At 74.0% G+C, this 85107-nt stretch carries 72 protein-coding genes; 32 read left to right on the forward strand and 40 right to left on the reverse strand.

The annotated features are described in order from the left end of the window. Positions 1–25: 25 nt before the first annotated feature. Positions 26–496, reverse strand: coding sequence for a molybdenum cofactor biosynthesis protein MoaE (locus E0504_RS05570; RefSeq protein WP_112108624.1), 471 nt, complete (start codon positions 494–496; stop codon positions 26–28). A 99-nt stretch (positions 497–595) separates the two neighbouring features. Between E0504_RS05570 and E0504_RS05575 the strand changes: the two genes are divergently transcribed. The 3 genes from E0504_RS05575 to E0504_RS05585 all read left to right on the forward strand — a co-directional run bounded on the left by E0504_RS05575 (position 596) and on the right by E0504_RS05585 (position 5501). Then, a complete protein-coding gene (locus E0504_RS05575; RefSeq protein WP_112108623.1) occupies positions 596–1954 on the forward strand; it encodes a zinc-dependent metalloprotease in 1359 nt (452 codons plus the stop codon). A gap of 591 nt (positions 1955–2545) precedes the next feature. Beyond that, positions 2546–3745 (forward strand): ThiF family adenylyltransferase, encoded by a 1200-nt coding sequence (locus tag E0504_RS05580; protein ID WP_112108622.1) that lies wholly within the window; start codon positions 2546–2548, stop codon positions 3743–3745. A 55-nt stretch (positions 3746–3800) separates the two neighbouring features. Beyond that, positions 3801–5501 (forward strand): AarF/ABC1/UbiB kinase family protein, encoded by a 1701-nt coding sequence (locus tag E0504_RS05585; RefSeq protein ID WP_131622263.1) that lies wholly within the window; start codon positions 3801–3803, stop codon positions 5499–5501. 111 nt (positions 5502–5612) lie between these two features. Here E0504_RS05585 and E0504_RS05590 read toward each other — a convergent pair whose 3' ends face one another. From E0504_RS05590 to E0504_RS05605, 4 genes are all read right to left on the reverse strand, one after another. Next, positions 5613–7484: an alkaline phosphatase family protein gene (locus E0504_RS05590; RefSeq protein ID WP_131622265.1), complete on the reverse strand. Its 1872-nt coding sequence runs from the start codon at positions 7482–7484 to the stop codon at positions 5613–5615. A 109-nt stretch (positions 7485–7593) separates the two neighbouring features. Further along, positions 7594–7923, reverse strand: coding sequence for a WhiB family transcriptional regulator (locus E0504_RS05595; RefSeq protein WP_235014778.1), 330 nt, complete (start codon positions 7921–7923; stop codon positions 7594–7596). 120 nt (positions 7924–8043) lie between these two features. Further along, the gene (locus E0504_RS05600) at positions 8044–8367 is read right to left on the reverse strand and encodes a hypothetical protein (protein WP_131622267.1); all 324 of its coding nucleotides are present in this window, start codon (positions 8365–8367) and stop codon (positions 8044–8046) included. 197 nt (positions 8368–8564) lie between these two features. Beyond that, positions 8565–10844: an ATP-dependent DNA helicase UvrD2 gene (locus E0504_RS05605; RefSeq protein WP_112108618.1), complete on the reverse strand. Its 2280-nt coding sequence runs from the start codon at positions 10842–10844 to the stop codon at positions 8565–8567. A gap of 146 nt (positions 10845–10990) precedes the next feature. Between E0504_RS05605 and E0504_RS05610 the strand changes: the two genes are divergently transcribed. Beyond that, on the forward strand, positions 10991–11230 hold the full coding sequence (locus E0504_RS05610) for a mycoredoxin (protein WP_071059355.1): 240 nt from the start codon (positions 10991–10993) through the stop codon (positions 11228–11230). A gap of 188 nt (positions 11231–11418) precedes the next feature. Then, on the forward strand, positions 11419–12798 hold the full coding sequence (locus E0504_RS50230; RefSeq protein ID WP_235014776.1) for an ANTAR domain-containing protein: 1380 nt from the start codon (positions 11419–11421) through the stop codon (positions 12796–12798). Positions 12799–12933: 135 nt separating this feature from the next. Here E0504_RS50230 and E0504_RS05620 read toward each other — a convergent pair whose 3' ends face one another. The 3 genes from E0504_RS05620 to E0504_RS51940 form a co-directional block, all read right to left on the reverse strand. Further along, complete coding sequence (locus tag E0504_RS05620) at positions 12934–14301, reverse strand: pitrilysin family protein (RefSeq protein WP_112108616.1); 1368 nt, start codon at positions 14299–14301, stop codon at positions 12934–12936. Between the two features lie 67 nt (positions 14302–14368). Beyond that, positions 14369–15625 (reverse strand): M16 family metallopeptidase, encoded by a 1257-nt coding sequence (locus E0504_RS05625; RefSeq protein ID WP_373693870.1) that lies wholly within the window; start codon positions 15623–15625, stop codon positions 14369–14371. 196 nt (positions 15626–15821) lie between these two features. After that, the gene (locus tag E0504_RS51940) at positions 15822–15983 is read right to left on the reverse strand and encodes a hypothetical protein (protein ID WP_243657425.1); all 162 of its coding nucleotides are present in this window, start codon (positions 15981–15983) and stop codon (positions 15822–15824) included. Here E0504_RS51940 and E0504_RS05635 point away from each other — a divergent pair. Together E0504_RS05635 and E0504_RS05640 are read left to right on the forward strand one after the other, a co-directional pair. Next, positions 15982–17466 (forward strand): PucR family transcriptional regulator, encoded by a 1485-nt coding sequence (locus E0504_RS05635; RefSeq protein WP_235014774.1) that lies wholly within the window; start codon positions 15982–15984, stop codon positions 17464–17466. The genes E0504_RS51940 and E0504_RS05635 overlap by 2 nt on opposite strands. A gap of 27 nt (positions 17467–17493) precedes the next feature. Then, complete coding sequence (locus E0504_RS05640; protein ID WP_112108614.1) at positions 17494–18273, forward strand: endonuclease/exonuclease/phosphatase family protein; 780 nt, start codon at positions 17494–17496, stop codon at positions 18271–18273. 31 nt (positions 18274–18304) lie between these two features. On the opposite strand, the gene E0504_RS05645 is transcribed toward E0504_RS05640, so the two are convergent. Then, complete coding sequence (locus E0504_RS05645; RefSeq protein ID WP_112108613.1) at positions 18305–19324, reverse strand: aldo/keto reductase; 1020 nt, start codon at positions 19322–19324, stop codon at positions 18305–18307. Positions 19325–19452: 128 nt separating this feature from the next. Between E0504_RS05645 and E0504_RS05650 the strand changes: the two genes are divergently transcribed. Next, positions 19453–20100, forward strand: a complete 648-nt coding sequence (locus tag E0504_RS05650) for a TetR/AcrR family transcriptional regulator (RefSeq protein WP_112108636.1) — start codon at positions 19453–19455, stop codon at positions 20098–20100. Here E0504_RS05650 and E0504_RS05655 read toward each other — a convergent pair. Both E0504_RS05655 and E0504_RS05660 read right to left on the reverse strand, forming a co-directional pair. Further along, positions 20097–23414: an ATP-dependent DNA helicase gene (locus E0504_RS05655; protein WP_112108635.1), complete on the reverse strand. Its 3318-nt coding sequence runs from the start codon at positions 23412–23414 to the stop codon at positions 20097–20099. The two genes, E0504_RS05650 and E0504_RS05655, sit on opposite strands and share 4 nt — an antisense overlap. After that, positions 23411–26857: an ATP-dependent DNA helicase gene (locus E0504_RS05660; protein WP_243657426.1), complete on the reverse strand. Its 3447-nt coding sequence runs from the start codon at positions 26855–26857 to the stop codon at positions 23411–23413. Before E0504_RS05660 ends, E0504_RS05655 begins: the two co-directional genes overlap by 4 nt. A 277-nt stretch (positions 26858–27134) precedes the next feature. Between E0504_RS05660 and E0504_RS05665 the strand changes: the two genes are divergently transcribed. After that, complete coding sequence (locus E0504_RS05665; protein ID WP_112108612.1) at positions 27135–28100, forward strand: SDR family NAD(P)-dependent oxidoreductase; 966 nt, start codon at positions 27135–27137, stop codon at positions 28098–28100. A 165-nt stretch (positions 28101–28265) separates the two neighbouring features. Here E0504_RS05665 and E0504_RS05670 read toward each other — a convergent pair whose 3' ends face one another. The 3 genes from E0504_RS05670 to E0504_RS05680 form a co-directional block, all read right to left on the reverse strand. Continuing rightward, a complete protein-coding gene (locus E0504_RS05670; protein ID WP_071059348.1) occupies positions 28266–28682 on the reverse strand; it encodes an MGMT family protein in 417 nt (138 codons plus the stop codon). Positions 28683–29081: 399 nt separating this feature from the next. After that, the gene (gene moeZ, locus E0504_RS05675) at positions 29082–30254 is read right to left on the reverse strand and encodes an adenylyltransferase/sulfurtransferase MoeZ (protein ID WP_071059347.1); all 1173 of its coding nucleotides are present in this window, start codon (positions 30252–30254) and stop codon (positions 29082–29084) included. A 202-nt stretch (positions 30255–30456) separates the two neighbouring features. Next, entirely contained in the window at positions 30457–31413 is a 957-nt protein-coding gene (locus tag E0504_RS05680; RefSeq protein ID WP_112108633.1) for a Ku protein, read from the reverse strand. Between the two features lie 188 nt (positions 31414–31601). Here E0504_RS05680 and E0504_RS05685 point away from each other — a divergent pair, with 188 nt between their 5' ends. The 3 genes from E0504_RS05685 (at position 31602) to E0504_RS05695 (ending at position 32997) form a co-directional block, all read left to right on the forward strand. Next, the gene (locus E0504_RS05685) at positions 31602–31802 is read left to right on the forward strand and encodes a hypothetical protein (protein ID WP_071059346.1); all 201 of its coding nucleotides are present in this window, start codon (positions 31602–31604) and stop codon (positions 31800–31802) included. 162 nt (positions 31803–31964) lie between these two features. Beyond that, positions 31965–32612 (forward strand): TetR/AcrR family transcriptional regulator, encoded by a 648-nt coding sequence (locus E0504_RS05690; RefSeq protein WP_071059345.1) that lies wholly within the window; start codon positions 31965–31967, stop codon positions 32610–32612. 157 nt (positions 32613–32769) lie between these two features. Beyond that, on the forward strand, positions 32770–32997 hold the full coding sequence (locus E0504_RS05695) for a DUF3107 domain-containing protein (RefSeq protein WP_020458563.1): 228 nt from the start codon (positions 32770–32772) through the stop codon (positions 32995–32997). Between the two features lie 148 nt (positions 32998–33145). On the opposite strand, the gene E0504_RS05700 is transcribed toward E0504_RS05695, so the two are convergent. Then, positions 33146–33922 carry a ferritin-like fold-containing protein gene (locus E0504_RS05700; protein ID WP_083390620.1) on the reverse strand — a complete coding sequence of 259 codons (777 nt, stop codon included), beginning with the start codon at positions 33920–33922 and terminating at the stop codon, positions 33146–33148. Between the two features lie 560 nt (positions 33923–34482). Here E0504_RS05700 and E0504_RS05705 point away from each other — a divergent pair. Beyond that, on the forward strand, positions 34483–36153 hold the full coding sequence (locus E0504_RS05705; RefSeq protein ID WP_131622271.1) for a DEAD/DEAH box helicase: 1671 nt from the start codon (positions 34483–34485) through the stop codon (positions 36151–36153). Between the two features lie 52 nt (positions 36154–36205). Here E0504_RS05705 and E0504_RS50235 read toward each other — a convergent pair whose 3' ends face one another. Both E0504_RS50235 and E0504_RS05715 read right to left on the reverse strand, forming a co-directional pair. Further along, on the reverse strand, positions 36206–36622 hold the full coding sequence (locus E0504_RS50235; protein WP_165938407.1) for a hypothetical protein: 417 nt from the start codon (positions 36620–36622) through the stop codon (positions 36206–36208). Then, complete coding sequence (locus E0504_RS05715) at positions 36619–37446, reverse strand: ParA family protein (RefSeq protein ID WP_235014767.1); 828 nt, start codon at positions 37444–37446, stop codon at positions 36619–36621. The genes E0504_RS50235 and E0504_RS05715 overlap by 4 nt, the downstream gene beginning before the upstream one ends. 297 nt (positions 37447–37743) lie before the next feature. On the opposite strand from E0504_RS05715, the gene E0504_RS05720 reads away from it, so the two are divergent. Beyond that, positions 37744–39186 carry a hemolysin family protein gene (locus E0504_RS05720; RefSeq protein WP_131622273.1) on the forward strand — a complete coding sequence of 481 codons (1443 nt, stop codon included), beginning with the start codon at positions 37744–37746 and terminating at the stop codon, positions 39184–39186. Next, positions 39183–40280, forward strand: a complete 1098-nt coding sequence (locus E0504_RS05725) for a hemolysin family protein (protein ID WP_112108610.1) — start codon at positions 39183–39185, stop codon at positions 40278–40280. The genes E0504_RS05720 and E0504_RS05725 overlap by 4 nt, the downstream gene beginning before the upstream one ends. Positions 40281–40356: 76 nt before the next feature. Here E0504_RS05725 and E0504_RS05730 read toward each other — a convergent pair whose 3' ends face one another. Beyond that, entirely contained in the window at positions 40357–40788 is a 432-nt protein-coding gene (locus E0504_RS05730) for an antibiotic biosynthesis monooxygenase (RefSeq protein WP_112108630.1), read from the reverse strand. Positions 40789–40914: 126 nt separating this feature from the next. Here E0504_RS05730 and E0504_RS05735 point away from each other — a divergent pair, with 126 nt between their 5' ends. Then, positions 40915–41646: a hypothetical protein gene (locus E0504_RS05735; protein ID WP_112108609.1), complete on the forward strand. Its 732-nt coding sequence runs from the start codon at positions 40915–40917 to the stop codon at positions 41644–41646. 54 nt (positions 41647–41700) lie between these two features. Here the strand turns inward: E0504_RS05735 and E0504_RS05740 are convergent, their stop codons facing one another. Further along, positions 41701–42882, reverse strand: coding sequence for an aminotransferase class I/II-fold pyridoxal phosphate-dependent enzyme (locus E0504_RS05740; RefSeq protein WP_165938410.1), 1182 nt, complete (start codon positions 42880–42882; stop codon positions 41701–41703). Positions 42883–42982: 100 nt separating this feature from the next. After that, complete coding sequence (locus E0504_RS51195; RefSeq protein ID WP_207912182.1) at positions 42983–43816, reverse strand: hypothetical protein; 834 nt, start codon at positions 43814–43816, stop codon at positions 42983–42985. A gap of 360 nt (positions 43817–44176) precedes the next feature. Here E0504_RS51195 and E0504_RS05750 point away from each other — a divergent pair, with 360 nt between their 5' ends. Both E0504_RS05750 and E0504_RS05755 read left to right on the forward strand, forming a co-directional pair. Next, entirely contained in the window at positions 44177–45052 is an 876-nt protein-coding gene (locus E0504_RS05750) for a helix-turn-helix transcriptional regulator (RefSeq protein ID WP_071059338.1), read from the forward strand. After that, positions 45049–45270, forward strand: a complete 222-nt coding sequence (locus E0504_RS05755) for a DUF397 domain-containing protein (protein WP_020458551.1) — start codon at positions 45049–45051, stop codon at positions 45268–45270. The genes E0504_RS05750 and E0504_RS05755 overlap by 4 nt, the downstream gene beginning before the upstream one ends. Before the next feature lie 150 nt (positions 45271–45420). Here E0504_RS05755 and E0504_RS05760 read toward each other — a convergent pair whose 3' ends face one another. Beyond that, positions 45421–45651, reverse strand: coding sequence for a DUF397 domain-containing protein (locus E0504_RS05760; RefSeq protein ID WP_071059337.1), 231 nt, complete (start codon positions 45649–45651; stop codon positions 45421–45423). A 174-nt stretch (positions 45652–45825) separates the two neighbouring features. Further along, positions 45826–46656, reverse strand: coding sequence for a PD-(D/E)XK nuclease family protein (locus E0504_RS05765; protein ID WP_020458549.1), 831 nt, complete (start codon positions 46654–46656; stop codon positions 45826–45828). Between the two features lie 327 nt (positions 46657–46983). Between E0504_RS05765 and E0504_RS05770 the strand changes: the two genes are divergently transcribed. After that, on the forward strand, positions 46984–47343 hold the full coding sequence (locus E0504_RS05770; RefSeq protein WP_071059336.1) for a chorismate mutase: 360 nt from the start codon (positions 46984–46986) through the stop codon (positions 47341–47343). Here E0504_RS05770 and E0504_RS05775 read toward each other — a convergent pair. The 3 genes from E0504_RS05775 to E0504_RS05785 all read right to left on the reverse strand — a co-directional run bounded on the left by E0504_RS05775 (position 47340) and on the right by E0504_RS05785 (position 51077). Next, entirely contained in the window at positions 47340–47975 is a 636-nt protein-coding gene (locus tag E0504_RS05775) for a DUF1003 domain-containing protein (protein WP_112108120.1), read from the reverse strand. The two genes, E0504_RS05770 and E0504_RS05775, sit on opposite strands and share 4 nt — an antisense overlap. Further along, positions 47972–49396 carry a magnesium transporter MgtE N-terminal domain-containing protein gene (locus E0504_RS05780; protein WP_112108119.1) on the reverse strand — a complete coding sequence of 475 codons (1425 nt, stop codon included), beginning with the start codon at positions 49394–49396 and terminating at the stop codon, positions 47972–47974. The genes E0504_RS05775 and E0504_RS05780 overlap by 4 nt, the downstream gene beginning before the upstream one ends. Positions 49397–49640: 244 nt before the next feature. Beyond that, entirely contained in the window at positions 49641–51077 is a 1437-nt protein-coding gene (locus E0504_RS05785; protein ID WP_112108118.1) for a TerD family protein, read from the reverse strand. 64 nt (positions 51078–51141) lie between these two features. On the opposite strand from E0504_RS05785, the gene E0504_RS05790 reads away from it, so the two are divergent. Next, positions 51142–51825, forward strand: coding sequence for a suppressor of fused domain protein (locus tag E0504_RS05790; RefSeq protein ID WP_112108117.1), 684 nt, complete (start codon positions 51142–51144; stop codon positions 51823–51825). Between the two features lie 54 nt (positions 51826–51879). Here the strand turns inward: E0504_RS05790 and E0504_RS05795 are convergent, their stop codons facing one another. Beyond that, positions 51880–53637 carry an aldehyde dehydrogenase family protein gene (locus E0504_RS05795; RefSeq protein WP_373693871.1) on the reverse strand — a complete coding sequence of 586 codons (1758 nt, stop codon included), beginning with the start codon at positions 53635–53637 and terminating at the stop codon, positions 51880–51882. 414 nt (positions 53638–54051) lie between these two features. On the opposite strand from E0504_RS05795, the gene gabT reads away from it, so the two are divergent. From gabT to ctaD, 3 genes are all read left to right on the forward strand, one after another. Then, positions 54052–55527: a 4-aminobutyrate--2-oxoglutarate transaminase gene (gene gabT / locus E0504_RS05800; RefSeq protein WP_131622275.1), complete on the forward strand. Its 1476-nt coding sequence runs from the start codon at positions 54052–54054 to the stop codon at positions 55525–55527. Positions 55528–55991: 464 nt separating this feature from the next. After that, a complete protein-coding gene (locus tag E0504_RS05805) occupies positions 55992–56621 on the forward strand; it encodes a DUF6758 family protein (protein ID WP_071059329.1) in 630 nt (209 codons plus the stop codon). A 215-nt stretch (positions 56622–56836) separates the two neighbouring features. Next, the gene (ctaD, locus tag E0504_RS05810) at positions 56837–58522 is read left to right on the forward strand and encodes a cytochrome c oxidase subunit I (protein ID WP_112106246.1); all 1686 of its coding nucleotides are present in this window, start codon (positions 56837–56839) and stop codon (positions 58520–58522) included. A 40-nt stretch (positions 58523–58562) separates the two neighbouring features. Here ctaD and E0504_RS05815 read toward each other — a convergent pair whose 3' ends face one another. Together E0504_RS05815 and E0504_RS05820 are read right to left on the reverse strand one after the other, a co-directional pair. Further along, positions 58563–59513: a diacylglycerol kinase family protein gene (locus E0504_RS05815; protein ID WP_020458539.1), complete on the reverse strand. Its 951-nt coding sequence runs from the start codon at positions 59511–59513 to the stop codon at positions 58563–58565. Between the two features lie 210 nt (positions 59514–59723). Beyond that, complete coding sequence (locus tag E0504_RS05820; RefSeq protein ID WP_112106248.1) at positions 59724–61352, reverse strand: alkaline phosphatase; 1629 nt, start codon at positions 61350–61352, stop codon at positions 59724–59726. 694 nt (positions 61353–62046) lie between these two features. Here E0504_RS05820 and E0504_RS05825 point away from each other — a divergent pair. The 3 genes from E0504_RS05825 to E0504_RS05835 all read left to right on the forward strand — a co-directional run bounded on the left by E0504_RS05825 (position 62047) and on the right by E0504_RS05835 (position 66194). Beyond that, complete coding sequence (locus E0504_RS05825; RefSeq protein ID WP_131622277.1) at positions 62047–64710, forward strand: AAA family ATPase; 2664 nt, start codon at positions 62047–62049, stop codon at positions 64708–64710. Between the two features lie 104 nt (positions 64711–64814). Next, positions 64815–65207 (forward strand): hypothetical protein, encoded by a 393-nt coding sequence (locus E0504_RS05830; RefSeq protein ID WP_235013910.1) that lies wholly within the window; start codon positions 64815–64817, stop codon positions 65205–65207. Positions 65208–65345: 138 nt separating this feature from the next. Next, positions 65346–66194 (forward strand): PHP domain-containing protein, encoded by an 849-nt coding sequence (locus tag E0504_RS05835; protein ID WP_112106017.1) that lies wholly within the window; start codon positions 65346–65348, stop codon positions 66192–66194. A gap of 49 nt (positions 66195–66243) precedes the next feature. Here E0504_RS05835 and E0504_RS05840 read toward each other — a convergent pair whose 3' ends face one another. Next, positions 66244–66717: a MarR family winged helix-turn-helix transcriptional regulator gene (locus E0504_RS05840; RefSeq protein ID WP_071059323.1), complete on the reverse strand. Its 474-nt coding sequence runs from the start codon at positions 66715–66717 to the stop codon at positions 66244–66246. A gap of 584 nt (positions 66718–67301) precedes the next feature. Here E0504_RS05840 and E0504_RS05845 point away from each other — a divergent pair. After that, a complete protein-coding gene (locus E0504_RS05845; protein WP_071059322.1) occupies positions 67302–68444 on the forward strand; it encodes an Mrp/NBP35 family ATP-binding protein in 1143 nt (380 codons plus the stop codon). 310 nt (positions 68445–68754) lie between these two features. Here the strand turns inward: E0504_RS05845 and tatB are convergent, their stop codons facing one another. Further along, on the reverse strand, positions 68755–69291 hold the full coding sequence (tatB, locus tag E0504_RS05850; protein ID WP_041255473.1) for a Sec-independent protein translocase protein TatB: 537 nt from the start codon (positions 69289–69291) through the stop codon (positions 68755–68757). 235 nt (positions 69292–69526) lie between these two features. Further along, positions 69527–70603 carry a S1C family serine protease gene (locus E0504_RS05855; RefSeq protein ID WP_235013908.1) on the reverse strand — a complete coding sequence of 359 codons (1077 nt, stop codon included), beginning with the start codon at positions 70601–70603 and terminating at the stop codon, positions 69527–69529. On the opposite strand from E0504_RS05855, the gene E0504_RS05860 reads away from it, so the two are divergent. Beyond that, positions 70596–71516: a hypothetical protein gene (locus E0504_RS05860; protein ID WP_131622279.1), complete on the forward strand. Its 921-nt coding sequence runs from the start codon at positions 70596–70598 to the stop codon at positions 71514–71516. The two genes, E0504_RS05855 and E0504_RS05860, sit on opposite strands and share 8 nt — an antisense overlap. A 1248-nt stretch (positions 71517–72764) precedes the next feature. Here the strand turns inward: E0504_RS05860 and E0504_RS05865 are convergent. Together E0504_RS05865 and sigE are read right to left on the reverse strand one after the other, a co-directional pair. After that, positions 72765–73568, reverse strand: coding sequence for an anti-sigma factor (locus E0504_RS05865; RefSeq protein ID WP_071059320.1), 804 nt, complete (start codon positions 73566–73568; stop codon positions 72765–72767). After that, positions 73565–74407: an RNA polymerase sigma factor SigE gene (gene sigE / locus E0504_RS05870; RefSeq protein ID WP_235013907.1), complete on the reverse strand. Its 843-nt coding sequence runs from the start codon at positions 74405–74407 to the stop codon at positions 73565–73567. The genes E0504_RS05865 and sigE overlap by 4 nt, the downstream gene beginning before the upstream one ends. A gap of 166 nt (positions 74408–74573) precedes the next feature. Between sigE and E0504_RS05875 the strand changes: the two genes are divergently transcribed. The 3 genes from E0504_RS05875 to E0504_RS05885 all read left to right on the forward strand — a co-directional run bounded on the left by E0504_RS05875 (position 74574) and on the right by E0504_RS05885 (position 77255). Beyond that, positions 74574–75236, forward strand: a complete 663-nt coding sequence (locus E0504_RS05875; protein ID WP_020458528.1) for an O-methyltransferase — start codon at positions 74574–74576, stop codon at positions 75234–75236. Between the two features lie 353 nt (positions 75237–75589). Further along, the gene (locus E0504_RS05880; RefSeq protein ID WP_131622281.1) at positions 75590–76795 is read left to right on the forward strand and encodes a hypothetical protein; all 1206 of its coding nucleotides are present in this window, start codon (positions 75590–75592) and stop codon (positions 76793–76795) included. 28 nt (positions 76796–76823) lie between these two features. Further along, positions 76824–77255 (forward strand): hypothetical protein, encoded by a 432-nt coding sequence (locus E0504_RS05885; RefSeq protein WP_373693872.1) that lies wholly within the window; start codon positions 76824–76826, stop codon positions 77253–77255. A gap of 93 nt (positions 77256–77348) precedes the next feature. Here E0504_RS05885 and E0504_RS05890 read toward each other — a convergent pair whose 3' ends face one another. The 3 genes from E0504_RS05890 to E0504_RS05900 all read right to left on the reverse strand — a co-directional run bounded on the left by E0504_RS05890 (position 77349) and on the right by E0504_RS05900 (position 80228). Next, entirely contained in the window at positions 77349–79199 is a 1851-nt protein-coding gene (locus E0504_RS05890) for a leucyl aminopeptidase (RefSeq protein WP_131622283.1), read from the reverse strand. Between the two features lie 58 nt (positions 79200–79257). Beyond that, complete coding sequence (locus E0504_RS05895; protein ID WP_006544345.1) at positions 79258–79425, reverse strand: DUF3117 domain-containing protein; 168 nt, start codon at positions 79423–79425, stop codon at positions 79258–79260. 179 nt (positions 79426–79604) lie between these two features. Then, positions 79605–80228: a DivIVA domain-containing protein gene (locus E0504_RS05900; RefSeq protein WP_112106013.1), complete on the reverse strand. Its 624-nt coding sequence runs from the start codon at positions 80226–80228 to the stop codon at positions 79605–79607. A gap of 218 nt (positions 80229–80446) precedes the next feature. Between E0504_RS05900 and folP the strand changes: the two genes are divergently transcribed. Further along, positions 80447–81259, forward strand: coding sequence for a dihydropteroate synthase (folP, locus tag E0504_RS05905; RefSeq protein ID WP_112104647.1), 813 nt, complete (start codon positions 80447–80449; stop codon positions 81257–81259). Positions 81260–81309: 50 nt separating this feature from the next. Here the strand turns inward: folP and E0504_RS05910 are convergent, their stop codons facing one another. The 4 genes from E0504_RS05910 to E0504_RS05925 form a co-directional block, all read right to left on the reverse strand. After that, complete coding sequence (locus E0504_RS05910; RefSeq protein WP_020458522.1) at positions 81310–81906, reverse strand: TIGR00730 family Rossman fold protein; 597 nt, start codon at positions 81904–81906, stop codon at positions 81310–81312. Continuing rightward, complete coding sequence (locus E0504_RS05915; RefSeq protein ID WP_165938411.1) at positions 81903–82742, reverse strand: TIGR00730 family Rossman fold protein; 840 nt, start codon at positions 82740–82742, stop codon at positions 81903–81905. Before E0504_RS05915 ends, E0504_RS05910 begins: the two co-directional genes overlap by 4 nt. Positions 82743–82939: 197 nt before the next feature. After that, on the reverse strand, positions 82940–84070 hold the full coding sequence (gene dapE, locus E0504_RS05920) for a succinyl-diaminopimelate desuccinylase (RefSeq protein WP_112104643.1): 1131 nt from the start codon (positions 84068–84070) through the stop codon (positions 82940–82942). A 5-nt stretch (positions 84071–84075) separates the two neighbouring features. Next, positions 84076–84948, reverse strand: coding sequence for a 2,3,4,5-tetrahydropyridine-2,6-dicarboxylate N-succinyltransferase (locus E0504_RS05925; RefSeq protein ID WP_373693873.1), 873 nt, complete (start codon positions 84946–84948; stop codon positions 84076–84078). Positions 84949–85107: the final 159 nt, after the last annotated feature.

The following is an 85107-nucleotide window of genomic DNA, read 5'->3' on the forward strand; positions in this document are numbered from 1 at the left end:
CCAATATCTATCCTAGGTGCCCCGCTCAGCAGGCGCCTACCCATTCTGTCGCGCCATCGGCGAATGCCTGGCGCTTCCAGATGGGCACCTGCTCCTTCACGTCGTCGATGAGGCGCCGGCAGGCCTCCAGCGCCTCCGCGCGGTGCACGGCGCCAGCGGCCACGACGACCGCGATGTCCCCGATCGCCAGCCGACCCGTCCGGTGAAGCACTGCTATGGCGTGAACGCCCAGCTCAGCGGCCACATCGCCGGCCACCCGGGCCAGCTCGCCGGCGGCTCGGGGATGCGCGCTGTACTCGAGGTCCACCACCGACCTGCCATGATCATGATCGCGGACGGTGCCGATGAAGAGACCGATTCCACCAACCTCCGGCAACCGCACGGCAGCCAGGCATTCGTCGACAGAGAGCGGCAATTCACGCATCTCCGCAAGAACGACGACACCCCTGGCCACACCGTCGACAACGGGCACCGGATCCGAGCAGGTCACATCCACCCCCCGACGGTAACGCCCGGCCGACTCCGTTTCACCGGTCGGCCGGAAAACGCACTACCGTGGGTTCATGTCCCTACGGCACGCCCACAGGCCCCACCCATGAGCGGCGGCGGCTTCCCCTTCGGCTTCGGCCCCACTCCGGGTGGCGACCCGGAGCGCCCCGCTGGCGGGGCCCCGTTCTTCGCCGAGCTCGAACGGCTGCTCTCCTGGCAGGGCGGTCCGGTCAACTGGGAGCTCGCCCGCCAGGTGGCGGTGCGGACTCTGGGCAGCGACGACCGCGCGGTGCGGGCCACCGAGACCGGTGAGGTCGAGAAGGCGCTGCGCATCGCCGACGTGTGGCTCGACCCGATGACCGCGCTGCCGGCCGGCGCGACCACCGCCTCGGCATGGTCCCGCGAGCAGTGGATCGAGGCCACGCTGCCCGTCTGGCGGACGCTGTGCGACCCGGTGGCGGGCAAGGTCGTCGAGGCCATGCGCACCGGGATCTCGTCCGGCCTGAGCCAGCTCGGCGGCGGCGACCTGCCGCCCGAGCTCGCGGGCGCGCTGCCGCCCGGCGTCGACCTCGGCCGGCTGATGGGCGCCGGCGGGCCAGTCGTGCAGATGATGAACCAGGTCGGCGGCATGCTCTTCGGCGCGCAGGTCGGCCAGGCCATCGGCAGCCTGGCGGCCGAGGTGGTCAGCTCGACGGAGGTCGGGCTGCCGCTGGGCCCCGCGGGCACGGCCGCCCTGCTCCCGGCGAACGTGGCCGCCTTCGGGCAGGGTCTGGGCGTCGAGGACGAAGAGGTCCGCATCTACCTGGCGCTGCGCGAGGCGGCGTCGAACCGGCTGTACGCGCACGTCCCCTGGCTGCGGGCGCACGTGCTGGGCGCGGTCGAGGAGTACGCGCGTGGCATCGCCGTCGACCCGGAGGCGGTCGGCCGCGTGATGCGGATGATCGACCCCACCGCGCTGATGAACCCCGAGCGGCTCACCGAGGCACTCGGGGAAGATGTCTTCGCCGACGCGGACACCCCCGAGCAGAAGGCGGCACTGGCCCGCCTGGAGCTGATCCTGGCGCTGATCGAGGGCTGGGTGGACCACGTCGCGGACACCGCCGCGTCCCAGCACCTGCCGTCCGCGGCGAAGCTGCGCGAGATGGTCCGTCGGCGCCGCGCCGAGGGCGGCCCGGGAGAGCAGATCTTCTCGACCCTCGTCGGCCTGTCGCTGCGCCCGCGCCGGCTGCGCGAGGCCGCCGCGCTGTGGGAGGCGTTGCGCGAGGCCCGCGGGCACGACGGGCGGGACGCGGTATGGGCGCATCCGGACCTGTTGCCCGGCGGGGAGGACCTCGCGGACCCGTCCGCGTTCGTCTCCGGCGCCGGGGCGGGCTCCGACGTCGACATCATGGCGGAAATCGAGAAACTCGACGACACGGCGCCCGGAGAAGACACTCCGCCGGCCTCGGGTGACTCGCCTTCCTGACCTCGGCGCTCCCGACCCAGCGTGACATGCACGGGTCTGAGGACCACACGAATTGACCGGCAAGGCGAATCAGTCGTAGCTTGACCTCGCGGCCCCCGGGTATGCGAGGCGCCTCCGGAAGGGGAAGCCGGAGGCTCCACGTTCCACCCGGGGGTTCGTCTTCCTCACCCGCCGACCCGCGCCCGGCGTTGCGTGCCTCGCACCCGGCGTACTGTGCCCGCCCGTGGCGGCTGCCGCCGTTGCGCTGCACCCCTGTGATCGTTGGCGCCCGCGATCGTCGGTGCCCGCCATCCGTTGCGGCCATCACTCCCGCGACTGCTCCGCGCCGCCGCCGTGACGCACGCCATGGCTCGCGCGGCGGGCCGCCAGCCTCAACCTACCGCAGGTGGGCCATATTTTTGCACCTTTTGCCCCGAATAGCCGGTGGTGCAATCCACAGCGACAAGGCCCGCCCACAGGTCAGGACCGTTCGGGAACGGGCTGTCCACAGGGCGCGATCATCCGCACTGCGGCATTTCGATCTCATGTCATCGTGGACCTGTTGTCATCGCCGCCGGCCCACTCGGTGCCGGCTGACGCGAAGGGGGTCCCGTGCGCCCGGTCCTCAAACCCGGCCTTCGCCGCCTCTGGCGGGACAGCACCACCCTGCAGATCGGTGTCGATCCGCTTCGTGCCGTGATCATCACCGACCTGAGTCCGGCGGACGTCTCGGCACTCGACGCGCTGGACCAGCCGGGCCCTCACCTCGACCCCGGCGGCCAGGCCGACGATCCCGCCACCCAGGTGATGATCGAGATGCTGGCCCAGGCCGGGCTGCTCGACGACAGTGCCGACACCGAGCCGGCGCCCCAGGACGACGCCGACCACGGCCGCCTCGCCCCGGATGTCGCCGCCATGTCGCTCGCGACCTTCGGAGTGCGTCCGCCCAGCTCGGTCCTCGCCGCCCGTCGTCTGGCCCGGGTCGCCGTCCGCGGCGCCGGGCGGATCGGCGCCCAGATAGCGGCGCTGCTCACCGCGGCCGGCGTCGGGCAGGTCATCGTCGACGACCCCGGCTCCACCTCCGCGGCTGACGTCGCTCCCGGGGGGTTGCGGTTCGACGACATCGGGCGGCCCCGGGCCCTCGCCGCCCACTCCGCGATGGGGCGGGTCGGCGGCGGGGCGCCTCGGCCACCGCGGTCCAGCAGGCCCGCGAGGTCACCCAGGTCCCCCGAGATCGAGCCCTTTCGCCCCGATCTTGTCCTGCTGGCCCCGGTGGGGATCCCGCTGGTCCACCCGGACGAATGCCTGGGGTTGGAGCGGTCCGGGGTACCGCACCTGCTCGCCGGCATCCGCGAGACCACGGGCATAGTCGGGCCGCTCGTAGTGCCGGGGGTCAGTTCCTGCCTGCACTGCCAGCACCTGTACCGCGACGCCCGGGACCCCGACTGGCCGATCCTGGCGCTGCAGATGGTCCGACCGTCGGAGCGCGGCCCCGACCCCTGCGAGATCTCGCTGGCCACGCTCGTCGCCTCGATGGCGGCCATGCAGGCGCTCGACTACCTCGAGACCAGGCCATCGGCTGGCCGCGGATCGGCGGCAGGCCTGCCGGCCACCGCCGGCGGCACCCTCGAGGTCAGCAGATCCGAGCTACGGATCCGACGCCGCACCTGGCCGGTGCACCCGGAGTGCCCCTGCCGCACCGCGCGCGCCGCGGCGGACGGGCCGGTCCTTGGGGATCAGTCCGACCTGTCACCACCGGTGGCCGCCCCGTCCGCCCCCGCGGACGCCATCGCCCCCAGCCACGCAGTCTGAACACGGGTACGGCGCGGGCGGCGCGGCATCCGGCTTGAGAAGGCACGATGGAGCTGTGTCCGACATCCCACGGCGAGCGGTCGTCCGCACCGCCAAGCTCGCGACCCTCCCGATCGGCATCGCCGGCCGGGCGACACTCGGCGTCGGAAAGCGCCTCGGCGGCAGACCCGCCGAGGCCGTCGCGACCGAGCTGCAGCAGCGCACCGCGGCGCAGATCTTCCGGGTGCTCGGCGAGCTCAAGGGCGGGGCCATGAAGCTCGGGCAGGCGCTGTCCGTCTTCGAGGCCGCGCTGCCCGACGAGGTCGCCGGCCCCTACCGCGCCGCGCTGACGAAACTGCAGGAGGCGGCGCCACCGCTGCCCGCCGCCACGGTGCACAAGGTCCTCGCCGAGGAGCTCGGCCCCGAATGGCGGGCCCTGTTCGCCAGCTTCGACGACACACCCGCCGCCGCCGCGAGCATCGGCCAGGTGCACCGCGCCGTGTGGGCGGACGGCCGGCCCGTCGCGGTGAAGATCCAGTACCCGGGGGCGGGCGCGGCCCTGCTGGCTGATCTGAACCAGCTGGGCCGCGCCGCGCGGCTGTTCGGCGCGCTGACGCCCGGTCTCGACATCAAGCCGCTGGTCGCCGAGCTCAAGGCACGCATCACCGAGGAGCTCGACTACCGGCTCGAGGCCGCCTGGCAGCGGGCGTTCGCGCAGGCCTACGCCGACGACCCGGACATCGTCGTCCCCCGGCCGATCGCCGGGGCGGACCGGGTCCTGGTCAGCGAGTGGATCGACGGGGTGCCGCTGTCGACCATCATCGACCGGGGGATGCGGGAGGAGCGGGACCGCGCCGGTCTGCTCCTGGTCCGCTTCCTCTACTCCTGCCCCGGCCGGGCCGGGCTGCTCCACGCCGACCCGCACCCGGGCAACTTCCGGCTCCTCGCGGACGGCCGGCTCGGTGTTCTCGACTTCGGGGCGGTGAACCGTCTGCCCGGCGGGCTGCCCGAGCCGATCGGCCGGCTCGCCCGGCTGACCCTCGCCGGTGACGCCGAGGCCGTCGCCGAAGGGCTGCGGGCGGAGGGGTTCATCCCGGAGGGCGCCACCATCCCCGCGGAGGACCTGCTCGACTACCTGGCACCGATGCTCGCGCCGATCACCGACGAGGAGTTCGCCTTCTCCCGCGACTGGCTGCGCGGGGAGGCGCTCCGCCTCGGTGACTGGCGCTCCGCCGCGGCGCAGCTCGGCCGCCAGCTCAACCTGCCACCGTCCTACCTGCTGATCCACCGGGTGACGCTCGGCGCGATCGGGATCCTCTGCCAGCTCGGCAGCTCCGGCCCGTTCCGGGCCGAGATGGAGCGCTGGCAGCCCGGGTTCGCCCCGCCGCGCAGCGCCGCCGCACGCCACGCGGCAGCCGCGAACCGGCCGAACCGCCGCCTTCCCAGACTCGACATCGAGGACGGCACCGGCGTCATCCGTCCGCTCCCCGGACCGGTGGTCCTCGCCACCGCCCCCGCGCAGCGCTCGGGGCGCTCGGGCCGCGCACGCAGCCGCGTCCGCCCGCCGGAGCAGGCCAGCCCGGTGGAACAAGCCGGTCCGCTGGAGCAGGGCGGGCCGGTGGAACAGGTCAGCCCGGCGAAGGCCAGCACGCCGGAGCAGGCTGGTCCACCGGAGACCAGCCGACCGTCGCGGCAGGCCCGACCAGCTCCAGGAAACCGACGCAAGTTCGAGAAGGAGGCCCAGCCCGAACCAGGGACCCAGCCCGAACCCGGCTGACCCATCCCGCCGACATGCACTATTGCCCTGACTGTCCTAAAGCAGGAGAGCCCAGGCCGAGCCCGGGGTCCAACCCGGGCCGGGCTGGCGGGCCCCGGTCCGGGCAGGAGCTCAGGTGCCTGGCGGCTGCGGCGGCAGGGAGGCCGTCGCCTGGGCCCCCGAGCCGCCCGGCCCACCCTGGCCCGCCGGGCCACCTGGCGTGGCCCGGTCTCCGAGGTTGGCCGGGCTACCCGGATCAGCGGAGTCGGCCGGGGCTTCGTCGTCGCCGGCGAGGCCCAGGTAGATGAAGCCGTAGCCCTCGTCCCGGAAGACCACCCCGGCGCGGTGCAGGGCGACGTCCCAGTCACCGCGGCAGTCGGGGTCGGCCGCCTCGAATCCGTGGTCGGCGGTGAGCAGGATGGCCGTCTGGTCGGTGAGGCCACGGCGCTCCACCAGGTCGAGGAACACCCCCAGCCGGCGGTCGGCGTCGGCCAGCGCGGCACGGGCCTCGGGTGAGTAGGGCCCGCCGCCGTGATGACCGGTGTCGGTGATGGTGGTGTTCCACCAGGTCAGCACGGGTGGTTCCCGGCCGTCGGCCCACAGGTCGATGATCTGGGTCAGCCCCAGCGCGTCCACCCTCGTCGACCAGGCGTAGTTCGGGTCGGCGGTGACCCGTTCGGCGCTCGCGTGCGGGTCGCCCTCGGCGGCCGGCAGGTAGTCCTCCATCCCGCCACCAGCGGCCTCAGCACCGGCACCGGCACCGGCACCGCCGGCGCCCGGCCCGACCCCGAGGGCTCGCACCAGGCCGAACGTCGAGTAGCTCGCCCCGCGGTCGATCGGCTCGTTCACGCAGGCCGTCTCGGTCCCGGGGCGGGAGCGGGCCACCGCCTCGAACACCGTCGACACGCCGTCCCGGAGCTGGTCGCAGGCGACGTGCCAGGTCGCGGCCTCGTTGGTGATCACCTGGCGGTCGGTCGCGCGGTCGAAGTAGACGTTGTGCAGAATGCCGTGCCGGCCGGGGCCGACGCCGGTGATCGCCGAGGTGTGGTTGGTGAGGGTCACGCTCGGGAACTCGGCCAGGGCGCCGCCGGTCAGCGCGACGCCACGGGCCAGCAGGCGGGCGACGTTCGGGAGCTCTCCCCGGGCGGCGAGGTCGAGCAGGTCGTTGCAGTTCGTCCCGTCCCACAGCAGCCCGACCACATGCCGAGCTCCCGGCCCGGCGAGATCGTCGAGCGCGGTTCCCTCCGCCTCGGGCATCGCCGCCCCGGCGAGCGCCGCCAGGGTCGGAGCGACGTCGATCACCCGGGCGACCCGCGGCAGCAGGCCACGGGCGGTCACACCTGCCCCGGACAGAACGAGCGGCGCCCGGGACTGCCCGGCGTCCAGCGAGCCGTGCTCTCCCAGATGCCCGCCCCGCTCGGGCCAGTAGTGCCGCGGGGTGTGGACGACGGCGATGTCCGGCGAGCGCGTCGGGTCTGCGAACATGGACAGCAGGCGCCGTCCCGCGAAGGGGTAGGCGTTGCGCGCGGCCGGCGGGGACGGGTCGGCGAGCGCGGCCACCAGCGGAACACCGTGCATGGGGTCCTGGTCGGCGACCGGGTCCCGGCCGCGCAGGATCTCCCACGGCCCGTCCGGATCGTCGACCGGCAGGCGCGACGCACCGTCGGCGTTCGCGACGTGCAACCAGCCGTCCTCGACCCACGCGACCAGGTCGACGACGTGGGCGAGGTCGGGCCGGGTGAGCACGGCCACCGCCTGTGCCAGCCCGGGCTCCGCGACCGCCCTGACCGACCCGGCCACCCCGGCCTCGATGGCATCCCCGGCCGCGGTGGTCGTCACGGCCGCGGTGGCCACTCCGGGCGCGGTGGTCGTCACGGTGCCCGAGGGAGGCCCGCCGGCGGGGACGGCCTGCACGGGAGCGCCGGCCGGCGCCTCGGCGACGGTGGCAACGCGGTCGGGAGCGACACCGCTGCGGACCGGATACACGCGCTCGCTGCTGGGCACGCTCGCACACTACCGGCGCCGACCGCACCACCAGGAGAAGCACATGCCAACTCCACGGGGCGGGACGCCGACGAGTCGGCGTCCCGCCCCAGCCCCGCCTGACCAGGCCTCAGGCAGCCACCTCCTTGCGTGGGCGGCCACGCGGGCGCTTGCGGGGCACGACACGGCCCGTCACGACGAGTTCACCTCCCCAGACTCCCCACGGTTCGTTCCTGTCGATGGCGGCCGACAGGCAGGCGAGCCGCACCGGGCAGTCCACGCACACGGACTTGGCGGACTCGACGTCCGCCGGGGACTCAGCGAAGAAAAGCTCGGGGTCCACGTCCCAGCAGGGCAGGACGAGACGCTCCCGCTCGATCCGGGAAACGATCGAGGGGTCGAACACCGGGGTCACCTCCGACACTGGCGGTTTCTTCGGTTTGGTTTCTCGGTCTTGCATCCATCGACAGCGGTCAGCTCGGGTCTCGCGGTGCGGTGGCGGGTCGGCGCCGGCCCTGGAAAACACGAAGGCCGCGGACCCCTGTCGGGTCCGCGGCCTCGGATTCGCTCCGTTTCGGCGCTATGCCAGGAGCGGATCTGGGACGGGGCCCCACAGGGCGAACGGGCGCAGCGAACGCGCGGCTGCCCGCGTGACGGTCGTGTTGCCGGTGGTGATGCCGGTGCCTTGCGCCGGGCCGCCGGGCAGGGTGGCGCCATGCGGAGCGGCCAGGTGCGCGCCGGTCACGCGCGCGCGGAGAACCTGATCGACACCGATGTGCGCACCGGACGCCCAGGCGCCGGGCCGCCGGGTGGCGTGGCCGACGAGGCGGGCCTGACCGGGCTGATCGCAGGAGGTGCCGAGAGAGGGTCGCGTACGCGTATAGGCCAACATGACGAGCCTCATCGAGATCCCTCCCTCACCCTGCGTAGGAGCGTGCTGCTGCCACCCCGCGAGCGCTGTTGATCGCGCCCCGGTGTTCATGGAACACGGTAGGAGCCATCGCCCACGCTGACAACTTATTTTCCATGCGATCACACAGACACCCTCAGCCACAGCGCGACTCATCCACCACCGGCGTGTCACATTCCGAGCACCAGGCGTCAGCCCGTGGACGGCGATCCAGCCGGTGGACGCCCCGTGACCAGCGCGAGGACGTCCTCGCCGTAGCGGTCGAGCTTGCTCTGGCCGATGCCGGGCAGCGCTACCAGCTCGGCGACCGTGGACGGGCGCCGCTCCGCGATCAGGCGCAGCGTCGCGTCGGTGAGGACCACGAAGGCCGGCGCGCCCTGCTCCTTCGCCCGGCGGGCGCGCCAGGCGCGCAGCCGCTCGAACAGCTCGCCGTCCACCGGCCCCCCCGGGCAGGCCTCGCACCGGCCGACGCGGGCCTCGGCGCCCGCCAGCGCGCGCCCGCAGACCCGGCAGAGCACGCTCGACCGGTTCCGTGCGCGGCCGTTGCCGCCGGTGCCGGGCTCCGCACGCGCCGAGCCCGGACGGGCCGCGGACGAGCCGCGCCGGAAAACCGCCGCCGCGCGGCGCGGCTCGTCCAGGAACCGGGACGGCCGCCGCGAGCGGCGCGCGCCCTCCGCCCGCGCCAGCGCCCAGGACAGCGTCAGGTGGACCCGCGCCCGGGTGACCCCGACATAGAGGAGACGGCGCTCCTCGGCCAGTTGCTCGTCGGTCTGGGCGTGCACGATGGGCAGCGTCCCGTCGACGAGGCCGACCAGGAACACCGCGTCCCACTCGAGGCCCTTGGCCGCGTGCAGCGAGGCGAGCGTGACGCCCTGCACCGTCGGGGTGTGCTGGTGTGCCGCGCGCTCGGCGAGGTCGGCGGCGAAGGCGGCGAGGTCGGCCTCGGGCTCGCGCGCCTCGAGGTCGGCGGCGAGCCGGTGCAACGCGGCGAGGTTCTCCCAGCGCTCACGGTCGGCTCCGGGCCCGGCCGGCGGCGCCCCCGGCCGCCATCCGAGCGCGCTGAGGACGTCCGCGACCACGTCGGCGAGCCCGCCGGGGCGGTCGGTCTCGGCGGAGCGCAGCGCGGCGCGCAGCATCCGCACCGCCCCGGTCACCTCGGGCCGTTCGAAGAACTTCTCACCGCCGCGCACGAGATAGGGGATCTCGGCCCGGCCCAGCGCCGTCTCGTACGCCTCCGACTGGGCGTTGATCCGGTACAGCACGGCGATCTCGCTGGCCGGGACGCCCGTGCCGAGCAGGCCGCGGATCCGCCGGGCCACGGCGGCGGCCTCCTCGGGCTCGCTGTCGGACTCCAGCCACACGGGCTCCGGGCCGGACGGGCGCATCGCGACCAGCCGCCCCGCCGCGGACCGACCCTCCGCACCACCCGGAACACCCGGAACACCCGGGCCGGCCTGGACGGCCGATGCTCCCCGCGTATCCGGCGCGGGCCGGGCGGCGCCGTCGAGCAGCTGGTTCGCCAGCGCGACCACCTGAGGGGTGGAGCGGTAGTCCCGGACGAGGCGGACGACCGTCGCGGCCGGGAACCGACGCGGGAACTCCACCAGGTGCCGCGCGGAGGCGCCGGTGAACGAATAGATGGTCTGGTTCGCGTCCCCGACGACGCACAGGCTGTCGCGGTCACCGAGCCAGGCGTCGAGCACGCGCTGCTGCAGCGGGTTGACGTCCTGGTACTCGTCGACGACGAAGTGGCGGTAGCGGGCGCGGAGCTCGGTGGCGACCCAGCCGTGCTCCTCGACCACGGCGGCGGTCAGCAGCAGCAGGTCGTCGAAGTCGAGAACCCCCGCCTCGCTCTTGACCTCCTCGTAGGCCTCGTAGAGGCGGGCGACGACGTCGGGCGCGAAGGAGGTCTCCCGGCCGTGGGCGGCGGCGAGGCGGACGTAGTCGGTGGGCGCCACCATCGTCGCCTTCGCCCACTCCACCTCGGAGGTGAGGTCGCGCAGCTCGGCGCGGTCCGGGCGCAGCCGGGCACGGTTCGCGGCCTTCGCCATCAGCGGGATCCGGCTCTTCTCCAGCCTCGGCAGCGCCGTCCCGGCGACGGAGGGCCAGAAGTAGGAGAGCTGACGCAGCGCGGCCGCGTGGAAGGTGCGGGCCTGGACGCCGTCCACACCCATCACCCGCAGCCGGCCGCGCAGCTCGCCGGCGGCCCGGTTGGTGAAGGTGACGGCGAGGATCTGCCCCGCCCCGACCTCCCGTTCCGTGACCATGTGCGCTATCCGGTGGGTGATGGTGCGGGTCTTGCCGGTGCCCGCGCCCGCGAGGATGCAGACCGGCCCGACGGGGGCGAGCACGGCGGCGAGCTGCTCGGGGTCGAGCCCCTGCTCCACGCCGGCCGGGACCGGATCGGGTGACGATCGACGATCGGGCGGCGACGCCGCGCGACGGGCCTCGGAAGCGCTGGGTCCGGACATCACCGGACACGGTAACCGTGCGCGGCCCGGGGAAGCGAAGTCACCATGGCCTGGTTATGCAGTGCGTCATACGCAGAGTGCCGCCCACCGGACGTCGCTCACCGCAACCCGTCATCTGACGGATCGTCGCCAACGGAGGTCTCACCGTGCTCACGATGTACACCACCCCCTGGTGTGGCTACTGCGTCCGACTCAAGGGTCAGTTGGACCGCGCGGGGGTGGAGTACGTGACGGTCGACATCGAGCAGAACCCGACAGCAGAGCAACTTGTCCGCGATGCGAACAACGGCAACGCGACCGTGCCGACCGTCGTCTTCCCCGATGGGACGGTGATGACGAATCCGACCCTCCGCCAGGTCACCGAGAAGGTCACTTCCGCCGCATAACGGATACGCAGGGCGACGATCTTTCGGGAGTTCACTCCTTCCCGACGCACACGCGGCCGGCTCGTGGGACGGTGTCCGTCACTGCCCGTGAACTTTGTGGGAGAGTTCGGCCTGTGTCGTCAGCACCTTCAGGACTCCCGTGGAGCACGGTCGACGCCGCGCTGAGAGCCACGCACGCACTCCATCAGATGGAGCAGACGTGCCTCGTCGTGGTGTCGACGGATGTTGCCACCTACCTACGGGTGACCGGGCCGATCCCCGAGCTGGTTTCCGGGCTGAGTGTTCCGCGCGCCCGCTGTCTACCTGCCCGGATGCTCGATGGAGCGCCAGCCGCGGGCTCCCGGGCCGACCAGGATCCCGCCCTGGCCGACACCGTCGAGCCGGAGCGGTTCGGCATTCTCAGCTATGTCGCGATGCCCGTCGTCGGGCCGGACGGGACCGTTCTCGGCATTCTCACCGGCCTCGACCGCTCATCGCTCACCGTTCCCACTGAGACACTCAGTGTACTGAGGGCGATTGCGGACAGTCTGGGAGCGTCGGACGCACTCCGCGACCAACTCGTGCGGGAGGCCCTCTCGGGGGTTGCTGCCAGTAACGAGGCGGAGGGTGACGGAACGGGCTCCCGGGGCACCGAGAACGGTGCCGCCGGCGAGACGGGTGGTGATGCCGCGCCCGCTGCGGCCGCGCCCGGTGCGGCCCCACCTGGCACCCCAGCCAACGCCGCGCCATCCAGCGCGCCACCGCCACCGGGCAGCACGCCATCCGGGACAGCCGGAGCGGCCGGTGCCGGCGGGCCGGGTGAGGAGGCGGCGAGTTCGCCGCGCGCGCGGACCGCGGAGGCTCCCGGATCGGAGAGAGCACCGCGCGGATCACAACCGCCCTCGCCGGCCGGGGGCCCCGGCCGGATACCCACCCCGGAGGCCGTCGCCCGCGCGATCAGGCCCGGCCCGCCGGGTCGGCCCGGCGGGCCGCGGCCCGGACCGCCCCGGTCAGGGCCGCCCCGACCAGGCACCGCACGGGGGCCCGGCGAGACGGGAGCCGCCGCCGGCACGCCCGCTCCCGGGGCCTCCGACATGCGGCTGCGCCGCGCGCCCACCGGCTGGATCGTCGAGGGGCCCGGCGCCGAGATCCGCCCGGTCGGCGATCTGATCTCCGCGATGGTCCTGGCCGACCTGCTCGCCGAGGACCTCAGCCCGCCCGGGCGGCCCCGGCGCGCCGATCGCGACCTCAACGAGACCGAGCAACTGAGGTTGTCGGTGATCCAGCTCGAGCACGCGCTGGCGTCCAGGGTGATCGTCGAGCAGGCGATCGGCGTGCTCGCCGAGCGCAACCACATCAAGCCCCGGGACGCCTTCGAGCGGCTGCGCCGCACCGCCCGCGGGATGGGCCGGCGGGTACACGACCTCGCCCGCCAGGTGGTGGAGTCGGTAGGCGACCCGCGGGTCACCCTGCCCGGGGAGCTCGGCGGCCGCGGCGGCGGGCCGGGCACGACGGGCGGGCCCGCGAGCGGTTCCGGGGGCGGCCAGCCGCGCCCGACACCGCCGCGCGCCGCGCCGAGCCGCCGCTGAGCCCACCGCCACCGCTGACCCGACCGCCGCTGAGCCCACCGCCACCGCTGACCTGACCGGCACCGCCCCGAAGGCGCCCGGCCACGATCCCGTCATGCCCACCGGTGAGCGCCGTCCGCTGGGGAGCACCGTCACTCAGGCGGACTCGACGGCTCCGAGTGCCCGCACCGACTCGGTGATCTTCGAGGCGTCCCCCACCAGCACGGTCACCAGCCCCGACGGAGCCAGCAGCTGCGCGGAGACCGCCTGGACGTCCGCCGCGGTGACGGTCGCGAGCGCGCGCGGATGGTCGCGCAGGTACTCGACGCCGACCCCGGCGCCGGACAGCCCGGACAGGGTGCCGGCGAGACCGGCCGCGGTCGCGCTCGACAGCGCCAGCGTGCCGATCAGGTACTGGCGCGCGGCCTCGAGCTCCTCGGCCTCCGGCGGCAGGACGGCCATCCGGCCGAGCTCGTAGAGGATCTCGAGCAGCGCCGGGCCGGTCACTTCGGTGGAGACGTCCGCGGCGACGGTGAGGCGGGAGCCGGCCTGGTGGTGGTCGACCGAGCTGCGCGGGGAGTACGTGTACCCCTTGTCCTCGCGGATGTTGGAGACGAGCCGCGAGCTGAAGTAGCCGCCGAAGATCGTGCTCGCGAGCCGGAGCGCGGGATGGGCCGGCGCGGAGCGGTTCAGCGCGCGGCCGCCCATCCTGATGTTCGTCTGCACCGCGCCCGGGCGGTCGACGATCAGGATCGGGCCGGCGGTGGGCACGGGCGCGGGCGGGTGGCCCGGGGCGGCGGTGCCCGTCCACGACCCGAGCGCGGCCTCGACGGCGTCCAGCGCGCGCTCGGGGTCGACGTCGCCGACCAGGGTGAGGATGGCGCCGTCCGGGCAGACCCGGGCGCCGTGCAGCGACCGCACCCGCTCGGCCCCGACCTCGGAGAGCACCGACGGCGGGGTGATGGCGCTGCCGTAGGGGTGGTCGCCGAACATCCGGCGCACCAGCGCCTCACGGGCGATCACCGCCGGCTGGCTGAGCGCGATCGTCGTCTCCTCGACGATCCGGTCGCGCTCACCGCCGAACTCGCTGTCGGGGTAGCTCGCGGTGGTCAGAACGTCGGCGATCAGCGCGAGCAGCGGCTCGAGGCTGGTCGCGAGCGCGGAGCTTACGATCGCCAGCCGGTCGGCGTCGACACCGGTCCGCAGCGACCCGCCCAGGGCCTGCACGGCGGTGGCCAGGCCGACCCGGTCGTACCGGCTCGAGCCGGTGAGGATGGTCTCCGCCAGCAGCTCGGCCTCGGCCAGGTGGACCAGCCCGGACCCGGCGAACGGGATGCGCAGCCGCAGCTCGACCAGCGGGACGCTGGAGCGGGCGACGACGTCCACGCGCAGGCCGTTGGGCAGTGTGCGCCGCACGACGGCCGGCAGCTCACGCGGAACGGTCGGGATCACCGCCGGGATCTTCGACCCGGCCTCGGTGGGCGCGGAGATCCCGGCCGTGGCCGCAGCGGTCGTCGTCACCATGCCTCCTCGTCCCCCGGACGGGGGATGCCACCGCGGATCATCTCGCTCACCGGCCCGGCGTGCGTCATCAGGCGGCTCCCGCCCGCAGCTCCAGCACGGACCGGCCCTGGGTACGCAGCGCGCCCGCGGCCGCGGCGACCGCGTCGGCGGTCACCTCGGACAGCAGCCCGGGCAGCTCGTTGAGCAGCTCGGGACGGCCGCGGTGCAGCTCGAACGTCGCCATCGCCAGCGCCCGGCCGAGCGCGTCGTCGGACTCGCGCAGGATCGCCGAGGCCACCTGGGCCTGCACCCGCTCGAGCTCGCCGGGCTCCAGGCCGTCACCGGCCAGCCGGTCGAGCTCCTCGTCGACGGCCGCGAGCACCGTGTCGGCGGTCGAGTCCCCGGCGTGCCGGGCCTCCAGCGTCAGCAGCAGCGGGTCACGCTGGTCGAACGGGTCCCCGAAGGTGCCGACGTAGCTGCTGACCGCGGTGACCGAGCGGTCCTTCTGGACGAGGCGCCGCTCCAGCCGGCTCGCGTCGCCGGTGGTGAGGACGTCCGTCAGCAGGTAGGTGGCGAGGAACGCCGGCAGGTCGGTGTCGGGGTCGGGCACCCGGTAGCCGACGGCGAGCGCGGGGCGCGGGGCCAGCTTGTCGGTGAGCGCCTCCCGGCGCTCCTCGGCGCGCACCGGCTCGGCGAAACTGCGCCGCGCCGGCACCGGGCGGGCCGGGATGGCGCCGAAGTACCGCTGGACGAGCTCGAGCGTCGCGTCGGGGTCGAACTCGCCGGCGACGGTCAGCACGGCGTTGCCCGGCGCGTAGAACTTGTCGAAGAAGTCAGCGGCGTCGTCGAGGCTGGCCGCCTCGAGCTCGGAGAAGTCACCGTAGCCGTTGTGGGCGTTCGGGAAGGTGTCGAAGGCGACCGGCGGGAGGGTGATCCACGGGAACCCGCCGTACGGCCGGTTCAGCACGTTGACCCGGATCTCCTCCTGCACCACCGCGATCTGGTTGTCCAGGTTCTCCCGGGTGATCCTCGGCGCGCGCATCCGGTCGGCCTCGAGGAACAGCGCCAGTTCCAGCGCGCCGGAGGGCAGCAGCTCGAAGTAGTCCGTGTGGTCGGGGTGTGTCGACCCGTTGAAGATGCCGCCGGCGGCCTGCACGTACTTCGGGTGCTCCGCCTTGCCCACGTTCTCGCTGCCCTGGAACATCAGGTGCTCGAACAGGTGGGCGAAACCCGTCCGCCCCTCCGGCTCCGAGCGGAAGCCCACGTCGTAATGGACGGCGACAGCCACCACCGGGGCCGTCCGGTCCGGGGCGAGCAGCACCCGCAGGCCGTTGTCGAGCGTCACTCGCTGAACCGGGTACGAGGGGGCCGCCACGGTGGCCCTCACCGCGCTGGACGCGGGCGGGCCGGCGGCTGGGCGTGAGGACACATCGCCACGCTACTGCCCTCGCCGTCCGGCCGGCGACCTTCGGCGGGCTCCGTCGCCCCGCCAGGTCCCCCCACGCGGACCAGAGGACTACGAAAGGGCAACCCGAGCACCGTCAGGGATGACGGCGCCCACCACTGCCCGCGGCCGAGACCAGAAAGACGAGCACCGCGGCCACCGCCACCTGCAACAACAGTGTCAACAACCAGCCGCCGTCGACACTGGTGGCAACGACGAGACCGAGCGCCGCGCCCAGCAGACCGATCAGAACCGTCATGAGACAACCGATCGGCGCCCTGCGCCGCGCCGGGACGACCGCCCGACCCAGCAGGCCGACCACGGCACCGGTGAGCAGCACGCTGACGATGCCGGTAGGCGTGTCCACGGCACCGATTGTGCTCCCCGGGCCAGCCGGCACCCCCACCGACGGGCCGTGGGCGCAGACTGTCCCGGTGGGACAATTTCCGCCCGGGCTGGGCGGCTGCCTCGCCGGTGAGCTGCGCGAACTTGGTGACGAGATCATCGCCGCCATCGCGGGTGAGGTGCCCGCCTACGCCCGCCCACTCGAGGGGACGTTCGGGCAGGGCGTACGGCGCGGCGTGGACGAGGCGCTGGCCCGTTTCCTCGCCATCGTCGAGGCGGGCCCGGACGCGGCCCCCGACCTGGCGGCCGGGCGCGACGTCTACGTGCGGCTCGGGCGCGGTGAGGTGCGGGCCGGCCGCTCCCTGGACAACCTGCTCAGCGCCTACCGGGTGGGTGCGCGGATCTCCTGGCGCCGGCTCGGTGAGGCCGCGCGCCACGCCGGCCTGGACGCCGCCGGCCTCGTGTCGCTCGCCGAGATGATGTTCGCCTACATCGACGGGATCTCGGCCGCCTCCGCGGAGGGCTACGCGCTGGCCCAGTTCGAGGTCGCCGGCCAGCGGGAACGGCTGTGGGACCGGCTCGGCGAGCTGCTGCTCTCCGGCGCCGACACCGTCACCATCGAGCAGGCCGCCGCCGCGGGGGCGTTCCGGCTGCCCGACCGGATGGCGGCCGTCCTGGTGCCGACCGGGCCCGACGGGCAGCTCCCCCCGCGGCTGCCCACCGGCTGCCCGCGCACCGGCCACGGCGTCGACTTCTGGCTGTTCGTCGGGGACGCCGACGAGCCGGCCCGGCGCGGCTGGCTGGCCGACCGCCTCGACGGCACGGGGGCGGTGGTGGGCCCGACCGTCCCCTGGCAGGAGGTGACAGGCAGCGTGGAGCGCGCCGGACTCGCCCGAACCGCCCGGCTGGCCGGTCGGCTGCCCACCACGGCCGGGCAGGACCCGCTGTTCACCGACGACCACCTGACCGCCCTGCTGCTGGCCCGCGACCCGGGGCTGCTCGACGACCTCACCCGCCGCCGGGTCGCCCCGCTCGCCGGGCTGCCCGAACGCACCCGGGCCAGGCTGGCCGAGACCCTGCTCTACTGGCTCGCCCTGCACGGGCAGCGCCGGCTGGTGGCCGAGCGGCTGCACATCCACCCGCAGACCGTCCGCTACCGGGTCAGCCAGCTGCGCGAGCTGTACGGCGACGCGCTGGACGACCCCGACACCCGCTTCGAGCTTGAGCTCGTCCTGCGCGCCCTGACCGGCCAGCGCCCGGGCGACCCGACAGCGGCGCCCCGGCCGGGGCCGCCGTCAATGCCACGCCAGGGCGTCCCCGCGGCCGCGAGGCAGGACGTCCCGACGGTGGCGCGGCAGGGCCCGGCGGGCACGGGAAAGCCGGTTCGGGCCGGCTGACGGGCGGTTCACGCTACCGTCCGTACTGTGCGGGTGGGCTCGTTCAACGTGATGCACGGCCTGTCTCTCGCCGACGGACGGGTCGAGGTGGACCGCTTCGCCGCGGCCGTCGCCGACCTCGACTGCGACGTCCTCGGCCTGCAGGAGGTCGACCTGGCACAGCCCCGCTCGGGCGGCGGGGACCTCGCAGCCGCCGCCGCGACGGCGCTCGGCGCCCCCGACACCGGATGGCGCTTCGCCCCCACCGTGTACGGCACCCCCGGGCACCACTGGCGCCCGGCGGAGGGCGAGCGCCGCGGCGACGAGCCCGCCTACGGAATCGCGCTGGTCAGCAGGTTGCCGGTGCACCGGTGGTGGGTGGTTCCGCTCGGCCGCGCCCCGGTGCGCTCCCCGATCCTCGCCCCGGGGGCGAACCGCCGGGCCCGGCTCATCCTGCTCGACGACGAACCGCGGGTCGCGCTCGCCGCCGTCGTCGAGACCACCAGCGGACCACTGACGGTGGTGACCACCCACCTGTCCTTCGCCCCGGGGTGGAACGCCTTCCAGCTTCTCCGGCTGGTGCGGAGGCTGCGCGGCGTCGACGGGCCGGTCGTGCTGCTCGGCGACCTGAACCTGCCGGGCCGGCTGCCGACCGCCCTCACCGGATGGCGCCGGCTGGCCGCCCACCGCACCTACCCCGCGCACGCCCCCCGGGTGCAGCTCGACCACGTGCTCGCCCGCGGCGCGGTGGGCACCGTCGCCGCCAGCGAGGCCCGCCGGACCCAGATCTCCGACCACCTCGCGCTCCTCACCGACATCCGCCGATAGCCGCGCGGGCCGGGCCAGGCCGGAGCGGGGGTCAGGCCGCGGCGCGCGCGGCCAGGGGACGGCGACGCAGGCCCGGGTCCGCCAGGGCTGCGGGTTGGTAGGCCTGGTCGAGGGTGCCGATGTCGGTGCCGGGCGGGACGATCTCGTCGATGCGGTCGAGGATGTCGTCGGTGAGGGCGACGTCCAGCCCGGCGAGCAGGCTGTCGAGGTGATCCATGGTGCGGACGCCGATCAGTGCGCTGGTGACGCCGGGGTGGGCGATGGCGAACGCCATCGCGAGGTGGGGCATGGGCAGTCCCGCCTCGGCGGCGAGGGGGATGAGCTTTTCGACCACGTCGAGCCGATGCTCGTCGTTGAGATGCTGGACCAGGCCGGCGCGCAGTAGGCCGTTGTGCTGGTCCCGGCGGACGCGGCCGGTGAGCATTCCCTGGCCGAGTGGGCCCCAGACCAGGGTGCCCAGGCCCAAGCGTTGGGTGGTGGGCAGGATCTCGCGTTCGATGCCGCGGTTGAGGATGGAGTAGGCCGGCTGCTCGGTGTGGAATCGCGCGAGGCCGCGCCGCTCGGCGACCCACCGGGCCTCGACGATGTCGGAGACGGGGGTCTGCGACGCGCCGATCGCGCGGACCTTGCCGCTGTGGATCAGGTCGGTCAGCGCGGAGAGGGTCTCCTCGAGGTCGGTGTGGGGATCGGGGCGGTGAAGCTGGTAGAGATCGATGTGGTCGGTCCGCAGGCGGCGCAGCGAGTTCTCCACGGCGGCGACGATCCAGCGCCGTGAGGCGCCCTGCTGGTTGGGGTCCTGCCCGATCGGGCGGCTGAACTTGGTGGCGAGCACGACGTCGTCGCGGCGCCCTTCCAGGGCCTTGCCGACGATGTCCTCGGAGTCGCCGTAGGCGTCGGCGGTGTCGACGAAGTTGATGCCGGCATCCAGCGCCTTGTGGATGATGCGGGCCGAGTCCTCGGGGGCGTTGCCCATGACCGTGGCGAACATCAGGGTGCCCAGCGCGTAGGGGCTGACCTGGATGCCGGTCCGACCGAGGGTGCGGTACTGCATGGGTTCTCTCCCTGTGATGGTCGGCACCGGGTGGCTGCCGTAGGCTGCGGTAAGCGGAATGCCTTTCCGGAACTATACGGAAAGCTTTTCCGCTTATGCAAGCGGAGTGATCAGACGGAGGTGACGTGGTGTCTCGGAACGGGACGCAGGCCGGGGTCTCACCGCCCGGCTCCGCGAAGCCGGGCGGTGGCGAACCGGCGCCGCGTCGGCGCGCCGACGCGCGACGCAACGTCGATGCGTTGGTCGAGGCCGCGAGGACCGTCTTTGCCACCTCCGGCGTGGACGCACCGGCGAAGGAGATCACCGACCTGGCCGGCGTAGGAGTCGGCACGCTGTACCGGCACTTCCCGCAGCGCTCTGATCTGGTCAAAGCCGTGGTGGAAAACGGAATCGACGCCGTCGCCGACGCGGGCCCGACCCTGAGCGCCAGGCACGAACCGGCGGAAGCGCTCATCAGATGGATCGACCGGTTCACCGAACTGCTCGCGACCAAACGCGGACTCGCCTCAGCGCTGCACTCGGGCGATCCGGCGTTCCAGGGGCTGCCCGGCTACTTCCTGCAGCGGCTCGGCCCCACCCTCACGGCACTGCTCGCCGCAGCGGTGGCCGACGGCGCGGTTCGCGATGACATCAGCGCCGAGGATCTCCTGCACGCCCTCACTGCGCTGTGCCAGCCTGTACCCGGGCGAGGGCCCGAGCACAACCAGCGCGTCGTCGCCGTCCTTCTCGACGGCCTACGCCGCGGCGCCACGCAGCGGCCCCCCGCCGCGTCCTAGGCGGTGCTGTCGGAGGTGCCGTCGGAGGTGTTGCCGGTGGACCAGGCACGGCCCGAGAGCAGGGCGGTGATCTCGTCCTCGCCGAGCAGCGGCGGGCGCACGACTCGCCCGGACGCGACGTAGAAGTAGGCCGCGTCGACGTCCGCCACGGCCACGCCGCGGACCCGCGCCCAGGCGACCCGGTAGACCGCGAGCTGGACGGGATCGGCGGCCTCCGAGCCGGTCTTCCAGTCGACGACCTCCCAGCGCCCACCGCCGAGCTCGTAGACGGCGTCGATGCGCCCCCGCACCGCGCGCCCGCCGATCATCACCTCGAACGGCGCCTCCAGGGCGAACGGGCGGCGGGCGCCGTACGGGCTGGCCAGGAAGGCCGCCTGCAGGCCGGAGAGGTCGCGGTCGTCCGTGAGGACGGCGGCATCTGCGGCGTCGGCGAGGTCCTCGACGTCGATGAGTGGCCGCTGGTCGAACATCTCCTCCACCCAGGCGTGGAAGCGGGTTCCCCGCCGGGCCTGCGGCACCGGCCGGCGCGGCACCGGCCGGGCCAGGTCGCGGGCGAACTCGACCGGGTCGGCCCGCATCCGCACGATCTCGGAGGCGGTCAGGCTCGCCGGGATCGGGACGTCCCGGAACGGGGCCCGGGCCACGCGCTCCTCGGCGAGCAGCAGCGCGGCTTCGCGGTCGAGCTCGGCGAGCAGGGCCCGCTCGCGGGCGGTCATCCCGCCCGGCTCGTCGACCAACGGGGCCTGGCCGGAGCGGATCATCGCCAGGGCCTCGGCGACGCCCGCCGCCGCCTCCCGCCGGCGGGCGAACGCCACCGGCTCGTAGGGCGCCGGCCACGCGAACTCCACCGGGACGGCCAGCGCGGGGTTGCCGCCCCGCTCCGGTTCGGAGGTCCACACGTCCACCCGCCCGTTCCCCTCGGCCGCGTGGTCGTGCAGCTCGGTGAGGAACACCGAGGGGCCACGCCTGGTGCGCTGGGTCGGCCCCCACCAGTGGCCGCTGCCGAGCAGCACCGACTTCGCCCGGGTGAACGCGACGTAGGCCAGCCGCCGCTCCTCGCGCTCCTGGTACTCCCGGCAGTCCTCGGTGTAGGCCTCCAGGGCCGCCTTCGAGTCGTCGAGCTCGTAGGACGGCAGCTCGGCCGCGTCGCCGCGCAGCGGGGTCGGCAGCACCCCGGTCGTGGTCGGCCACCTGTCCCGCACCGTCAGGTCGGGAAAGACCCCACGACTCAGGTTGGGCACGGCCACGACCTCCCATTCGAGGCCCTTCGCCCGGTGCATGGTCATCAGCGCGACGGCGTCCGCGCCGGACGGCCCGGTGATGTCCAGCCCGCGTTCGTGCTCGCGGGCCGCCCGTAGGAAGCCGAGGAAGGACGTCAGCGAGTTCGGCCCGTCGGGGTCGTCGAAGTCGGCCGCCGCGTCGAGGAAGGAGGCCAGGTTCTCCCGGCGGCGCGCCGCCACGGCACGCGGGCTGGCGGCGAGCTCGACGTCCAGCCCGATCGTGGAGATCACCCGGTGGAGCAGGTCGAGCAGCCCGTCGCCGACGTGCGCGCGCAGCGCCGCCAGCTCCGCGCCGAGCCGGGCGGCCCGCTCCCGTCCCTGGGCCGAGATCTCCTCGCCGGGGTCGGTGAGGGCGTCGGCGAGGGCGACGACGTCGCACGGGTCGACCCCGGCGACGGCCTCCGCCAGCGCGCTCCCGCCGGCGGCCGTGGGTGCGGTCGTGCCGGTGGTGCGCAGCAGCGCCCGCGCGCGGCGGCCCAGCGCGGCCAGGTCGCGCGGGCCGAGGCGGACCCGCGGCCCGGTGAGCAGCCGGACGAGCGCCGCGTTGGCGACCGGCGAGTCCAGCACCTCCAGCACGGCGACGACGTCGGCGACCTCGGGCAGGTCCAGCAGGCCGGCGAGGCCCACCACCTCGACCGGCAGCCCGGCGGCCGTCAGCGCCGTGTGCAGCGCGCGGACGTCCGAGCGGGCCCGCACGAGCACGGCCATGTTCCCGGGCCGCTCCCCCGCCGCGACCAGCTCGGCCAGCCGGGCGGCGACCCAGGTGACCTCCTGCGCCCAGCTCTCGTGCAGCGCCACCAGGGTCCGCCCGGCGGCGACGACGTCTGCCCGGGGACGCAGCTCGACGACGTGGTGGCGGGCCCGCAGCGGGGCCGCCACCGCGTTGGCCAGCGTCAGCAGCCGGCCGCCGCTGCGCTGGTTCACCGACAGCAGGTACCGCGCGGACGGGGTGCCGTCCGCGTGCGGGAAGTGATCGGGGAAGTTGTCCAGGTTGGCCACCGACGCGCCCCGCCACCCGTAGATCGCCTGGCAGGGGTCACCGACGGCGGTCACCGGATGGCCGCCGCCGAACAGCCCGGCCAGCATCGTGCGCTGGGCGACGGAGGTGTCCTGGTACTCGTCGAGGAGCACCACGCCGAACCGTGTCCGCTCGGCGGCGCCGACCTCCGGGGAGTAGCGGGCCAGCCGGGCGGCGAAGGTGACCTGGTCGCCGAAGTCGAGGACGTCCCGGCCGCGCCGGGCCGCCCGGTAGTCGGCGACGAGGCCGGCGAGCTCACGCCGCCCCCGGGCCGTGGCCGCCATCCGGCGCAGCTCCTTGCGCAGGCCCTTCGTGCCCGGTCGCAGCGCCGCGCTCGCCAGGGCCGCCATCGCCCGGTCGAACAGGTCCGCGTCGAAGGCCATCAGGTCGTCGGCGGAGACGAGGTGCTCGCTCATCTCCCCGTCGAGCGCGACGAGGTCGGCGACGAGCGCGGGCATCGACTTCGTCAGCGCCTCGACGCGGCCGCGGTGGGCGCGGGCGACGCGGGCCGCGAGCTGGTAGCGCGCGGCCGCGACGAGCATCCGGGTGTCGGGCTCGAGGCCGAGCCGCAGCGCGTGCTCGCTGACGAGACGCCCGGCGTAGGCGTGGTAGGTGCCGATCGTCGGCTCGTCGGCGTCGTCCGCGGCCGGCTGGCCGGGGACGTTCTCGCGGGCGCGGCGCAACGCCGTCCGCACCCGGCCGGCCAGCTCGGCGGCGGCCTTGTTCGTGAACGTCAGGCCCAGCACCCGCCCCGGCTCGACCTGACGGGTGGCCACCAACCAGACCACACGGGCGGCCATCACGGACGTCTTGCCCGACCCGGCGCCGGCGATGACGACAGCCGGCTCCAGCGGCGCGGTGGCCGCGGCCAGCTGTTCGTCGGTGTACGGGACGCCGAGCAGCTCCCGCAGGTACTCCGGTTCCGGCACCGGGCCGGTCATGGCACCGCCCGCGCCTGCCGGCTCCGGGTCGAGACCGGGAAGCACCTGCTCGGCGGCCCCCGCCGCGCCGGTCAATCGATCACCTGCTCCCCCTCCGGCCGCCCCGGGCAGCACCGACGGAACGAACACATGGTGCACCCCTCGCCGGGGGTGGGCCGGAAGGACTCGGTCGTCACGGTCCGCACCGCGTTCTCGACCATGTCGTCGATCCACGCCCGGCCGCCGGGAAGCGCGTCCTGACGCTGCACCTCGGGCGGCCCCGGTTCCTCCGCCGGCAGGCGCGGGCCGGTGTTGTCGCCGCCCGCGTCCCGCCGGAGCTGCACCAGCTCCGCCCCGCCGGGCACCGCCGCCGGCCGCTCACCGGCGGTGGACGGCGCCCCGCCGGTGGACGGCTCCCCGACCCAGGACGGGTCCCCAGCCCCGGGCACCTCGCCGGGCGCGGTCGGATCGCCGGGCGCGGTCGGATCGCGGCGGCGGGCGGCCTCGTCCAGTACCGGGTCGAGGGCGCCCTCGCGGACGGCGAGCTGGTAGCTGCCCAGCTGTGCGTGGGTCGCCAGGTCACGCCGGCTCGGCGGCGTCCGGCCGGTCTTGAAGTCGACGACGTGCACCCCGCCGGCGTCGTCGAGCTCGACCCGGTCGATGAAGCCGCGCAGCCGCACGACCCGGCCCGCCACCTCGATGTCGCAGGAGAAACGCACCTCGGACGCGACGACCTCGCGGCCGCGCTGCGCGGCGTGCCACTCGAGGAACCGGCCGAGCGCCTCCCGCGCCGCCGCGCGTTCCTGCTCGGAGCGCCACCGCGAGTCGAACTCCAGATGCCGCCAGACCAGGTCGAGCCGCGCGTCGAGGGCCTCGAGCCGCGCCTGCGTCCGGCCCGTCGTCACCTCGTCGGCCAGCGCGTGCACGACCTTGCCGAAGCCCTGCGCGGGCGACGCCGGCTCGGCCGCGTTCGCCTCGTGCTCCAGGAACCAGCGCAGCCCGCAGGAGCTCAGGCCCGACAGCGAGGACCCCGAGAGCCGGATCGGCGCGTCGGGCGCGACGACCGGGACGTCCGAGCTCGTCACGTCCAGCAGGCCCCACCAGCGGTCCGGATGGGCGGCGGGGACCAGCACCCGGCCGGTCTCGTCGGAGGCGGCGGCCAGGGCCGCGAGCCGGACCCCCGCGGCTTCCCGCATCGCCGCCGACGCCTCCGGGTCGACTGTCAGCCGCCGCAGCGCGGCGACCAGGCCGACCAGGGTGAGTGGACGCGGCGGGCGGGCCCGGACGCTCTCCACCTGCACCCCGAGCTCGGCCAGGAACCGACTGGGCTGCTCCCCGTCGTCGTCGGCGCCGTCCACCGCGGTCACCACCAGGCGGCGGCGCGCCCGGGTGAGCGCCACATAGAACAGGCGACGCTCGTCGGCGAGCAGCTCCTCCCTGGTCCGCGGCGGGCGGACGCCGCCGTTGCGCGGCGAGTCGAGCTGCTCGGCCCCGAGCAGGGTGTGCCGCTGGCGCAGGTCCGGCCAGACGCCGTCCTGCACGCCGCAGACGACCACGACCTCCCATTCCAGCCCCTTGGAGCGGTGCGCGGTGAGCAGCCGGACGGTGGCCGGGCGACCGGCCCGGGCCTGCGCCGTCTCCGGCGCGATCTGCTGGCGGGTCAGCTCCTCGACGACGGAGCTCACCCCGAAGCCCGGCCCGCGCCGCTCACCGAGACGCCCGACGGCGTCGAACAGCGCGACGACGGCGTCGAGGTCACGGTCGGCCGACCGCCCGGCCGGCCCGCCGACCGCGGACGCCCGCTCCAGCCTGGGGCCCCACTCGCTGGCCGTCCACAGTGTCCACAGCGCGTCCTCCGGGGCCGCCCCCCGCCGCAGCTCGGCGCGCACGGTTCGCAGCAACCGCCCGAGCCGGCGCGCGGGCGCGGCGAGCTCGTCCGGGACGGCGAGCAGAACCCGCTCCGGATCGGCGACCGCCTCGCGCAGCAGCTCGGCCGAGGACGCGGGCAGACCGAGCACCGACCCGTCCGCCTCCGGTGCCGAGCGCGGCTCCGGCAGGGCGATCGGGCCGACGGCGTCGTGGGCAGTGCTGTCGCGGGCAGTGCTGTTTCTGGCAGTGGTGCTCCGGGCAGTGGTGCTCCGGGCAGCGGCGCGGGCGGCGGCGTCGTGGGCGCGCAGCTCGCGGCCGAGGGCGCGCAGGCCGGCCGGGTCCGCGCCGCCCAGCGGGGAGGTCAGCAGCGCACGCGCCGTCTCCGGCGTCAGCTGGACCGCCGGGTCGTCCGCGCAGCGCAGGGCCGTGAGGAGCAGCGCCGCCGCCGGCTCCCGCGCCGGCGGGAGCTCCCCACCCGCCACGCTCACCGGGACGCCCGCCGCCGTCAGCACCCGGCGCAGCAGCCCGAGCGGCGCGGTGGAGCGGACCAGGACGGCCATGTCGTCCCAGTCGACGCCGTTCTCGAGATGCTCGCGGCGCAGCAGCTCGGCGATCGCCTCCGCCTCGGCGCCGGCCGTCGGATAGGTGCGGGCCGCGACCTGGCCCGGCCCGACGGCCCCCACGGAGACAAGATCACGGTGCGCGCGGACGTGGCGGACCGGCAGGCCCGCCGAGGGAAGCGACGCCGCGACGCGGCGGGAGGCGGCCAGCGGCGCCGGGGCCATCCGACGGCACCGCCGCAGCGCGGCGACGGGCGCCGGCGAGCCGTCGGCGCGGGGGAACCGGTTCGGGAAGTCGAGCAGGCCCCGGACCTCCGCCCCGCGGAAGGCGTAGATCGACTGGTCCGGGTCACCGAAGACGACCAGGTCCCCCCCGCCGCCGGCGACGGCGGTCAGCAGCCGCTCCTGCGCCGGGTCGGTGTCCTGGTACTCGTCGACGAACACCGCCCGGTACCGCTGCCGCAGCTGGGCGAGGACGTCCGGCTCGGCGGCGAGGTTCGCCGCGGCGTGCACCAGGTCGGCGTAGTCGAGGGCTCCCTCCGCGCCGAGCGCGTCGAGGTAGTCGCCGTAGAACTCGGCGACGGCCGCCCAGTCGGAGCGGCCCACCCGCCGGGCGATGCGCGCCAGCGCCGGCGGATCGACGCCGATCTCCCGGGCCCGCGTGAGCAGCATCCTGATCTCCTCGGCGAAGCCGCGGGTGTTCAGACAGCCGGCGAGTGGATCAGGCCAGACCGGACGTCCCAGCTCGCGGGAGCCTTCGATGAGGTCGCGCAGCCGGGCGTCCTGCTCGGGGCCCGACAGCAGGCGGAAGCCGCCGAGCGGGGTGGCGGCGCCGTACGCGCGCAGCAGCCCGAGGCACCAGGCGTGGAACGTCCACGCCGCCGGCCCGACGGCGGCCGCCCCGAGCCGGACGGCGAACCGTTCGCGCAGGTGGCGGGCGGCCCGCCGACTGAACGTGAGCACCAGCAGGGACGCCGGATCCGCCCCGGCCTCGATCCGCCGGGCGACTGCCTCGACCAGGGTTGTGGTCTTTCCCGTTCCCGGACCGGCGAGGACTAGTAGCGGACCACCGGCGTGTCCCACCACGTCGGTCTGCGCCGTGTCCAACACGATGGGTCCGGCCACCGGGACGAAGGGCGACACCAGGCGAAACGACGGCCGCCGGGCAGGGCGGGCAGGCGTCGGCACGGTGACCACGCCGCACAGCACATCACGACACTCTGACAAGATCGCCAAAGCACGGACGAGGTCGGCGCCGATGGCACGGAAGTGCTGTCAGCGCGACGACACCGGCACCCTTTGGAGCAGCACAAAGATGAGTACGAATACCACCAAAAGTGTCGAAACAGCTGCGAGTCGACGTCGGAACGTGGCAGTTTCACCGAGCATGACGGACGACGACGTCCCGGCCGGTCATTCCACGCGGACCGCGCCGGAGGCCCAGGGGGCATCCACCGGACGACGGGCACGACGGCCACAGGCCGACGCCTCGGCCCCGGCGCGGGCGGTCACGGCACCACGCCCACGAGCCGGCACGGCGGACGGCCCCGGCGATGACGGTAGCGTCGCGACGGTGACCGGCCCGTTCGCCAGGACGGCCGGCGACGCCGTCGCGGGCGGCGGCGAGTACGCCGGCCGGGTCGCCTTCGTGACCGGATCCGGCTCGGGAATCGGCGCCGCCTGTGCCCGCCGGCTGGCCGCGGCCGGCGCCTTCGTCGTCCTGGCCGACCGGGACACCGTCGCGGCCAAGGAGGTCGCCGGCGAGATCGAGGCGGCCGGCGGCACCGCACTGGCGGTGGCGGTCGACGTCGCCGACCCGGAGTCGGTCGCCCAGGCCGTCGCCACGGCGATCGAGGCCGGTGGACGGCTCGACCTCGCGGTCAACAACGCGGGCATCGCCACCGACCGGGCCCCGCTGGAGGACATCTCCCTCGCCGACTGGGACCGGGTTCTCGCGGTCAACCTCTCCGGCGTCTTCTACAGCATGCGCGCCGAGATCCCGGCGATGCTCGCGGCCGGCGGCGGCTCGATCGTCAACATGGCCTCCGTGCTGGGCACGGTCGGCCTACAGGGCACACCGGCCTACGTCGCCGCCAAGCACGGCGTGATCGGACTCACCAGGGTGGCCGCGCTGGACAACGCGACGCGCGGAATCCGGGTCAACGCGGTGGCACCCGGGTTCATCGACACCACGATGGTCAGCTCACACCGCGGGGCGCGCTTCTTCCAGCCGATGAACCGGCTGGGGACCGCCGCCGAGGTCGCCGAGGTCGTCCACTTCCTGCTCTCCGACCGCGCGTCCCTGGTGACCGGCAGCGTCTACTCAGCTGACGGAGGGTTCACCGCCCGCTGATCGCACAGGCGGGCCCCAGCCGACCGGAGTCGGTACCGGCCCGGGCCCCAACGCCGGCTGAACCCCGGCGTCGACCGGGGATCAGCGCAGGTGGAGGCCCAGCAGCTGGTGGAGATCGGCGCCAGCCGAGGATCAGGCTGGCGCAGAATCAGGGCCGGCACGGAATCAGGGCCGGTCAGGGCGGGTGACGCCGTCCCAGCGGGCTGCCGCGAGATCGACCCGATCACCGCCGGGCCGCAACGGGGTGCTGTCCGCGCGCAGGCGTCGCAGTGCCTCGGCGGGCGCGGCGGGGTTCGGCTCCCCGGACGCGCGAATCACCCGGTGCCACGGGACGTCGTCCTCGTGACCGTGCCGTGAAAGCACCGCGCCCACGGTGCGCCCGGTGCCGGCGCCGACGAACTCGGCGACGTCACCGTAGGTCATGACCTTGCCGGCCGGTATCCGGGTGACGGCCTCAAGGACGGCCATCGCGTGGGGGCTCGGCCTTCCCCCGATGTGGATCCGCGTCGCGACACCCGCCGAAACGGTGTCGGGAGACCGCCCCCGCCGAGGCCCGCCGGGCCCATCCGTCGCCCGCGCCATGCCCACCGACCTCCCCAACGCGTTTTCTCCGGGGCTCGCCCTTCCCCGTGCTCGGCCAGCCTCCCCGAGGCTGGTCTCGCACAGCCCAGATTCCTCTCAGCCCGGAACCACGGATTCCCACCCGCACCACCAGATCGCCATCTAGCGGACAAACACCCCATCCGGCGGGGTTGCCTGCTCGCCCTTTGGCATCCTTCTCGCCCTTCGGGAGCGGAATCCGCCGAGATCGACCCCCGAAACGGCGAGGACGGAATCAAAGGGCGAGGACACGATGGTCCGCAAGGCCTCCGGCACGACCGTGGCGGGTGAGTGCGGCTGTGCCGACGCACTCACCCGCCACAGATCTTCCGGGCGCACGCCCACCCAGGAGACGCGGGGGCTGACGGTTGGGGAGACGGATCAGTAGACGGGGAGGGTCTTGTCCACCTGGGTGGCCCAGGCGGTCACGCCGCCCTGGACGTGGACGGCGGTGGCGAAGCCGGCGCCCTTGAGGGTCGCGAGGGCCTCGGCTGAGCGCACCCCGCTCTTGCAGTAGACGACGACCCGCCGGTCCTGGGGCAGCTCGGCCAGGTGCGCCGGCAGCTCCCCCTTCGGGATGAGGCGCGCGCCGGGGATCCGCACGATCTCCCACTCCGCGGGCTCACGGACGTCGATCAGCTCGATCGGCTCGCCGCCGTCCAGCATGGTCCTCAGCTCGGCGGCGGTGATCGTGGAGCCGGCCGCCGCGAGCTGGGCCTCCTCGGAGACCACGCCGCAGAACGCCTCGTAGTCGATGAGCTCGGTGATCGACGGGTTCTTCCCGCACAGCGGGCACTCCGGGTCCTTGCGCACCTTGATCGTCCGGTAGGACATCTCCAGGGCGTCGTAGACCATCAGCCGGCCGACGAGCGGGTCGCCCACCCCGGTCAGCACCTTGATGGCCTCCGTGGTCTGGATCGACCCGATGGAGGCGCAGAGCACACCGAGGACACCGCCCTCGGCGCACGAGGGGACCATGCCCGGCGGAGGCGGCTCGGGGTAGAGGCACCGGTAGCACGGGCCGTGCTCGGCCCAGAAGACGCTCGCCTGACCGTCGAACCGGTAGATGGAACCCCACACGTAGGGCTTGCCGAGCAGCACGCAGGCGTCGTTGACCAGGTAGCGGGTCGCGAAGTTGTCGGTGCCGTCGACGATCAGGTCGTACTGGGCGAAGATCTCCATCACGTTGGAGGTGTCCAGCCGGGTCTCGTGGATCACCACGTTGACCAGCGGGTTGATCTCCCGGACAGAGTCGCGGGCGGACTCGGCCTTGCTCCGGCCGACGTCGGACTGCCCGTGGATGATCTGGCGCTGCAGGTTCGACTCGTCCACCACGTCGAACTCGACGATGCCCAGCGTCCCCACCCCGGCCGCGGCCAGGTACATCAGGGTCGGCGAGCCCAGGCCACCCGCACCGACGGCGAGGACCCTCGCGTTCTTCAGGCGCTTCTGCCCGTCCATCGCGACGTCGGGAATGATCAGGTGCCGCGAGTACCGGCGGACCTCGTCGACGGTCAGCCCCTCGGCGGGGGAGACCAGGGGCGGTAGTGACACGTTGCTCCTCGCCTTCTCTGTCGTACCACCCGACGATGCCACAGCCGCCCGGTCCGGCAGCCGTGATCGGCGGTTCGCGCGACCGCCGACAGCCCACCGATCTCCGGACGGGCCGCCGCAACGGGCGCTCCACATGGTGCAGCGCGTCCCCGGGCCCGGGTGTTCCCCACCCCGCCCGGGACGTCCGGCACCCGCGCGGGGGTCAGGCCGAGCGGCGGGTGGGCCGGGAGCTGACGACCTCGTCGGCCGCCGTGTCCGCCTTCTCCTTCCGGCTCCGGCTCGGCTGGCCCTTCCGGGCCCCGGCCCGGGCGGAGCCAGCCCCGGCCCGGGCGGAGCCAGCCTCGGCCGGGGCCGCCCGCGCGGAGCCGGAGCTCTGGCCGTCACGGCCGGTCCGGGCCGCCTCGATGCTTGCTCGCAGCGCCGCCATCAGGTCACCGGCCGCGTCGACGCCGGGCTGCTCGGAGGGAGGTGCGACGACGTCCCGGCCGGCGATCTTGGCGTCGATCACGGCCTGGAGCGCCTCGCGGTACCCGTCGCGGAACTTCGTGGGGTCGAAGTCGGCGGCGAGGGTGTCGATCAGTGAGCTCGCCATCGCCAGCTCCTGCGGCCGGACGTCCACCTGCTCGTCGAGGACGTCGAACTCGGGCTCGCGGACCTCGTCCGGCCACAGCATTGTTTCCAGGACGAAGACGTCGTCGCGGACCCGCAGCGTCGCGAGCTGCTCGCGCTGGCGCAGCGCGATCTTGACCAGTGCGACCCGCCCCGAGCCGGCGAGCGCGTCGCGCAGCAGGACGTACGGCTTGAGGCCGGTGCGGTCCGGCTCGAGGTAGTAGCTCTTCGCGAAGTAGATCGGATCGACCTGCTCGAGGGGGACGAACCCCAGCACGTTGATCGAGCGGGACGTCGTCAGCGGCAGGTTCGTGAAGTCGTCGTCGGTGAGGACGACCATCTCCCCGTCGGGGAGCTCGTAGCCTTTCGCGATGTCGGCGTAGGCGACCTCCTCGCCGTCGGTCGCGGCGACCCGCCGGTACCTGACCCGAGCGCCGTCCGAACGCCTGACCTGGTGGAACGAGACGTCACGCTCCTGGGCCGCGGGGTAGAGCCGGATCGGGATCGACACCAGACCGAAAGAGATCACACCCTTCCAAATCGAACGCATGTTCACCCCTCACGTCGACTCAACCCAATAGTGACCCACCAGAAGCCCACTGGGAAGCCACGCGGACGAAACGTCGCCTGCGGCCCCGTCGACGGGAATCGACGCGGTCGGTGGGGGTATCGGTGACACGCACCACCGGAAGACGCCGACCAGCCCGAGAGACCGACCAACGCCGAGGGAGACACCCGATGAGGTCACCGACCGACCCCCCGCTGGACGTCCCGGACGCCGACGCCGCCGAGCAGTCCCGGGAGCTTCGCCCGTCGGGGACGACGCAGGCGGGGCTCGTCGAGGGCGCTCAGGGCACCCAGGCCCGCGAGGTCGACGAGTTCGACGCGGTCGAGCAGAGCATCGTGGTCGACCAGGACGACGAGGAGGAATACAGGTAGGCCCCGGTCGGAGCCGGCATCCGGGGGGCGGCCGACCATCGCGGGTACTGTTGGCCACATGTCTGCGCGGCCGCGCACCGACGGCTCGCGCCTGATCGACCTAGCGTCTGATCGACCTAGCGTCTGATCGACGATGCCGGTGACCGACGGGGAGGTACGCCGGTGACAGCCGAGCCCGCGGCGCCACAGTCGCGGCCGGGCCGAACTCCTCGGCTCCCCCGCACAGCGCGCCGCTTCCAGCTGCTTGGGGCCGCCCGCGAGGTGTTCGTCGCCCAGGGCTACCACGCGGCCGCGATGGACGAGATCGCCGAGCGGGCCGGGGTGAGCAAGCCGGTGCTCTACCAGCACTTCCCCGGCAAGCTCGACCTCTATCTCGCGCTGCTCGACGAGCACTCCGAGAAGCTGGTCTCGGCCGTGCGCGCGGCGCTCGCCTCGACCACGGACAACCACATCCGGATCGAACGCTCGATCCGGGCCTACTTCGACTTCGTCGCAGACCCCAGCGGCGCGCACCAGCTCGTCCTGGAGTCCGACCTGCGCAGCGAGCCGGCCGTCCGGCAGCGGGTGGAGAACACCTCGGCGCAGTGCGTGCGCGCGATCGCCGCCACCATCGTCGCGGACACCGGGCTCCCCCAGGAGGAGGCCGACCTGCTGGCGATGGGGCTGGTCGGGCTGGCCGAGTCGGGCGCGCGCTGGTGGCTGCTGCGCGAGGGGCGGGTGTCGAAGGAACGTGCCGTGGAGTCGCTGGTCGAGCTCGCCTGGCGTGGCATCGCCGGTTACCCACAGCAGCCCGCCACCGAGGCGCCCTGACCCGGCCGCCGGCGCGGACGTGTGCCGGCAGCGAACAGCGCTCCACAGCACCCGAACGACGGCCCGCAGGCCATAGTGTGGGCGCTGATCGTCCGTCGGCGGCGGTGGCCGTCGCGGAGAAGTGCCCCTGGAAACTCGACCACGCGGAGGTTATCGAGTGGAGGTCAAGATCGGGATCAAGCACGTCGGTCGTGAGCTGGTACTGGAGAGCACCCAGTCACCGGACACGGTCGCCGCGCTGATCAGCGAGGCGGTCGACGGCAAGACCGGACTTCTCACCCTCGTGGACGAGAAGGGGCGTCGGGTCGTCGTGCCCGTCGACGCGCTCGCCTACGTCGAGATCGCGGAGTCCGAATCGCGTCGGGTCGGCTTCGGCACCGCCTGACAGACCAGCAGACCGGCGCGGCGTCGGCCCCTCGAGGCGAGATGTGCCCTCACCGTCACACCTCACCTCGACGGCCGGCGTCCGCATCCGGGCGGCCCCATCCCGGCAGCCCGGTCAGGTCCCCGCTCCCGCGTTGGTCAGGTCTCCCCTAGGCGGAGAGGCCGAGCGCCGACATCCGCCGGCCGTGCGCGGCCATGATGCGGTTGAAGATGCCGGCGATCTCCTGCAGGTCCCCGACGCCGGCGAGCAGGCCGGTCAGCGCGTCCCGGTCCACCGCGACCCGCTGGGCCTGTGTCAGCGCCTCCCCCACCAGCCGGCGCGCCCACAGCGCGAGCCGGCCCGCCACCACCGGGTTGGTCGCGATGGCGGCCCGCACCCGCTCGACGGCGAACGCCGCGTGGCCGGTGTCGGCGAGCACGCTGAGCACCAGGGCACGCGCCTGCGGAGCGAGCCGGCCGGCGATCTCCCGGTAGAAGTCCGCCGCGATGTTGTCTCCCACGTACGCCTTGACCAGGCTCTCCAGCCAGTCCGACGGCGCGGTCAGGTTGTGGAACGCGGTCAGCGCCGGCACGAACGGCCCCATGGCCTGCTCCAGGTCGACCCCGAGCCGGGTCAGCTCGCGCTCGATGGCCTCGAAGTGCGCGAACTCGGCCGCGGCCATCCGGCCGAGCGCGATCTTGTCCGCGAGCGTGGGGGACATACGGGCGTCCGTCGCCATCCGCTCGAAGGCGGTCAGCTCGCCGTACGCGAGCAGGCCGAGCAGGTCGACGAGCGCCGGGTCGGCGGTGCCGGGCACGGCGAGCGCGGGGTCCGCGGCGACCGGCGCGCCGGTCGCCTCAGTTGCGTCGGTCACATCGGTCGCATCGATCGCCCCGTTCACATCAGCGGGAAGGGTTCCGGTCCGGGTCTGCGAGGTCTGCGCCACAGCGCGATTCTGGCACCCCGCGGCCCGCGCACCGCGGCGCGAGCCCGGCCCGGCGCTTGGTGCCACGGCTCGGCAACCGCACCCCAACAGCGTCGAGCGCCCTGGTAGCGGCTCCGGCGGCGGCCCGGAGTCCGGCCCGCGCGACGGCGCCGCCCGGTGCCCGCGCCGGGCGGCGCCGGCACCTGTGAGCCCCTCGACGAACCCCTTGGACGTCAGCGTTCGCGGAGGCTGTGGGCGAGAACGTTGCAATATCACACCCGCTCGGGGCGAGACACGGGTTATCCTGGGGCTAGCCGGTGGTCATCACACCACCCAGCCATCAGGCCGCTGATCGACTGGCGCCGCCCCGACACCGGGCCGCAGGCGCCGCGCGGCACATCGCGAGCGGGTTCAGCGTAGGACACCGCTCAGAGCAGACCAGGAGCGTCCCGCTGTCCGTCACAAGCACACAAACGCCCGACAACGAACCCATCAGCGACGGCTCTGACACCGCGAGCCCGGCCGAGACCCCGAGTCTGGCCGACACCCCGCGTCTGGCCCCCACCTTCGCCGAGATCGGCGTGCGGGCCGAGACAGTCGCCGCCCTGGCGGAGGTCGGCATCATCCGGCCGTTCGCCATCCAGGAGCTCACCCTCCCCCTCGCCCTCGAGCGCACCGACATCATCGGGCAGGCGCGGACGGGTACCGGCAAGACCCTCGCCTTCGGCATCCCCATCGTCCAGGTCGTCACGGCGCCGGACGAGGGCGCGGACGGCCGCCCGCAGGCGCTCGTCGTCGTCCCCACCCGTGAGCTGTGCGTGCAGGTCACCGCGGACATCGCCCGCGCCGGCCTCGGCCGCGGGCTGCGCGTGCTGTCGGTGTACGGCGGCCGCGCCTACGAACCCCAGCTCAGCGCGCTGCGCGCCGGCGTCGACATCGTCGTCGGCACGCCCGGGCGCCTGCTCGACCTCGCCCGTCAGAAGGCGCTCGACCTCGCGGGCGTGCGCGCCCTCGTGCTCGACGAGGCAGACGAGATGCTCGACCTCGGCTTCCTGCCCGACGTCGAGCGCATCCTCGCGTTCCTGCCGGAGCAGCGGCACACGATGCTGTTCTCCGCGACGATGCCCGGGCCCGTCATCTCGCTCGCCCGCAGGTTCATGACCCGTCCGGTGCACGTCCGCGCGGAGCAGCCCGACGAGGGCCGCACCGTCCCGAACACGCAGCAGCACGTCTTCCGTGCGCACGCGCTGGACAAGATGGAGGTGCTCGCGCGCGTCCTGCAGGCGGAGAGCCGCGGGCTGGCGATGGTGTTCGTCCGCACCCGGCGCACCGCCGACAAGGTCGCCGAGGACCTGGCCCGCCGTGGCTTCGCCGCGGCGCCGGTGCACGGCGACCTCGGCCAGGGCCAGCGTGAGCAGGCGCTGCGCGCGTTCCGCGCCGGCAAGGTGGACGTCCTCGTCGCCACCGATGTCGCCGCGCGCGGCATCGACGTCGGCGGCGTCACCCACGTCGTGAACTATCAGTGCCCCGAGGACGAGCACGCCTACCTGCACCGAATCGGCCGTACCGGCCGGGCCGGCGGCAGCGGTGTCGCGGTCACCTTCGTCGACTGGGACGACCTGCCCCGGTGGACGCTGGTCAACCGGGCGCTGGCGCTCCCGTTCGAGGAGCCGCTGGAGACCTACTCCACCTCGGAGCACCTGTTCGAACTGCTGGCCATCCCGGCCGGGGTGAAGGGCACGCTGCCGCACTCGGCGCGGACCCGGGCCGGCCTGGCCGCCGAGGAGATCGAGGACCTCGGTGAGAAGGGCCGCGGCACCCGCCGCCGCACCCGCGAGCGGGAGGACGAGCGTCCCACCCGCCCGGCCCGCGCCCGGGTCCGGCAGCGCACCCGGGGTGCCGGGGCGGCCGCGGCTGCCACCGGCCTCACCGTCGCCGACGACTCGCAGGCCGACGGCCCGGCGCTCGACGGCCAGGCCGGCCTCGACGACGGCCTCACCGGCACCGTGGACGTACCCGTCGCGCCGGTCCGCGCCATCAGTGGCGACACGGCCCGCGGCGACGCCGTCCTGAGCGAGTCCGACGAGGACACCGCCACCGACCCGACAGCCGAGCCCGCCCGACGCCGGCGGCGTAGGCGCGGCGGCCGGGGGCGCGGCACGGGCACCGTGCGCGACACCGACGTGGAGTCGATGGACGACGACGCGGCCGGTCCCGGCGCCGACCACACTCCCCGGGCCGAGTCGGCCTGACCCGCCAGCCCGCCAGGGCCCGCGCGGCATGCTTCGGCGTGCCGCGCGCTGGTCACGGGTGGGACCGCAGCGTGAGCCGCACCCAGCTCGGCCGCCCGCAGGCGGGGCAGCGCAGCAGCGACGGGTGTCCTAGCGGCAGCGGGAGATGCACACTCGGCATCAGCACCCACAGCGCCCGCCGCAGGCCGATCGTGCTCGTCCGGCCGCAGCGGGAGCAGGTGACCGCGAGGCTCGTGCCGCGCGGGCCGGGCGGGCGCACCCCGCTGTAAAGGGCCCGCTTGCCGTGCGCGTCCCGGCCGATCGCCGTCGTCGGCCGGCCGGAGGAGCCGGGGCCGCCGACCGGCGCCGGCCCGGACGGCCGGCCACCCGCCGGCTCCGGCCCGGCCAGTCCGGAGGCGCTGCGCAGGCCGCTTTTCGCCGTCCCACGGTGGCGGAGCCGGTCGAAGCCCGCAGACGCGCCCGCGCTCACACCGCCGCGCCCGAGACGGCGGCGTCCGGCCCGACGGCAGCAGAAGCGGCGGGAGCGGCGAGAGGTACCGGCACGCCCGCGATCGCCCGGGCGTGCGTGCGGTACGCCTCCGCTCCCTTGGAACGGCCGGCGGTGGTGAGAATCGACCGCCCCAGGCCCGGCGCCTCGGCGAACCGCACCGACCGCACCACCGGCGGCTCGAGGATCTTCACCTCGTAGCGGGAGGCGACGTCCACGACCACGGCCCGGCTGTGCGCCGTGCGCCCGTCGAACAGCGTGGGCAGGACCCCGCGAACCCGCAGCCGCGGGTTCGTCAGCCGCTGAACGTCCGCGACGGTGTCGAGGAGCTGGCCGACCCCGCGGTGCGAGAGCGTCTCGCACTGCATCGGGATGACGACCTCGTCCGCCGCGGTCAGGCCGTTGATGGTCAGCACGCCGAGCGAGGGCGGGCAGTCGACGAGCACGAAGTCGTACCCGGCGGCGATCTCGACGAGGGCCAGCCGCAGCGCGTGCTCGCGCCCGGTGCGCGAGAGCAGGATGGCCTCGCAGCCGGCGAGTTCGATGGTGGCGGGCAGCAGGTCGCTGCCGTCAGGGGTGGACCGGATCACGATGCCCGCGGGCAGCCGTCCGAGCAGCACGTCGTGGACGGACAGCTCGAGGGAGTCCGGGTCGAGCCCGAGGGAGAACGTCAGGCAGGCCTGCGGGTCCAGGTCGACGAGCAGGACGCGGCGGCCGAGCTCGCACAGCGCGGCGCCGAGGCTGGCCACCGAGGTCGTCTTGGCGACGCCACCCTTCTGGTTGGCGACAGCGAGAACCCGGGCCACACCGAGCAGTGTGCCTACTTTGCCCGGCTGATCACAACACCCTGCGTGACCGAGTCGCGCGCCGGCGGTGACCCCCGGGGCGAACCCCCGCAAGCGGGCGGCATTTTCGCCCACCGAAGCCGACATGTCCGCCAGCCGGCGGTGCCCGGGCCGTGTTCTGGGCGTGTCGCGCGGGCAGGGCGTACCCGGGGCGAGGCGGACCCGCGTTGTACCGCGCGCGGCCGCCCGACCAGCCGGACCATGGACCGGATACGCCGGGCACCAGTGCGGCCGCGCCGACCAGAAGGAGTCACCTGAATGCTCGAGGCCGCCGGTTACCTGCTCGTGGCCGTCCTGCTGATCGCCGGTAACGCGCTCTTCGTCGCCGCCGAATTCGCGCTCGTCGCCGTCGAGCCGCACCAGGTCGAGGAGGCGGCGAACACGGGCGACCGCCGCGCCGGAATCGTCCTGCGGGCGGTGCGCTCGCTGTCGTTCCAGCTCTCGGGCGCGCAGCTCGGCATCACGGTGACCTCGCTGGTCGTGGGCTACATCGCCGAGCCCGCCGTCGCCACGCTGCTCGAACCGCTACTGGACGTCGCCCACATCCCTCCGTCGCCGCGCGAGGTCACCGCGATCGTGCTGGGGCTGGTAGTGGCCACCGTGACGCAGATGGTCTTCGGTGAGCTCGTCCCGAAGAACTGGGCGATCTCCGAGCCGGTGCGGGTCGCCCGGGCGGTCGCGCCGGCGCAGGTCATGTTCTCGCGGGTGTTCCGGCCGCTGATCACCGTCCTGAACGGTTCGGCGAACGCCCTGCTGCGGGCGATGGGTGTGGAGCCCCAGGACGAGCTGCGCAGCGGCCGGTCGTCGGACGAGCTGAGCTCGATCGTGGCGTCCTCGGCCGAGCACGGCACCCTGCCCGTCACCACCGCGGCCCTGCTGAGCAGGTCGCTGCGCTTCGGCGACCGGCGGGCGTCCGACGTGATGACCCCGCGGGTGCGGACGGTCTTCGCCGGGGCGGGCACCTCGCTGGCGGAACTGCTGCGCCTCGCCGAGCACACCGGGCACTCGCGCTTCCCCGTCCTGCGCGAGGACGACGAGATCGGCGAGGACGGGTACGGCGTGGTCGGCGTCGTCCACGTCAAGGACGCGTTCGGAGTCCCGGCGCCGGAGCGGGCGCGGCGGACGGTGCCGGAGATCATGGTCGAGCCGCTGCTGGTGCCCGCGTCGCTGCACTGCGAGGTCCTGCTGCGCCGGCTGCGGCGCGGCGGCCTCCAGCTCGCCGTCGTCATCGACGAGTACGGCGGCACGGACGGCATCGTGACGATGGAGGACCTCGTCGAGGAGCTCGTCGGCGATGTCGACGACGAGCACGACCGCCCGGCACCACCCGACGTGGTGGCCCTCGGCGCCGGCCAGTGGATGTTGTCCGGGCTGCTCCGCCTCGACGAGGTAAGCGAGGCGACCGGAGCCCGCCTGCCCGCCGGCCCCTACGAGACCATCGGCGGGCTCGTCCTGGCCCGCCTCGGCCGGCTGGGAAGGCCGTGTGACGTCGTCCAGGTCGAGGGCCATGAGCTCGTTGTGGCCTCGGTCGACGGCCACCGGATCGACCGGGTACGCCTCAGCCCCACGGAAGCCACGGACGGGACACCCGCCCGGGCGGACGCACCCGGGCATGCTGGTACGTCCGAGCATGCTGGGACGTCCGAGCACGCGGGCAGGTCCGGGCACGCTGGCACGTCCGAGCGGGCGGGCGACCGATGAACCTGCTGGCTGTTCTCGCCGGCGTGCTGCTGCTCGCCGGGAATGCGTTCTTCGTCGGCGCCGAGTTCGCGCTGATCTCGGCCCGCCGCGACCGGGTCGAGCCGATGGTGGAGGACGGCGACAAGCGGGCGGCGGCCGTCCTGTCGCACATGGAGCACCTCTCCCCCATGCTCGCCGCCACCCAGCTCGGCATCACCGTGTGCTCGCTGGCCCTGGGCGCGGTCGCCGAGCCGGCGGTCGCCCACCTCCTCGAGGCCGGGCTCGAGGCGGCGAACGTCCCCGTCGGCGCCCAGCACGCCATCGCCTTCGTGATCGCGCTGTGCATCGTGGTGTCGCTGCACATGGTGCTGGGCGAGATGGTCCCGAAGAACCTCTCGATCGCCGGCCCGGAGCGCGCGGCGCTCTGGCTGGGCCCGCCGCTGTTCGCGTTCGCCCGGTTCACCCGGCCGTTCATCGCCTTCCTGAACCACTTCGCGAACGCGGTGCTGCGGCTGCTGCGGGTCACCCCGTCGGACGAGCTGGCCTCCGCCTACACCCCGGAGGAACTGGGGGCGCTGATCGGGCAGTCCCGACAGGAGGGCCTGCTGCCCGCCGGTGAGCACGAGCTGCTCACGCACGCGCTCGAACTGTCCGGACGGACCGTCCGCTCAGTGATGATCCCGCTGCCGGAGATCGTCACCGTGCCGTGGACGGTCACCGCCGCCCAGCTGGAGGAGGCCGTGGCCGAAACGGGCTACTCCCGGTTCCCCGTCCGCGCCCCGGGCCAGGACGCCGGTGGCGAGCCAGGCCGTGGCGTGGGGCCCGTGGCGGAGCTGGCCGGCTTCCTGCACGCCAAGGACGTCCTCGGTGTTCCCGAGCAGGAGCGCGACGAGCCGCTGCCGCACCGCCGGCTGCGCCGGATGGCCGAGATCGGGGTCGACCTGCACCTGGACGAGGCGCTCCGCCTCATGCAGCGCACCAACAGCCACCTGGGCCGGGCGGTGGACGCAACCGGCACCACCCTGGGCGTCGTCGCCATGGAGGACGTCGTCGAGGAGTTCGTCGGCGAGGTGGAGGACGCGAGCCATCGCGAGACGGCCGACCCCCGACCATGAACGGCCGGTCCCGCGGGAACGCGGAGCGCCGGGGGCGCGGCCGCGCCCCCACGGGACCGAGCGGCGGGACGAGCGGTCAGCCGGCAGCCGGCGCGGCGGTCTGGATGACCTCGAACGACCAGAGCGTGGCGCCGGACGCGGCCGGCCCACCCGGAGCACCGTGCCCACCCGGGGCGCCGTGGCCGGTGGGAGCACCATGGCCGGCGGGAGCGGCACCCGAACCGCCGGGCTGGCCGCCGGGGTGGCCCTGGCCGGACGACGCCTCCACCCCGGCCGCCCGGTGGCCCTCACTGAACGCCATCGAGGACTGCCACTTCTGGAAGTCCTCCTCGCTGCGCCACCGGGTGTAGACGAGGTAGGTGTCGGTTCCCTCGAACGGGCGCAGGAGCTCGAACCACTCGAACCCGTCCGCCTTCTCGACCATCCCGGCCCGCCCGGCGAACCGCGACTCCAGGGTCTCCCGCATCGCCGGGGGGACCGTGAGGACATTGATCTTCACGACGCTCATGACCGTCACGGTAGTGCGCCGTGCCGCGCCGTGACACGGTCGATCCCCACGTGTGGCGCATGGCCGTGGCCGGGGCCGGGGCCTCGGCACCATCCCCCACCCGGACGGGTACTACAGTCGGCGAGCGTGTCCCGACTTCCCCGGCTGGCTGTGGTCATCGACGCCGGTTCCGGTCCCGGCGCACCGCCCCCCGGTGCCGGCACAGCCGCACTCATCGCCCTGGTGGACGGCGGACTGGACGGCATCGGCGTGATCGCGGGTGACCCGTCCTCCCCGCCGGCCCGGGAGGCCGCCCGCACGCTCGGCGAGTTCGGCATGGCCGACCGCCTCACCATCGTCCCCGGCCCACTGGTGCTACGCACCGGCCCGGACGGCGGTCGCCCGTTCGCACTGGACATTCCCGACCCAGCCGGTGTTGGCCTGGCTGGTGTCGGCCTGGGGCTCGCCCGCCAGGACGCGGTCGTGTTCGTCGGCGCTCCGCCGCCGGCCGTCCCGCCGGCAGGCGATGAAGGCGAGCCGGGCCAGGTGAGCGCCCCGCGGTCCTGGAGTGAGGAGTACTTCTTCGCCGGGGTGTTCCACCAGGAGGTGGAGGGGCTGTACCGGGTCTCGGCCGAACCTGAGCTGGCCGCCGCGCAGGGCCGCTGGATCGGTGAGTACCTGCGCGGGCGCTACCTGCTGCCCTCCCGCCCGGCGATGGTGAGCGCGTCGGGACGGTCCGCCGGCGGACCGCCGGCGGACCACGCCGGACAGTTGCGCCGCCGTCTGTACCTGCGCGCGCTCACCCGGGAGGTGCGCCGGGGACACGCCCGCGCCGCGTCCGCCGGCTACCCGCTGCCGGTGCCAGCCCACCGGGACTAACGCGGACCAGTGCCACACCTGCGAGGGGTCGGAGTGGCACGGGCTTGATCCGTGTTACGGGTGGGCCGCCCGGGTGCGCTCGAGCAGTCGCAGGCGGTCCGTCGCCGCCCGCAGCGTCTCCAGCCGCTTCGGGAAACCGAACCGGACGATGTGCCGACCGTCGGCCGGATCGGCGTAGAAGGACGATCCCGGGACGGCTGCGACCCCGAGCTCGCTCACCAGCCGCCGCGCGAAGGCGACGTCGTCGCCGGCCGGATCCAGGTCGGTGGTGTCGCACATCACGTAGTAGGCGCCGTCCGGTGGACGGAGGGCGAACCCGGTGTTCTCCAGCGCGCCGCACAGGAGGTCACGGCGCACCCGGTACTCCTGCGCGAGCCCGGCGTAGTACTCGGGCGGCAGTCCCATCGCGGCGACGCCGGCGGCCTGCAGCGGCGCGGCGGCGCCGACGGTGAGGAAGTCGTGCACCTTGCGGATCGCCTCGGTGTAGGAAGCGGGGGCGACGGTCCACCCGACCCTCCAGCCGGTGACCGCGTACGTCTTCGACAGCGCGTTCACGGTGACCGTGCGGTCCTCCAGGCCCGGGACGGTCGCCGGCGGGATGTGCCCGCCCGGCCCCAGGTAGTGGATGTGTTCGTAGATCTCGTCGGTGAACACCAGGATGTCGTGCCGCTGGCAGAGCTCCGCGATGAGGGCGAGCTCGTCGGCGCTGAACACCTTGCCGGTCGGGTTGTGCGGGGTGTTGACGACGATCGCGCGGGTCCGGTCCGAGCAGGCCGCGCGCAGCTCCGCCGGGTCGATGGACCAGTCCGGGCCGTGCAGGCGCACCAGGCGGGGGACCGCGCCGGACAGGATCGAGTCGGGGCCGTAGTTCTCGTAGAACGGCTCGAAGAACACGACCTCCTCGCCGGGGTCGACCAGCGCCAGCATCGCGGCGATCATCGCCTCGGTGGAGCCGCAGGTCACGCAGATCTCGGTGTCCGGGTCGACGGTCCAGCCGGGATAGGTGCGGCCGATCTTCGCGGCGATCGCGGCCCGGAAGTCGGCCGCTCCCCAGGTGATCGCGTACTGGTTGACGTCGGCGTCGATGGCCGCCTTCGCGGCTTCCTTCAGCTCGGTCGGGCAGGCGAAGTCCGGGAAGCCCTGCGCCAGGTTCACCGCCCCGTGCCGCAGCGCGAGCCTGGTCATGTCCCGGATCACGGACTCGGTGAAGGTCTGCGCCCTCCCCGAGATCCGCATCGCCGGGCCGGACGCCCCGGCGGTCACGTCCCGCTCGCGGCCCACCCGCGGCGGCTGGTCTGTCGTCTCCTCGGCCACGGACACATGATGGCGCGCGGCCTCAGCGCGCAGCGCCCTCGGCCACGCCACGCAGCGCTGAGGCCGCAGCCGCCTGCGCCGGCCAGCTGGCCTGGCCGACGGGCGGCGGCACAGACGGCGACACAAGGGACGTCGCCCCGGTCCCCACCCCCCTTCCCGCCCCTGCCGCGGCCATGGCCGCGGCCGCCGCGGGGAAGAAGGCCGCGCCGAGCGGGAACGCCGGGTCGGACAGGATTGCCGGGTCGAGCGCGATGGCTGTGCCGGGCATGACAGCCGAGCCGAGCGACGCGGCCGGACCGGACGAGAAAGCCGAGCCGGACAAGAAAGCCGGACCGGACGAGAAAGCCGGACCGGGCGGGGAACCGCCGGGGCCGGAGTGCGGGCCGGCCCCGGCCGCCCCCGGGCGCGCCGGGTCGGGCGCGGGGGCGCCGGGCGGCGGGCACACGCGGAACTCGGAGTGCCGCCGCCACACGGTGAGTTGGCACAGACCCGGCTCCACCGTCCAGGTGCGCCGGTCGAGATGGTCCTCGATGCGGACGGGCAGCCTGGTCACCGGCTCGGCGGCGCGCCAGTGACTCCAGGCGTGCGCGGCCTCCCAGCTCGCGAAGACGCCGACAAACCGGCCGTCGCCGTCGAAGACCTGGAAGCGACTGGCCTCCGCGGCGGTGCCACCGACGCCGGCGTGAGCGCCTCCCGCGGTCCCACCAGCGTGGATCTCCTCCCGGGCAGGGCCGCCGTGGCCGCCCGCGAACGCGGCTCCGGCCGGAGCCGGACCGTTCGGGCTCGCGGCGCGCGAGCTCGGATCACCCACCATCACGATCACCCCGTCCGATGGTTCGCCACCCGCCACGATCATCGGCGAGCCCGACACCCAAAGCAAGATACCGGACACTTAGTGTCAGACAGGGACGCGAGCGCCGCACATGCATTCACGATGATTGTGCATCCATTGTTCCCGCCCTCCGTCCGCTTATGCTGAGATCATGACGCTCAGGCTACATTGCCACGCGAAAAGTCATATTTAGCGAACTATTTTAGTGAATACAAGCGCCACGTAGTGGTCCGGCCGCGAAAGCAGGCATCCTGCCCCGCGCGCACGCCGCCGGCCGAACGGTTCGGTGAACAGGCGGTCACAACGCGGACAGTGACCGCGAACGGTAACCGCGCGCGGCGACGACGCGCACCGCACCTACGCAAACAGTGACAGAGAGGCACCATGTCCGAGCACACCAGCGGGGGAAGCCCCACAGTGCGCCGTCGGCGGCTCGGCGCCGAGCTCCGCCGACTTCGGGAACAGGCCGGCCTGTCGGCGGACGACGCCGCGCGCCATCTCGAATGCTCGCCCTCGAAGATCAGCCGGGTCGAGACCGGGCGGACACCCGCTCGCCTTCGCGATGTGCGCGACCTGCTTGACCTGTACAAGCTGCAGGACACGCCCCGGCGGCAGGCGCTGCTCGACCTGGTGCGCCAGTCGAAGGAACAGGGGTGGTGGCAGTCCTTCGGCGACGCGGTGCCGGAGTGGCTGGAGACCCTGATCGGCCTCGAGGGGGACGCGCAGGCCATCCTCACCTACGAGTCGGCACTCGTCCCCGGCCTGCTGCAGACCGAGGAGTACACCCGGGCACTGGCCATGGACTTCGACCGTGACGGCTCGCCGTCCGAGGCCGAGCGGACGGTCGCACTCAAGCGGGAGCGCCAGAAGCGGCTGAGCCAGAGCGGCTGGCCGCAGGTCCGGGTGATCCTCGACGAGGCGGTGCTGCGCCGGCCGGTCGGCGGGCCTGACGTGCTGCGCGGCCAGTTGGAGCACCTGCTGGCCGAGGCGGACCGCGGCCGGGTCACCATCCAGGTGATCCCTTTCGAAGCCGGCGGCTACCAGGCCCAGGGCTTTCCGTTCACCCTCTTCGAGTTCCCGGACGCCCGAGACCAACCCGTGGTCTATCTCGAAGAACTTGCCGGCGCGATGTACTTGGAAAAGGCGCACGAGGTTCAGCGCTATAAGGTCGCCTTCGAGAAACTGCGGGCCTGCGCTCTCGGTCCTGACGAGGCAGGCGCCATGATCATGCGCATAGTCGAGAAGGTGAAACAGGAGTGAAGGCTTACACGGGCGGCATCGCTGCAGGCGACGTCGAGACCCTCCATTGGCGGACCAGCAGCTACAGCCAGCCGCGTGGCAACTGTGTCGAATGGGCGCCCGGAACCGGCTCGGCATACGTACGCGACTCCAAGGACCGCGCCGGCGGAACACTGGAGTTCTCCGAGCAGTCCTGGTCGTCGTTCGTCAGCGCTGTCCGCACCGGAACGCTGAACTGACCGCACGGACATCCCACGGGGTCGCCGCGCGGTGATCCCGGATTCGGTCGGAGGGACCGGCACCAATCTGTCCGGTTGGCACCGGTCCCTCCTGCTGTTCAAAGGACAGGCCCTGGGTCAGGCAGGCCCTGAGTTCAGACAGGCCCAGTGTCAGGACGTCAGATCGAACTCGCCGTCGGTGAGCCCCGCGGTGAAGGCGCCCCACTCGTCGTCGGTGAACAGCAGGACGGGCCCGACCGGCTGGTCGGAGTCCCGCATGGCCATGCCGCCGGGGATCCTCGCCACCTCCACCCGGTTGGCCTCGCCGCCGTCGGCCTGGGCGGAGCGCCACGAGGCGGTGGCGAGATCGTGCTCGGAGAGGGCTAGTTTGCGCGGCACCATTACGGCTCCCGAACTGGTCAGAGCGGATGGGACGCACGGCCGTCAGGGCAGGCGACAGCCCTGCCCCAGCCGCGCCACCCCCATCGGAAGCTTAGAAGCCACAGCCCCGGGCCAGCACGCAGAGACTACGGCGAGTCACCAAGATTGCAGCAAACTGCCAGCCTCCGGCCTGCCCTACTCGGCCAACGCCGCCCAGGGCTCCCGGTCAGGTGAGACCGCCCGCCCCTGCGGGCAGTGCCGCCGGAAGTCACACCAGGAGCACAGCGGCCCGGGGCTGGGTGGGAAGGCGGTGTCCCCGTCCGCGCCGGCGCGCAGCCGTTCGGTCGCCTCGGCCGCGTCCCGCGCGACGGACTCGGCGCGCCGCACGTGCCGGGCCGTCGACTCCTCGGTGTGCTCGGCGACGGCGACCGTTCCGGTCGGGAGATGGTGCAGCTCGACCCGCCGGCACGGCCGGCGCAGCATCCGCCCCGCGGCCAGGGCGTAGAGGGCCAGGGCCGAGGACCCGCGCGCGTCATCGTCCGTCGGCGCCCGCCGCCCGGTCTTGTAGTCGACCACAACGAGCTCACCGCCGCGCTCGTCCAGGCGGTCGACCCGGCCATGGAAGGCCAGCATGTCTGTCCGGGTGGCTACCTGGCGTTCCACCGCCCGGGGCTCCGCAGCCGGGTCGATACCGGCGGTGTAGGCCTCGACCATCCCCGCGGCCCGCTCCCGCCAGGCCGCGGACTGCGCACCGTCGCGAAAGCCGTCCTCGACCCAGCTGGTGCGCAGCAGCGTCCCGGCCCGCTCGGGGGTGCGCGCCGGCAGGGGGACGTCCCACCAGCGGTGCAGCGCGTTGTGCACGCTGACGCCGACCGAGGTGTGCGCCCACGGCGGCCCCTTCGGCGGCGCCGGCCGGTCAAGGTAGGTCATCCGGTACCGGCGCGGGCAGTCCTCGAAACTCGCCAGACGTGACGGGGTACAGGAGAACAAGCGGCGGGGCATCTCGGCCAGCTCCATCTGGTCCATTCGGCGATCATCTCACCGCGCCGGCTCACGCCTGGCCTCACATCCGCCCGTTCTGGACTCCGCGGCCCCCGCGGTGGCATGCTCGACACATGGAGTGCGGTGGGCCACACGTGCGCACGGCTCAGCTGGCGAGGGTCGCCCGGCTGGCCGGGGTCGCGCGGCCGTGTCTCGGCCTGGTCGGCCTTCTTCCACCGCGACCCTTTTACGGGGGCCGGGTTCGGTCCCCGCTCGGCCGCTGATCCCACGCGGCTCCGCGCCAGACCACAGCCCGGCAACACCCGGGCCCCTAGTGGCGCGGGCTGCCGGGCCCGACCGAAGGGCCCACCTGTGACGAACGCCGTCGACGCCGCTTCCGGCTCCGCCGCTTCCAGCTCGGCCGCCGCACCCGCCGACGCCCAGGCCGCCATCCCCCAACCCGGCACCGACCCGTCCGCGCCGCTGACGATCGCCTCCATCGACGAGGGACGTCAGCTGATCGACGACATCGACGCCAAGCTGCGGGCGCTCGTGGCGGCCCGCAAGGAGCTGTCCCGGCAGGTCCAGGCGCTGCGCGCCGAGGAGGGCGGGCCGCGCATCCAGCACGGACGGGAGAACGAGATCATCGCCAGCTGGGCGGACGGCCTCGGCCCCCGCGGCGTCGAGATCGCCGTCGCAGTGTTGACCCTCTGCCGCGGCAACCTCCCCTAGCCTCCGGGCGGCGGGTCACCGCCGGGCGGTCGGGCTGGCGGGCTCAAGTGGTTGGCGCCGGCAGGCCCGACCGCTCCGTTCGGCACGGTGCCCAGGTCCTCGCGCCGGCGCCGGCGGTCCCGCCTGTCCCGCCGGCCGCCGTCGGCGCGGGTGCCGTCGAGGTCCGCGAGCAGGATCTTCAGCTCGGCCCGGAGGAAGTCCCGGGTGGCGAGGTCACCGATGGAGATCCGCATCGCGGCCAGCTCGCGGGCCAGGTACTCCGTGTCGTCCTGGATGCGCACCGAGGCCTCCCGGTCCTGCGCGAGGTTCGCGCGGTCCCGGTCGTCCTGCCGGTTCTGCGCCAGCAGGATCAGCGGCGCGGCGTACGCGGCCTGCATCGACAGCGCCAGCGTCAGGAAGATGAACGGGTAGTTGTCGAACCGCAGCGACGGCGGTGCCGCGAAGTTGTAGACCAGCCACAGCACGACCACGATGGTCTGCACGGCGATGAACCGCGCGGTGCCCAGGAACCGCGCGATCCGCTCGGCGGCGCGGCCGAACGCGTCCGGCTCGTAGCTCGGCCGGATGTGCGCCCGGCGCGACGCCCGCGGCTGGTCGAGCCGCTCCCCCCGACGCCGCAGCAGCCCGCTCATGTGGCCGCGGGAGCGGTACCCACCTCACCGCGCCCGCCCGGCTCCGGGTCGCCGGCCGGCGGAGCGCTCATCGCCCCCGGCGGCATCTCCTCCTCGCCGTCCGGGTTGGGCTGGCTCTCCCGCCAGTCGGACGGCAGCAGGTGGTCCAGCACGTCGTCCACGGTCACCACCCCCACCAGCCGTCCCGCGTCGTCGAGGACGGGCGCCGCCACCAGGTTGTACGAGGCCAGGTGGCGCGTCACCTCGGGCAGAGGGGTATCCGGCCGCAGCGGGGTGATGTCGACGTCGATCACCCCGCCGACCAGGGTGCTCGGGGGCTCGCGCAGCAGCCGCTGGAAGTGCGCGAGGCCCAGGTACCGCCCCGTCGGCGTCTCGTAGGGGGGGCGCACGACGTACACCTGGGCGGCCAGCGCCGGCGAGAGCTCCGGCTCGCGGACGCGGGCCAACGCCTCGGCGACGGTCGCGTTCGGGGCGAGCACCACCGGTTCGCTGGTCATCATGCCGCCCGCGGTGTCGTCCGCGTAGACGAGCAGGCGGCGCACGGGTGCCGCCTCCTCGGGTTCCATCAGGCGCAGCAGCCGCTCGGCCTCGTCGGCGGGCAGCTCCCCCAGCAGGTCGGCGGCGTCGTCGGGGCCCATCGCCTCGAGCACGTCCGCGGCGCGCTCGGCGGCGAGGCCACCGAGCAGCTCGACCTGCTCGTCCTCGGGGAGCTCCTCGAGGACGTCCGCGAGCCGCTCGTCGTCGAGCGCGGCGGCGACCTCGGCGCGGCGCTTGCGGGACAGGTCGTGCAGCAGCGAGGCGAGGTCGGCGGGCCGCAGCTTCTCGAACGCGGCGAGCAGGTTCGCCGCGCCCTGGCCCTCCTCCGGCAGCGAGAAGCCGGTCACCTCGTCCCAGCCGACGGTGCGGACCTCGCCACGCCGGCCCCGGCCGACCCGCACCGCCACCTGGTCGAGGACCCAGTCGCCGGTGCGGGTGGGCTCGATCGCCGCGTCGACGACGGTCACCTCACGGCCGGGCGGGCTCGCGGCGCCGGAATCGACCGGGGCTCCCCCGCCGCCCGCGGCACCCTGGCCGCGGGCGGTCGAGTCGGCGTGGGGCTGCAGGAGCGTGACCCGGCGGTCGAGCAGCTCTGCGAGCACGCGCGTCTCGTTCGGCCGCTGCGCGAAGCGGCGCCAGCTCAGCCGGGCGGACGACAGCACCACCGCCCCGGACTCGACGCCCGTCACCCGGGAGATCGGCACGAAGATCGGCCGGCGCTGCACCTCGACGGCCAGCCCGAGCACGCGCGGCGGCTCGTGCCCCAGGCGCAGCGTGACGATCACATCGTGGACCCGGCCGACCTGGTCGCCGTTCGGGTCGAGCACCAGCAGCCCCGCGAGGCGACGGCAGTACACCCGGGCCGGCCCCGGCCGGGCGGTCATCGGGCGGCCTCGGCCGGGACGGCCCGGGTGGTGGTCGGCGGAACCGGGACGGAGGCAGCGCGGAGGGTCAGCGGAGCAGGAAGGGCCGGAGGGGTCACGGGCGGAGGCTACCCGCGCGCCGGCCGGCCGCAACCAGCGAGGACAGTCAGCGGCGCCACACCGGCATCACACCGTGCCGCTACCGGGCCTGGCACCACACCGGCACTTCGCCGGTACTGCCGCCGGGCCCGGCGGCAGTACCGGTTCAGAGGTACTGGCGGGACGGCCCGACCATCGCGCGCACGGTGCGCCCGTCGTGGAACTCGCCGATCGCGGTCATCACCCAGGTTGGCGCCCCCGGCTCCCGCTGGAGACGGCACATCACCAGTCCCGTCGCCGGCTTCGACTCGGACAGGTCGAACCGCACCAGCTCCTGGTTGGTCTGGTCGTCGACGAGCCGGCAGAAGGCATTGCGGATGTCGGTGAAGGACTGCCCCTGGAAGCTGTTCACCGTGAAGATCAGACTGACGACGTTCTGCGGCAGCGCGCCGAGATCGACGAAGATGGTCTCGTCATCGCCCCCGCCCTGGCCGGTGAGGTTGTCCCCCGAGTGGCGGACGGCGCCACGCGCCCCCTTCTTCGACATGAACCAGACCTTGTCGACGTCCTTCCCGCGGTCGTCGAACAGGATGCAGGACGCGTCGAGGTCGATGGAGCGGCCCTGCTGCGCGGGATCCCAGCCGAGACCCATCCGGACCCGGACCAGCGGCGGGGCGCCGGTCTTGACCAGGGACACGCTCTGGCCCTTGCGCAGCGAGACCCGGCCCTTGTCCAGGTTCACCCGGCCGGGCACCGCGCCGGCGGGAGCACCCGGGCCGGGCGGGCCGGCGGGCGGCGGACCCCACTGCTGACCGGGCGGCGGGCCCCACTGCTGGCCCGGCGGCGGGCCCCACTGCTGCGGGTTCGGCGGCGGCGGAGCCTGCGGCGGCGCGCCAGGCGGGGGACCCCACTGCTGACCGGGCGGGGGACCCCACTGCTGGCCCGGCGGCGGGCCCCACTGCTGCGGGTTCGGCGGCGGCGGACCCCACTGCTGGCCGGGCGGGGGCGAGACGACCTGCGTCGGGGCGTCGTACTGCGACGGTGGCGGGGCCCCCGTTCCGGCTCCGGGGCCCGCGGACGCTGGTGCCGCCGCGGTGTTCCCGGAGCCCGGGTCGTCGACGGTGATCCCGAAGTCGGTGGCGATCCCGGCCAGGCCGGAGGCGTAGCCCTGGCCGACGGCACGCACCTTCCAGCTCCCGGCACGGCGGTACAGCTCGACCAGCACGAGGGCCGTCTCGCTGCTCATCCCGGCCGGGTCGAACCGGACGACCTCCTGGCCGCGCGCGTCCCGCACGACCACGGCCAGGCCGCGCACGCCGGCGAAGGTCGGCGGGCCGGCGCCGTCCAGGCTGCCCGTGACCACGACCTTGTCGATGTCGGGCGGCACCGCGGTGAGCGTGAACTCCAGCGCCGACGGCGGCGCGAGGCGCACCCCCGGACCGGCCGGCTGGTTGAAGAAGACGAAGTCGGCGTCCCCCCGCACCTTGCCGGACGGGGTGACCAGCAACGCGGCGATGTCGAGCGGGGTGGACGAAGACACCTCGACCCGCACATCCGTCGTCGGAAGCGGGGCGTTCGCGCCCTTGCTTAGCACCTGTGCCATGTGGGCCCTCCCATCCGCCGTCACAACGAACTGCCGCGGCGTGGCGATCCTACGATCGACCGCTATGAGCGCAACCGACGATCCCACCCACGACGACGATCCGGTGCACGACGATCCTGTACATGACAGCCCGGTGGACGTCGGACCCGACGAGGTGCTGCGGCGCGTCGAACACCACCTGACCGGCTGGTTCGGCCCGGACACCGGGCGGGCCGGAGTCACCTTCCTCGGCACCGACCCGATCGAGATCCTCCGCTTCGGCCCCGACCCCGACGGCGTCGTCCGCTATGTGACCCTCGGGATGGCCCGCGAGCCGATGACGCCGCCGGAGGCCACCGTGCGTGACCCGGCCGGCCCGCGGGCCGAGCTCGTCCTCTCGCTGCGCGGGCACCGTGAGGGCACGGCCCGGGTGCTCGCCGTGCTGGCCGCGGTGCCGGTCGTCGAGGGACGTCCGATGATCGCCGGCGCCGGGCTCGATCTCGGCGAACCGCTGTGGGACGGTGCGCGGTTCACCGCCGTCCTGATCGGTGAGCCGGGCGGGCTGGTTCCCGACCTGGAGCTCGCGGCCGGGGACGCCGCCCGAGCGGCGAGCGCGCCGGCGCCCGTCCGCTTCCTGCCGCTGTTCCCGATGACCCCCAACGAGGCCGCCTACAAGCGCGTGCACGGCGCGACGGCGATGCGACAGCGCTGGCTGGACGCCGGCACGGACCTCCGGGACCCCGACCGCGCCGAGGTCGGCCTGGGCTGAGCTCCGCGGCGGCCGGGTACCTCGGGCGGCCGGGTGCCTCGGCGGCCGGGTGCCTCAGAGCTCGACGCCGGCCAGCACCATCACCCGTTCGACGGTGAGGTCGGCCATCGCCGAGCTGACGCCCTCCCGGCCGAGCCCGGAGCCCTTCACCCCGCCGTAGGGCATCTGGTCGGCGCGGTACGACGGGACGTCCCCGATGATCACGCCGCCGACGGCCAGGGTGCGGTGGGCCCGGAAGGCCGTGGCGAGATCGTGGGTGAACACGCCGGCCTGCAGACCGTAGGAGCTGTCGTTGACGCGGGCGAGGCCGTCGTCGAGGCCGTCGACCGGCTCGAGTACCAGTACGGGGCCGAACACCTCCTCGCGTACCACCGCCGCGTCCCGCGGTACCCCGGTGAGCACGGTGGGCGCGAACGCCGTCCCCTGCCGGGTTCCCCCGCACAGCACAGTCGCGCCGCGGGCGACGGCCTCCGCAACCCAGGCCGCGACCCGCTCCGCCGCGGCGGTGTCGATCAGCGGGCCGACGTCGGTGGCGGGGTCGGCCGGATCCCCGCCACGCAGCTCGAGGACGGCCGTCACGATCTCCTCGCGGGCCCGACCGAACAGCGAGCGGTCGACGAACACCCGCTGCACGGCCACGCAGGACTGGCCCGCCTGATAGTTCGAGAACAGCGCGATCCGGCGGGCGGCATGGCGCAGATCGGCGGGGCTGGAGTAGTCCGCAGCGATCAGTACCGCCGCGTTCCCGCCCAGTTCGAGCACGACGTGCTTGCGCGGGACGGCGTCCCGGATCGCCCAGCCGACCTGGCCCGACCCGGTGAAGGACACCACCGGCAGCCGTGGGTCGGCGACCAGGGCGGGCATCCGGTCGTCCGCGACCGGCAGCACCGACCAGGCGCCCTCGGGCAGATCCGTGTCGGCGAGCAGCTCACCGAGCAGCAACGCGGACAGCGGCGTGCGTGGCGCGGGCTTCACCAGGATCGGCGCGCCCGCAGCGATCGCGGGCGCCACCTTGTGCGCGACCAGGTTGAGCGGAAAGTTGAACGGCGTGATGCCCAGCACCGGTCCGATCGGAAATCGCCTGGTCAACGCGATCCGCCCCTCACCGGTCGGGTCGGTGTCGAGCCGGTCGAGGTCGCCGGCGAAGCGCCTGGCCTCCTCGGCACCCCACCGGAAGGTCGAGGACGCCCGCGCCACCTCGGCCCGCGCCCAGGTGAGCGGCTTGCCGGACTCGCTGGTGATCAGGCTGGCGATCTCGTCCCCGCGCCGGGCGATCGCGCGCGACACGCTGCTGAGCGCACCGGCTCTGACATGGGCGGGAAGCGCGGCGCAGACGGGCGCCGCGCGGACGGCTGCGACCAGCGCGTCCTCGACGTCGACGTCATCCGGCCGGGCGACCGTGCCGACCAGCCGCCCGTCGAACGGGCTGCGGACCTCGAACGCCTCCGCCGCCGAGCGCCGCTGACCCGCCACCCAGAACCGCGTCGCCGACACCCCGTCCCCACCGCCCGAGCCCCCGCCGGAGCCGCCGCCGCCCGGAGCCGGGCCCGAAGCCCTGGCGGCGACCCGGATACCCGTGGCCGGGGCCGGCGGACCGACGATCCGCGGCCCGGTGCCCGTACCGGCGCTGGCACTCGTGCCGCTGGCATCCGTGGCGATGCTGACGCTTGTGGCAGGGCTGACACCGGCACTCGCGCTCGTGCCGGAGCCGGCGCTCGTGCCGGGACCGGCGCTCGTGGCGGCGTTGGTCGCCGTTCCCGCGCTGGTGCCGGCGCCCGCGCCGGACCACCCCGGACGGCCGTCGTCGATCACAGGACCACCTTCTCCTCACCGACGGCGGTGGACCTCCCGGGCGTCCTCCCGGCCCGGCGCCCGTCCCGCGTGATCAGCGGAATCATCGTGACCCCTCCCGGCCCTCGCGCGGCCGAACCGGACGCGGACGCGCGGATGCCCCGCCCTGCCCTAACCCACAGAACAACAAGTGTCCACGACGGGAACACCGCCACTCATTCGGGACCTCACCGACGACGCGCCGTAACCCCACGCTGAGACAACCAGGCGTTCCGTATCCGTCCGGTGGCCCCGGCGGCCCGGCGCGAACCGGTCGGACGGGCGTCGCCGGGCGTCGCCGGGCGCGCCGGTTTGCGTCCCGCCAGCGGGGCGTGTGTTGTCGGGGCCAGCGCTCAGGCGAACCGCGGACAGCGACGGATCGGGGCGGGAGAGATCATGAGTGAGACCGGCCAGGCTCAGCTGCCCCCGCGGGGCGGGCCCGGACTGCCGCAGGTCCGCCGGCTGGTCACCGCGATACCCGGGCCGCGCTCGGTGGAGCTGGCGAAACGCCGGTCCCAGGCGGTGGCCCGCGGGGTCGGCGAAACCCTGCCCGTCTACGTCGCGGCGGCCGGCGGTGGCGTGCTGGTGGACGTCGACGGGAACTCGCTGATCGACTTCGGTTCCGGCATCGCGGTGGTGAGCGTCGGCAACGCCGCCGACGCTGTCGTGGAGAACGTGCGCGAGCAGGCCGGGCTCTTCACCCACACCTGTTTCATGGTGACTCCCTACGAGGGCTACGTCACCGTGTGCGAGGAGCTCGCCCGGCTCACCCCGGGCCGGCACGAGAAACGGTCCGCCCTGTTCAACTCGGGCGCCGAGGCGGTCGAGAACGCGGTGAAAATCGCCCGGGCCCACACCGGACGGTCCGCCGTCGTGGCGTTCGCGCACGCCTACCACGGCCGGACGAACCTGACGATGGCACTGACCGCGAAGTCGATGCCCTACAAGCACCACTTCGGGCCGTTCGCCCCGGAGATCTACCGGATGCCGATGGCCTACCCCTACCGCTGGCCGGGCGGCCCCGCCGCATGCGGCGAACAGGCCGCGGCCCAGGTGGTGGAGACGATCGCCACGGAGATCGGCGCGGAGAACGTCGCCGCGCTCGTCATCGAACCGATCCAGGGCGAGGGCGGCTTCATCGTCCCCGGCACCGGCTTCCTGACCCGACTGGCCGAGTTCTGCGCGCAGACCGGGATCGTGTTCGTCGCCGACGAGGTGCAGACGGGCTTCGCCCGCACCGGCGACATGTTCGCCTGCGAGCACGAGGGCATCGTTCCGGATCTGATCGTCACCGCGAAGGGCATCGCCGGCGGCCTGCCGCTCGCCGCGGTCACCGGACGCGCGGGAATCATGGACTCACCCCACGTCGGCGGCCTCGGCGGGACCTACGGCGGCAACCCGGTCGCCTGCGCCGCCGCGCTCGGCGCGATCGCCACCATCGAGCGCGGGGACCTCACCGCCCGCGCCCGCCACATCGAGCGGATCGCGATGCCCCGTCTGCTCGCCCTACGCGACCGCTACCCGTTCATCGGGGACGTCCGCGGCCGCGGCGCCATGCTCGCCCTCGAACTCGTCGCCGACCCGACCGAGGGAACGCCACCCAACCAGCCCGCGCCCGCGCCCGCGCCCGACCGGATGGTGACGGTGGCCGCCGCGGCAGAGGCCCACCGCCGCGGGCTCGTCCTGCTCACCGCGGGCACCTGGGGCAACGTGCTGCGCCTGCTGCCCCCACTCGTGATCCCCGACAACCTCCTCCTCGAGGGCCTGGACATCCTGGACGAGGTCTTCGCCGACATCGCCAGGCACCGCCCCCGCCCCCGACTCCAGCCCCAGCCCCAGCCCCAGCCCGACAGTCTGCCGCCGACCCACTGACATCCCCCCGCAGGTGGCCTGACGGGCGTCGGATGCCGGCCGGTCGCCGGGATGCCGGCGGCGACTGCTGTGTCACGGCCTGGCGCGACGTCCCCGCCCATCGCCTGGGCGGGTCGACCGACATCTGCCACCGAGGTGGACAAGTCCCGTGGGCCAAGCATCAGAACAGGGCTGGCTGGGCATCAATCGTCCACCAGCCGCACGTGGAGGCGGAGGATGACTGTGGCTCCCAATGTCGTAGCTCGCACCATCGGTCGCCAGGAGACCGAATCGCCCGGGAAGGGGTCACCCCTGGAAGGGCCCCCCGGGAGATCCCCCAGGAAGATCCCCGGCAACGGATCGCTCAGGAACAGGTCCCCCAGGAACGAGTCAGTCGGGAACGGGTCGCTCAGGGAGAGGTCCTCCGGGGACGGGCCGCCCGGGGACGGGGGGTCGCCCGGCCCCACGTCGCCCGGCGGCGGGCGGTGACCACCCCGCCGGTGTGCCCGGCCTGCCTCGGCGGCCTGGCGCCGCCGGACCTGTGGAGTGACAGGTGGCGGTGTGAGTCGCACGGCGATGTCGAACCGTTCCACGAGGCGCGGTCCTCGCGGGAGCAGGTGCTGCGGAACCTGGGGCGGACCAGCCAGGTGCCGGTCTGGCTGCCGTCCCCGATGCCGGTCCACTGGTTTGTGAGCGGCGTGGGCTGGGCGGGTGACGAGCGGACCGGCCCGCACGCGACCGCGTTCGCCGCGAGCGGGCCGTCGCCGGTTGGCGGGCCGGCCGAGATGGTGCTGGTGGCCGAGACACCGCGGGTGGGCCTGGGCAGCCGGCTGGCCGGGCTGGTGGTGCCGGACCCGGAGCGCCTCGACGAGGTGCCCGAGGCCAAGATCGAGGCGGCGGGGCACCCGACGGCGCTCTGGCCCATTGCCGCACCACCCGATCGGGCGGCGTTCGTCGGGGAGGCGCTGGGCGTCTGGCTGTGGTGCGTGCTGTGGCCGGCGGACGCGGCGCTGCTGCTGCTCGAGCACCTCGTCATGGAGGACCTGCGGGACGATCCGCGGCTGGTCGACCAGTTGCTGTTCGGCGCGGCGGGCTCGCACCTGTCGATCCGCTGACCTCGCGCCGACGCCCCGGCAGGCCGTTGCCCGTGACGTGCCGGGGCGCCGGGCAGCAGGGCGTCTGGAATCCGGGTCCGACGCCGGCGAGTCGGGGAGTCGGAGCGCGGAAGCGACATCGGCCGGTGCTGGCCTCGAAATCGAGCATGCGGCGCCTTTCATCGCGCTACGATTCTGGCTCCCGCCCGTTCGACAGGTCAGAACCGGGAGCCGGAGTGACTATTCTGCGCGAGCCGTCCGGCCACGCCGTCGAACACGCGGAAGCCGGACACTCCCGGCCACGCACGAACATGCTGGGATATCTTCGCACCACCTCGCACAAGGATATCGCCGTCCTGTACACGGTGACGTCGTTCGGGTTCTTCGTCCTCGCCGGGATCCTGGCCATGATGATGCGTGCCGAGCTGGCACGGCCGGGTCTGCAGTACTTCTCGAACGAGCAGTACAACCAGCTTTTCACCCTGCACGGCACGCTCATGCTGCTGATGTTCGCGACGCCGCTGGCGTTCGCCTTCGCGAACTTCCTCGTACCGTTGCAGATCGGGTCGCCGGACGTCGCTTTCCCCCGGCTCAACGCCCTTTCGTACTGGTTCTTCCTGTTCGGCGGGCTGATGGTCGTCGCCGGCTTCCTCACCCCGGACGGCGCCGCGGACTTCGGCTGGTTCGCCTACGCCCCACTGAACAACAAGACGTTCAGCCCGTCGGTCGGGGCGGACATGTGGATCCTGGGCCTCGTCGTCTCCGGGCTCGGGACGATCCTCGGCGCGGTCAACATGATCACCACGATACTCACCCTGCGCGGCCCCGGTATGACGATGTTCCGCCTGCCGATCTTCTGCTGGACGTTCCTCGTGACGTCCGTGCTGGTGATCGTCGCGTTCCCGGTGCTGGCTGGGGCCCTGCTGTCGCTGGAGGCCGACCGGCGCTTCGGCGCCCACGTGTTCGACTCGGAGAACGGCGGCGCCATCCTCTGGCAGCACCTGTTCTGGTTCTTCGGGCATCCCGAGGTCTACATCATCGCCCTGCCGTTCTTCGGCATCATCAGCGAAATCATCCCGGTCTTCTCCCGGAAACCGGTCTTCGGCTACAAGGGCCTGGTGTTCGCCACCATCGCCATCGGCGCCCTGTCGATCGTGGTCTGGGCACACCACATGTTCGTCACCGGCGCGGTACTGCTGCCCTTCTTCGCCGTGATGTCGTTCCTGATCGCCGTCCCGACCGGTATCAAGTTCTTCAACTGGATCGGGACGATGTGGCGGGGAAATCTGAGCTTCGAGACCCCGATGATGTTCTGCCTCGGGTTCCTCGTGACGTTCCTCCTCGGTGGGCTGACCGGGGTGATGCTCGCGAGCCCGCCGATCGACTTCCACGTCAGCGACAGCTACTTCGTGGTCGCCCACTTCCACTACGTGGTGTTCGGGACGGTCGTCTTCGCGGCGTTCGCCGGCACGTACTTCTGGTTCCCCAAGCTGACCGGCCGGATGATGGACGACCGGCTCGGAAAGATCCACTTCTGGACCGTCTTCCTGGGCTTCCACCTGACGTTCCTGGTGCAGCACTACCTGGGCATGCAGGGAATGCCCAGGCGGTACGCCGACTACGGGCCGGGCGACGGATTCACCACGTTGAACACGGTATCGACCGCCGGCAGCTTCCTGCTCGGGGTCTCGACACTGCCGTTCATGTACAACGTGTGGAATTCCTACCGCCGCGGCCGGCTCGCCGTCGTCGACGACCCGTGGGGGTACGGGAACTCCCTCGAGTGGGCGACGTCCTCCCCGCCGCCCCGGCACAACTTCCACCAGCTGCCGCGCATCCGCTCCGAGCGCCCCGCCTTCGACCTGCACTACCCGGAGGTCGCCGGCGTCACCGACTACCACGCCACCCCCGAACTGCGCTAGCCCTCGCCCGCCGGCCGCCCGCGGGCACGGTCAGGGCAGGTCAGGCCTGGGGCGGCGTGAGCAGGCGCAGGGCCCCGGGCCGGACGACGATCTCGGCCGGGAGGTCGGCGATCGGGTCGCCGTCCGCGTAGACCTGGAACGGGCGGTCCGCGTCCACGACGAGCCGCTCGCCCCGCCGCACCTGGACGTAGGGGACCTCGACGTGCCGGCCGGAGAAGATACGCGGGAACAACCGAAGGAAGGTGAACCGCCCGGTGCGCGCGACCAGGACGATCTCCAACCGGCCGTCGGCGATGTCGGCGTCCGGGGCGAACTTCATCCCGCCGCCGTAGTACGGACCGTTCGCCGCGCCGACCGTCCACCCGACGTGCTCCAGTGGCGGCTCGCCGTCGATGGTCACGGTGAACCGGGCCGGCTTCCAGGCCGCCACCCCGCGCAACGCCGCGTAGGTGTAGACGCTCTGGCCGGACAGCCAGGTCGTCCGGTTCGCGATCACCTGGACGTCGGAGTCGAACCCGAGGCTGGCGATCCCGACGAACGGCACCCCGTTCGCCTCCGGCAGGTCCACCCTGCGCTCCACGGCCGCGACGAGCGCGGTCGCGGCGAGTGCCGGATCGCGCGGGATGCCCAGTCCTCGCGCGAAGTCGTTGCCCCGGCCGCCGGGCAGCACCGCGAGCACGCCGCCCGACCGGGCGACGGCGCCCGCCACCCTGCCGACCAGGCCGTCACCACCCAGCGCGACGGTCACCCGTCCCGCCGCGACGGCCGAGCGGGCTAGTTCCTCGGCGTGCTCGAGGCTTTTCGTCGTCTCGACGGAGACGTCCTCGGCCCAGCGGGCGAGCGCCGCGCGGACGCCGTCGAGGACCTTCGCCGCCCGGCCGCCGCCAGCCTTCGGGTTGACCACGACGGTGAGCCTCGAACGGTCCACCGCCGCGTCGGGCACCTCGGCCCGCGCTGCGGTGCTGCTGCTGGCCGTGCCCGGCTCGGTCATCCGTCGTTCCCTCCCCGCCGACGCCCTGCCGGCCGCGGCAAAGCCTACGGCCACCAGCCGTCCGCGACCCCACCGCCGGCCCCGGCTGATCCGTGGCGGCCAGCTGGCGCCGCCCCGGCGCCAGGTCCGGTACCGGACCCCGGTGCCGGACCCCCGGTGCCGGACCTGGCGCCTGACCTTCAAAAGCCGCTGTTCGTCGCCGGTGCAGGCTCAGGCCTCCTGCGCGCCGGGCCTCCCGGCCTCGACGACCCAGGTCGCGTCGGTCGACGCGGGGGCGTCCCGCTTCGCGATCGTCTCGACGACCCGCATGTCGGCGCGCCACTCGTCGGGTGTCACGGTGACGCGGGTGTAGCCCCGGAGGTCACCGCGGAAATAGCGCACGTGCGGGTTGAGCCGCGCGTTGTTCTCCCGGACGAAATCCTCGCTGACGAGGAAGAAGCCCGAGCTGATGGACGTACAGACGAACTCGGTCGCGATCACCGGGGTCTCCGGGCGGTCGAAGTCGACCCGCAGGTCGTTCACCCAGGCGCAGTGGATGTCCCCGGCGAGCAGCACCGGGTTGGCGACCCGGGTGTCGCGCACGGCCGAGAGCAGGCGCGTCCGGTAGGGCACGTAACCGTCGTTCTGGTCGAGGTTGGTGAGCACCTCGGAACCGGGCAGCTGGCCGTGCAGCTGGGCGGCCATCGTCTGCTGGGCGATGACGTTCCAGCGCGACCGGGAGGTGCGCAGGCCGTCGACGAGCCAGGCCTCCTGGGCGGTGCCGGACATGGTCCCGGCGGTGTTGTCGTCGCCCAGCCGGACGGCGCCGATCCCGTCCGGCGGTGACCCGGGCTGCGGGGTCCGGTACTGGCGGGTGTCCATCACGTTGAGCGTCAGCAGGTCGCCGAAGGTGAGACGACGGTAGATCCGCAGGTCCGGCGAGCCCGGGTCGAGCTCGGCGCGGATCGGCATGTGCTCGTAGTACGCCTGGTAGGCCGCGGCCCGCTGCCGGGCGAAGACCTGCGGGTCCTGGTGCCGGGGGCCGGTGTCGCCGCTCTCGTCGACCAGGCCGGCGTAGTTGTTCTCGGCCTCGTGGTCGTCCCACGCGACGACCCAGGGGGCCACGTGGTGAGCGGCCTGCAGCGCGGGGTCGGACTTGTACTGCGCGTAGCGGTTGCGGTAGTCGGCGAGGGTCTGGAGCTGGTCGAGCCCCGGCTTCTCGGGGGTGGTGTGCCGGCGGTCGGGGTACCTGCTGTCGGGGTCGTACTCGTAGATGTAGTCCCCGACGTGCAGGACGAGGTCCGGGCGGTCGCCGGCGATCGCGTCGAAGGCGGGCCAGTAGCCGTTCTGGAAGTCCTGGCAGCTCGCGAGCGCGAAGGACAGCTCACCGCCGGGCGAACCCGGCGCGGCCGCGGTACGGGTCCGCCCGACCGGGCTGAGGACGTCGCCCGCCCGGAACCGGTAGTAGTAGTCCCGCCCGGGCTCCAGGCCGCGGACGTCCACATGGACCGAATGGGCGAAGGACGTCGTGGCGAGCTGGGTGCCGGCACGGACGACGTCCGCGAACTTCTCGTCCCGGGCGACCTGCCAGTCGACCTCGACGTCGCGCCTGGGCATGCCCCCACCGGCCATCGGTTCCGGCGCCAGCCGCGTCCAGAGGATCACCCCGTCGGGCAGCGGGTCGCCGCTGGCCACGCCGAGTGAGAAGACCCCGTCGCGGATCCCCGGGATGGGGGTCGGCGCGCGCAGGGTCGGCGCGGGGGACGGCGCCGGCCCGGAACCACCGCCGCAGCCGCCGACGACCGCCGCGGCCAGGCCGCCGATCCCGCCGAGGAGCACCGCCCGCCGGCCCGGCCGCATGGGCGCGGGCACGGGTGAGTATTCGTCCCGCGTCACGGCCCTGATCACACCACAGTGGGGTGAACGGGGGGCGACGATCGGCAGACCATTCCGGTCGATCTGGCAGATAAACGCTTACAGCCAGTTTCGCGAAGATTGATCTACTGCGCGGTGTGTCATGTCCGGTTCGGGTGTTCCGCGGAGCCTCGCGGTCGACTGTGGTTTGTGGTGACCACGGCCCGCGGGGGCTCGGGTGTTCCGCGGGACACCGCGATCAACTGTGATTCGTGGTGGCCTCCCCCTCGGGCAGGCGGTCCGCGCGGAGCCCCGCCCCCGCCCCCAGCGCCAGCGCCGGAGGCGGGGCCGGAGGGGCCGGAGGGGCCGGAAGCGATAAGTATTCGCGCCAGCCCGGCCGCTATGCACGGCAGCCGAGGAACCGCGGCGGTTGAGTGACAGCCAGGACTCACTCACCCGCCACACATCGCCCGGCGGCGGGAGCCAGCGCGCATAACAGCTTGTGTCGCGTTGCACAGAAGGGTATGAATTGGGCATTTCGGGTGGCCCATGGGGGCATGGGGGGTCAGGAGGTGGTCGGCGGCGAGGGCGGAAACTCGGATGATCCTTCCGAAGCGATCTGTTGAGACGACCGGCCCGATCGGTCCAGTCACACAGGGTCTAACATTTCGCCCCGCCCGTTCCCGACCGGAAGAACAGGATGGCCCCCGACTCGGTACTCGACCTGCTCGCCGTGCAGATGGCACAGGACATCCTGCCGGCGCGGGTCCGTGACCTGCTCCTGGCCGCCCTGGACGGCGACGTCCCGCTCTCCGCGGAGTTGGCCCGGCGACGCGGAACCGCCGGTCCCGGCGAGCCGCCCACCACGAACGAGGCACGCACCACCGGCGGGCCCAGCACGACCGGCAGGCCCAGCACCGCCGGCGGGCCGGCCGTCCACCTGGAGTCGATCGGCGTACATGGGTTCCGTGGGATCGGGCCGCTCGCGGTGCTCCCCCTCCGGCCCGGGCCGGGTCTGACTCTCGTCACGGGACGTAACGGCTCGGGCAAGTCCAGCTTCGCGGAGGCCGCCGAGATCGCGCTGACAGGCGACACCCGCCGCTGGTCACGGCGGGCGGCCGTCTGGCGCGGCGGCTGGCGCAATCTGCACAGCACCGGGCCCGCGCGGGTCGAGATCACCTGCACGGTGGAGGGTCGACCCGGGCCGGTCACCGTCACCCGGACCTGGCCGGAGGGCGCCGGTCTGGACGAGGGCGCCGGCGAGATCCGCGCCTCGGACGGCGGGGCGTGGTCACCGTCCGGGTGGGACTGGGCTCTGTCCACCTACCGGCCGTTCCTGTCCTACGCCGAACTGGGCGATCTCCTCGGCGGACGTCCCAGCGCGATGTTCGATGCGCTGCACGCGATCCTCGGGCTGGACGAGATGGTCGACACGGCGCGGCGCCTGAGCTCGGCGCGCAGCCGGTTCACCGAGGCCGCGCGCCGCTCGCGGGAGGAGCACACCGCCCTGCTCGCGGCGCTGCGGCGCAGCACGGACCCGCGGGCAGTCGAGGCCGCCGACGCGTTGCGGGACGCCGCACGTCCCGATCTCGACCGAGCCTGGGCCGTCGCGGCGGGCCTGCCGGCGCCGAGCACCGCGCCACCCGCGAAGCCGACGGCACCGCGGGAGCCGACGTTGCTGCGGGAGCCGGCGGTGCTGCGGGAACTGCTGGGGCTGCGGGTGCCGGCGGAGTCCGACGTCCGGGAGCTCGCCGTGCGGCTGCGCGCGCTCGCGACCGAGGAGACGAGGCTGGCGGCGACGGCGGCCGGCGACGCGGCCCGCCTCACCGACCTGCTGGCCGCCGCACTCGACCACCACGAGCACCAGAACGCCGTCCACGCGGGTGGTCCGTCATCTGAGGGTCCCGAGGACGGCGATCGGGGCCGGGGTGGGAGCGGGAGCCGGCCGTGCCCGGTCTGCGGGGTCGGGCGGCTCGACGAGCGGTGGTGGCACGCGACACGGGCGGAGGTCACCCGCCAGCGGGAGCGGGCCGCGGCCGTGCTGGTCGTGCACGCCGGCCTCGCCGCCGCGCTGGCCGACGTCGCGCTGCTGCTCGCACCCGCCCCCGAGCCGCTGACCACCCCTGAGCCGCTGGCTCCCTCCGTGCCCCTGGCTCCCTCCGGGCCGCTGACCGCCGATGGGAGCACGGACGTGCTGGCCGCGCTGGCCGCGGCCGCGGGCATGGCCTGGCGCCGGTGGGCACGGCTGCGCGACGACTCCGACCCGCTGGCCGTCGCGGACGGGCTGGAGTCCGCCCACCCTCCGCTGCTGCGGGCGGTCGAGGCCCTGCGGGCGGCCGCCCGCGACGAGCTCGACCGCGCCGACGCCGACTGGCGTCCGCTCGCTGCCCGGGTCACCGCCTGGGTCGGGGCGGCGCGGGCGGTCGATGCCGACGCCGACGCGCTGGCCGACGTCCGACAGGCTCTTGACTGGCTGCGGGAGGCGACCCAGCGGCTGCGGGACGAGCGGATGCGGCCCTTCGCGCAGCGGTCGGCCCAGATCTGGTCGATGCTGCGCCAGGAGAGCAACGTCGACCTGGGCCCGGTGCGCCTCACCGGCAGTGCCAACCAGCGGCGTGTCGACCTCGACGTCACCGTCGACGGGGTGGACGGCGCCGCGCTCGGCGTGATGAGCCAGGGCGAGCTGCACGCGCTGGGGCTGGCGCTGTTCCTGCCCCGCGCGACCAGCGACGCGAGCCCGTTCCGTTTCCTCGTCGTCGACGACCCGGTGCAGTCGATGGACCCGGCGAAGGTCGACGGGCTGGCCCGCGTACTCGCCCAGGTTGCCGAGACTCGGCAGGTCGTCGTCCTCACCCATGATGATCGGCTGGCCGACGCGGTGCGCCGGCTGCGGCTGCCGGCGACGGTGCTCGACGTGGTCCGTCGCGAGGGGTCGCTGGTGCGGCTGCGCGGGAACCTCGATCCGGTCGGGCGCCATCTCGCGGACGCGCGGGCGCTTGCCCGGACCGGTGACCTGCCCCGCGACCTGGCGATGATGCTCGTCCCGGCGATGTGCCGCTCGGCGGTGGAGACGGCGTGCAACGAGGTGGTCCGGCGGCGCCGGCTCGGTGCGGGGGCGCGCCACGCCGAGGTCGAGGCGGCGCTCGCGGCGGCGCACTCGGTGAGCGAGAAGGCCGCCCTGGCCCTGTTCGACGACGCGCGCCGGGCCCGCGGCGTCCTGCGCCGCCTCGACGGCCACGCGCCGTGGGCCGCCGACACGTTCCGGGCCGTCCGGGACGGCGTGCACGTCGGGTACGACGGCAACCTGCTGAGCCTGGTCCGCGACACCGGCCGGCTCACGGACCACATCCGGACCCTGGATTGACCCGCGGCCGGCGGCCGGCGTCGCCGCGGTCGCCTTCGCCTTCGCGGTCGCCTTCGCCGCCGCAGTCGCCGTCGCCGTCGCCGGACCTGCGGCTGGACCCCGCGGTGGCGCTCGCCGAGGCCGACCGCCTACTACGGCGGGAGACCCCGGCGGCGGACGGGTCGTGGCCGCGGCTGTGCGCCTGGCTGCTGCGGCTCGCCGTGGAGCAGGCCGTCGACGAGGTGTGGCGGGCGCACGGCCGGCCGGAGCTCGTCCGGCTCTCGATGCGGGCCCAGCTGCTGGTGCTGCCGAGTTTCACCGATCCGGGTGCCGCGGACGAGGCCGGCGCCGCCTGGTACGCGCTGTCCCGGGCCGGCCATCAGCATGCCTACGAGCTGGCTCCCACCGCCGCCGAGCTGCGCCGCTGGCACCAGGACCTCTGCTCGCTCCTGCCCAGGCTGATGGCGGGGCGCGCACAGGCCGTCACGCCGGCGGAGGGTGGCCGGACGGGCGGATAGTGTGGGTCGGATCGGCTCAAGGAGGTCGCGCTGCCCACAACTCCCGCCCCGGCCTCTGGTCCCGCCCCGGCCTCTGGTCCCGCCCCGACCGCCGGTCCCGGCCCGACGTCCGGCCTGGTCCCCGGCCCGTCCTCCGGAATCGACCTGCACACCCATTCGACCGCGTCGGACGGGTCGGTCAGCCCGGCGGAGCTCGTCCGGCTCGCCGCCGCGACGGGCCTCGAGGTGCTCGCGCTGACCGACCACGACACCACCGGCGGGATCGACCGGGCCGCGGCGGCGCTACCTGCCGGTATGACGCTGGTGCCCGGTGCGGAGATCTCCTGCCGGGTCGCGGTGAACGGGCACCAGATCTCGATGCACGTCCTGGCCTACCTGTTCGACCGGGCCGAGCCCCGGTTCGCCGCCGTCCGGGCCCGGCTGCGGGAGGAGCGGGCCACGCACGCCCGCCGGATGGTGGAGCGGCTCGCCGCGGCCGGTCACCCGGTGCGCTGGGAGCGGGTCCAGGAGCTGGCCCGGGGCACCGTCGGACGTCCACACGTGGCGGCCGCGCTGGTGGAGGCGGGACTGGTACCCGACGTGAACAGCGCGTTCAGCCGCGAGTGGATCGGCGCGGGTGGGCGCTTCTGGGTCGAGAAGATCCAGCCGGACGTCCACGAGACGCTGCGGCTGATCCGGGACGCCGGGGGTGTGAGTGTGTTCGCGCACCCGTTCGCCACCTCCCGCGGCGAGACCGTCGGGCCCGACATCATCGCCGCCATGGCCCGGGACGGGCTGACCGGCGTCGAGGTGGACCACCCGGATCACACACCGTGGGCCCGGGCCCGGCTGCGGGAGATCGCCGCCGATCTCGGTCTGGTGACCACCGGCTCGAGCGACTTCCACGGCGACCGCGATCGGCGGGACCTCGGGTCGGAGACGACATCCAGGGACAGCTACGAGGCGCTGGTCGCGAAGGCCAGCGGGTCCAGCCCGATCCGGGCTTAGCGAACCCGGCGACGGGGCCGGCGGCCGTCCACCGCGGGGCGGCGGGCGGTCAGACGCCGGAGCCGCAGCCGGTGCCGGGCGCGGGCGTGGGTTCGGGACCGCCGAGCCGGCTCAGCAGATCCCCGAGGAGATCCTGCTCCTGCGGGGTGAAATGGTCGAGAACGTGCCGCGCCACACCTCGGAGGTGGGTTCCCGAGGCGTCCCTCAGCCGCTTCAGCCCCGCGTCGGTGAGCGTCGCCAGCGTGCCGCGGGCGTCCGACGGGCAGGAGCGGCGTTCCACCAGGCCCTCTCGCTCCAGGCGGTCGACCAGCCGGGTCAGCCCACTGCGGGACAGCAGCACCTTCTGCGCCAGCTCGCTCATCCGGAGCTGGTACCCAGGTGCCTCGGCAAGCTGCACGAGGACGTCGTAGGAGGCGAGCGGGAGCTGGTGCGCGGCCTCGAGCTCGGCTTCCAGGAGCCGCGTGGCGTGCGCGTGCGCCCGCAGGAGCTGCCGCCAGGCTCGCATGCCGCGGGCGTCCACCATCCATCTCGGCTCGGCCAGCCCGGATCCAGCCGGCCCAGACCCAGCCGGCTCGGACTGGGCCCGCCCGGGCTCGGATCTCCCGGACTCGGATCTCCCGGGTTCGGCCACCTTCTGCTCGGCCACGGTCGAATTCTCCCGCCCCACGTGGATCAGAGTACGACGAGTCGGTACGGTCCCGCCCGGATCTCAGGCGCCGTCAAGGGCCGACCGCACCACTGTGCCCGGCTGTACCCATGCGCCCGGCCGAACGTGCCACCCGGGTCCCCGCATTCCCGCACGCCGGGCACCGCCTGCCCCACCGTGTTCCGCCCCCCACTGCCGGGCCGGCCCAGCCGCCCATGCGCGGGCTATCGTGGAACGAGGTCGCACCCGGTACACGACCTACACGCGATCTGCGCAACGTGACCCGTCCACTCGCCCGTCCCGGCGGTACACACCCCGGCGGGCCGATCCCGAACACGACTGCGCCGGACCCGTCGAGCACGGTCCGGCACCCCGAGCCCCCGCAATGTCACAGCCCCCCCGCTATGCCACATCCGAGGTCGGCCACGACCGAGGATGTCGACCCGCGACCGAGGTTTCCCTTGCCACCAGCCCTGCCTTCGTCCGACGCCATCCAGTCCGCCCTCGCGACCGTGCTGGACCCGGAGATCGGACGGCCGATCACCGAACTGGACATGGTGGATTCGGTCCACGTTCGTGACGACGGATCTGTCGATGTGGTCGTCCTGTTGACCGTCTCCGGCTGCCCGATGCGGGATGAGATCACATCCCGGGTCACCCGCGCCGTCAGTGGTGTGGACGGCGCCCGGGACGTACGGGTGACCCTCGAGGTGATGACCGCCGAGCAGCGGACGGCCCTGCACGAGAAGCTGCGGGGCGGCACCCCGCAGCGGGTCATCCCCTTCGCGCAGCCCGGGTCGATGACCAGGGTCTACGGGGTGGCCAGCGGCAAGGGCGGCGTCGGCAAGTCGTCGGTCACCGTCAACCTGGCGGCCGCGATGGCCCGGTCGGGGCTCGCCGTCGGCGTCCTCGACGCGGACATCTACGGCCACTCCGTCCCCCGGATGCTGGGCATCGACCGCGCACCCACGCAGGTCGAAAAAATGATCATGCCACCGCAGGCCCACGGCGTGAAGGTCATCTCGACCGGCATGTTCACCCGCGGCAACCAGCCCGTCACCTGGCGCGGCCCGATGCTGCACCGAGCCCTCGAGCAGTTCCTCTCGGACGTCTTCTGGGGCGACCTCGACGTCCTGCTCCTCGACCTGCCGCCCGGCACCGGGGACATCGCGATCTCCCTGGCCCAGCTGGTTCCCTCGTCCGAGCTGCTACTGGTGACCACACCCCAGCTCGCCGCGACCGAGGTCGCCGAGCGCGCCGGGACGATCGCCGTCCAGACCCACCAGAACGTCGTCGGCGTGGTCGAGAACATGGCCTACATGCCGTGCCCGCACTGCGGCGAGCGCGTCGACGTGTTCGGCGAGGGCGGCGGCGCGGCCGTCGCCGAGCGGCTGACCAGGGTGCTCGGCCACGAGGTGCCGCTGCTCGCCCAGGTCCCGGTGGACGTCCGCCTCCGGCAGGGCGGCGACTCCGGCAAGCCGCTGGTCCTCTCCGACCCCGACTCCGAGGCCGGGAAGGCGCTGCGCGCCGTCGCCGAGCGGCTGACCTTCCGCTCCCGCGGCCTGTCCGGCCGCTCGCTGGACATCAGCCCCGCCCGCCGCTAGACGCTCTGCGGCGGGCGGGAGCATGCCGGCCGGCTGAACCAACGCCGGCTCGGCTGAAGCAAAGCCGACCCGACCGGACCGAGACGTTCCCCGCGCGGTGGAGGCCCGCCGCGCGGGGAACGCGACCGGGGACCGGATACGAGAAAGCCGCCGGGCAGGGGCTCGGCGGCTTTCTCGACAAAACGGATACCCAGGTCATCCCGACCCCGTCAGGACGGCCTTCGCGGCGACACGAACTGGGCGGACGCGCAAGGCCCCGCCGGTTACCAGCGGGGTCCTGCGGAGACTGGCGCATCCGGCGCCTGGGATGTCAGGTCGTGTCGGGGTCGAACGGGGGCGGGGTCGACGTCGACTCGGCCCTCTCCACACGCGCGGGCGCGGGCGGCGGCGAGCTGGCCGCGACAGCCGTGCCGCCAGCCGGGCTCGGCTTGGTCAGCGACGGCCGGTTCGCCGGCTTCGCGCCCGCCTTGGCCGCCGTGCTGCTCTCGGTGCCGGCCGGCAGGTGGGCCTTGGTCAGCGCGGGCGTGGCCGGCGGCTCGTCCTCACCCAGCAGCGAGTCGAACGAGGTGCGCTTGCCCGGGTAGGCCGGGAACAGCGAGTCGTCGTCGCCCTCGAAGAGGTGCTTACGGACGAAGGTCTTGGGATGCAGGTCCCGCAGGTCGAGGTCGGCCAGCTCGGGGCCCAGCTCGGACCGCAGGTCGTTGCGCATGCCGTTCGCCATCTGGCGGAACTGGCGCAGCATCCGGCCCGCGTCGCGGGCGGCCCTGGGCAGCCGATCGGGCCCGAAGACGAACAGCCCGATCAGGAGCAGTACGACTACCTCGCCCCACCCGACGCCGTTGAACACAATGGTCAGAGTACCCCGCCTGCCACCGCCGGCGAAGGGCTCGAACATGACGAACAGGTGTCCTGAGCGCCACTGCGACCTGGGCCGCCGGCCGCGTCGTCCGGGCGCGCGCACCCGACCAGGCGGTTCCGCCCCGGGACAGGCCTGCGTCCAGGCGCCTGGCCACCCCACCGATGTGCCACCGCGTGCCCCGCCGCGCAGGCACGGGGCCGGGGCAGGCACGGCCGGAGCGGTATCAGCCGGGCGACTGTTCCTGGAGGACCACCCGCGCCGTGCTCTCCACTCCGTTGCGCTGGAAGGTCACGGTCACCGTGTCGCCGACGTGGTGCAGCCGGGTGGCCGCGGTGAGATCGTTCGTGCTGGTGACGACCGTGTCGTCGACCCGGGTGATGATGTCGCCCGGCAGCAGCCCGGCCGCGGCCGCGGGGCCCGCCGGCTCGACGTCACGGATGATCGCGCCCGGGGTGGTGCCGCGCGCCCGGGCCTCGGCGGCGGTGACCGTGGCGGCCGACACTCCGGTGTAGGGGTGGGTCGCCCGCCCGGTGCGGATGATCTCGTCCGCCACCGACGCGGCGTAGTCGATGGGGATCGCGAACCCGACGCCGACGCTGCCCGACGGCGCCTGCCCGCCCGGCGCCGTCGCGATCGCCGTGTTCAGGCCGACGACCTGGCCACGGGCGTCGAGCAGCGGGCCACCGGAGTTCCCGGGATTGATCGCCGCGTCGATCTGGATCGCTCCGATGATCACGGATGCCCCGCCGCCCTCGGCGGGCACGGTCGGGTTCCGGTCGAGCGCGCTGACGATCCCCGTGGTGACCGTCCCCGAGAGTCCGAAGGGCGCACCGATCGCGATCACCGGAGCGCCGGCGACCAGCGACCCGGACCGTCCCAGCGTCGCCGCCGGCAGGCCGGAGGCCCCGGGGATGCGCAGCACCGCAAGATCCGAAGAGGCGTCCCGTCCGACGATCTCGGCGAGCACGGGCTCGGCGCCATCACTCATAGTGATCATTACCTGGCCACCCGCGTTCGCCGCCGGCGCGATGACATGGTTGTTGGTGAGTACGTAGCCCTCAGACCGAATGATCACCCCGGAGCCGTTCCCGCCCTCGGCCCCCGCCGTCACGTCGATGGTCACAACGGACGGCAGCACTCGCGCGACAACCCCGGCCACCGAGTCGGGGTCGATGACCGTCGGCGCGGCCTCGGCGGACGCCGTCGGCGACGACGTCCCCTCGGAGTCACCCAGCATCAGGCTCGTCACCCACCCACCGGTCGCTCCCCCCAGCAGTCCGGCGATCACAGCAGTGATCACGAGCGCCCGCCGGCCGTGGCGGATCTTCGGAGCGGCCGCGCGGTGGTGCGTCGCCGCGCTCGCGGCTCTCGCCGCGTCGGCCGTTGCTCTGGCCGCATCGGTCGTGGACGCACCAGACGTCGCCCCCCCTGCTGCGGAGACGGGTGCCGATTTCCCGGCGCCCGACGTCCCAGCCGCCGAGGTCGCTGGTACGGATGGGGCGGGCGTGACCGAGGAGGGCGCAGACCTACCGGATGGCGCAAGCTCCGAGGGCGGCGGCGTGGGCGGGCGCGGGGCGCGCCGCGGCCCCACCAGATCCACCAGCGGGTCGGCCAACGGCCGGCCGGCAACGCGCTGGTCGGCGTCCCGCGAGGTCGTCTCACGGCTGCCCTCCCGCGCGACGCTCCCCCGGGCACCGTCCCTGGAGACGGCCTCACGACTGGTCTCCCGCGAGACCGGTGCCCGACCCGTCTCCCGCGAGACCGCCTCCCGGCTGCCCTCCCGCGAAACACTCCCCCGAGCGCTCTCCCGCGAGACCGCCTCCCGGCTGCCCTCCCGCGCGACGCTCCCTCGGGTGCCCTCCCGCGAGACGGCCTCACGGCTGCTCTCCCGCGAAACACTCCCCCGAGCGCTCTCCCGCGAGACCGCCTCCCGGCTGCCCTCCCGCGCGACGCTCCCTCGGGTGCCCTCCCGCGAGACGGCCTCACGGCTGCTCTCCCGTGGGACGGCCTCCCTCGAAGCCGACGGCAGCGGGCCCTGCGGTGGCGGAACCGAAGGCCGCGAGCTCTCCCGCGCAACCGCTGGCCGCGGCTGCGCCGTCACACGCGCCTTCGCGGCGGTGCCCGGATCGGAGCCTCCCCGGGCAGCCGGCGCGCCAGGGGCCGATCCCGCTCCTGGCGCGGGCCCCGTGCCGGAAGCGGCGCCCGTGCCCTGAACGCCACGCCCACCACCGTCACGCTCCGGCGCGCCCGCGCGGGACGCGGTGTCACGCCGACCCGGATCCCCGGTAGGCGACGCGATCGGCGTGCGGGCCACGCTTTCGGGGCCCACGGAGCCAGTCCGCGCGGCGGCGTCCCGGCTGGCGGCGCCGTTCTGAGAGGACGAGCCATTCCGCCCGGCAGCATCCCGGGTAGCGGAACCGTTCTGAGAAGACGAGCCGTTCTGGGCGGCACGGCCTTCCCGGACGAGCGGAGTCTTCGCGGCAGCGGCACCATCCGACGCCCCCGGGGGGACGGCGCCCTGCCGGCCCGCCGGCCCCTTCGGCGCGGCGGCTGCCTCCCGTGCGGCCGTAGCCCGACTGGGCGCCTCCCGGCTGGATGCCTCCCGATCGGCTGGTTCCCGGCCGGATGTCGCGCGAGCGGCCGGGCCCCGTGGGCCGGCACCGTCCCGTTCCCCGCCGACGCGCCTGGTCGTCTCGTCGCGTGTGCCGCCGGTGGCCCCGGCGTTACCCGTCGTGGACGAGCTCCCCGTGCTGGACGAGCTCCCCGTGCTGGACGGGCGGCCTGTGCTGGACGGGCGGCCTGTGGTCGGCGCGCTCCCGCGTGTGGTGGCCCGGACCGGCTCGACGAAGGGTGGCCGTTCCGCCGCCGACGCGGGGCGGCGCGGAGCGTCCGCCCGGGCTTCGGGGCCGGGGCGACGCTCCGTCGCAGGGCGACGCTCCGGCCCGTGCAGCGGCAGGGACGCCGGGACCGGTCGGCTCACGCCTCCCGACGACGGGACGGTGCCCTCCGCCGCCCGCGAGCGGGGTGCGGGCACGGGCACTGACGGGGCTTTTGCCTTGTCCGTGCCAGGACGGGCATCGGTGGTCTGGTCGTCGCCGGTGGTGTCCACATGCCCTCCCCGATGTGCTCGGCTCGCGGCGCTGCGGACCGTCGGCGGCTCATGCACCACCGCGGCCCGCGAGACCGAGCGGACAACACGGTAGAGGTTCACGGAGCGGCACAGCAGGGCCACCAGACACCAAATCCGCCGGCACAGGCCGCCGAGACCACTCATCGTGAGGGAGTCGGCGCGTTCACGCACTCTGCGGTTACCCACCTGCCCTTTTCGGCAGTGAAAAAGCCCGGTGGACGACCTTCGCGTTAGCCCGATCGGGCCATCAAATGATCACTCATGGCGCCGCGGAGGAACGATCGCGGCGCCACGGAGGGCTCGAGGAGGGCCCGTCGAGAGCTGTCGGGAGCTAGGGACGCCGCGGGAAGGACACCGAGGCGATCATCTGGACCGAGCGGGGAACACCGGCCGCCGGTGCCTTCGCCGGGATCACGGTCGCGACCGTGGGGACCGAGCCCTGGTCGGGCCGCCGGGGCGCCGCGCGCCCGTCCGCGAGCGCCGCGCCGCTGACCGCGAGGAGCATGAACGCGGCCGACCCGACGAGCGTCCGCCGCATCCGGCCGTGCCGGCGCGGCCGGGGGGTTGTGATCGCCGGGCGGCCGTGCCCGGCGGCGCGCACGGCGACCTCGGCACCGGCCAGAGCCGCGCCGCACCCCTGTGAGCTGGAAGCGAGGCGAGCGGACCCGGCCGGGACCCGGGACGACGCGGCCCCCGGTGGACGTTTGACCAGCAAGGCTGATCGGCCCGCGGAGGCTCCTGGCCGGGACGGCGACCCGCCCGGTCGAGCGGGGCGACCGGTGCGGACCAGGCCCGCCTGGCGCGCCGGCGAGACGGCCGGACGGACCGACCTGCGCGGAGCGGATCCCTCTGCGACGAAACCGCTGGCCATCGCGGGCATCCTGCGCGGGGCGGGCGGCGCGGGCCGCGCGACCTGGTACTCGCGAGCACCGAGGCTGAGCAGGGTCGAGGTCAACGTGCTGGGGAGGGTGGGAGTCGCCAGGGCGGAGAGCCGGGCCTTGAGCCTGCGCTGCTCGGCTACCTCCGCCTGACAGTCGGAGCAGCACGCAAGGTGTGCCAGCGCGCGATCCCTCTCGTCGTGGCTGAGCTGCCCGTCGACCAGGGGGGTGAGGCGCTCACCGAGATGGCTGCTCACGCCCGCCGCTCCCGAGGAGCACCGCCCTCGGCTCCGACGGCACTGCTCACCGGACCTCGGCGGCGGTCGGTCCGGCGACCACGGCGCCCCGACCTGTCCGGTTCGGCCGCGGCGGCGTCGACCGCGAGCTGGCTCTCACCCGGACTCGTGGCGCCCACCGGCGGCCGTTCCCAGGAACCGCTGGTCTCCGCCTGGGCCGGGGACGGCCCCGTGGCCGGGCCCACCGCGGCGTTCGAGACTCCGTCGTCGCCCGCCATCGCCATCCCGCGCGGGGCGCGGTCGGCGAGCGCGGCGCGCAGCATCGCCCGCCCCCGGGAGATCCGGCTGCGGACGGTGCCGAGCTTGACCCCGAGCGTCTGTGCGATCTCCTCGTAGGAGAGCTGCTCGATGTCGCACAGCACGACCGCGGCACGGAAGTCCGGCGGCAGCGCGGCGAGAGCGGCCTCGACGTCGGCGTCCAGATGGCTCTCGGCGTAGACGGCCTCCGGGCTCGCCTCACGGCCGGCCAGGCGCTCGGTGTCCTCCGGCAGGGCGTCAAACCTGATCTTCTGCTGGCGGCGCATCCGGTCCAGGAACAGGTTGGTCGTGATGCGGTGCAGCCACCCCTCGAAGGTGCCGGGGGTGTAGTCGGCCAGCGAGCGGAACACCCGGACGAAGACGTCCTGGGTGAGGTCCTCGGCGTCGTGCGCGTTGCCCGTCAGGCGATAGGCAAGGCGGTACACCCGGTTGCCGTGCTCCCTGACCACGTCCTCCCAGGACGGAGGCACCCAACCAGCTACTTCTGGGGTGGCGGCCGCGTCGGGGACGGCCGAACCAGCCCCGAGCTCCTGCGCCGCCACAGCCGCCTCTCGGTCGGTTCGCGACGAACGTACCCGACGCGCCGGCCAGGGAGCGGCGAATCCCGCTGCGGACACCGATGTTTCTCCCCTCGACCCAGTCGACACGGGCGCACTGACAAGACGAACGTTCCTGTCTTGTCTCCCGTTCCCGTAGGCTGCGGATGTCATGCCGGACATCGACATCGCCGCACGGGAATCTGCCGTCGCCTACGCCGAGGGCTTCCTCGTGGAAGACCCCGTTCTTCGTGCTGCCCGCGCCCGCGCCGAGGAGGTCGGGATCGCCCCGGTCAGCCCCGGCGCCGGGGCGGTGCTCCGCTTCCTCGCCGCATCCGTCGGCGCCCGCGCAGTCGTCGAGATCGGCACGGGTACCGGTGTGTCCGGAACGTGGCTCCTCCGCGGGATGCGTCCTGACGGAACCCTGACCACGATCGACGTCGAGGCCGAGCACCTGCGGCTCGCCCGCCGCATCTACGCCGACGCCGGGATGGCCCCCGGCCGCTCCCGGCTGATCACCGGGCGGGCCCTCGAGGTGCTTCCCCGGCTCACCGACGGCGCCTACGACCTGGTGTTCTGCGACGCCGACCGGCGGGAGAGCACCGAGTACCTGACCCAGGCGCTCCGCCTGCTCCGTCCCGGCGGGATCGTGGCGTTCACCGGAATCCTCGCGGGCGGGCAGACCGGCGACCCGGCCACCCGCGTCCAGGATTCCGTGGCCGTCCGGGAGCTGGCGACCGCCGTCCGGGACGACGTTCGCCTCACCCAGATGCTGCTCACGACCGGGGACGGTCTGCTGGTGGCGGTCGTGGCGAAGTCCTCCCCCGTCGGCTGATCGCCCCGCCGACGGCACCGGGATCGGTGCATTAGACCGGTATTACCGATTAGTCTCTGTGGGCCGGGCGCTACGCCCGTGCCGTCGGCAGCGCGTCCCAGTCCCTGCCCACACGGATCCTGCCCAACCGGACGACCCGCGTGCCGACGAGCACTGGCCGAGCGATGGCCGCCAGGCCGCTCCGGGCGTCCAAGGGGGACGTCCGAAGTAGACCTGCGCGGCCCAGAACACCCGGCGGTACGGCATCCCGACGCGACGAGCGCGGGGTGCCGCCACGCCGACCGGCGCGAGCCGTTCGGTGACGGTCGAGGCCGGGAGTGGACGTCGTGCGGAGTGACGTGGCGCGGAGTGAGGTGGATCGTCGTCGTTTCGACGACGACTTCGGCTACCGCGGCTCCGCGTACCACGATGCCGACTACGACGGTGCCGGGTATGACGGTGCCGGGTACGACGATCCCGAGTTCCGCGGCCCCGGGTATCCGAACCCTGAGCACCGCGACTCCGGCCGCCACGATCCCGGCCGCCACGACCCTGGCCATCACGACGCGGGCTACGACGACCGCGACTATCGCGACCCCGGGTACCCCGGCTCCGGCTCCGGCCCGCGCCGTCCCGCCTCTCGCCCCGACGACACCGGGCACCGGCCCGGCAGCTCGTACCGGGACGATTCCGGTCCCGACGGGCCCGGGCTGCGGAACGACGGCACCCGGCAGCGCGGCCAGTCCGGTCGGGCTGATCGGGCCGGTCGCACCGACCCGACCGGCCGAAGCGGCTACCCCGACCGATCCGGCGGACCCGCCCGCCCCGGCTACCCCGACCGATCCGATGATGCCCTGCGTGCCACCCATCCGGGCCGCGACCGACACCCCGGCGGCCACGGCGCGCGGCCGGGGTTTCCGGCCGCGGGCGGCTTCGCGCAGCGGCCGCCCGCACCGCCGCAGCCACCACCGCCGCCGCGCCGGGAGAACTGGCTCGGCTGGGTGGCGTTCCTGCTCGGAATCGCGGTGCTCTCCGGCGCGGCCGGCTACACGCTGAACCGGGTGACCAGCGGGTCGGGTACCCCCACCGCGGGCCCGACCACCGGCGAGCAGCCCGCGAGCACGACCGACCCTGCGGCCGGCGGCTCGGGGCAGGGCACGGGGCCGACAGCCGAGCAGGCCGCGATCCTGCTCGCCAACCAGGGCCTGCCGCTACGGACGACGGTCGTCTACACGGCGCAGAACGACCCCGACCGCCTCCTGGGACGTCCCGGCGGGTACTCCAGCCGGCTCGCCTTCACCGACGAACGCATCAGCGCCAGCGAGATCGCGGGCGCGCCGGCGGACGCCATCGAGCGCGGCGGTGCCATCGAGGTCTTCGTCGATCCCGCCTCCGCCGCGGGCCGCGGCGCCGCCCTGCGCGCACCCGCCGGTGGTGACCTCTCCAAGGAGTACACCTACGTGCGCGGGACGATCGTGCTGCGGCTCTCGCTGATCCTTCCGGAGGAGATGGCTGCCGGGTACGAGACCGCCCTCGCCGCGGTTGCCGGGCAGCCGTCGCAGCCCGGGCAGCCGTCCTAGTGCGTCCTGGCGTCGCGGTGTCCGGCGCGTGGCCGGCGACGGCTCGGTCGACGTTTGCGTGGGTGCCCTGGAGGGGGAGGCGTACGGCATGAACATCCGCGAGTTCTACGACGCCGATCCCCGCCGCCGGGCGTCCGAGGAGATCACATTCGGGGACGGCTGGACCACGGCGGACGACGAACACTCGACCTACCGGCTGAACTGGGTGGTCGACACCGGTGAGATCTACTCGGTGCGCGAGCCGCACCCCGGCGGCATCCTGGCCCGCTACCTCGATCAGTTCCGCGTGGACCAGGCCGACGTGGACGAGCTTCTCGTGGACGTCCTCGCCGACACCGACCGGTACGCCGTCGAGGCCGCGCTCGCCGGCTGGCCCGCGGTCATGCCGGAGAAGGACAGCCTGAGCTGGGCCCGGCGCCAGCTCGCGGCACTGGGCTCCGCCAGCCCCTCCGAACGCTGACGGCCCGCTCCCCCGCCGGGCCCGCCCGCTGGCCGGCGGAACCGCGGACACCATGCGGCGTCCGCGGTTCCGCCGAACCGCGGACGCGCTCCGTCAGGTGGGCTGTTCGCCTGCCGGGGCTCCGGCGAGGTAGGCGATCAGGGTGCGCACTCCCCACCCGGTCCCGCCGCGGCTGATCTCGCCGTCGTCGGAGTCCGCGCGGGCCGTGCCGGCGATGTCGAAGTGCGCCCAGGGCAGACCCGCGGTGAACTCCCTGAGGAACAGCGCGGCGGTGATCGACCCGCCGTTGACGTCCAGCGCACGGCCGATGTTCGCCAGGTCGGCGACCGGCGAGTCGATGGCCGGCCGGTACTCCTCGGTCAGCGGCAGCCGCCAGACCCGCTCCCCCGCGCGGCCGGCCGCGTCGGCGAGCTCGCCGGCCAGCGTGTCGTCGGAGGAGAACAGGCCAGCGGTGCGCCGACCGAGCGCGACGGTGATCGCGCCGGTGAGCGTGGCCAGGTCGACGATCTGGTCGGGGGCGAGGGTGGCGGCGGCGTAGGCCAGGCCGTCGGCGAGCACCAACCGGCCCTCGGCGTCGGTGTTGAGTACCTCGACCGTCGTTCCGCCCCAGCAGGTGATCACGTCTCCGGGCCGGACGGCGGACGCGCCGATCATGTTCTCGGCGAGGCAGAGCAGCGCGGTGACCTTGCCGGGAACTTCCAGCTCGGCCAGCGTGACCATGGCGCCGAGCACGGCAGCCGCGCCGGACATGTCGGTCTTCATGCTGGCCATGGAGACCGACGGCTTGAGCGACAGCCCGCCGGAGTCGAAGGTGATCCCCTTGCCGACCAGCACCCGGTGGCCGGGAGTCCTCCCGCCGGGCGCGGACGGGCCGTCGTAGGTCAACGTCACCAGACAGGGCGGGCGCGGGGAGCCCCCGCCCACCGCGACCAGCCCGCCGAAGCCCTGGCTGACCAGGTCGGAGTGGTCGAGCACGGTGACGCCCAGGCCGGCCTGGGACGCGGCTCGCACCGCCTGGTCCGCCAGCCAGCGTGGCGTCTTCACGAGGCTCGGCATGTTGATCAGATCACGGGCGAGGCACACGCCATCCGCCACGGCGCGCGCCCGGCGCACCGCCTCGATCAGCGCCGGGTTCTCGGCGCGCTCCGTGCGCAGGACGAGGATCCGCTCGGCTCGCGGACCGGCCGGCGGCTCGTCGGGAGCTGACTCGGCGGACTCCGCGGACTCGGGAGCCGGCTCGGTGCCCGCCTCGTGGGTCGTACCGGTGACGGCGTCCTCCGGGGTGGCACCGGTGACGGCGTCTGCCGGGCGGTAGGAGCCCAGCACGAAGCCCTCGACGAACGCGTAGATCTGCTCGGCGTCGGGTTCGGCGACGACGAAGGGCCGCCCCCGCGTTCCCCCGCGCCGCGCGAGAGCCGCGCCGGCCGAACGCCAGTCGGCGGTCCCACCGGCGCCCACGCCGAGCAGGAACAACCGCCACGGCCGCTCGGAGCGCGACAGCGGCACGACGAGGACACCGCCCGCGTCGCCCCGGAAGGCCTCGTTCTCGATCAGGCGGTCCGGGTCCGCGCCGACGCGCGCGCAGGCGCTCCGGCCCTGCTCGCCGACGACCGCGGCACCATCGACACTGGTGACCACGACGGCGAGCACGGAACAGTCCCAGCCGACCGCGGCGCCGGCCGTACCCTCGGCAGCACCACCAGCGCCGGCAGTACCGACCGCTCCGGCACTACCGGGCGAGCCGGCAACACCGGGCGCGCCAACGGAGCCGGCCGGCGGCGCCGGTTCGCCCGGCGCCCCGCCGGTATCGTCCCGGACCGGCGGCTCGCCCGGCTCGGGCCCACCAACTGACGGCGGGTGCTCGGTGGATGTGAGGATGACGAGGGGGGCGCGGTACCTCGAGTCGATGAGGTCGGCGTCCTGGGCGGGAGCGGCGGTCGTCACGCGGACGCCTCCGCCCCGCGGACCCGTCCGCCGGGCCGGGGGTAGGTGACCACCGAGCCTAACCGACCGCGATCTTGAGAGCGTCTCCCAGCGCGCTCGCCTCGTCGGCTGTGAGTTCGACGACGAGTCGGCCGCCCCCTTCGAGCGGGACGCGCATGACAATGCCGCGCCCCTCCTTGGTGACCTCGAGCGGACCGTCACCCGTCCGCGGCTTCATGGCCGCCATCGGTGCACCTCTTCCTGCCGTCGGACCTGCGTCTGACGACGATTATCCCGGAGACCGACCCGCAAACCGAAACACGTCCCTGCGGGGAATCACAACGGTCACGGAGAGGTAGTGGTTTCGGTGGCCCGAGAGGGCCTCTGGCGGCTCCGAACGAGGGACTCTGGTGTGATTCACTACGGTTACCCACGGCCATTTTCCCCGGACGGCGAGGCCTCGGGGCCGTGAGTGTCCCCTCGTGTGGCATCCGCCCGCTCCGGGGCAGGCCGTTCCGGATCAAGCTTTTCCAGATCATGCCGGGTCGAATCATGCTGTGCGGCAGGATCCCGCACCGCCTCGGTCCCGGCGGGCTCCGTCTGGACATCGCCGGGCCGGGCCATGTCGGCGTCGGTGTCGGCGTCAAGGTCGGCGTCGAGGTCGGCGGCTGGGCCGGGGTGCGCGTCGTCGTCACCGCCGACGCCGAGATGCGCGAACTCCGCGAGCCGGACGAGCTCGTCGTCCCGGCGGGCGAGCTCCTCGTCACGCCAGGCGATCTCGTAGGCGAGGCGGGCCAGGACGGCGTCGACCTCGGCCATCCGGTAGCCGCGGGCCGCCATGCCGAACCGGACGTCCGCCACGTCGTCGGCCGCCACGGAACGCGCGCCGAGGCCGGTGTGCGGTCCGTCGGGCACGGCCGGCGCCATCCGGTCGAACCGGCCGACGGCCAGCGCGGCGACGGCGAAGACGACCACCGCGACAAGCACGATCTCCACTGCGAGCACCACGCCGTCGATCGTGCCATGCCCGGGTGGGCCGAGCGGATCCACCCGCCGCCCCCGGGGCGATCCCGCCGGCCCGCGGTCTCTGGCAGGGTTGCGGGGTGCCCGCCGACGCCTTCCCGACCAGCGAGCCCCGCCCGACCGACGTACCCCGCCCGACCGACGTACCCCGCCCGACCGACGCACCCGGCCCGGCGGCTGGGCCGGTGCCGGCGCGGCCGTTGCGCCTGGGGTCGCGGGTGTTCGCGCCGTCCGAGCTGGTCGTGATGGCGATCGTCAACCGCACGCCGGACTCCTTCTTCGACCGCGGGGCCACCTACGGCGAGGCCGAGGCGCTCGCCGCCGTCGACGCGGCGGTGGACGCCGGAGCCGGGATCATCGACATCGGCGGGGTCAAGGCGGCCCCGGGCGAAGAGGTCGACGCAGCCGAGGAGCTGCGCCGCGTCGGCGGGTTCGTCTCGGCGGTGCGGGCCCGCCACCCGGAGGTCGTGATCAGCGTCGACACCTGGCGCGCCGAGGTCGGACGGATCGTCGCCGGCGAGGGCGCCGACCTGCTCAACGACGCCTGGGGCGGGGTCGACCCGGAGCTGGCCGAGGTCGCCGCCGAGTTCGGCACCGGGCTGGTCTGCACCCACGCCGGCCACCTGCCGCCGCGGACCCGTCCGCACCGGATCGCCTACGACGACGTGGTCGCCGACATCGCCGCCACGACGACAGCGCTGGCCGAACGGGCGGTGTCGCTGGGCGCCCGGCCGGACGGGGTGCTCATCGACCCAGGGCACGACTTCGGCAAGAACAGCCGACACTCGCTGGAGTCGACCCGCCGCCTGCCGGAACTGGTCGCGACCGGGTGGCCGGTGCTGGTCGCGATGTCCAACAAGGACTTCGTCGGTGAGGTCCTCGACGCGCCCGTGGACGAGCGGCTGGAGGGCACGCTCGCGGCGACCTCCGTGGCGGCCTGGCTGGGAGCCCGGGTCTTCCGCGCGCACCAGGTCGCCGCCACCTGGCGCACGCTGCGCATGGTCTCCGCGCTGCGCGGGGACGTCGACCTGCGGATCGCCCGCCGCGGCGTGGTCTGAGCCGGGCCGGACCAGCACCGCCAGGCGCGCCGGCCTGGGCCGGCGGTGCGCTACTCGCCTTCGGCGACCTCGCCCTGTGTGGGCACCCGGGCGGCGCCGCGGCCCGCGCCGGCGCCCGCCTCGAGGATGTCGAAGGCCTCGGGCACGCTGGTCGCCCAGATCAGGATGTCGCGGGCCGGCGGGCGGACGAAGCCGCGGCCGACCAGGTCCTCGACGAGCATGCGCAGGTGCGCGTACACGCCGTCGTGATCCAGGATGACGACCGGTTTGGCGTGCAGGCCGAGCACCGCGGCCACCCAGATCTCGAGCAGTTCCTCGAGGGTGCCGAGCCCGCCCGGCAGGGTCAGGAACCCGTCGGCGCGGTCGTCCATGACGGCCTTGCGCTCGCGCATCGTGGCGGTGACGATCAGCTCGTCGGAGTCGGTGTCCCCGACCTCCATCGCCAGCAGCGTCTCGGGGATCACGCCGACCGTGTGCGCGCCGCCGGCCCGCGCGGCCCGGGCGAGGGCGCCCATGCACGACACCGAGCCGCCGCCCGAGACCAGCACGTGCCCGCGCCGGGCGAGCTCCGTGCCGACCTCGGCGGCGAGCAGCACGAACGCGGGATCGATGTGGTCCGAGGACGCGCAGTACACACAGACGTTCACGAGGGCGCCCCACCGGCCGCGGCGGCCCCGCCGACCTCGCTGGCGGTCTCGTCGCCGGAGGTGGCCGCGGCGGGCGGGCCGGCACGGCCGGTCCCCTCGAGGATCAGGCGCACGGCCTCGTCGACGTCGTCGGTCATGGTCACCAGGTCGAGGTCGCCCGGCTTGATCCGGGCGGAGCCGAGGACGGTCGAGCGCAGCCACTCCAGCAGGCCCGACCAGTAGGCCGTGCCCATGAGCACCACCGGGAACCGGGTCACCTTGCCCGTCTGCAGCAGGGTGAGGGCCTCGAAGAGCTCGTCGAGGGTGCCGAACCCGCCCGGCATGATGACGAAGGCCTCGGCGTACTTCACGAACATCGTCTTGCGGACGAAGAAGTACCGGAAGCTGACGCCCAGATCGACCCAGTCGTTGAGATCCTGCTCGAAGGGCAGCTCGATGCCGAGGCCGACCGAGAGCCCGCCGGCCTCCTGCGCCCCCCGGTTGACCGCCTCCATCGTGCCCGGCCCGCCGCCGGTGATCACCGCGTAGCCGGCGTCGGCCAGCGCGGCACCGAGCCGGCGTCCCAGCTCGTACTCGGGTTCGTCCCGGCCGACCCGGGCCGACCCGAAGACCGTGACGGCCGGGGGCAGATCCGCCAGCAGCCCGAAGCCCTCGACGAACTCGCTCTGAATGCGCAGGACGCGCCACGGGTCACTGTGGACGAACGAGGCCGGGCTGCGGGTGTCGAGCAGGCGTTGGTCGGTGGTGGAGTGCTCCACCTGCCCGCGCCGCGCCGTGACCGGGCCGCGGCGCTGCTCGGGCGGCGGCCCGCCACCCCGCCGGGTACGCCTGGACACCGCGGCCGCGGGAGCAACCGCGGGCCCGGGCTCGACGGCGGGAACGGGCGGGGGGACGTCCGCCGGACCATCACCGGCTGGGCGCGCGGCCGCTGTCGGAACGATCGGCTGGGACGTCGATCCGCCGCCCGGCGGATCAGGGTGGGCGGGCCGAGTCACGTCCGCACCATACGCAGATCCGCCCGGACGCCCGAAGCTCAGGGCGTGCCGCGGCCGACCAGGTAGGAGCCGAGCACGCGCTCCGTCTCCTCGATCACCGCCACCTCGACGTACTCGTCGCGGGTGTGCGCCAGGTTCGGGTCGCCGGGACCGTAGTTGAGCGCCGGTATGCCCAGCTCGGCGAACCGCGCCACGTCGGTCCACCCGTACTTGGCCACCGGGGCCCGCCCGGTGGCCGCCACGAAGGCCGCCGCGGCCGGGGCGGACAGCCCGGGCGGGGCCCCGCCGGCGCTGTCGTCGAGCACCAGGTCGTAGCCGTCCAGCACCTCGGCCACGTGGGCCAGCGCGGCCTTCGGGTCCCGGTCGGGGGCGAAGCGGAAGTTCACCGTGACCCGGCAACTGTCCGGGATCACGTTGCCGGCCACGCCGCCGTCGATCCGGACCGCCGAGAGGCCCTCCCGGTAGGTGCAGCCGTCCAGCGTGACGGACCGCGGCCGGTACCGCGCCAGCCGGGTCAGCAGCTCCCCGGCCTGGTGGATGGCGTTCTCCCCGAGCCAGGAGCGGGCCGAGTGCGCGCGGCGGCCCGGCACCGTGGCCACGACCCGCAGCGTGCCCTGGCAGCCCGCCTCGATCTCGCCGGAGGTGGGCTCCATGAGGATCGCCAGATCCGCCTGGAGCCAGTCGCGGTGCCGCTCGGCGAGCCGGCGCAGCCCGTTACGGGCGGCCGCGACCTCCTCGTTGTCGTAGAAGACCCAGGTGACGTCGTGCCGCGCCCCCGCCCCCGAGACCGGCCCCGGCCTCGACTCGGGCGCCGGCGCCGACCCCGACGCCGGGGTGCCGAGGAGCGCAGCCAGGCGGAGCATCACGGCCACCCCGGCCTTCATGTCGGACGTCCCGCAGCCGTACAGGCGGGAGCCGTCGAGGCGGGCCGGGAGGTTGTCGGCGACGGGCACCGTGTCGAGGTGACCGGCCAGCAGCACCCGCGCGGGCAGGCCGTGGCCGGTCCGCGCGAGCACCGCGTCGCCGTCCCGCAGGATCTCCAGGCCGCCGAGGGAGCGCAGCGCCTCCTCGACGGCCGTCGCGAGCGTGCCCTCGTCGCCGCTGACCGACGGCACGTCCACGAGGACACGCGTCAGCTCACCGACGGGCAGCGCCAGATCGAGGCCCATGACGGTCAGGGGGCCACGCCGTGTTCACGCAGGATGTCGTTCAGCGCGAGCTTGTCGTGGATCTCGCCTTCGTCCAGAGTGCGCAGGACGAGGATGCAGGGCATGGCGAACTCGCCGGCCGGGAAGGAGCGGACCCGGCTTGAGCCGACGGCCACCGCGCGCTCCGGGATCTCCCCGCGCGGGTACTCCTCCCCCGTCACAGCGTCGAAGACGTGGGTGGACGCCGTCAGGATCGCCCCGGCGCCGAGCTTCGCGCCGCGCCGGACCCGGGCGCCCTCGACCACCATGCAGCGGCTGCCGACGAACGCGTCGTCCTCGACGACCACCGGCACCGCGCTCGGCGGCTCGAGCACGCCGCCCAGGCCGACCCCGCCGGAGAGGTGGACATTGCGCCCGACCTGGGCGCACGAGCCGACCGTCGCCCAGGTGTCGACGAGGGTCCCGGCACCGACGTAGCCGCCGATGTTGGTGTAGCTGGGCATGAGCACGGCACCGGGCTCGACGTGGGCGCCCCAGCGGACGATCGCGCCCGGCACCACCCGCACGCCGTCGAACCGGGTCTTGAGCGGGACGCGGTCATGGAAGTGGAAGTCCCCGGCGGCCGACTCGACCATCGGCAGGACCTTGAACGACAGCAGGATCGCCCGCTTGGCCCGCTCGTCGACGACGACGCTGCCGTCCGCGGCGACCTGGGCGACCCGGGCCTCACCGGCGTCGATCGCGTCGACCGCGCCCACGATGACCTTGCGGGCCTGGGTGTCCTCCGGCGTCAGCTCGCCGCGACGCTCCCACAGGTCGTCGATGGCCCGGTCCAGGGGAGACACGACTTCGCCGGACGTGACACCCACGTCCGATGGGCTGGGGTTTGCTCCGCTCACGCTGCTCACGGATAAGACCCTACGGGTCTCGGGGTGAGCGGCGCTCGCGACCGCGGCGGTCAGCGGACGTCGGGCTCCGAGCCCCAGCCCGGCGTGTTCCGGTCTCCCTGCTCGCCACCACCGGGCCGCGGGACGGCCATCTGCCCGGTCTCGTACGGC

The organism is Parafrankia sp. BMG5.11 (assembly GCF_004337455.1).

Coding starts and splice junctions, on each gene's coding strand:
- E0504_RS05790 (WP_112108117.1), top strand. CDS start 51,142: ATGAGCGCAACCGACGATCCCACCCACGACGACGATCCGGTGCACGAC.
- E0504_RS50230 (WP_235014776.1), top strand. CDS start 11,419: ATGGAGCAGACGTGCCTCGTCGTGGTGTCGACGGATGTTGCCACCTAC.
- E0504_RS05620 (WP_112108616.1), bottom strand. CDS start 14,301: ATGGTGACGACGACCGCTGCGGCCACGGCCGGGATCTCCGCGCCCACC.
- E0504_RS05600 (WP_131622267.1), bottom strand. CDS start 8,367: ATGAGGCTCGTCATGTTGGCCTATACGCGTACGCGACCCTCTCTCGGC.
- E0504_RS05840 (WP_071059323.1), bottom strand. CDS start 66,717: ATGGTGGACGCCCGCGGCATGCGAGCCTGGCGGCAGCTCCTGCGGGCG.
- E0504_RS05720 (WP_131622273.1), top strand. CDS start 37,744: ATGCTCGAGGCCGCCGGTTACCTGCTCGTGGCCGTCCTGCTGATCGCC.
- E0504_RS05820 (WP_112106248.1), bottom strand. CDS start 61,352: ATGCGGCCGGGCCGGCGGGCGGTGCTCCTCGGCGGGATCGGCGGCCTG.
- E0504_RS51940 (WP_243657425.1), bottom strand. CDS start 15,983: ATGACGGTTCTGATCGGTCTGCTGGGCGCGGCGCTCGGTCTCGTCGTT.
- E0504_RS05875 (WP_020458528.1), top strand. CDS start 74,574: ATGCCGGACATCGACATCGCCGCACGGGAATCTGCCGTCGCCTACGCC.
- dapE (WP_112104643.1), bottom strand. CDS start 84,070: ATGGGCCTCGATCTGGCGCTGCCCGTCGGTGAGCTGACGCGTGTCCTC.
- E0504_RS05595 (WP_235014778.1), bottom strand. CDS start 7,923: ATGCAAGACCGAGAAACCAAACCGAAGAAACCGCCAGTGTCGGAGGTG.
- E0504_RS05750 (WP_071059338.1), top strand. CDS start 44,177: ATGTCCGAGCACACCAGCGGGGGAAGCCCCACAGTGCGCCGTCGGCGG.
- E0504_RS05670 (WP_071059348.1), bottom strand. CDS start 28,682: ATGGCGCGGGCGACGGATGGGCCCGGCGGGCCTCGGCGGGGGCGGTCT.
- E0504_RS05605 (WP_112108618.1), bottom strand. CDS start 10,844: ATGTCCGGACCCAGCGCTTCCGAGGCCCGTCGCGCGGCGTCGCCGCCC.
- E0504_RS05680 (WP_112108633.1), bottom strand. CDS start 31,413: ATGCGTTCGATTTGGAAGGGTGTGATCTCTTTCGGTCTGGTGTCGATC.
- E0504_RS05895 (WP_006544345.1), bottom strand. CDS start 79,425: ATGGCGGCCATGAAGCCGCGGACGGGTGACGGTCCGCTCGAGGTCACC.
- E0504_RS05825 (WP_131622277.1), top strand. CDS start 62,047: ATGGCCCCCGACTCGGTACTCGACCTGCTCGCCGTGCAGATGGCACAG.
- gabT (WP_131622275.1), top strand. CDS start 54,052: ATGAGTGAGACCGGCCAGGCTCAGCTGCCCCCGCGGGGCGGGCCCGGA.
- E0504_RS05760 (WP_071059337.1), bottom strand. CDS start 45,651: ATGGTGCCGCGCAAACTAGCCCTCTCCGAGCACGATCTCGCCACCGCC.
- E0504_RS05635 (WP_235014774.1), top strand. CDS start 15,982: ATGAGACAACCGATCGGCGCCCTGCGCCGCGCCGGGACGACCGCCCGA.
- E0504_RS05685 (WP_071059346.1), top strand. CDS start 31,602: ATGAGGTCACCGACCGACCCCCCGCTGGACGTCCCGGACGCCGACGCC.
- folP (WP_112104647.1), top strand. CDS start 80,447: ATGGCGATCGTCAACCGCACGCCGGACTCCTTCTTCGACCGCGGGGCC.
- E0504_RS51195 (WP_207912182.1), bottom strand. CDS start 43,816: ATGATCGTGGCGGGTGGCGAACCATCGGACGGGGTGATCGTGATGGTG.
- E0504_RS05730 (WP_112108630.1), bottom strand. CDS start 40,788: ATGAGCGTCGTGAAGATCAATGTCCTCACGGTCCCCCCGGCGATGCGG.
- E0504_RS05780 (WP_112108119.1), bottom strand. CDS start 49,396: ATGACCGCCCGGCCGGGGCCGGCCCGGGTGTACTGCCGTCGCCTCGCG.
- E0504_RS05785 (WP_112108118.1), bottom strand. CDS start 51,077: ATGGCACAGGTGCTAAGCAAGGGCGCGAACGCCCCGCTTCCGACGACG.
- E0504_RS05665 (WP_112108612.1), top strand. CDS start 27,135: ATGACGGACGACGACGTCCCGGCCGGTCATTCCACGCGGACCGCGCCG.
- E0504_RS05575 (WP_112108623.1), top strand. CDS start 596: ATGAGCGGCGGCGGCTTCCCCTTCGGCTTCGGCCCCACTCCGGGTGGC.
- E0504_RS05740 (WP_165938410.1), bottom strand. CDS start 42,882: ATGCGGATCTCGGGGAGGGCGCAGACCTTCACCGAGTCCGTGATCCGG.
- E0504_RS05725 (WP_112108610.1), top strand. CDS start 39,183: ATGAACCTGCTGGCTGTTCTCGCCGGCGTGCTGCTGCTCGCCGGGAAT.
- E0504_RS05775 (WP_112108120.1), bottom strand. CDS start 47,975: ATGAGCGGGCTGCTGCGGCGTCGGGGGGAGCGGCTCGACCAGCCGCGG.
- E0504_RS05815 (WP_020458539.1), bottom strand. CDS start 59,513: ATGACCGAGCCGGGCACGGCCAGCAGCAGCACCGCAGCGCGGGCCGAG.
- E0504_RS05645 (WP_112108613.1), bottom strand. CDS start 19,324: ATGCAGTACCGCACCCTCGGTCGGACCGGCATCCAGGTCAGCCCCTAC.
- E0504_RS05765 (WP_020458549.1), bottom strand. CDS start 46,656: ATGGACCAGATGGAGCTGGCCGAGATGCCCCGCCGCTTGTTCTCCTGT.